The sequence below is a fragment of the Geodermatophilus sp. SYSU D01119 genome (genome assembly GCF_054049975.1).
The window spans coordinates 112,164-227,506 of record NZ_JBJGYL010000002.1; the positions used below are offsets into that span (position 1 = coordinate 112,164).

Here is a 115,343-nt window from a genome sequence, read left to right on the forward strand (position 1 = left end):
ACGGCCAGCCCCAGCAGTACGGGCAGCAGGGGTACGGGCAGCAGGGGTACGGGCAGCAGGGGTACGACCAGGAGTACGGCCAGCAGCAGGGCTACGGGCAGACCCAGCCCTACGGCCAGCAGTACGGCCAGCCCCAGCAGTACGGCCAGCAGCCCCAGCAGTACGGGCAGCAGGGGTACGGGCAGCAGGGGTACGGCCAGCAGCCCTACGGGCAGCAGGGCCACGGGCAGTACGGCCAGGACCCGCAGTACGGCCAGTACGGCTACGCCCAGCAGTACGGCGCCGGCGCGGTCCCGGCCAAGCCGGGCGGCGTCGTGACGGCGGCGGTCCTCGGCTTCGTCTTCGGCGCCATCGGCGTGCTCCTGAGCTTCCTGCTCGTCTTCGCCGGCGCCGTGGCCAGCGGCGCGGGCGGCGGGCTCGACGAGGAGATCCCCGGCTTCGGTGCGGTCGCCGGCGCCGTCGGCGGGGTGATCCTCGTCTTCGGCCTGGTGGTGCTGGTCTGGACCGTGGTCATGATCTGGGGTTCGGTCTGGGCGCTGTCCGGCCGCAGCCGGGTCATGCTCATCGTCGGCGGCTCGATCGCGCTGGCCTTCACCCTGCTCGGCTTCATCGGCAACCTGTCCGACGCCGACACCGCGGGGGCCGGCGGGATCATCACCAGCCTGCTGTTCTTCCTCGCCGCGCTCGCCATCGTGGTCCTGCTGTCGATGAAGCCGGCCGCCGCCTTCTTCGCCGCGCACCGCGCCCGGCGCGGCCGCTGACGATGTCCGCGGGTGCGCCGGGGCCGGACTCCCCGGGGCGGGCCGGGCGACCGCGCCCGCGCCCGGCCCCGCTGCTGGTGGCGGCGATGCTCGGCTTCCTGCTGGGGCTGTGGACGCTGCTGTACGCGGCGCTGCTGTTCTCGGCGGCCCGGGCCGACGGCGTCCTCGCCGCCATCGCGGCGGTCTACCTGGGCATCACCGTGCTGTGCGTGACGGGCGGCGTGCAGGCGCTGACCGGCCGCGGCGGCCGGCTGCTCGCCGCCGGCGGGATCGCGATCGCGGCCCTGTCGCTGCTGGGGGTCGTCACGTCGCTCATGAGCGGCACGCTCGCCGTCTGGCCGGTGGTCCTCGGGGCCGCGGGCGTGGGCGTCGTCGTGCTGCTGGGCCGCCCGGCCTCGCGGGAGTTCCTCACCCGGCCACGCGGCTGACCAGCACCGATCCCCCGCCCGGGCGACGACCCGGTCCCTCGCCCGCCCCTACACTCCGCCGTCGACCGCCGACCGGCGCGCCGGCCCTCCCGGAAGGAACCCCATGACAGGCCCCAGCTTCGACAAGGACTCCCCCTACGGGGGCCAGCCCGCGCCGGGCCAGCCGCCCTACGGCCAGCAGCCCGGCTACGGTCAGCAGCCGTACGGCCAGCCACAGCCGTACGGCCAGCAGCCGGGCGGCTTCGGCGGCCCCTCCCCCTACGGCGGCGCGCCGGCCGGCAAGCGCCCCGGTGTGGTCACCGGCGCCGCGGTCGTCGGCATCGTCTGGGGCGGCCTCGGCACCCTGTTCGGCGTCCTCAGCCTCTCGGTGGCGTTCCAGCTCAACGCGGTGGTCGGCCTGGTCGTGCTGCTGTCGACCGCGCTGTCGGTCGGCCTGCTCGTGGGCGGCATCCAGACGCTGCAGGGCAAGTCGCCGCGGCTGCTGCTGGTCATCAGCTACGTGGCCATCGCCATCAACGTGCTCTCGCTGCTGCTGTCGCTGATCAGCGACGGCGGCTCGGCGGCCAACGGCCTGCTCGGCTTCGTCCTGCCGGTCGTCGTCGTGGCGCTGCTGCGCCAGCCGCAGGCCCGGCAGTGGTACGCCTCGCGGGGCATCAGCTACTGAGCCCGGACACGCAGAACGGCCCCCGCTGCCATCGGGCAGCGGGGGCCGTTCCCGTGTGCGGGGACTACGAGCGGGCGGCGGTGCCGGTGTAGTCGTCGGAGCTCGACACCCAGCTCATCAGGCCGCGCAGCTTGCGGCCGGTCTCCTCGATCGGGTGCGCCTCCGCCTCGGCGCGGCGGCGCTTGAAGTCCGGGGCGCCGGCGTCCTGGTCGGCGATGAAGGCGGCGGCCCACGAGCCGTCCTTGATCGCGGCCAGGACCTCCTTCATCGACTCCTTGACGCGGGCGTCGATGACCTTCGGGCCGGAGGTGTAGTCGCCGTACTCGGCGGTGTCGGACACCGACCAGCGCTGTTTGGCGATGCCGCCCTCGTACATGAGGTCGACGATCAGCTTGAGCTCGTGCAGGCACTCGAAGTACGCGATCTCGGGCTGGTAGCCCGCCTCGGTCAGCGTCTCGAACCCGGCGGTGATCAGCGCGCTCGCGCCGCCGCAGAGGACGGCCTGCTCGCCGAACAGGTCGGTCTCGGTCTCCTCGGCGAAGGTCGTCTTGATGACGCCGGCGCGGGCGCCGCCGATGGCCTTGGCGTAGGACAGCGCGAGCTGCAGCGCCTGCCCGCTGGCGTCCTGCTCGACGGCGACCAGGCAGGGCACGCCCTTGCCGTTCTCGAACTCGCGGCGCACCAGGTGGCCGGGTCCCTTGGGGGCGACCATCGCGACGTCGACGCCGGCCGGGGGCTTGATGTAGCCGAACCGGATGTTGAAGCCGTGGCCGAAGAACAGCGCGTCGCCGTCCTGCAGGTTGGGCTCGATCGACTCGCTGTACAGCGTCCGCTGCACGTGGTCGGGCGCCAGGATCATGATCAGGTCGGCCTCGGCAGCGGCCTCGGCGGGGGTGACGACCCGCAGGCCCTCGGCCTCGGCCTTGGCCCGGCTCTTCGACCCCTCGGGCAGGCCCACCCGGACGTCGACCCCCGAGTCGCGCAGCGAGAGGGCGTGCGCGTGCCCCTGGCTGCCGTAGCCGATGACGGCGACGGTGCGCCCCTGGATGATCGACAGGTCGGCGTCGTCGTCGTAGAAGATCTCGGCGGCCATGCGGTGGTGCTCCTTCGGTCGGTTCTCTGAGGGGGTCGGGAGGGACTAGGCGGTGCGGTCGACCGGCCGCAAGGTACCGGCGCCGCTCATCGAGCGCGGTCCGCGGCCCAGGGCGACGGTGCCCGACTGGGCCATCTCCTTGATGCCGAGCGGGGCGAGGACCGCGAGCAGGGCCTGCAGCTTGTCGGGGGTCCCGGTGGCCTCGAGGGTCACCGTGTCGGTGTTGACGTCGACGACGCGGGCGCGGAAGAGCTCCGCGGTCTGCAGCACGGTGGTCCGCTCCGCCAACGGCGCGCGCACCTTCACCAGCAGCAGCTCGCGCTGGACCGCGGCGCCGCCGTCGAGCTCCACGATCTTGATGACCTCGACGAGCTTGTTCAGCTGCTTGGTCACCTGCTCCAGCGGAGCGGACTCCGCGTCGACGACGATCGTCATGCGGGACAGGTCGGGGTTCTCGGTCGGGCCGACGGCGAGCGACTCGATGTTGAACGCGCGCCGGCTGAACAGCGCCGAGACGCGGGCCAGGACACCGGCCTTGTTCTCGACGAGGACCGACAGGGTGTGGCGGGTCATCTCTGCGTCGTCCCCTCAGACCTGGCCGTCGCCGAAGACCGGGCGCAGGTCGCGCGCGGCCAGGATGTCGTCGTTGCTGGCGCCCGCGGCGACCATCGGCCACACCTGGGCGTCGGCGCCGACGACGAAGTCGATGACCACCGGGGCGTCGGTGATCGCCATGGCCTTCTCGATGACGGCGTCGACGTCGTCCTTGCTCTCGCAGCGCAGGCCGACGCAGCCGAGCGCCTCGGCGAGCGCGACGAAGTCGGGGATGCGCACCGGCTTGGGCGTGCCGTCGGCGTTGCGCGCGTGCAGCTTGGTGTTCGAGTAGCGGCCCTCGTAGAAGAGGGTCTGCCACTGCCGGACCATGCCGAGGTTGCCGTTGTTGATGACGGCGACCTTGATCGGGATGCCCTCGATCGCGCAGGTGGCCAGCTCCTGGTTGGTCATCTGGAAGCAGCCGTCGCCGTCGATCGCCCACACGGTGGTGTCCGGGCAGCCGTACTTGGCGCCCATGGCCGCGGGGACGGAGTAGCCCATCGTCCCGGCGCCGCCGCTGTTGAGCCACGTGCCCGGCTTCTCGTAGCGGATGAACTGCGCGGCCCACATCTGGTGCTGGCCGACGCCGGAGGTGTAGATCGCGTCGGGGCCGGCGATCGCACCGAGCCGCTCGATGACGTACTGCGGCGACAGCGAGCCGTCCTCGGGCCAGTCGTAGCCCAGCGGGTAGCGGTCCCGCCAGTCGTCGAGCTGGGCCCACCAGGCGGTGAGGTCGGCGCGGCGGCCGGCCTCGTGCTCGGCGCGCAGGGCGGTCACCAGCTCGGCGATCGTCTCCTTGGCGTCGCCGACGATCGGCACGTCGGCCTTGCGGTTCTTGCCGATCTCGGCCGGGTCGATGTCGGCGTGCACGACCAGCGCGCCGGGCGCGAAGGTCGACAGCTGGCCGGTGACGCGGTCGTCGAAGCGGGCGCCGAGGGCGACGAGGACGTCGGCCTTCTGCAGGGCGGTGACCGCGGCGACGGTGCCGTGCATGCCGGGCATCCCCAGGTGCTGCGGGGAGCTGTCGGGGAAGGCGCCGCGGGCCATGAGCGTGGTGACGACGGGCGCGCCGGTGAGCTCGGCCAGCTCGGCGAGCTCCGCGGTGGCGCCGGCCTTGAGCACGCCGCCGCCGACGTAGAGGACCGGGCGGCGGGCGCCGGCGATCAACGCGGCGGCCTCGCGGACCTGCTTGCCGTGCGGGCGGGTGGTCGGCTTGTAGCCGGGCAGGTCCAGCCGCGGCGGCCAGGAGAAGTCGGTGCTGGCCTGCAGCACGTCCTTGGGGATGTCGACCAGGACCGGGCCGGGGCGGCCGGTGGCGGCGAGGTGGAAGGCCTCGGCGATCCGCTGCGGGATCTCCGCGGGGTCGGTGACCAGGAAGTTGTGCTTGGTGATCGGCATCGTGATGCCGCGGATGTCGGCCTCCTGGAACGCGTCGGTGCCGATCGCGGCGCTGGGCACCTGCCCGGTGATCGCGACGATCGGGACCGAGTCCATGTAGGCGTCGGCGAGCGGGGTGACCAGGTTGGTGGCGCCCGGGCCGGAGGTGGCCATGCAGACGCCGACCCGGCCGGTGGCCTGCGCGTACCCGGTGGCCGCGTGGCCGGCGCCCTGCTCGTGGCGGACCAGGACGTGGCGCACGCGGGAGTCGAACAGCGGGTCGTAGGCCGGCAGGATCGCCCCGCCCGGGATGCCGAACACCACCTCGACGCCGACCGCCTCGAGCGAGCGGACCAGGCTCTGGGCGCCGGTGATGCCGGTCGCGGGCTCGGCGGCGGACTCGGCGATCGAGCGGGCCGTCGTCTCGACACCGGTGAGGGCCTCGGCGGCCTCTCGGGTGGCGGACTCGCTCGGGGTGGTGGTCATGGGGGGCGTCTCCTGGGCCGGACGTGCGGGGAGGGTGCGGTCGGGTGCCTGCTCGGGCAACAAAAAACCCCTCGTGCCGCGGGCACGGAGGGGTCAGCGCGTCGGTCGGGTGACCGGCGCGCTAGGCGAGTACGAGGAGCAGGCAGGCGGAGGGCACGAGCACACTGTGCGCCTCCGCCGTCGGGACGTCAACCAACCCGTCCCACACCGTGGGACCGTGTCGGTCCGAACCTGGGACGGCGCCCGGCCCGGGCTACCGGGCGGCGACCGCTTCGGGGCCGGCGACCAGGGCCGGGTCGAACCCGTCCACCCGGGCGGGCAGGTCCGCGGCGGGCACCGGCCGGCCGATGTGCCAGCCCTGCAGGAAGCGGCAGCCCAGCGCGGCGAGCACCTCGAGCTGGGCGCGGGTCTCCACGCCCTCGGCGACGACGTCCATGCCGAGCGTGCGGCCGAGGTCGACGACGCTGCCGACCAGGGCGGCGACGCGCGGGTCGGTGTCGATGCCGGAGACGAACCCGCGGTCCATCTTCAGCACCTGCACGGGCAGCCGGGCGAGGTAGGCCAGCGACGAGTACCCCTTGCCGAAGTCGTCGAGGGAGACCACGCAGCCCAGCGCCGACAGCGCGGCGAGCTCGGCCAGCAGCCGCTCGTCGTCGTCCATGAGGACGCTCTCGGTCACCTCGACCATGAGCAGGGAGGCGGGCAGGCCGGAGCGCTCCAGCGCGCGGGTGACGTCCTCGACCAGGCAGCGGGCCTGCAGGTGGCGGACGGAGATGTTGACGCCGAGCTTGAGGTCGCGGCCGCCGGCGACGAGGCGGGCGTGCTCGGCGGTGGCGGTGGCGAGCACCCAGCGCTGCAGCGGCACGATGAGGCCGTCGTCCTCGGCCAGGCCGATGAACTCCTCCGGCGGCACCGGCCCGAGCTCGGGGTGGTCCCAGCGCACCAGCGCCTCGACGCCGAGGACCCGCCGCTCCTCCGCGCCGGCGACCGGCTGGTAGACCATCCGCAGCTCGCCGCGGGCGATCGCGCCGGGCAGGTCGCGGGCCAGCCGGCTGCGGCGGGCGGACTCCTCGACGAGGGCCTCCCCCGATGCCCGGACGCCGTTCTTGCCCTGCGCCTTGACGGTGCGCAGCGCGAGGTCGGCCTCCCGCACGGTGGCCGACGCGTCGGCGCCGGGCAGCACCTCGGTGACGCCGACGCTGGCCGACACGCGCAGCACCGGGCCCGCGGTCTCCGGCTCCCCCGGCGCGGCGTGCCGGCTCGTGCGGTCCAGCTTCGCGACCAACCGCTCGGCCAGGGCCAGCGCCTCGTCGGGGCCGCCGTCGACGACGAGGGCGAACTCGTCCCCGCCCAGGCGGGCCACCAGGTCGGTGCCGCGGGCCTCGGCGCGCAGCGTGGCCGCGACGTCGACGAGCAGCCGGTCCCCGGCGTCGTGGCCGGCGACGTCGTTGACGGCCTTGAAGCCGTCGAGGTCGACGAGCAGCACGCACGCGCGGGAGCCGCGGCCGGCGCGGGCGAGGGCGGCGTCGAGGGCGCCCATGAAGCGGGCGCGGTTGGGCAGGCCGGTGAGCGAGTCGGTGTAGGCCAGCCGCTCGAGCTCGCGGTGGCTGGCGCGGCGCTCGGTGACGTCGCGCAGGTGCAGCACCAGGCCGTCGCCGGTGCGGCGGCCGCCGGTGCGGGCCGCGCCGGACACCTCGACCTCGCGCCACGCGCCGTCGGCGGTGCGCAGCCGGCCGGTGGCGGGCAGGCCGTCGGGGGCGCCGTCGCGCAGGGCCGCGGCGACCCGGACGACGAGGTCGCGGTCCGCGGCGTGCAGCAGCCCGACGAGCAGCCGGCCGCGGAGGTCCTCCTCCGAGCGGCCGAGCTGGGCCTCCACGGCGCCGGTCGCCGACGTCACCCGGCCGGCGGCGTCGAGCTCCACGGTGACGGCGTCGCCGCTGTGCACCAGCGCGCGGAACCAGCCCTCGGTGCGCTCGAGGCGGCGGGTGAGCCGGGCCGCGTCGAGCACCCAGGACAGGGTGCGGGCGGCGGCCAGCAGCAGCAGGACGGTCGCGGCGCCGGCCTCGGCGACGTGCAGCGGCCGCCCCGCGGCGGCGCCGGCGGTCAGCCCGACCAGCGCGGCGGTGGCGGCGCCGTGGGCGAGCACGCCGCCGCGCAGGGGCAGGGCCCGCCGGCGGCCCGGCGCGGAGCCGGGGGCCGCCGGCCGGTCGGCGGCGGCCGCGCACAGCGCGGTGGCGAGCATGGCGAGCCAGGCGAGCACGGTGACCACCCCGGCGACCGGGGCGGCGCCCTCGGCGGTGCGGCCGGCCGCGCCGCCGAGGGCGACCACCGCCATCGCCACGAACGACGCGAGCAGCCAGCCGGCGGCCCGGCGGCGGTCCTCCGACACCGCGGTGAGGGTGACCAGCCCGATCCCGCACAGCGCCGCGCCCACCAGCGGGTAGCCGACGGCGATCAGGCCCTCGGCGGGGCCGCGGACGGCGGTGAGCAGGTCGGCGAGCAGGACGTCGCCGAGCAGCGCGACGGCGATGGTGACGACGAGGCCGTCGAGGACCACGCGGGTGCCCAGCCGGCGCTCGTCCCGCGGCGGGAGCAGCAGCACGGCGGCCGACACGGCGACCGGGACGGCGAGCAGCGCGGGCAGCTCCTCCACCCCGCCCGTGCCGAGGTCGCGGCCGGGCCGGGCCAGCGCGATCCCCTGGCCGAGCGCGAGCAGCGCCCCGGCGGCGGACAGCGCCTGCCACGGCCGGCGGGCGGTCCGCGGCAGGCGGGCGGCACGGCGGGCGAGGACGGCGGCGGCCGCGCCCGAGCCGAGCGCGAGCGCGGCCGGGAGCAGCCGGCCCGCGGCCTCCGCGCCCGACAGCTGCAGCGCGGTGGTGCCGGCGCCGAGGACGGCGAGCAGGACGAGGACGGCGCGGGTGGCGGCGTCAGGCACCGGAGGCCTCCCGCAGGACCGCCGGGTCGGCGGCGGCCGGGGTCTCCCCTGCCACGAGGTCGGCGACCGGGCCGGCCGACGAGCCGACCAGCCCCGGCCACAGCGCGCCGGCGTTCTCGCGCAGCACCTGCGCGAGGTCGGCGCCGGGCAGCGGGCGGGCGAGCAGGAAGCCCTGCGCGAACCCGACCCCGAGGCCGCGCAGCACGCCGAGCTGGGCCGGCGTCTCCACGCCCTCGGCGACGACGTCGAGGCCGAGCGAGCGGCCGATGGTGACCATCGACTCGCACAGCGCGCGGCTGTTGCGGTCGCGGTCGACGCGGGAGACGAACGCGCGGTCGAGCTTGACGACGTCGATGGGCAGGCGGGTGAGGTGCAGCAGCGACGAGGAGCCGGTGCCGAAGTCGTCGAGGGCCACGTGCACGCCCATCAGGCGCAGCGCCGCGATGTCGCCGTCGGCGGCGGCCCCGGCCGCGCGCACGGTGGCCTCGGTGATCTCCAGGACCAGCCGCTCGGGCTCGAGACCGGAGCAGCGCAGGGCGCCGGCGACGTCGTCGACCAGGGTGCGGGCGGCGACGTGCGCGGCGGAGATGTTCACGCCCAGCCGCAGCGGGACGCCGTCGACCGCGGGCAGCGCGGCGACGGTGGTGGCGGCCTCCAGCAGCGCCCAGCGCTGCAGGTCGGCGATCACGCCGGCGCGCTCGGCGACGGGCACGAACTCCCGCGGCGGGACCTCGCCGAGCTCGGGGTGCCGCCAGCGCAGCAGCGCCTCGACGCCGGTGACCCGCTGCTCCCCCATCGACACGATCGGCTGGAACGCCAGCCACAGCTCCCCGCGCGCGGCGGCGCCGGCGACGTCCTCGCGCAGCCGGTCGCGGCGGACGGCAGCCGCGCCGAGCTCCGGGGTCCACACGGTGGCCCGGGCCCGGCCGGAGGTGCGTGCTGCGGCGACGGCGAGCTCGGCGCGCGCGGTCAGCTCGGCGACGTCGAGGCCGTCCTCGGCGACGACGACGCCGACGTCGGCGGTGAGGTCGAAGACGCCCGCGGGTGTGGACACCGGCTGCTCCAGCACGGCCAGGCAGCGGTCGGCGAGCAGGGCGGCGGTGTCGGCGTCCCCCTCGGCGACGATGCCGAACGTGCCGCCCACCGTGCGGGCCACGACCTCCTCGCCGCGGGTGGTGGCGCGCAGCCGGCGGCCGAGCTCGACCAGGACGGTGGTGACGGTGTCGCGGCCGGCGTGCTCGCGGACGTCGTCGAGCCCGCGGACGTCGACGAGCAGCACGGCCCGGCCGGCGCCCGCGCCGGCCAGCGCGGCCTCCCAGCCGGCCCGGTTGGGCAGGCCGGTGAGGGCGTCGGTGTAGGCGACCTCGGCGAGGGCGCGCTCGCGGGCCTCGCGCTCGGTGACGTCGCGGCAGTGCAGCACGACGGAGGCGACCGCGTCCTCGGCGCGCAGGTCGGCGACGCTGGCCTCCAGGTGCCGGGTGCCGCCGTCGGCGGTCCGGACGCGGAGGGTGAGCAGGCCGGGCGCGTCCGCGGGGCCGGCGAGCAGCCGGCGCAGCGCGGCGGCGTCGGCGGGGTCGACGGTCCCGGGGCGGGCGGTGCCGCCGGTGAGCAGGTCGCGGCCGGCCAGCTCGGCGGTCGTGGTGCCGAGGAGCCCGGCCAGCGCGGGAGAGGCCCAGCCGACGCGCAGCCGGCGGTCGAGGACGAGCACCGCCTCGCGGGTGGACTGCAGGAGCTTGCGGAAGTACGCCTCGTCGGAGCGCAGGCGGGCGCCGCGCTGGTGCTCCTCGCGGGCGGTGACCCAGCGGTGCGCCGCCGACAGGGCCACGCACAGCAGCGCGCCGGCGAGGGTGACCCGGGTGGGCCGCACGCCGAACGCGAGCGGACCGACGACGACGCCGACCACGGCGACGAGCGCGAGCTGGGGCAGCACCGAGCGCAGCTGGACGGCGCGGCCGCTGGAGACGGCGGTCGGGGAGCCGGCGGCGGCGTCGCGCAGGCGGGCCAGCACGACCAGCGCCAGCCCGACGACGACGGCGATCCGGGTGGCGGCGACGAGGTGCGGCGCGCCGAGCAGCGCGGCGGAGGTGGCGGTGCCCCGGCCGAGCAGCAGCAGCACCAGGCCGCCGAGCAGCACGGCGGCCATGCCCTGGCGGTGCGCGGCGACGGAGCCGAGGACGGTGAGCGCGGCGGCCATGACCGCGCCGGTGGCGGCGACGGCGGCGCCGAGCACCAGCTGGGCGCCGACGGTCAGGGTGGCCCAGCTGTTGCCCGGGCCGACCAGCAGCAGCTGCATGACCACGACCGCGGCGGTGCCGAACAGCGCCAGCTCGAGCGAGGTGCGCGAGCAGGTGCGGCGCAGGCCGGAGCGCCCGGCCATGTGCAGCAGCGCCACGACCGTCACGGCGTAGCCGGGCACGGTCGGCAGCCAGCGCAGGACCACCTGCTGCAGGACCGTCTCCGGCTGCACGACCGCGCCGACCGCGAGCGCGAGGACGGGGAACAGCGGGGCGAGGGCGAGCAGCCGCCACGGCCGGTCGCCGGCCGCGCCCGAGCGGCTCGTCGCGAACAGCACGGCCGCCGTCGCCACCCCGGCGAGGGCGGCGACGGCGTCCCCGAGAGGCGTCAGCGACGGGACGAGCGCGGCGAGCACGCACGCCGCCGCGGCGGGCACGGCAGCCGCGAGCAGCCACCTGGTCCGTCTGTCCACACCCCGGGTGTCGGCACCCGGGGCGCGCCGGAACAGCGCGGCGCGGTCCCGCTCACCCCATCGGGGGGACTCCCCCGGGCGTCAGCCGCAGATGGCGCCGTTCGCCGCGGAGCCGACGAGCTTGGCGTACTTGCCGAGGACCCCGGTGGTGTAGCGCGGGGGCAGCGGCTGCCAGTCCTGGCGGCGCCGGGCGAGCTCGTCGTCGTCGACCAGGAGGTCCAGCGTGCGGGCGGCGAGGTCGAGCCGGATGCGGTCGCCGTCGCGCACGAACGCGATGGGGCCGCCGTCGGTGGCCTCGGGCGCGACGTGGCCGACGCACAGGCCGGTGGTGCCACCGGAGAAGCGGCCGTCGGTCAGCAGCAGGACGTCCTTGCCCAGGCCCGCGCCCTTGATGGCGCCGGTGACGGCGAGCATCTCGCGCATGCCGGGGCCGCCGCGGGGCCCCTCGTAGCGGATGACGACGACGTCGCCGGCCTGCAGCGTGCCCTCGGTGACGGCGTCCATGGCGCCCTGCTCGCCGTCGAAGACGCGCGCGGTGCCCTCGAAGACCTCGGCGTCGAAGCCGGCGGACTTGACCACCGCGCCCTCCGGCGAGAGCGAGCCGCGCAGGATGGTGAGGCCCCCGGTCTTGTGGATGGGGTTCTCCATCGCGTGCACGATCGTGCCGTCGAGGTCCGGCGGGGCGATCTCGGCGAGGTTCTCGGCCATCGTCCTGCCGGTCACGGTGAGCGCGTCGCCGTGCAGCAGGCCGGCGTCGAGCAGTGCCCGCAGGACCACCGGGACGCCGCCGACGCGGTCGATGTCGGTCATGACGAACCGGCCGAAGGGCTTGACGTCGGCGAGGTGCGGGGTGCGGTCGCCGATCCGGTTGAAGTCGTCGAGCGTGAGGTCGACCCGCGCCTCGTGCGCGATGGCCAGCAGGTGCAGGACGGCGTTGGTGGAACCGCCGAGCGCCATGACGACGGTGATGGCGTTCTCGAACGCCTCCTTGGTCATGATCTGGCGGGCGGTGATGCCCTTGCGCAGGAGGTTGACCACGGCCTCGCCGGAGGCGACGGCGAACGCGTCGCGGCGGCTGTCGGGGGCCGGCGGGGCGGCGCTGCCGGGCAGCGCCATGCCGAGCGCCTCGGCCACGCTGGCCATGGTGTTGGCGGTGTACATGCCGCCGCAGGAACCCATGCCGGGGCAGGCGGCCTTCTCGACGGCGGCCAGCTCCTCCTTCGTGATCAGCCCGCGGGCGCAGGCGCCGACGGCCTCGAAGACGTCGATGATCGTGAGGTCGTCGCGGTCGCCGAGCTTCCCGGGCAGCGTCGAGCCGGAGTAGAGGAAGACGCTCGCGAGGTCGAGCCGCGCGGCGGCCATGAGCATGCCGGGCAGCGACTTGTCACAGCCGGCGAGCAGCACCGAGCCGTCGAGCCGCTCGGCGAACATGACGGTCTCCACCGAGTCGGCGATGACCTCGCGGCTGACCAGCGAGGCGCGCATGCCCTCGTGGCCCATCGAGATGCCGTCGGAGACGGAGATGGTGCCGAACTCCAGCGGGAACCCGCCGGCGGCGTGCACGCCCTCCTTGGCCCGCTTGGCCAGCCGGTCGAGCGAGAGGTTGCAGGGGGTGATCTCATTCCAGGACGAGGCGACGCCGATCTGCGGCTTCTCCCAGTCGTCGTCGCCCATCCCGACGGCGCGCAGCATCGCGCGGGCCGGGGCCCGGGTGATGCCGTCGGTCACCTCGCGGCTGCGCGGCTTGACGTCGGCGGTGGTGCGGGGCTCGTCCACGGTGGTCACGGACGACGAGGGTAGGCGCGTTGCGGGGGCCGTCCCAGACGCCGCTGATACTGGTACCGCCACCACCACCGAGGAGCGCCCGTGTCCGCCACCGCCCGTCGCGAGCTCGCCGACTTCCTCCGCTCGCGCCGCGCCCAGCTCGACCCCCGCGACACCGGGCTGCCCGCCGGTGGCGCCCGGCGCACGCCGGGCCTGCGCCGGGAGGAGGTCGCGCTGCTCTCGGGGGTCAGCTCCACCTGGTACACGTGGCTGGAGCAGGGCCGCGACATCCGGCCCTCCCGGCAGGTGGTCGACGCGCTGGCCGCCACCCTGCGGATGACGGCGGCCGAGCACGGCTACGTGCTGCGGCTGACCGGCCACGGCGGCGCCGCCCCCGAGCCGGGCGACGGCATGCCCGGGCACGTGCAGCGGCTGCTCGACGCGCTGGGCCCCTCCCCCGCCTACGCCATCACCGCCGACTGGACGATCGCCGGCTGGAACCGCGCCTACGAGCGCCTCTACCCGGGCGTCGCCGCCGTCGCCCCGGCCGAGCGGAACCTGCTCTGGCTGGTCTTCACCGACCCGGCCGTGCGGGCACTGCTCGGTGACTGGGACACCGACAGCCGCCGGTTCCTCGCCCAGTTCCGCGCCGAGGTGGGGCCGCGGCTGGCCGACCCGCCGGTGGTCGACCTGGTCACCCGGCTGGAGGCGGCGAGCCCCGCGTTCCGCGCCGGCTGGGCCAGCCACGACGTCGACCGGTTCACCTCCGCAGAACGGCGCTTCGAGCACCCGGAGGTCGGCACGCTGCTGCTCGAGCACCACCAGCTCGCGCCGTCCGACGCGCCCGGGCTGCAGGTCGTCGTCTACACCGCGGTAGCGGGCAGCGGGACGGCCGCGCGGCTGGCGTGGCTCGCCGGTCAGGCCGCCGGCGGCTGAGGCACCTCGAAGCGGCCGCCGGACCATCCGGCCAGCCGCGGCAGGTCGCGGGCGCGCAGCACCGGCAGCCGCACCTCGCCGCCGCCTCGGGTGACCAGCCGCAGCCGCGCGTTGCGCACGACGCGGATGCCGGCCAGGTCGTCCCACGGCACGCGGCGCTGCCCGAGCAGCCCGCGGGTGGTGATGGCCTCGTCGTCCACGTCGACGCCGACCCGCAGCACCCACACCGCGGCGGCCAGCGGCGCCAGCAGGACCAGGGCCGCCAGGGGCGAGGCGGAGGCGAAGGGCAGCACGCAGACGGCGAGGAAGACGACGGGGAGCAGTGCGACCCGGCTCAGCCGCATCCGCGCATGGACAGCCACGTCCGTCGATGATCCCTCAGTAGTCGCCGACGACATCGGCCAGCGGCTCCCCGGCCAGCACCCGCCGCAGCTGCGCGAGGACGGTCTCCTGCGCGCGGGCCCGCGTCTGCGGCACCGCGCCGCCCACGTGCGGGGTGAGCAGGAGGCCCGGCGCCGACCACAGCGGGTGGCCCTCGGGCAGCGGCTCGGGCTCGGTGACGTCGAGGGCGGCGCGCAGCCGGCCGGAGGTGAGCTCGGCGACCAGCGCGTCGGTGTCCACGACCACCCCGCGCGCGGCGTTGACCAGCAGCGCGCCGTCCTGCATCGCGGCGAGGAACGCGGCGTCGACCATGCCGGTGGTCTCGGCGGTGACCGGGACGATGAGCACGACGACGTCGGCCGACGGCAGCAGGTCGGGCAGCTCGCCGGTGCCGTGGACGCCGTCGCGGGCGGTGCGGCCGACGTAGGTGAGCTCGGCGTCGAAGCCGGACATCATGGCGCCGATCCGGCGGGCGATGTCGCCGGCGCCGACGACGAGCACCCGCGCGCCGACCAGGGATCGGTACGTCCGGGGCGCCCAGCGGCCGGCGTCCTGCGCGCGGACGAATTCCGGCAGGCCGCGCTGCGCGGCGAGGGTGGCGGCGAGCACCCACTCCGCCGTCGACGGCGTGTGCGCGCCGCGGGCGTTGCACAGGACGACGCCGTCGGGCAGCCGGCCGGTGAACCGCTCGGCGCCGGCGCTGAGCAACTGCACCAGGCGCAGCCCGGGCAGCGCGGCGAGGAACGCCTCGTCCGGCTGCGCGCCGCCGAAGGCGGGGACCCACACCCGCGCGGTGGCGGCCTCGCCGCTCGGCGGGCCGTCGTCGGGGGTCACGTGGGCGCGCACGCGCGGGTCCAGGGCCGCGACGGCGTCGGCCATCTCGGGCGAGGGCACGAGCACGGTCAGCGTCTCGTCGGGACCGGCGATGTCGGTGCCGCGGATCTCGGGGGCCACGGGACCCGAGCGTAGGCAGCCGCTCTGCCCGCTCGGACCGTGCCCGCTCGGACCGTGCCCGGCCGTACTGTGGGTCGGGTGAGGCGGCAGCGGGGGCGGCGGGCGGCCGGCGCCGCGTGCGCGGTGGCCCTGACCCTGGTCCTCGCCGGCTGCGGCGAGGAGGGCTACGAGCCCAGCGGCCCTTTCCGGCCACTGCCGGAGGGCGCGCCCCCGGAGGTCGGCCCGCCCACGGAGTCCTCCCCCGCCCCGGCGCCCGGCGACCCCGCCGACCCCGGCTCCGGCCAGACCGGTGGCGACCCCAACGTCGTCGCCACCGGGCTCACCGTGCCCACCGGCCTGGTCGTGCTGCCCGACGGCAGCGCGGTGGTCGGCGAGCGGGAGACCGGCCGGCTGCTGCAGGTCTTCCCCGACCGCTCGCCGGCCCGTGAGCTGATGGTGCTGCCGGGCGTCGACACCGGCGGCGACGGCGGCCTGCTGGGCCTCGCGCTCTCGCCCACCTTCGACGAGGACGGGCTGTTCTACGCCTACGTGTCGACGGCGACGGACAACCGCGTCGTCCGCTTCCCGATCGGCGGCACCCCGAACCCGGTGTTCACCGGCATCCCGCGCGGCGAGACGCACAACGGCGGCGGGCTGGCGTTCAGCAGCGACGGCACGCTGCTCGTGGGCACCGGCGACACCGGCAACCCGGCGCTCGGGCAGGACCCGGCGTCGCTGGGCGGCAAGGTGCTGCGCATCGACGTCTTCGGGAGGCCGGCCAACGCCGCCGGGCCGGTGTTCAGCAGCGGCTTCGCCGACGTCACCGCGGTCTGCCCGACCGCCGACGTGCCGTCGACGGTCTACGCCGTCGACGAGTCGGCGGCCGGCCCGGACGAGCTCAACGAGCTGTCGGAGGGCACCGACCACGGCTGGCCGACCGCCGGCGACGGCACGATCGAGCCGGTGTTCGAGGTGGACAACGCCGCGGGCGGGCTCGGCGGCTGCGCGGCGGCCGGCACCACGGTGTTCCTCGGCGCCCTCGACGGGCAGCAGGTGACCGTCGTCCAGGTCGACGGCGAGGGCACCGTCAGCGAGGAGCCCGAGCAGCTGCTCCCCGGGCGCTACGGCCGGCTGCGCACCGTCGTCCTCGACGGCGAGGGCGCGCTGTGGATCACCACGTCCAACCGCGACGGGATCGGGACGCCCGCCGAGGACGACGACAAGGTGCTGCGCATCCTGCCGCCGTCCTCGACCGGCAACTCCCCGTTGTGACGCGGGGGAGCTAGCTCCCCCTCACCCGCTCCTCGAGCATCCGGCGCACGGTGGCGGCGTCGGCCTTGCCGCGGGTGGTCTTCATGACCGCGCCCACGAGCGCCCCGAGCGCCTGCACCTTCCCGCCGCGCACCTTCTCCACGACGTCGGGTGCGCCGGCGATCGCGGCGTCGACGGCGGCGACCAGCTCGTCGGACTCCCCCATGACCGCCAGGCCGCGGGCCTCGACGACGGCGCGCGGGTCGCCCTCGCCGGCCAGGACGCCGTCGAGCGCCTGCCGGGCCAGCTTGTCGTTGATCGTCCCCTCGGCCACCAGCGCGGTCAGCTCGGCCACCTGGGCCGGGGTGACAGCGAGGTCGGCGAGTTCCACGCCGGCGTCGTTGGCCCGGCGGGCGAGCTCGCCCAGCCACCACTTGCGGGCGTCGGCGGCCGTGGCGCCGGCGGCGACGGTCTGCTCGACCAGCCCGAGCGCGCCCGCGTTGACCAGCCAGGTCATCTCGGTGGCCGACAGCTGCCACTCCTCCTGCAGCCGGCGGCGGCGCGCGGCCGGCAGCTCGGGCAGGCCGGCCGCCAGCTTCTCGATCCACTCGGCGTCGGGCGCCAGCGGCACGAGGTCGGGCTCGGGGAAGTACCGGTAGTCGGTGGCCTCCTCCTTGCTCCGCCCGGACGAGGTGCTGCCGGTGTCCTCGTGGAAGTGCCGGGTCTCCTGCACGACCCGACCGCCGGCGTCGAGCACGGCGGCCTGGCGACGCATCTCGTAGCGCACGGCCCGCTCCACCGACCGCAGCGAGTTGACGTTCTTCGTCTCGGTGCGGGTGCCCCACTCGAGGCTGCCGGTCGGCGCGAGCGAGGTGTTGACGTCGCAGCGCAGGCTGCCCTGCTCCATCCGGACGTCGGAGGCCCCGAGCGCCTGGATGATCTCGCGCAGCTCGGTGACGTAGGCGCGGGCGACCTCGGGGGCCTTGGCGCCGGCGCCGGCGACCGGGCGGGTGACGATCTCCACGAGCGGGATGCCGGCGCGGTTGAAGTCGACCAGCGAGTGGTCGGCGCCGTGGATGCGGCCGGTGGCGCCGCCGACGTGCAGGTTCTTGCCGGTGTCCTCCTCGAGGTGCACCCGCTCGATCTCCACGCGGTAGGTCTCGCCGTCGACCTCGACGTCGAGGTGCCCCGCGGTGCACAGCGGCTCGTCGTACTGGCTGGTCTGGAAGCCCTTCGGGATGTCCGGGTAGAAGTAGTTCTTCCGGGCGAAGCGCGACCAGGACGCGATCCGGCAGCCCAGCGCCAGGCCGATCCGGATGGTCGACTCGACGGCGGCGGCGTTGGCCACCGGCAGCGAGCCGGGCAGGCCGAGGCACACCGGGCACGTCTGGGTGTTGGGCTCGGCGCCGAACGTCGTCGAGCAGCCGCAGAACATCTTCGACTCGGTGCCCAGCTCGACGTGGGTCTCCAGGCCGATGACCGGCTCGTACCGGGTGAGGACGTCGTCGAACTCGACCAGGGTCTCGCTGCGGGTCTCGGTCACGGGGTGGGGTCTCCCTTCGGGGCGGTGCTGCGCCCGGTCAGCCAGGCGCCGACGCCGGTCAGCAGCCCCAGGACGATGAAGACGGCGAACACCGCGCGGCCGGTGGTCAGCCAGAGCACGAGCCCGGCGAGGACGACGAACGCGGTCAGGCCCCAGGCGGCCTTGAGCGCGCCGTTCACGCGGCACGCTCCACGAGGCGGTCGGTGAGGGGCGCGCCCAGGGCGGCCTCGACGGCGGCGGCGACCCGGTAGCAGCGGTCGTCGGCCAGCGCGGGCGCCATGACCTGCAGGCCCACCGGCAGGCCGTCGGACAGGCCGCACGGCACCGAGATGGCCGGGACGCCGGCGAGGCTGGCCGGCAGCGTGCACAGGTCGGCGGCGTACATGGCCAGCGGGTCGTCGACGCGGGCGCCGATCGGCCAGGCCACGGTCGGGCTGGTGGGGCTGACCAGGACGTCGACGCCGCCGTCGAACGCGGTGGTGAAGTCGCGGTTGATCAGCGTGCGCACCTTCTGCGCCTGCCCGTAGTAGGCGTCGTAGTAGCCGGCCGACAGCGCGTAGGTGCCGAGGATGATCCGGCGCTTCACCTCGGGGCCGAAGCCCTGCTCGCGGGTGAGCGCCATGACCTCGTCGACGTCGCGGCTGCCGTCGTCGCCCACGCGGATGCCGAACCGCATGCCCTCGAAGCGGGCCAGGTTGGACGACGCCTCGCTCGGCGCGATCAGGTAGTACGCCGGCAGCGCCAGCCCGAACGACGGGCAGGACACCTCGCGCACCTCGGCGCCGGCGGCCTCGAGCAGCGCGACCGCCTCGGCGAACCGGTCGAGCACGCCCTGCTCGTAGCCCTCACGGGCGCCCTCGCCGCCGAGCTCGCGGACGACGCCGACGCGCAGGCCGGCCAGGTCGCCGGTGGCGCCGCGGCGGGCCGCCTCGACGACGGTGGGCACGGGCGCCTCGATGCTCGTGGAGTCGCGCGGGTCGTACCCGCCGATCGCCTCGTGCACCAGGGCGGCGTCCATGACCGTGCGGGCCATCGGGCCGGCCTGGTCGAGGCTCGAGGAGAACGCGATGAGGCCGTAGCGCGACACCGAGCCGTAGGTCGGCTTGTGCCCCACGAGCCCGGTGACGGCGGCCGGCTGGCGGATCGAGCCGCCGGTGTCGGTGCCGAGCGCGAGGGGTGCCAGGTGCCCGGCGACGGCGGCGCTGGACCCGCCCGAGGAGCCGCCGGGGATCCGGTCGTGGTCCCAGGGGTTGCGGGTGGGCCGGTAGGCCGAGTTCTCGGTGGAGGACCCCATGGCGAACTCGTCCATGTTGGTCTTGCCGAGCATCACCGTGCCGGCGTCCTGCAGCCGGGTGGCGACGGTGGCCGAGTACGGCGGGCGCCAGCCCTCGAGGATCCTCGAGCCGCTGGTGGTGGGCACGCCCTCGGTGACGAAGACGTCCTTGAGCGCCACGGGGATGCCGGCCAGGCCGGTCCCGGCGGTGCCGGAGGCGTCGATCTCGGCGGCCCGGGCGAGCGCGGCGTCGTCGTCGACGAAGAGGTAGGCGCCGAGGGCGCCGTCCTGGGCGGCGATGCGGTCGAGGTGCGCGCGGGTGACCTCGACGGCGGAGGTCTCGCCGGCGGCCAGCGCCGCCTGGAGTTCGACGGCGGTGAGGGCGGTGAGGTCGCTCACTCCTCCTCCCCCAGGATGCGCGGGACGCGGAAGCGGTCGTCCTCGGCGGCGGGGGCGCCGGCCAGGACGACGTCGCGGGGCAGGCTCGGGGTGGCGACGTCGGCCCGCAGGACGTTGGTCAGCGGGACGGCGTGCGTGGTGGGGGCGACGTCGCCGGCGTCGGCGCGCTGCACCTGGGCCACCGCGTCGAGCACCGCCCCGAGCTGGCCCGCGAAGCGGTCGAGCTCCTCGTCGGTGACGGCGAGCCGGGCCAGTCGCGCGAGGTGCGCGATGTCCTGGCGGCCGAGGGCGGGCGTCGCCCCGCGGTCGGGGGTGGACTCGGTGCTCATGCTGGGGCGGGACTCCTGTCGTCGGCGCCGCGCCGGCGCCAGGGACGCAACCCGGTCAGCGTACGCGGGCCCGGTCGGGCCGCTCCGACCGCGGACGGGACGCATCCCACGCCGCGGTCCCCGCGTCGCACCTCGACCGCGGGCCCGGGCATGGGGGAAGCTGCCTACCCGATCGACGCGGATCGTCCCGCACCTCGACGTCGTCAGCGGAGGAACCGTGTCCTATCTCCTGCGGCTGGTGGTCCCCGACCGCCCCGGTCTGCTGGGGGCCGTCGCGACCGCGCTCGGCACCGCGGGGATCGACATCGTCTCCGTCGACGTGCTCGAGCGCGGGGGCGGCGTCGCCGTCGACGACATCGTCGTCGACCTGCCGCCCGACCGGCTCCCCGACAGCCTGATCACCGCCGCGCAGGCGGTGCCCGGCGTCCAGGTGGAGTCGCTGCGGCCCTTCGCCGGCCCGCTGGACACCCACCGCGAGCTCGACCTGCTCGAGGCGCTCGCGCGCGCCGCCGAGGGCACCGCGGTGAAGCTGCTGGCCGCCGAGATGCCGCGGGTCTTCCACGCCGGGTGGGCTGCGGTGCTGCAGGCCTCCGGCGACGGCTCGGCCGTGGTGCTGGCCGCCTCCGACGCCGCGCCGGCCCTGGAGGGGATGGCGCTGCCGTGGCTGCCGCTGTCCTCGCCGCTGCTGCTGCCCAGCGAGGACGACTGGGTGCCCGAGCGCTGGCAGGAGATGGCGATCGAGATGATGGCCGCCCCCTTCGGCGCGCCCGACACGGCCGTGCTGCTGGGACGGTCGGGCGGGCCGGCGTTCCGCCGCTCGGAGCTGCTGCGGCTCACGCACCTGACGGGCATCGCGACGTCCGTCGCGCACTTGCCGCCCGCCTGACCTGCGGGTTCGCCTGTCCACAGGCCTTGTCCGCCATCTGCTTCGAACGTATGATCGAACGCGTGACGACGGTCCTACCCGCTGCGGCGCCCGCGCCGCCGGTCGGGTGGGCGCGGGGTCCGCTGGGGCTGGTGCAGGCCGCCGATCGTGAGGTGTCGCGGCAGTCGGCGCTGCGCTACCGGGCGGTGGCGGCGTTCGCGCTGTCCCGTCCGGCGTCGGCCGATCGGCCGCAGGGCACGCGGGGGGCGATGGCGGCCGAGCGGTGGGCGGTGCGGCCGGAGCTGCTGCGGTCGGTGAGCGAGTGGGCCACCCAGGAGCTGTGCGTGGCGCTGTCGCTGACGTCGACGGCGGCCGAGGCGCTGCTGGTGCGGTCGCTGACCCTGGTGCACCGGCTGCCGGCGACGCTGGACGCGCTGGAGGCCGGGGCGGTGCACGCCGGTCACGTGAGCGCGCTGGTCGACCACGTCGCCCCGGTCGCCGACGACACGGTGCGCGCGGCGTTGGAGCGGGACCTGCTGGCCTGGGCGTGCCGCCGGGGGACGGTGTGCACGCCGGCGCAGCTGCGGGACAAGGCCCGCCGGGAGGTGCTCGAGCGCAAGGCCCGCTCCGCGGCCGACGACCTCGCCCGGGCGGTCACGCGGCGCGGCCTGTCCTGCCGCCCCGACAGCTGCGACGGGATGAGCGTGGTCTCCGCCCTGCTGACCACCCCGGAGGCCGCCGCGTTGATGGCGGCGCTCGGTGCCTACGCCGACGCGCTCCCCGACGACGGGCGCGCCCGCGGGCAGAAGATGGCCGACGCCCTGCTCGACCTGGTGCTGCGCCCCGGGCAGAACGGGCTGTCCCCGGTCCAGGTGGTCCTCACCGTCGTGGCGCCGGTCGGGGCGCTGCTGGGCGGGGACCAGCCGTGCGAGATCGACGGCCAGGTCGTCCCCGCCGAGGTCGTCCGCTCCCTGCTCGCCGCCCTCACCGGTGTACGCGTCACCGCAGCGACCGAGGACCGCGCGCCCGCCGACACCGCGCCCGAGGACACCGTCCCCTCCGACGCCTGCGCCGCGTCGGAGGACGAGGGGACCACCGCGCCGGCATCCGCGGGCGAGACGACCCCGGACGCCGGGACCACGGACGACAGCGCCGGAACCGCGACCGCCACCGGCGGCGTGAGCCTCGTCAAGGGCGAGGACCCGCTGCGCGGCCTGAGCGACGCGGACATCGCCCAGCACGTCGGCGAGATGGAGGCCGATGCCGCCTGGTGGGCGCAGATCGAACGCCGCGTCGCCACCGGCGAGCTCTACGCCGACCTCGACCCCGCCTTCGACGACGACCCGGGGTCACCACCCGGCTGGCCACCACCGTGGGACGACCCCGGCCTCGACCCCGACCACGATGATCCGGCCGATCCCGGCTCCCACACCCCGCCGGCACGAAAACCTGTGCCCGACGGGTGGTGGGCGCGCGCCGACGAGGCGGTGACCGCTGCCGGTTCCGCGCTGCTCGCCGCGCAGGAGGCGGTCGGCCACGCCCGCCGCCTGGTGGCCACCGCCGAACGCGCCGACGCGAGCGATGAGACCGCCTGGGCGGACGGTCCGGCCGGCCGCGTGACCGCGGCGGCCGACGCCCTGGACGCACTGGCAGCGGCCACCGACGACACCCGCCTGGACCTGGCGGACCTCCTCGATCGCACCACGGGCGGCGGGCTCGCCGACCGGCCGCGGATCGCGGTCACCGACGCCCTCACCGGCGCCCTCCTGGCCCTCACCGACCTGCCCGCACTCCGCCGCACCGCCCGCGCCGGCACCGGCCTCGCCGCACCCGGGGAGACCGACGGCTACCGGCCCGGCGCCGCCCTCGACCGGCACGTCCGCGCCCGCGACCGCCGCTGCCGCTTCCCCGGCTGCCGCCGACCCGTCCCCAAGACAGGCGAGCTCGACCACGCCACCCCCTGGCCCCTCGGCGCCACCTCCGCGGCCAACCTGACCGGCTTCTGCACCGGCCACCACCGCGGCAAGCACCAGGCCGCCGGCTGGACCCACACACTCGCCCCCGACGGCACCCTCGCCGTCACCACCCCCAGCGGCCTGACGGCGACCACGCAGCCGCCGCCCTGGTGAGAGGCCCGGGCCCACCCGAAAAGCGCTCGCACCCCACCGCGACACGGGGGCACGGTGGCCGGCATGGCCGTCGACCACTTCGCCGGGCCCGTCGCCGAGCACTACGACGAGTCCTCCGCCGGGATGTCCGATCCCGCGGTGGTCGACCCCGCGGTCGACCTGCTCGCCGACCTGGCCGGCGACGGCGCGGCGCTCGAGTTCGGCATCGGCACCGGCCGGCTCGCCCTCCCGCTCAGCGCTCGCGGCGTCCCCGTCCACGGCATCGACCTCTCCCCCGACATGCTCGCCCGGCTGCGCGCCAAGCCCGGCGCCGAGCGGATCGGCGTCACGGTCGGCGACTTCGCCACCACCCGGGTCGAGGGCACCTTCACGCTCGCCTACCTGGTGTTCAACACGGTGATGAACCTGACCACCCAGGACGAGCAGGTCGCCTGCTTCGCCAACGCCGCGCACCACCTCGCGCCGGGCGGGCACTTCGTCGTCGAGGTCGGCGTCCCGGACCTGCAGCGGCTGCCGCCCGGCGAGCGCGCCCGGCCGTTCCACGTCTCGGCGGACCGGCTCGGCTTCGACGAGTACGACGTCGCCGAGCAACGGCTGGTCTCGCACCACGTCACGCTCACCGGCCTCCGCCCCGAGGCGCGCGCCATCCCGTTCCGCTACGTCTGGCCGGCCGAGCTCGACCTCATGGCCCGGCTCGCCGGCCTCGTACCAGCCGTCCGCTGGGAGGACTGGCACCGCCGGCCCTTCACCTCGGACAGCCGCGCGCACGTGTCCGCGTGGCGGAGGCCCGGGTGAGGAGGGGTCAGCCGCGCGGCGAGGTCACCTTCTCCGCCGAGATCCGCACCAGCAGGCGCACCTGGTCCCGGCCGCCGAACCACGGGTACGGCCCGCCGATGTAGCGCTGCGCGAGCTCGTCGATGTGCTCGCGCGCCCCCTCCTCGGTCACCTCCACGACCCGGCCGCGCACCTCGAAGTAGCGGCTCGGGTCGTCGGGGTCGGCCACGTTGAGCGACACCCGCGGGTCCCGCTCGACGTTGCGCACCTTCTGGTGCCCCCGGACGGTGTTGATCAGGACGTCGCGCCCGTCGGTGTCGACCCAGGTCTGCGTCAGCTGCGGCGACCCGTCGGGCATGAGCGTCGCGAGGAAGCAGGGGCTGGGACGGCGGAGCAGGTCGAGCAGGGCGTCGGGCAGCGACACGCGAGGTCCTTCCGGAGCGGGTGGACCCGGCCCCTACCCCCGGGCCAGGCCTCCCCGAACGCGCACGGACGGCGGACGCGTCACTCCTCCGCCGGCTCGCTCCCGTCGCCGATCGTGGCCACCGCGCGGGCCGCCTCCGGGCCCTCGTCGAGCAGCACCCGCAGGCCGTCGTCGTCGAGGATCGGCGCCTTCACCTGCACGGCCTTGTCGTACTTGCTGCCCGGGTCGGCGCCGACCACCACGAACCCGGTCTTCTTCGACACCGAGCCGGTCACCTTGCCGCCGCGCTCCTGCACCGCCGCGATCGCCTGGTCGCGGGACAGGTCGCGCAGCGAGCCCGTGATCACCACGGTGACGCCGGTGAGCGGCCCGGGCGGGGCGTCCTCCCCCGCGTCGGCCAGCCGCACCCCCGCGCGCCGCCACTTCTCCACGACACCGAGGTGCCAGTCGACGGCGAACCAGTCGCGCACCGAGCGGGCGATCGTCGGCCCGACGCCGTCGGCCGCGGCCAGCTCCTCCTCCGTGGCGGCCATGATCCGGTCCAGCGAGCGGAAGTCGCGGGCCAGCGCCTGCGCCGCCGTCGGGCCCACGTGCCGGATCGACAGCGCCACCAGCACCCGCCACAGCGGCACGTCCTTGCGCGCCTGCAGGTTGGTGAGCAGACGCTGCCCGTTCGCCGACAGCGTCCCGTCCTTCTTGGTGAAGAAGGCGGTGCGGCGCAGCTTGTCCTCGGTGAGGTCGAAGACATCGCCCTCGTCCTCCAGCAGGTGCTCGGCGAGCAGCGCGATGGCCGCCTCGTAGCCCAGCACCTCGATGTCGAAGGCCCCGCGCCCGGCCACGTGGAAGACGCGCTCCCGCAGCTGGGCGGGGCACGAGCGGGCGTTCGGGCAGCGGATGTCGGCGTCGCCCTCCTTCTCGTGCCGCAGCTCGGTGCCGCACTCGGGACAGTGGGTCGGCATGACGAACTCGCGCTCGTCGCCGGTGCGCGCGGCGACCACCGGCCCGAGGATCTCCGGGATCACGTCGCCGGCCTTGCGCAGGACGACGGTGTCGCCGATGAGCACCCCCTTGCGCTTCACCTCGCCGGCGTTGTGCAGCGTGGCCAGCTGCACCGTGGACCCGGCCACCTTGACCGGCTCCATGTAGCCGAACGGCGTCACCCGCCCGGTGCGCCCGACGTTGACCCGGATGTCGAGGAGCTTGGTCGTCGCCTCCTCCGGCGGGTACTTGAACGCGATCGCCCACCGCGGCGCCCGCGCCGTCGACCCCAGCCGCCGCTGCAGCGCCACCTGGTCGACCTTGACGACGACGCCGTCGATCTCGTGCTCCACCGAGTGCCGCTGCTCGCGGTAGCGCTCGACGTAGGCCCACACCGCCTCGAGGTCGCCGACCACCTCGTACCGGCTGCTCACCGGCAGCCCCAGCGCGCGCAGCCGCTCGTAGGCCTCCGACTGCCGCTCCGGCTCGAAACCGCGCCGCGCGCCCAACCCGTGCACCACCAGGCGCAGCGGCCGGGACGCGGTGATCCGCGGGTCCTTCTGCCGCAGGGAGCCCGCGGCGGCGTTGCGCGGGTTGGCGAACGGCGCCTTGCCCTGCTCGACCATCCCGGCGTTGACGTCGGCGAAGCCCTCGATCGGGAAGTAGATCTCCCCGCGCACCTCGAGCAGCTCGGGCAGGTCGTTCCCGGCCAGCTGCTGCGGCACGTCGGCCATCGTGCGGACGTTCGCCGTCACGTCCTCGCCGGTGGTCCCGTCGCCGCGGGTGGCCGCGCGCACCAGCCGGCCGTTCTCGTACACCAGCGCCACCGCGACGCCGTCGACCTTCAGCTCGCACAGCCAGCTCACGCCCGCCCCGGCGTCGCGGGTGACCCGGCCGGCCCACGCCGACAGCTCGTCGCTGTCGAAGACGTTGTCCAGGCTCTGCATCCGCTCCAGGTGCTGCACCGGCGCGAAGGTGGCCGTGAACCCGCCGTTGACCTTCTGGCTCGGCGAGTCGGGCGTGACCAGCGCCGGGTGCGCGGCCTCGATCCCCTTGAGCTCGGCCATCAGCTCGTCGTACTGCCCGTCGCTGACCAGCGGCTCGTCGCGCACGTAGTACGCGAACGCGTAGCGGTCGAGCTCCTCGGAGAGGTCGCGGTGGCGGGTGCGGGCGTCGTCGGGGACCTGCGTGAGGTCCTCCCGGTCGGCGACCGCGGCGACCTGCGGGGCGTCCAGCTCGGCGTCCGTGCTCACGCCGGAGACGGTATCCGCCGCCTCCGACGGCGAACCGGTCGTTCCCCTGGCCGGGTCACCACCGGGTCACCACCGAGGTCACTCCGGCAGCAGGTACCGCGCCGCCTCGCGCACGTGCGTCATCGCCGCCCGGGCGTACGCCGGCGAGGCGCCCGCCAGGCCGCAGGACGGCGTGAGCGTCACCGCCGCGTGCAGGTCGTCGGCGGGGAAGCCGAGCTCCCGCCACCACGCCCGCAGCCGCGACGCCGTCGCCTTGGCCTGCGGCAGCGCGGTGTCGGTACCGGGGACGACGCCGGGCAGCAGGTGGACGCCGGCGTCGACGGCGGTGCCGAGCGCGTCGAGGTCCTGCACGAGGCCCAGGTCGAACGACAGCCCGGCGGCACCGGCCGCGCGCAGCAGGTCCAGCGGCACCCGCGGCGCGCAGCAGTGCACGACCACCGGCCCGGGCAGCGCGCCGACCACCGCCCCGAGCTCCGCCTCGACGTCGGGCGCGGCCACCGCGGGCAGCCGGCCGAAGCCGCTCGCCGTGGGCAGCGCGCCCTGCAGCACCGCGGGCAGCGACGGCTCGTCGAGCTGGACGACGACCTGCGCGCCGGGCACCCGGGCGCGCACCGCGGCCACGTGCGCAGCGATCCCCTCGGCCAGCGACTGGCCCAGGTCGCGGCGCGCGCCGGGGTCGACGACGGCCCGCTCTCCGCGCTCGCGCTCGAGCGAGGCGGCCAGCGTCCACGGGCCCGCGGCCTGCACCTTGAACGGCCCGCGGTGGCCCTCGGCGACGTCGTGCAGGGCGTCGAGGTCGCGGGCCAGGAGCTCCTGCGCCCGGCGCAGGTCCACGCCGCCGCGCGGCACCAGCCGCCAGCCGGCCGGCGTCAGGTCGACGGCGAGGTCGACGAGCAGCCCGGCGCTGCGCCCGACCAGGTCGGCGCCGGGCCCGCGGGCCGGCAGCTCGGGCAGGTGCGGCTGGCCGGGCAGCTCGCCGAGCACCACCCGCAGCGCCTCGGCCGGGTCGGTGCCGGGCAGCGACCCGATCCCCGTGGCCCCGCCCCAGGTCATCGGCTCCGTCACGCGAGGACCGTCCCCTGGCCGAGCACCAGGTCGCCGCGCACCGGGTCGGGCGCGTACAGCACGGCCGACTGGCCGGGCGCCACCCCGCGCTGCGACTCCGCCAGCGCGATCACCAGCCCGCCGTCCGCCCCCGCGGTGACCTCGCAGGCCACCGGGGCGGAGTGCGCCCGCAGCTGCACCTCGGCGCGCAGCGGCAGCGCCGGCGGCCCGGCGGTCCACGTGGGCGGCCCGGTGCGGACGACGTCGACCCCGGCGAGCTCCGCCGTCCCCACGGTCACCGTGCGGGTGACCGGCTCGATCGACAGCACGTACCGCGGCCGCTGGTCGCCCACGGCGATGCCGAGGCCCCGCCGCTGGCCCACGGTGAACCCGTGGGTGCCCTCGTGCGTGCCCACGGTCGCCCCGGTGGCGGCGTCCACCACCGGGCCGGGCGCCGCGCCGAGCCGGCGGGTGAGGAAGCCGCGGGTGTCGCCGTCGGGGATGAAGCAGATGTCGTGCGAGTCGGGCTTGGTGGCGACGGCGAACCCGCGCTCGGCGGCGATCGCGCGCACGCGCTCCTTGGTCATCGAGCCCAGCGGGAAGCGGGCGCCGGCGAGCTGCCCGGGCGTGAGCACGCCCAGCACGTAGGACTGGTCCTTGGCCGCGTCGACCGAGCGGCGCAGCCGGCCGTCCTCCAGCCGCGCGTGGTGGCCGGTGACGACGGCGTCGAACCCCAGCGCCAGCGCCCGGTCGAGCACGGCGGTGAACTTGATCCGCTCGTTGCAGCGCAGGCACGGGTTGGGCGTGCGGCCGGCGGCGTACTCGGCCACGAAGTCGTCGACGACGTCCTCGGTGAACCGCTCGGCGAGGTCCCACACGTAGAACGGGATGCCGAGCTCGTCGGCGACCCGGCGGGCGTCGTGGGCGTCCTCGACGCTGCAGCAGCCGCGGGCGCCGCTGCGCAGGGTCTGCCGGTCGGGCGAGAGCGCCAGGTGCACGCCGGTGACGTCGTGGCCGGCGTCGACGGCCAGCGCGGCCGCCACCGCCGAGTCCACTCCCCCGCTCATGGCGGCGAGCACGCGCATCAGCGGCCCATCCCCGCGCGGCGGGCGCGCTCGACCACGGGGGCGATGACGGCCAGCAGCGCGTCGACGTCGTCCTCGGTGCTCGGCGAGCCCAGGCTGAACCGCAGCGAGCTGCGCGCCCGGTCGGCCTCGGCGCCGACGGCGGTGAGCACGTGGCTGGGCCGGGCGACGCCGGCGCTGCACGCCGAGCCGGTGGAGCACTCGATGCCGCGGGCGTCGAGCAGCATGAGCAGCGCGTCGCCCTCCGCGCCGGGGAAGGACAGGTGCGCGTTGCCCGGCAGCCGCCCCGGCCCGCCCGCGACGACGTCGTCGAGCGGGGCGCCGTTGAGCTGCGCGTCGGGCACCTGCTCGAGCACGCCGGCCACCAGCCGGTCGCGCAGCGCCGCGAGCCGGGCGGCCCGCTCGGGGCGGGAGGCGACGGCGGTGGTGGCCGCGACGGCGAGGCCGACGATCGCCGGCACGTCGAGGGTGCCGGAGCGGACGTCGCGTTCCTGGCCGCCGCCGTGCAGCAGGGGCATGCACTCCGCGTCGCGGCGCAGCAGCAGGGCGCCGGCGCCCATCGGGCCGCCGAGCTTGTGCCCGGTGAGGGTGAGCGCGTCGGCGCCGCTGGCGGCGAAGTCCACCGGCACCTGGCCGACGGCCTGCACCGCGTCGGTGTGCAGCGGGACGCCGGCGGCGTGCGCCACCTCGGCGAGCGCGGCGACGTCGCTGACCGTGCCGATCTCGTTGTTGGCCCACATGACGCTCGCGACCGCGACGTCGGTGCCGTCGCCGAGCGCCTCGGCCAGCGCGTCCGGCGTCACCCGGCCGGTCGGCTCCAGCCGCAGCCAGGTGACCTCGGCGCCGTCGTGCTTGGCCAGCCACTCGGCGCTGTCGAGGACGGCGTGGTGCTCGGCCGGGCTGACCACCAGCCGGCGCCGGCGCGAGTCGGCCTCCCGCCGCGCCCAGTACAGGCCCTTGACCGCGAGGTTGTCGCTCTCGGTGCCACCGCCGGTGAACAGCACCTCCGACGGCCGGGCGCCCACGGCCTCGGCGAGGCGCTCGCGGCCCTGCTCGGCGGCCCGCCGGGCGGCGCGGCCGCTGGCGTGCAGCGACGAGGCGTTGCCGACCCGGCCCCACTGCTCGGTCATGGCGGCCAGGACCTCGGGGAGCACCGGCGTGGTGGCCGCGTGGTCGAGGTAGGTCACCGGCCCAGGTTAGTCGCGCACGACGGATCCGCCCTCGGCGCGACCGTGCGCCCGGCCACCCGGGCGGTCAGCAGCGCCGGGACGGTCAGGACGGCGACCGCGGCGAGCACCGCCGGCCACAGCGGCCCCCCGGCGTCGGCGGCGCCGGCCACCAGCACGCCCGAGAGGCCGACGTAGAGCGCCGAGGCGGTGGCGTCGGAGATCTGCAGGGCGGCCGAGTTGGCCCCGCGCTCGGCCTCCGGCGACTGGTCGAGCAGCAGCACCCCGACGCTCGGCATGGCCAGCCCCATCCCGACCCCGGCGAGCCCCCACGTGAGGTAGGCCGGCCAGCCGCCCAGCCCGGGGACGGCGACCGTCGCCGTCGCGGCCACGCCGAGGGCGAGCACCAGCGCCCCGAGGCGCAGCACGCGCTGCCGGGGGACGTCGGGCCGTCGGCCCTGCAGCTGGGCGGCGACCACCCAGCCGACCGCCCCCGCGGTCAGCGGCAGCCCGGCGGTGGCCGCGCTCCACCCGTGCTGCTCGGTCAGCACGAACGGCAGCAGGGCGTCCATGCCGAAGAAGGCCCCGGCCAGCAGCCCGCGGGAGGCGACGACGGCCGGGATGCCCCGGCGGGCGCGCACGGTGCCGCGCGGCAGCAGCCGGCGCAGGCCCGCGGCCAGGGCGACCGCCCCCAGGACGGCGATCCCGGCGGCGGCGAGGTCCATCCGCTGCGCGGCGTACTGCAGCGCCGCGGTGCCGGCTCCGGCCAGGAGCGCCCAGCCGGCCCGGCTCCCCCGCGGCGCCCCGTCCGCGGGCGCCGCCCCACCGGGCCCGCCGGTGAGCAGCAGCGCGAGGCCGGCCACGACCAGCGGCACCAGCCCGAGGAAGACCGCCCGCCAGCCGACGTGCGTGGTCAGCTGCCCGGCCGCGAGCGGCCCGAGCAGCGCCGGCAGCACCCAGCCCGCGGCGAAGGCGCCGAACAGGCTGGGACGCAGCCGGGAGGAGTAGGCCTGCCCGGCGACGACGTAGAGCAGCACGATGACCACCCCGGCGCCCAGGCCCTGCACGGCGCGGCCGAGGACGAGCACGGCCATGTGCTGCGCGAGGCCCGCGATGACGAGGCCCGCGGCGAAGACCACCACGCCCGCGAGGACGCCCGGGCCCGGGGGACGGCGGTCCCCCACCTCCCCGCCGACCACCATGCCGACGACCGAGGTCACCAGGAACGCGCTGAACGTCCACGCGTACCAGGCGACGCCGTCGAGCTCGGCGACCGCGCGCGGCATCGCCGTCCCCACCGCCATCGCCTCGAAGGCGATGAGGGTGACCAGCGTCAGCAGGCCGACCGTCGTCCGCCGGTGCGCGGCGTCCCAGATGCTCCCCGTGTCCACGTCCCGCCCGCTCACGTCCCGCCCGCTCACGTCCCGCCCGCTCACGTCCCGCCCGCTCACGTCCCGCCCGCTCACGTACCGCCCTGTCTCCTCGTGGTCCGGCCGGGAACGCCGACGGGCGCCGACCCCGGGATGGGGTCGGCGCCCGCCGGACGGGACGCGACTAGCCCTTGCGGCTCTTGATGAGCTCGGTGGCCTGCGGGGCGACCTGGAACAGGTCGCCGACGACGCCGAAGTCGGCCAGCTCGAAGATGGGGGCCTCGGGGTCCTTGTTGACGGCCACGATCGTCTTCGAGGTCTGCATCCCGGCGCGGTGCTGGATCGCACCGGAGATGCCGACGGCGATGTAGAGCTGCGGCGAGACGGTCTTGCCGGTCTGCCCCACCTGGAAGCTGTGCGGGTAGAAGCCGGAGTCGACCGCGGCACGCGAGGCGCCGACGGCGCCGCCGAGGGAGTCGGCCAGCGCCTCGATCAGCGCGAAGTTCTCCGCGCTGGCCACGCCGCGGCCGCCGGAGACGACGATCGAGGCCTCGGTCAGCTCGGGGCGGTTGCTCTTCTGCTCGACGACCTTGTCGACGACGCGGGTGAGCTTGGCCTGGTCGGACAGGCTCACCTCCACCGGGACCTCCTCGCCGGCCGCCGGCGAGGCCTCGGGGGTCACCGAGTTGCCGCGCAGCGTGTAGATCGGCGTGCCGGTGGTGACCTTCGAGTGCACGATCTGCTGCCCGGCGAACACCACCTGGGTCGCGGTGCCGTCGGCGGCGATGTCGGTCACGTCGGTGAGGAAGCCGCTGCCGGTCTTGAGGGCCAGCCGGCCGGCGACCTCCTTGCCCTCCGGGGAGGACGGGATGACGACGGCGGCCGGCGAGACCTGCTGCACCAGCTGGGCCAGCACCTCGGCCTTGGGGGCGACGAGGTACTCGTCGATCTCCGGGGACTCGGCGACGTAGACCTTCGCCGCGCCGTACTGGGCGAGCTGCTCGCGGGCGCCGGCGGCGACGCCGGGGCCGCCGGCGACGACCGCCGAGACCTCACCGAGCGCACGCGCGGCGGTGAGCGCCTCCAGGGTGCCCTTGCGGACGGTGCCGTCGGCCGGGTTCAGCTCGACGAGGACCAGGACCTCTGCCATGGGTGTTCAGTCTCCTCTTCGCTTCGATCCGGGCCGGGTCAGACGAGCTTCTGCTCGGCGAGGAAGCCGACGAGCTTCTCGGCGCCGTCGCCCTCGTCGGTGACCTTCACGCCCTCGCCCTTCGGCGGGCGGCCGGCGAAGTCGAGGACCGCGCTGGTGGCGGTGCCCAGGCCGACGGTGGAGGGGTCGACGCCGAGGTCGGCCAGGCTCTTGGTCTCCACCGGCTTCTTCTTGGCGGCCATGATCCCCTTGAAGGAGGGGTAGCGCGGCTCGTTGATGGTGTCCCAGGTGGACACGATGGCCGGCAGCGGCGCCTCGAGGGCCCAGTAGCCGCCGTCGGTCTGCCGCTCGACCTTGACGGTCGAGCCCTCGACGGTGAGCTTGCGGGCGCCGGACACCTGGGGGATGCCGAGGCGCTCGGCGAGCAGCGCCGGCATGACGGCGACCTGGCCGTCGGTCGACGTGGCGCCGGTGAGGATGAGGTCGTAGTCGAGCTGCTGCAGGGCGGCGGCCAGGACCCCGGAGGTCTGGATCGCGCACGAGCCGTGGATGGCGTCGTCCTGCACGTGCACGGCCTTGTCCGCGCCCATCGACAGGGCCTTGCGGATGGCGTCGGTGGCCGAGGCGGGACCGACGGTCAGCACGGTGACCTCGCCGCCCTGGGCCTCCTTGACCTGCAGGGCCTCCTCGATCGCGTACTCGTCGATCTCGTTGATGACGTTGTCCGCGGTGGCGCGGGCGACGGTGTTGTCCGACGGGTCCAGCGAACGCTGGGTGCCGGAGTCGGGTACCTGCTTGACCAGAACGACGATGTTCATCGCCAGACCTACCTCCGCGATCGGTCATGGGGGACGCGGGCCCGCGGCCCGCCTGGCTCCGATAGTGGAGGTTACTGCGGGGTAACGGGGCACCGGACCGGGGTGCGGGTGAGGCCCGTCACGCCGTCCACCGGCCGGTCGCGGCGAACTCGTCCAGGACCGCGGCGTACGGCTCGAGGTCCATCCCGCGGGCCGCCACCCAGGCGTCGGAGTGGTACGTGTGCGCGTACCGCTCGCCGCCGTCGCAGAGCAGCGTGACCACGCTGCCGGTGCGCCCCGCGGCGACCATCTCGGCCACCAGCCGGAAGGCGCCCCACAGGTTGGTGCCCGTCGAGCCGCCGGCCCGCCGGCCGGTCGCCCGCTCCAGGTGCCGCACCGCGGCGAGCGACGCGGCGTCGGGGACCCGGATCATGCGGTCGACCACCGAGGGCAGGAACGACGGCTCCACCCGCGGGCGGCCGATCCCCTCGATGCGCGACGCCGTGCCGGTGGTCCACCCCGGCTCGTCCTCCACCCAGCCGGGGAAGAACGCCGACCCCTCCGGGTCGACGACGGCCAGCCGGGTCGGGTGCCGCCGGTAGCGCAGGTAGCGGCCGAAGGTCGCGCTCGTGCCGCCGGTGCCCGCGCCGACGACGACCCACTCGGGCACCGGGTGGCGCTCCAGCGCCATCTGCTCGAACACCGACTCGGCGATGGTGTTGTTGCCGCGCCAGTCGGTGGCCCGCTCGGCGTGCGTGAACTGGTCGAGGTAGTGGCCACCGGTCTCGGCGGCCAGCCGGCGGGCCTCGTCGTACATGGCCGATGCGTCGTCGACGAACGCGCAGCGCCCGCCGTGGAACTCGATGAGCGCCACCTTCTCGGGGCTCGTCGAGGCGGGCATGACCGCGACGAAGGGCAGGCCCAGCATCCGGGCGAAGTACGCCTCGCTGACCGCCGTCGACCCGCTGGAGGCCTCGACGACGGTGCTGCCCTCGGTGATCCAGCCCGAGCAGAGCGCGTGCAGGAACAGCGAGCGCGCCAGGCGGTGCTTGAGGCTGCCGGTCGGGTGCGTGGACTCGTCCTTGAGGTAGAGGTCGACGCCCCACTCCGGCGGCAGCGGGTAGACCAGCAGGTGGGTGTCGGCGCTGCGCACCGCGTCGGCCTCGACGGCGGCGATCGCCCGCTCCACCCACGCGCGGCCGGCGGGGTCGGAACGGTCGACGTCGGCGGGGTCCGGGTGCTCCACCCGGCCATCCTCGTGCAGGCCCGCCGGGCGGCGGCGCGCACCCTGCGTCGCCGCGGGGTGGCGCAGCGGCGGGACGCGGCGGTCCGCCCGGGGCGGGGAGCCGGCGGCGGGCGGGCGCGGGCCCCGGCGGGACGGCGGGGTCCCTAACCTCCGCGCGACCCGGACGTCCAGGCCCGGCCGGCGGCCGGGCAGCCGAGGAGCGCCGCCCATGCCCCGCGAGTTCGGCCGCTACGTCCTCGAGGAGATGATCGGCGCCGGCGGCATGGGCGAGGTGTGGCGGGCGCGCGACACCCGCTTCGACCGGCTCGTGGCGCTGAAGCTGCTGCCCGAGGCGCTCAACCACGACGCCGAGTTCGCGCAGCGCTTCCGCCGCGAGTCCCACGTCGCCGCGCGGCTGCGCGAGCCGCACGTCGTGCCCATCCACGACTTCGGCGAGATCGACGGCCGCCTCTACATCGACATGCGGCTGGTCGACGGCCGCGACCTCGGCGCCATCCTGCGGGACGGGCCGCTGCCGCCGGAGCGGGCGCTGGCGCTGCTGTCCCAGGTCGCCGAGGCCCTGGAGGCCGCGCACGCCGACGGCCTGGTGCACCGCGACGTCAAGCCGAGCAACGTGCTGGTGACGCCCAACGACTTCGTCTACGTCGTCGACTTCGGCATCGCCCGGTCGGTGGGCAGCACACGGACGTCGCTGACCATCACCGGCGCCACCGTCGGGACGCTGGACTACATGGCGCCCGAGCGCTTCACCGACCAGCCGATCGACGGCCGGGTCGACGTCTACTCGCTGGCCTGCGTGCTCGCCCAGACGCTGACCGCGCGCAAGCCCTTCGGCGGGGAGGACCTGCCGGCGCTGCTCTACGCGCACCTCTACGCCGAGCCGCCGCGGCCCAGCGACGTCGTGCCGGGGCTGCCGCGCGGGCTCGACGACGTCGTCGCGCGCGGGATGGCCAAGCGGCCCGAGGACCGCTACGCCACCCCCACCGCCCTGATCGCCGCGGCCCGCGAGGCGCTGCGGGACGGCGCCCGGGAGACCCCCCGGGACGCGCCCGCGAGGACCGTCCCGGCCGCCGGGCTGCCGGGTGCGGCACCCACCGTGCTCGGGGTGCACTCGCGCGACGGCGCGCACAGCTCCGTGCAGCCGCTCGGCCCGCCGCCGGGACCCGTGCCGCCCGGACCGGTCCCGGCCGGCCGCCCTGCCCGCCCCGGCCGCGCCCGCCGCGCCGCGCTGGCCGCCGCGGCGGCGCTGGTGCTCGCCGCCGGCGGCCTCACCTGGTGGCTGTGGCCGGACGGGCCGGCCGGGAGCGCCGCCACCGGGAGCACCGCCTCCGACGACCCGCACGCCGACCACACGACCGCGCCGGCCCCGTCCGGCAGCGGCGCGCCCACCCGCCCGAGCGCGGAGCCCGAGGCCAGCGTCGCGGTGCCCACGCAGCTCGGCGAGCCCATCGGCGTCCCGCCGACGCCCGGGTTCATCGCCGTGGCGCCCAACGGGCGGTACGCCTACATCGCGCACCGCGACGAGGGCGTGGTGAGCGTCCTGGACACCAACTCGCTGCAGGTCGTGTCCACCATCCCCATCGACGCCGGGCCGCCGCAGTTCATCACCTTCTCCCCCGACGGCGACCGCGCCTACGTGACCGTCACCAACCCGCCCGACTACACCGAGAACTCGGTCGTCTACCTCGACACGGCCACCAACCGGCCGCTGGACACCGTGCCGGTCGGCCTGCGCCCCTACGCGCCGCAGACCTCGCCGGACGGCTCGCTGCTCTACGTGCCGCTGCACGACGAGGGGCGGGTCGAGGTCCTCGACACCGCGGAGGGCCGGGAGGTCGACTCCTACGACGTCCCGGCGAACCCGCACTGGATCGCCGTCTCCGACGACGGCACCCGCGCCTACACCGCCAACCACGAGTCCGACGTGCTCTCGGTGCTCGACCTCACCGACGGCGGGCGCGTGCTCGGCACGGTCCCGGCCGGCGACTCGCCGCACAGCGTGGCCATCTCCCCCGACGGCAGCCGGGTGGCGGTGGTCGCCTTCGACAGCAGCGAGGTCTTCGTCGTCGACACCGCGACCGGCGAGCCCGTCGCGTCGGGTCCCGTCGGGGCCCGGCCGCAGGACGTCACCTGGGCGCCCGACGGCCGGCGGTTCTACACCGCCGACGTCGACGCCGACACGATGTCGGTGGTCGACGCCGAGACGCTCGCCGTGACCGCGAGCCCGCGCACCGGGGACGGCCCCACCAGCGTCGCGGTCTCCCCCGACGGCCGGCGCGCCTACGTCACCAACCTCAACGACGCCACGGTGGTCGTCTACGAGCTCGGCGCCTGACGCCTCAGTCCGCGGCCGCGGGCTCCACGAGCACCGGGCGCTCGGCCGGCGTGACCGTGACCGCGGTGCCGGGCGTGAGGCCCTGGCTGTCGGCGCTCGCGACGTCGGCCTGCACCTCCACGCCGTCGGGCAGGGCGACCGCCAGGCGGGTGGTGGCGCCGGAGAACGTGCGGGTGACGACGCGGCCGGCGCCGTCCGGGTCGGCGGTGACGGTGAGCGCCTCGGGGCGGACCAGCGCGGTCGCCGGGCCGGCCGGCGGCGTGGCCCCGAGGACCTCGCGGCGCACGCCGAGGAACTCGACGCCGCCGTCGCCGAGCTCCGCCGGGATCCGGTTCATCGTGCCGACGAAGCCGGCCACGAACGCCGTCGCCGGGCGCTCGTAGAGCTCGTCGGGCGAGGCCACCTGCTCCAGCCGCCCGGCGCGCATGACCCCGACCCGGTCGGCCACCGACAGGGCCTCGGCCTGGTCGTGGGTGACGAACACGGTGGTGGTGCCGAGCTCCAGCTGGATCCGGCGGATCTCCTCGCGCAGCTGCACGCGCACCTGCGCGTCCAGGGCCGACAGCGGCTCGTCGAGCAGCAGCACCTGCGGGGCGACGGCGAGCGCGCGGGCCAGCGCCACCCGCTGCTGCTGCCCGCCGGAGAGCTGGTGCGGGTAGCGGCCGCCGCGGTCGGCGAGCCCGACCAGCTCCAGCAGCTCCGCGGCCCGGCCGGCTCGCTCGGCCTTGTCCCGGCGGCGCACCCGCAGGCCGTAGGCGACGTTGTCGGCCACCGTCATGTTCGGGAACAGGCTGTAGGCCTGGAACACCATGCCGACGTCGCGCTTGGCCGGCGGGAGGCCGGTGACGTCGCGGCGGTCGAACCGGATGCGGCCGGAGTCGGGCACCTCGAACCCGGCGATCGCCCGCAGCGCCGTCGTCTTGCCGCAGCCCGAGGGGCCGAGCAGGGCGAGGAACTCCCCGCCGGCGATCTCCAGGTCGAGCCCGTCGAGGGCGAGGACCGACCCGTAGCGGCGGGTCAGCCCCTCGAGCCGGACGGCGACGCCGGGCGCCTCCCGGAGGTCGGCCGGCGCGGCCGGTCGGACGGCGGTCATGCGGGGTCCTCCTCGCGGCGCCGGCGGTCCAGCGCGGAGATCAGCAGCAGCAGCGCCCAGGTGAGCAGCAGGGACAGCACCGAGACCGCGACCGACAGGCGCGGCTGGGAGCCCGAGATGCGCACGATCCAGGTGGGGAAGGTCTCGAAGCCCAGGATGTTGGCGACGGTGAACTCGCCGATCACCAGGGCGAGGGTGATGAAGGCGGCGTTGAGCACCGACGTGCGCAGCACCGGCAGGACGACGGTGAGCATCAGCCGCGGCCACGAGGCGCCGAGCACCCGCGCGGCCTCGGTCAGCGTGCGCAGCTGCGCGCCGCGGACGCCGGCGTCGAGCGCCCGGTAGACGAACGGCAGCGCCAGCACGACGTAGACGAGCACGAGGATCCACGGCAGCGCCGGCTCCTGGAGCGCGAAGAACGCCTCGGCCAGCGGCGTGCCGTAGAAGTGGTCGGGCGCCCAGGCGAGCACGCTGCGCACCCCGACCACCAGCGCGATCGGCGGCAGCAGCAGCGGCACCAGGGTGAGCAGCTCGACCACCGGGCGCCAGCGCGGCAGCCGCAGCTCCACGAGCACCACCGTCGGCACCATGAGCAGCAGCGCGATCACCACGGTGAGCACGCCGAGCAGCAGCGAGCGGCCGAGGTTCTCCGCGAACCCCTCCGCCGTCGGGATGCCGGTGTAGACGTCGGCGGTGACCCCGTCGCGGCTGCGCACGGTGAACCAGGTGGAGGCGGCCAGCGGGACGAGGAAGTACAGCCCGAGGACGGCGAGCACGGCCCAGCGCCACCAGCCGCGGCCGCGGCGGGCGGGGCGGACCGGCGTCTCCGGCTCGACCCCGCCGGCGCCGGCGACCGCCGCGGTCGACAGCCCCGCGGTGGTGGCGCTCACGCGAGCCACCGCGACGCGCGCCGCTGCACCCAGGTGTAGAAGACCATCACCAGGCCGACGAGGACGACCATGCCGAGTGCCAGCGCCTTGCCGAGGTTCTCCGCGCCGACGATCACGTTGCTCGACAGCGAGTCGGCGATCTGCAGCGTCACCAGCGGCACGCTGCTGCCCACCAGCGCCCGGGCGGTGGCGTAGGCGGCGAACGCGGAGGCGAACAGCAGCACGGTCGCGCCGAGCACCGGCGGGGCGAGCACCGGCCCGCCCACGTGCCGCCAGTACTGCCAGCGGCTGGCGCCGAGCACCTCGGCGGCCTCCCGCCACTGCGGCCGCAGCGCCTCGATCGCCGGGACGATCGTCAGGACCATCAGCGGGACGAGGAAGTAGAGGTAGACCAGCGCCAGGCCGGTCATCGAGTACAGCGAGAAGCCGTCGAGGCCGAGCGGGCCGGTGAGCACCGCGGTGACGACGCCCTGCGTGCCGATGGTGGCGATGAAGGCGAAGGCCAGTGGGATGCCGCCGAAGTTGGCCAGCACGCCCGACGCGGTGAGCACCAGGCGGCGCAGCAGCCGGCCGCGGCGGCTGGTCACGACGGCGAAGGCGAGCGCCAGCCCGAGGACGGCGCCGAGCACCGCGGTGATCGCCGACAGGCGCAGGCTGCCCGCGTAGGACCGGGCGTAGGCGCCCTCGGCGATCGCGCCGATGTTCGACGTCGACCAGGACTCCTCGAAGGTGACCGGGTCGACCGCGCGGAAGGCCTCGACGGCGAGCACGCCGACCGGCAGCAGCAGGAACACCGCGACGTAGAGCAGGAACGGCACGATCCCCAGCAGCGGCAGCAGACGCCCGCGCCGGCGCCCCCGGGGGGACGCCGGCGCGGGGCTCGCGACGACGGTGCTCAGCCCGAGATCTCCTGGTTCCAGCGGGTGGCGACCACCTGCTGCGCGGCGGTCTCCTGCTCCTGGGTCGGGAACTCCGCGGTGCCCTCGACCGGCGGCAGGGCGGCGAGCGCCTCGGCGTCGGCGGTGCCGGCCTCCTCCATCGCGGCCTGCCGGACCGGGCGGGCGCCGCCGGCCAGGTACAGGTTCTGGCCGCGGTCGGAGTACAGGAACTCCTGCCACAGCCGCGCGGCGGCCGGGTGCGGGGCGTAGGCGCTGATCGCCTGGCTGTAGTAGCCGCCGAACAGGCCGTCGCTGGGGACGGCGACCTGCCACTCGACGCCGTCGGCGGCGAGCGTCTCCGTCAGGCCGGCGTTGAGGTAGTCCCAGTCGATGGCCAGCGGCGTCTCACCGCTCTGGATGGTGGCCGGGGTGATCTCGACCGGGTTGAAGTTGCCGGCCTCCTTCACCTGGGCGAAGAAGTCGATGCCCGGGCCGATGTCGTCGAGGCTGCCGCCGTTGGCCAGCGAGGCCGCCCAGACGCCGGCGAACGCGGCGGCGGCCTGGGTCGGGTTGCCGTTGAGCGCGACCTGGCCGGCGTACTGCGGGTCGAGCAGGTCGGCGAAGCTCGTCGGGCACTCGGCGATCACCGTGGCGTTGCAGCCGATGGAGATGTAGCCGCCGTAGTCGTTGTACCAGTGGCCCTCGGGGTCCTTCTGGCCCTCGGGGATGTCGTCCCAGGTCTCCACCTGGTACGGCGCGAGGAGGTCCTGGGCCTGCGCCTGGCGGGCGAAGGCGGTGCCGAGGTCGAGCACGTCGGGCGCCCGGTCCTGGCCGCGCTGGCTCTCGACGGCGTTGAGCTCGTCCTGGCTGGAGCCGTCGGGCAGCGCGCTGTTGACGGTGATCCCGTACTCCTCCTCGAAGGCGGAGATGATCTCGCCGTAGTTCGCCCAGTCCGGCGGCAGCGCGATGACGTTGAGCTCGCCCTCGGCCTGCGCGGCCTCGACCAGGGCGTCCATGCCGCCGAGGTCCTCGGCCGAGCGGGCGCTCGCCGCGTCGCCGCCGCTCCCGCCGCCGGAGCCGCCGTCGTCACTCCCCCCTCCGCAGGCCGTGAGCACGAGGGCAGCGGCCGCCAGCACGGACGCGGTCCTCAGGGTGGGGGTGGTTCGCACGGGGGTCCTCCAGGGGAAGGGGAACGGGTCGGCCGGAAGGCCCTGCGGATGGTGGCAGAACCGGACCGTCCGGGAGGCGGGTTCGGGTGACCGTCCGCCGAACAGTCGGCGACGGGAACGGTCAGCGGCCGCTGAAGGTGGCCTTGCCCGGGCCGTTCTCCAGGAACGAGCGCATCCCGGTGGCCTGGTCCTCGGTGTCGAACAGCTCGGCGAACAGCCGGCTCTCCAGCTCCAGGCCGCCCTGCAGCGGCAGGTCGAGCCCCTCGTCGACCGCACGCTTGGCCGCGGCGAGGGCCAGCGGCGGCCCGGCGGCGAACCTGCGCGCCATGGCGACGGCGGTGTCGTACACCTCGGCGTCGGGGACGACGGCGTCGGCCAGGCCCATCTCCAGGGCCTCCTCCGCGCCGACGTGCCGGCCGGTGAACACGAGGTCCTTGGCCTTCGCCGGGCCGACGAGGCGGGCGAGCCGCTGCGTGCCGCCGGCGCCGGGGATGACGCCGAGCAGGATCTCCGGCTGGCCGACCTTCGCCCCGGCGCCCATGACCCGGAAGTCGGCGCACAGCGCGAGCTCGTAGCCGCCGCCGAGGGCGTAGCCGGTGATGGCCGCGATCACGGGCTTGGGGATGCGGGCGACGGCGGTGAAGGAGTTCGTCAGCTCCCGGCCCCAGGCGACCATGGAGCGGCCGTCGAGCTGGGACATGGCCTTGATGTCGGCGCCGGCGGCGAACACCCGCTCGCCGCCGTAGAGCACCACGGCGCGGACGTCGTCGCGCTCGGCGGCCTGCATCGCGGCGGCGCGCACCTCGGTGTGCAGCTGCTCGTCGATGGCGTTCATCTTCGGCCGGTCGAGGCGGATCGTGCCCACCCCGTCCTCGACCGACAGGGTCACGAACTCCGGTGTTCCAACCATGCCCGGCACCCTAGCCAGGCGGGCGGCGTCAGGACCGGCGGCGGGCGGTGAAGCGGCCGTCGGCGCGGGTGAGCTGCAGGGGCAGGCCGAAGGTCTCCGACAGCGTCTCGCCGGTGAGCACCTGGCCGAGCGGGCCGGAGGCCACCACGGTCCCGCCGCGCAGCAGCAGCGCGTGCGTGTAGCCCGGCGGGATCTCCTCGACGTGGTGGGTGACCAGCACCTGCGCCGGGGCGAACAGGTAGCGGGCGAGGTCGGACAGCCGGCTGACGAGGTCCTCGCGGCCGCCGAGGTCGAGGCCGGCGCCGGGCTCGTCGAGCAGCAGCAGCTCCGGGTCGGGCATGAGGGCGCGGGCGATCTGCACCCGCTTGCGCTCGCCCTCGCTGAGCGTGCCGAACGGCCGGTGGGCGATCGACTGCACACCCCACTGCTGCATGAGCAGCGCCGCCCGGGTGAGGTCGTGGATGTCGTAGCGCTCCCGCGCGCGGCCGACGATCGCGTAGCCGGCCGACAGGACGACGTCGCCGGTGCGCTCGCCGGGCTCGATCCGCTGGGCCAGCGCGGCGCTGGTCAGCCCGATCCGCGGCCGCAGCTCGAACACGTCGACCGCGCCCATCGTCTCGCCGAGCAGCCGCACCTCGCCCCGGGTCGGGTGCATGTGCGCGCCGGCCAGCTGCAACAGCGTCGTCTTCCCCGCGCCGTTGGGCCCGAGGACCACCCACCGCTGCTCGGGCAGCACCGTCCAGTCGACCCCCCGCAGCAGGTGCGAGGTGCCGCGCACGACGTCCACCCCGCGCATCTCGACGACCGGCTCGGCTCCGGGGGACACCCCACCGCTCGGGAGAGCGCTGCTCGACACGACCCCATCCAAACAGCACCCCGGATCCCGCCGCCCGGCAGGCGGACCGGGCACGATCGCGGCGTGAGGACTCCTGAGCACGGCACCGGCGGCCCGGAGGTGTGGCCCGGCTCCCCCACGCCGCTCGGCGCGCACTGGGACGGCACGGGCACCAACTTCGCGCTGTGGTCGGCCGGGGCGGGCGCCGTCGACCTGTGCCTGTTCGGCCCCGACGGTACGGAGCACCGGCACCGGCTGCAGGAGACCACGCACCAGGTGTGGCACGGCCGGCTCGCCGGCGTCGGCCCCGGCCAGCGCTACGGCTACCGGGTGCACGGCCCCTACGACCCCGGCGCCGGCTCGCGGTGGAACCCGGCCAAGCTGCTGCTGGACCCCTACGCCCGCGCCGTCGACGGCGAGCTGACCCTCGACCCGGCGCTGTTCGGCTTCCGCCCCGACGGCGTCGACGCCGCCTCCCCCGACCCCCGCGACTCGGCGCCGTTCGTGCCGCGCGGCGTCGTCGTCCACGACTCCTTCCCGTGGGACGGCGACCGGCGGCCGGCGACGCCGTGGTCGGACACCGTCATCTACGAGGTGCACGTCAAGGGCGCCACGATGGGCCACCCCGACGTCCCCCCGGCGCTGCGGGGCACCTACGCGGGCCTGGCGCACCCGGCGTTCGTGGAGCACCTGCAGTCCCTCGGCGTCACCGCCGTCGAACTGCTGCCGGTGCACCACTTCGTGAGCGAGCCGCACCTGCTGCGCCGCGGGCTGACCAACTACTGGGGCTACAACACCCTCGGCTACTTCGCCCCGCACGCCGCCTACAGCTCCACGGGCTCCGGCGGCGCCCAGGTCACCGAGTTCAAGGCGATGGTCAAGGCCCTGCACGCCGCGGGGATCGAGGTGGTGCTCGACGTCGTCTACAACCACACCGCCGAGGGCGACTCGACCGGGCCGACGCTGTCGCTGCGCGGCATCGACAACCCCGGCTACTACCGGCTCGACGGCGCCAACCGGGCCCGCTACACCGACTACACCGGGTGCGGGAACACCCTCGACGTCCGCCGGCCGCAGGTGCTGGCGATGCTCATGGACTCGCTGCGCTACTGGGTCACCGAGATGCACGTCGACGGCTTCCGGTTCGACCTGGCCGCGGCGCTGGCCCGCTCGATGCACGACGTCGACCGGCTGTCGGCGTTCTTCGACGTCGTCCACCAGGACCCGGTGGTCAGCCAGGTGAAGCTCATCGCCGAGCCGTGGGACATCGGCGAGGGCGGCTACCAGGTGGGCAACTTCCCGCCGCTGTGGACCGAGTGGAACGGCAAGTACCGCGACACGGTGCGCGACGTGTGGTCCGGGGCGCGGGTGGGCGTGCGCGACCTCGCCTACCGGCTGACCGGCTCCTCGGACCTCTACCGCTCCGACGGCCGCCGGCCCTTCGCCAGCGTCAACTTCGTCACCGCCCACGACGGCTTCCCGATGGCCGACCTCGTCACCTACGAGCACAAGCGCAACGAGGCCAACGGCGAGGACAACCGCGACGGCGAGAGCCACAACCGCAACTGGAACTGCGGCGTCGAGGGCCCCACCGACGACCCGGACGTCCTCGCGCTGCGCGCCCGGCAGGTGCGCAACCACCTGGCCACGCTGCTGCTGTCCACCGGCGTGCCCATGCTCACCGCCGGCGACGAGCTCGGCCGCACCCAGGGCGGCAACAACAACGCCTACTGCCAGGACAACGAGATCTCCTGGATCGACTGGGCGAGCGTCGACGCCGAGCTGCTGGAGTTCGTCAGCCGGCTGGTCGCCGTGCGCCGCGGCGCCCCGGTGCTGCGCCAGGAGGCGTTCTTCGAGGGCCACGAGATCCCGGGCACCGGCGGCACCCGTGACGTCGCCTGGTTCGCCCCCGGCGGCGGGCAGCTCACGACGGCGGAATGGTTCGACGGCGGCCTGCAGACCGTCGGCATGTACCTCGACGGCCGCGGCATCCGGCACCGCGACGCCCGCGGCCGCCGCGTGGTCGACGACTCCTACCTGGTGCAGCTGCACGCCGGCCCCGAGCCGGTGACCGTGCACCTGCCCGGGCCGCCGTGGGCCGACGGCTACGAGTTCGTCGTCAGCACCGAGTGGCCGACCGGCGCTCCCCCGCGGCCGGCCGTGGTCGCGCCCGGCCCGATCGAGGTGCTGCCCCGCTGCGTCTGGCTGCTGCGCGTCCTGCGGCGACCGTCGTGACGAGCGGGGGCCCGGAGGGTCCCCCGAGGAACGACACGGCTCCGCGCAGCGGGTCGCCCGGAGCGGGGCCCGCAGGGTCCCCCGACGGGGGACGGAGGGGCCTCCACGCAGGCCGGGTACGGCTCGTGGCCGCGGTGCGATCCGGAGGATCGCGATGTCGCGTCTACTCCGGCTGCTCGTAGGTGATGACCGTCCAGCCGAGCAGGAGGCGGTCGCCGTCGGAGAGCGGGTGCGCGACGCCGGGCTCGAGCTGCGTCCACTCGGTGGCCTCGGGACCGGCGACGTGCGTGCCGTTGAGCGAGCCGAGGTCGGTGAGGGTGACCTCGCGGCCCTGGCGCTGGATGGCGGCGTGCGCCGAGGACAGCACGTTCTGCGTGTCGGCGATCGGCACCGGCCGCGCGTTGCCGGCGGTGACCAGCTCGTGGCTGTCGGGGCGGCGGCCGAGCACCAGGTCCTCGTCGACGGTGACGACGAGGCCGTCGTCGAACCGCAGCACCGGCGCGGAGGCGGTGTCGGGCTTCCAGAACGCCGTCTCCTCGCCCTCGTCGGCGCGCGCGGGCGCCGACGACGCAGCCGAGGAGCCGCCCGGGGTGTAGGACGGCGCGGCGCCGAAGGAGGAGGCACCGGCGAAGCCGGCGTCCGAGCCCGCGGTGAACGACGACGGCTGCGCGGGCGCCGACGGCGGGACGGCGGCACCGGCGGAGGCGGGCGCCGCCAGGTGCAGCAGCGCGCCGGAGCCCGGCACGGTGCCCTCGGCGAGGTCGTAGGCGACGCCCGGCGGCATCGACGGGGCGGCCTGCCCGGGACCGACGTAGAGCGTGGCGCCGAGCGGGAAGCCCGCGGCGAGGCTGCAGCCCTCGGTGGGCTGGCCGGAGACCGGGACGTTGTCGACCGCGGGCTGGCCCTTGCCCGACCACAGCGCGACGCCGGTGCCCGAGCCGCCCTGGGAGTCGGTCAGGACGAGCGCGAAGGACGCCGCTCCACCGCCCAGGGAGTGCACTTGCGCGGCGACGGCGGCCAGGACGCGGTCGGCGCCGGGGCCCGAGACGCCCAGGCAGGCGTGCAGGGCGGCGACGAGCGCCGGCGAGCCGGGAGCGTCCACCCAGAGCAGGCCACCGCCGCGTCGGGCGACGACGGCGTCTCCGGGCAGGACTTCACAGCGGTCGGGCATGCGCGCCAGCCTAGTGACCGGGCCGGGGTCCGCGCGGCCCGGCGGCCACCGCCACGCCGGTCGCCCGCGCCCGGTGGGGACGCTGCGACCGGCGTGACGGGTGATCCCGGGTCAGGCCGAGCGGACCAGCCCCAGCTCGGCCGGGTCGGCCAGGTGCGCGGAGTGCGGGAGCACGCGCACGGTGTAGCCGAAGGCGCCGGTCCGCTCCAGGGGCAGCGTGGCGGTGAACCAGTGCCGCGAGCCCTCGGTGTGCTCGTGGACCATCGGCACCGTCGTCACCTCGTGCAGCCCGTCGGCGTCGTCGACCCGCCCGTAGGCGGCCTGCACCTCGACGTCGCCCGGCGTCAGGTGCGGCAGCTCCACCTCGGCGCGCAGCGCCAGGGTCGAGCCGATCTCCGGGGTGTCGCCGGCGCCGGTGGCCTCCACGTGCGCCACCCGCACGCTGCTCCAGTTCTCCAGCAGCCGGGCCCGCCACTGCGCCTCGTCGCGCGCCGGGGCGTAGCCGGCGTCGGCCATCGACCGGGAGGAGCCCGCGGCCGGGACGTACAGCTGCTCGACGTAGTCGCGGACCATCCGGGTGGCCAGCACCTTGGGCCCCGTCTCGCGCAGCGTGTGCCGCACCATCTCCACCCAGCGGGTCGGGATGCCGTCGCGGTCGGTCTCGTAGAACCGCGGCAGCACCTGGGTGGCCAGCAGGTCGTAGATCGCGCGGGCCTCGACGTCGTCGCGGCGGGAGTGGTCGCTCACGCCGTCGGCGGTCGGGATCGCCCAGCCGTTCTGGCCGTCGAACCACTCGTCCCACCAGCCGTCGCGGATGGAGAGGTTGAGCCCGCCGTTGAGCGCGGCCTTCATGCCCGAGGTGCCGCAGGCCTCCAGCGGCCGCAGCGGGTTGTTCAGCCAGACGTCGCAGCCCCAGTAGAGGTAGCGGGCCATGCCGATGTCGTAGCCGGGCAGGAAGGCGATGCGGTGCCGGATCGCCGGGTCGTCGGCGAACTTCACCATCTGCTGGATCAGCTGCTTGCCGCCGTCGTCGGCCGGGTGGCTCTTGCCGGCGATGACCAGCTGCACCGGCCGGTCGGGGTCGAGCAGCAGCGCCCGCAGCCGCTCGGGGTCGCGCAGCATGAGGGTGAGCCGCTTGTAGGACGGCACCCGGCGGGCGAAGCCGATGGTGAGGACGTCGGGGTCGAAGGCGGTGTCGGTCCAGCCCACCTCGGCCTCGGCCGCGCCGCGGGACAGCGCGGTCTCCCGCAGCCGGCGGCGCACCTCCTCCACCAGCCGGCCGCGCAGCATCCGGCGGGTGTTCCACAGCTCCAGCGCCGGGATCCGGTCGACGCCGTCGAAGACCGCGACGCCGGAGCCCTCGAACGGGTCGCCGCTGCGGGAGCTCTGGGTGCCGAGCTCGACGAGCTCCCGGGCGGTCCAGGTGGGGGCGTGCACGCCGTTGGTGATCGAGCCGATCGGGACGTCGGACTCGTCGAACCCCGGCCACAGGTCGCTGAACATGCCGCGGCTGACGTGCCCGTGCAGCTGGCTGACGCCGTTGGCCCGCTGGCCGAGCCGCAGGCCCATGTGCGCCATGTTGAACTTCGCCGGGTCGTCCTCGGCGCCGAGCGGGATGAGGTGCTCGAGCGGGACGCCGAAGCCCGCGAAGTAGCGCTCGATCAGCGCCCGCGGGAAACGGTCGATGCCCGCCGGGACGGGCGTGTGCGTGGTGAACACGGTGCCCGCGCGGACCGCCTGCAGCGCCTCGGCGAAGGTCAGCCCGTGCGACTCGGTGAGCTCGCGGATGCGCTCGACGCCCTGGAAGCCGGCGTGGCCCTCGTTGGCGTGGAACACCTCCGGCTGCGGGGTGCCGGTGAGCTGGCAGTAGGCGCGCAGCGCCCGCACGCCGCCGATGCCGAGCAGCATCTCCTGGCGCAGGCGGTGGTCCTCGTCGCCGCCGTAGAGCCGGTCGGTGACGCCCCGCTCGGCCGGGGTGTTCTCCTCGATGTCGCTGTCGAGCAGCAGCAGCGAGACGCGGCCGACCTGCGCCCGCCACACGTGCGCGTGCAGGGTGCGGCCCTCGGGCAGCGGCACGGAGATGACGACGGCGGACCCGTCGGGCTGGCGCAGCAGCTTCACCGGCAGGCCGTGCGGGTCCAGCGAGGGGTAGTGCTCGAGCTGCCAGCCGTCGGCCGACAGGCCCTGCTCGAAGTAGCCGGCCCGGTAGAGCAGCCCGACGCCGATCAGCGGGACGCCGAGGTCGGAGGCGGCCTTCAGGTGGTCGCCGGCGAGGATGCCGAGGCCGCCGGAGTACTGCGGCAGCACCTCGGTGATGCCGAACTCGGCGGAGAAGTAGGCGATCGACCGCGGGGCGTCGGGGCCCAGCGACTGGTACCAGTGCTCGGCGGACAGGTAGTCCTCGAGGTCGTCGACGACGTCGGTCAGGCGGCGGAGGAACCGGCGGTCGGTCGAGAGCGTGGCCAGCCGCTCGGCCGACACCTCGCCCAGGACCTTGACCGGGTCGTTGCCGCACCGGCGCCACAGGTCGGGGTCGAGCGCCTCGAACAGGTCGCGTGTCTCGGCGTGCCACGACCAGCGGAGGTTCATGACCAGCTGGGACAGCGGCGTGAGGGCCTCGGGCAGGGCGGCGCGGACGGTGAACCGACGGAGTGCTCGCACGCGGCGAGCCTAGCCAGGAGACCCCCGCACGACAGGGTGAGCGGAACGCGCCGGATACCGCACCGCAGGGTGCAGGAGCCGGACGGGTGGGGCCGCCCCGGCCGAGGTGTGGGCGACCCCCCGGCTGGATAGCGTGGCCGCGATGACTCGCCGACCTGACCTCCGCCTCGGCATCTCCGATGTCGCCCCCGTCGTGTCCTGCGGGTCCTTCTCGGCCCGCGCCGTGGTCGGTGAGCACCTGCCGATCACGGCCACCGTGTTCCGCGAGGGCCACGACGCCGTCGCCGCCGACGTCGTCTGGACCGCCCCCGACGGGACGCGCGGTGCCTTCACCCGCATGCGCCGCTACGGCGAGGAGCCCGACCGCTGGATCGCCACGGTCGTGCCCGACCGCGAGGGCCGCTGGACCTTCCGCGTCGAGGCGTGGAGCGACCCGCTGGCCACCTGGCACCACGCCGTCGAGGTGAAGATCGACGCCGGCCAGGGCCCGGCCGAGCTCGCCAACGACCTCGAGGAGGGCGCGCGGCTGCTCGAGCGCGTGGCCGCCGGGGCCGACGACGAGTGGCGCGGCCGGCTCACCGACGCGGTCACCGCGCTGCGCGACGAGACGCGCGGCCTGCACGAGCGGGTTGCCCCGGCGCTGGCCACCGGGGTGCAGCAGTACCTCGACGCGCACCCGGTCCGCGAGCTGGTCACCCCGACCGCCGACCACGAGGTGTGGGTCGACCGGCCGACCGCGCTCTACGGCTCCTGGTACGAGTTCTTCCCGCGCTCGGAGGGCCCCGTCGTCGGCGGGCAGCCCACGCACGGCACGTTCACCACCGCCGCCGACCGGCTCCCCGCGATCGCCGACATGGGCTTCGACGTCGTCTACCTGCCGCCGATCCACCCGATCGGGAGGGTCAACCGCAAGGGCCCGAACACCGCCCAGTTCCCCGGCGGCAACCCGAACGAGGTCGGCCCCGACGACGTCGGCTCGCCGTGGGCCATCGGCAGCGCGGAGGGCGGCCACGACGCCGTCCACCCGCAGCTCGGCACGATGGAGGACTTCCGCGCCTTCGTCGAGCGCACCCGGTCCCTCGGCATGGAGGTGGCGCTGGACCTCGCGCTGCAGGCCGCGCCCGACCACCCGTGGGTCGCCGAGCACCCGGAGTGGTTCACCACCAAGCCCGACGGCACGATCGCCTACGCGGAGAACCCGCCGAAGAAGTACCAGGACATCTACCCGGTCAACTTCGACAACGACCCCGAGGGCATCTACGCCGAGGTGCTGCGGGTCGTGCGGGTGTGGATGGACGCCGGCGTGCGGATCTTCCGCGTCGACAACCCGCACACCAAGCCGCTGGACTTCTGGCACTGGCTGATCTGGAAGGTCAAGGAGACCGACCCCGACGTGCTGTTCCTGGCCGAGGCGTTCACCCGGCCGGCGATGATGCACCAGCTCGCGCGGATCGGCTTCACGCAGTCCTACACCTACTTCACGTGGCGGACCGGCCGCGAGGAGATCGAGGAGTACGGCCGGGAGCTCGCCTCCAACGCGCACTACATGCGGCCGAACTTCTTCGTGAACACGCCGGACATCCTGCACGCGAGCCTGCAGTACGGCGGCCCGCCGATGTTCAAGATCCGCGCGGTGCTCGCGTCGATGATGAGCCCGACCTGGGGCGTGTACTCCGGCTACGAGCTGTTCGAGCACGTGGCGGTCAAGCCCGGCAGCGAGGAGTACCTCGACAGCGAGAAGTACCGGCTGCGCCCCCGCGACTGGGCGGGCGCCGAGGCCGCCGGGCGGAGCCTCGCGCCCTACCTGCGGAGGCTCAACGAGATCCGGCGGGCGCACCCGGCGCTGCAGCAGCTGCGCACGCTGCGCTTCCACGGCGTGGACAACGGCAACCTGATCTGCTTCTCCAAGACCGACCCGGGCTCGCAGGACGCCGTCCTCGTGGTCTGCGCGCTCGACAGCCAGAACCGGCAGATCGGGACGACGTCGCTGGACCTGCCGGCGCTCGGCCTCGACTGGCACGAGCGGTTCGCCGTGACCGACGAGATCACCGGCGCGCGTTACGACTGGGGCCAGTTCAACTACGTCGAGCTGGACCCGTACTGGGAGCCCGCGCACGTCTTCTCGGTGCACCTCCCCCGGCCGGTCACCTGGCCCCCGCCGGTCCGCTGAGCGCCGACCGCCCCTTCCCCGGACCACCGCTGAACCGCGAGGACGACCCGCACCGATGACGCTCCCCGTGCCCGACCCCACCGACTCGACCTCCGGCCTGCCGCCACGCGGCAGCGACCCGCTGTGGTTCAAGCGCGCCGTCTTCTACGAGGTGCTCGTCCGCGGCTTCGCCGACAGCAACGCCGACGGCATCGGCGACCTGCGCGGCATGCTCGACAAGCTGGACTACCTGCAGTGGCTCGGCGTCGACTGCCTGTGGCTGCCGCCGTTCTTCGCCTCGCCGCTGCGCGACGGCGGCTACGACGTCAGCGACTACACCGCCGTGCTGCCGGAGTTCGGCGACATCGACGACTTCCGCGCCCTGCTGCAGGCGGCCCACGCCCGCGGCATCCGCGTGATCATCGACTTCGTCATGAACCACACCTCGGACCAGCACCCCTGGTTCCAGGCCAGCCGCAGCGATCCCGACGGTCCCTACGGCGACTTCTACGTGTGGGCCGACGACGACACCGGCTACGCCGACGCGCGGATCATCTTCGTCGACACCGAGAGCTCGAACTGGACGTTCGACCCGGTGCGCAAGCAGTACTTCTGGCACCGCTTCTTCTCCCACCAGCCCGACCTCAACTTCGAGAACCCGAAGGTGCAGGAGGCGATCATCGACGCCCTGCGCTTCTGGCTCGACCTCGGCATCGACGGCTTCCGGCTCGACGCCGTGCCCTACCTGTTCGAGGAGGAGGGCACCAACGGCGAGAACCTCCCCCGCACCCACGAGTTCCTCAAGCACGTGCGCAAGGTGGTCGACGCCGACTACCCCGACCGCGTGCTGCTGTGCGAGGCCAACCAGTGGCCGGCCGACGTCGTCGAGTACTTCGGCGAGAACGGCGACGAGTGCCAGATGGCCTTCCACTTCCCGGTCATGCCGCGGCTGTTCATGGCCGCCCGCCGGGAGCAGCGGTTCCCGATCTCGGAGATCATGGCCCAGACGCCGCCGATCCCCGACAACTGCCAGTGGGGCATCTTCCTGCGCAACCACGACGAGCTGACCCTCGAGATGGTCACCGACGAGGAGCGCGACTACATGTGGGCGGAGTACGCCAAGGACCCCCGCATGAAGGCCAACATCGGCATCCGACGCCGGCTGGCGCCGCTGCTGGAGAACGACCTCAACACCCTCGAGCTGTTCAACGCCCTGCTGCTGAGCCTGCCCGGGTCGCCGGTCCTCTACTACGGCGACGAGATCGGCATGGGCGACAACATCTGGCTCGGCGACCGCGACGGCGTCCGCACGCCGATGCAGTGGACGCCCGACCGCAACGGCGGCTTCTCCACCGCCGACCCGCAGCGGATGTACCTGCCGCTCAACCAGGACCCGGTCTACGGCTACCAGACCACCAACGTCGAGGCGCAGCTGCGCAACAGCAACTCGATGCTGCAGTGGATCCGCCGGATGATCGCCGTCCGCAAGGAGCACCCGACCTTCGGCCGCGGCACCTACGAGGAGATCGGCTCGCGCAACCCCACGGTGCTGTCGTTCGTCCGCGAGTTCGGCGACGACATCGTGCTGTGCGTCAACAACCTGTCCCGCTTCCCGCAGCCGGTGGAGCTCGACCTGCGCCGCTTCGAGGGCTACACGCCGATCGAGCTCACCGGCCGGGTGGAGTTCCCGCAGATCGGCGTGCTGCCCTACATGCTCACCCTCGCCGGGCACGGCTTCTACTGGTTCGAGCTGTCCAAGCCGGTGGAACCGGTCGAGGAGCCCCCCGCGGAGCCGGGGTCCGCGACCAGCCCGGTCGCCGACTCGCTGCTGGCCGCCGGCCTGGTCAGCGAGGCCGAGCAGATCCCGGGCGACAGCGACACCAGGACCGGCGACGACGTCCCGCTCAGCACCGGAGGACCCCGATGAGCACCGCCCTGGCCGACGTCCTGCGGGACTGGATGCCGCACCAGCGCTGGTTCGGCGGCAAGGGCCGCGAGTGGGCCGACGTCAGCGAGGAGGGCTTCTTCCTCTCCCGCAGCGAGCCGGTGGTGTCCGTGCACCGGGTGCGGGTGACCTACGCCGACGGCGCGACGGAGACCTACCTCGTGCCGCTGTCGTGGCGGGCGCACCCGGAGGAGGACCTGACCTCGGCCTTCATCGGCGCCGTCCCGGTCAAGGACGCCGAGGGCGCCGACCGGGAGAACTACGCCTACGACGCGATGCGCGACCGCGACGCCACGACGCCGTGGCTCACCCACCTCGTGGCGGCCTCGACCGTGGGGCCGATGCACTTCCACCCCTCCGGCAGCGCCCCCATCCCCGAGGGCGTCCCCGGCGACATCGTGTCCACCGAGCAGAGCAACACCTCGCTGGTCTACGGCCAGGACGCGATCTTCAAGCTGTTCCGCCGCCTCGAGCCCGGGCTCAACCCCGACGTCGAGATCGGCGAGGCGCTGCGCCGCACGGACAACCCGCACATCGCCCCGCTGCTCGGCCACGTGGAGATCGACGACGCCGACGGCGGGGAGCCGGCCACGGTCGCGATGCTGCAGACGTTCGTGCAGAACGCCAGCGACGGCTGGCGGCTGGCCACGGCCAGCGTCCGCGACCTCTACGCCGAGGGCGACCTGCACGCCGACGAGGTGGGCGGTGACTTCGCCGCCGACAGCGAGCGGCTGGGCGCGGCGACGGCGTCGGTGCACGCCGACCTCGCGCGGGTGCTGCCCACCGAGCCCGCCGACCGCGACTGGTTCGCCGCCACCGCCCGGGGCATGAACGAGCGGCTCGAGGCGGCCCTCGCCGTCGTCCCGCAGCTGGAGGAGCACCTCGAGCGGCTGCGGGCGGTCTACGCCGCCGTCGCCGACAGCCCCGAGACGGTGGTGCGCCAGCGGGTGCACGGCGACTTCCACCTCGGCCAGGTGCTGCGCACCGCGACCGGCTGGGTGGTGCTCGACTTCGAGGGCGAGCCGGCCCGGCCGCTGGCCGAGCGGCGGCAGCTCGACAGCCCGATGCGCGACGTGGCCGGGATGCTGCGCAGCTTCGACTACGCCGCACGGCACATGCTCGTGGAGCAGCCCGACGACCCGCAGCGCGCGTACCGGGCGCAGGAGTGGGCAGTGCGCAACCGCGGCGCCTTCTGTGCGGGCTACTCGGCGGCGAGCGGGATCGACCCGTGCGGGGACTCCCCCCTCCTGCGGGCCTTCGAGGCGGACAAGGCCGTCTACGAGTGCGTCTACGAGGCGCGCAACCGGCCGAACTGGCTGATGATCCCGCTCCAGTCGCTCTCCCGGCTCACCGCCGGCGAGGCCTGAGCCCGCACCGCACCGCACGCAGACGAGACGACGGCAGCAGAGGACGGCACCCCGACGATGACGACGAGCGACTCCCCCGGCCCCGAGACCCCCGAGGCGCCGGCCACCAAGGACGAGCTGCAGCGGGTGGTCGAGCAGAAGGCGGCTGCCGCCGAGGCGGCCGAGAGCGAGCCGGTCGTGAACCCGACGCCGGCCAAGAAGGCCCCGGCCAAGCGGGCCGCCGCGAAGAAGGCCCCGGCGAAGAAGGCCCCGGCGAAGAAGGCCGCGGCCGGGACCACCACCGCCGCGCTCGCCGACGGGGACGGCGCGGCCGAGCCCGCCGCCGCCAGGAAGGCGGCCAAGCGGACGACGAGGAAGGCCGCCGCGGCCGTCGGCGACGGCGCCCCGGCCAAGGCCACCCGCAAGCGCGCGCCGGCCGAGCGGACGGTCGCCGACACCGCCGCCGAGCCGGCCGCCGAGGTGGTCGCCGAGCAGGGCGGCACCACCGCCGCCCCGGTCGTGGCGCCGGCGCCGATCGCCGAGCCCGGCTCGCCGTCGGGCGCGCCCGCGGACCAGCCGGAGGCCCCCGACCCGAGCCCGGCGACGCCGGTGACCCCGCAGGCCCCGTCCGGGACGCCGTCGGAGTCGCCGTCCGGGTCGCCGTCGCAGGCGCCCGCCGAGGTCCCGGCCGGCTCGCCCGCGGAGGCCCCGGCCGAGCAGGCCGGCGTCGACGGGGGCGGGCTCGCCTCCGGCGCCGGCGGCGAGGGCGACCACGACCCCGTCGACGAGGTGACCGAGGAGGACCTGCGCGCCATCGTCGACGGCTGGTCGCGCGACCCGCACCGGGTCCTCGGCGCGCACCCGGCCGGCGACGGCTGGGTGGTGCGCGCGCTGCGCCCCGACGCGGCGGCCGTGGTCGTCGTCGACCAGGACGACGCCCGCTACGACGCCCGCCGGATCCACCCCGGCGGCATCTTCGAGGCGACCCTGCCCGGGCAGCCCGGCGACTACCGGCTCGACGTCACCTACGGGGAGGACACCTTCCTCGTCGACGACCCCTACCGCTGGCTGCCCACCCTCGGCGAGCTCGACCAGTACCTGGTCGGCGAGGGCCGGCACGAGCGGCTGTGGGAGGTGCTCGGCGCGCACGTCCGCCGCTACGACACCCCGCGCGGGCAGGTCGAGGGCGTCTCCTTCGCCGTGTGGGCGCCCAACGCCCAGGGCGTGAAGGTCACCGGCGACTTCGACTACTGGGAGGCCCGCGCCTACCCGATGCGCCAGCTCGGCTCGATCGGCGTCTGGGAGATCTACGTCCCGGGCGTGCAGGCCGGCAGCCGCTACCGCTTCCACGTGCTCGGCGCCGACGGCGTGTGGCGCGAGAAGGCCGACCCGCTGGCCTTCGCCACCGAGGTGCCGCCGCTCAACGCCTCCGTCGTCACCGAGTCCACCCACGAGTGGCACGACGACGAGTGGCTGGCCGCGCGCGAGCGCGGCGGCTGGCACGAGCGGCCGATGAGCATCTACGAGGTGCACCTGGGCTCCTGGCGGCAGGGCCTGTCCTACCGGGAGCTGGCCGAGGAGCTCGTCGACTACGCCGTCTCCGCCGGGTTCACCCACCTGGAGTTCCTCCCCGTCGCCGAGCACCCGTTCGGCGGCTCGTGGGGCTACCAGGTCACCAGCTACTACGCGCCGACGTCGCGGTTCGGCAGCCCCGACGACTTCCGGTACCTCGTCGACCGGGCGCACCAGGCCGGGCTCGGCATCATCGTCGACTGGGTGCCCGCGCACTTCCCGAAGGACGCCTGGGCGCTGGGCCGCTTCGACGGCACCGCGCTCTACGAGCACGCCGACCCCCGCCGCGGCGAGCAGCCGGACTGGGGCACGTTCGTGTTCAACTTCGGCCGCACCGAGGTGCGCAACTTCCTCGTGGCGAACGCGCTGTTCTGGGCGCAGGAGTTCCACATCGACGGCCTGCGCGTCGACGCCGTCGCCTCGATGCTCTACCTCGACTACTCGCGCGAGGACGGCGAGTGGGTGCCCAACGTGCACGGCGGGCGGGAGAACCTGGAGGCGGTGTCCTTCCTGCAGGAGGTCAACGCCACCATCTACCGCGAGGTCCCCGGCGTGGTCACCATCGCCGAGGAGTCGACCGCCTGGCCGGGCGTCACCCGGCCCACCCACCTCGGCGGCCTGGGCTTCGGCTTCAAGTGGAACATGGGCTGGATGCACGACTCGCTGGCCTACGTGGCCCGCCAGCCGGTGCACCGCAGCTACCACCACAACCAGCTGACGTTCTCGATGATGTACGCCTACTCCGAGAACTACGTGCTGCCGATCAGCCACGACGAGGTCGTGTACGGCAAGGGCTCGCTGCTGCGGAAGATGCCCGGCGACCGCTGGCAGCAGCTGGCCGGCGTGCGCGGCTACCTCGCCTACATGTGGGCCCACCCGGGCAAGCAGCTGCTGTTCATGGGGTCGGAGTTCGCCCAGGACGGCGAGTGGGCCGAGAGCCGCTCGCTGGACTGGTGGCACCTCGAGGACCCCGCGCACCGCGGCGTGCTGTCGCTGGTCACCGACCTCAACGCCCGCTACCGCGAGTTCGAGGCGCTGTGGTCGCTCGACGTCGACCCGGCCGGCTTCCAGTGGATCGACGCCAACGACGCGTCGGGCAACGTCGTCACCTTCCTGCGCTACGGCCGGCCGAAGGTCGCCGACGTCCCCACGCCCACGGAGGCCGCCGAGTCCGGCGACGGCGGCACGACGCCCGAGGGCGGGCAGACGCCGGGGCAGGCGCTGGCGATCGTCGCCAACTTCTCCGGCTCGCCGCACCACGGCTACCGCATCGGCCTGCCGCGCGGCGGCCGCTGGCGCGAGGTGCTCAACACCGACGCCGAGGGCTACGGCGGGTCCGGCGTCGGCAACTACGGCGGCGTCGACGCCGTCGAGGAGTCCTGGCACGGGCAGCCGTTCTCGGCCACCGTGTCCGCTCCGCCGCTCGGCACCCTCTGGCTGCTGCACGAGGGCTGAGCCCCCGGCGGTCCCCGTCCCGTCCCCGCCCCGGCCCCGCCGCGCTCCCCGCGCGGCGGGGCCGCGCGCAGACCCGTTCCGCGCTCCTCCCGGCCCGTGCATCATGGCCCGGCTCCGCGCCGCCCCGGCGGCGGCGGAGGGTCACGCCGGCTCCGCTGCCGGCACCGGCAGAGGAGGAACACCGCGCCATGAGGCATGCCCGACGCCCCGGACTCGCCGTGCTCGCGGTGGGCAGCGTGCTGCTCGCCGGGTGCTCGGGCACCGTCGTGGGTGCCGCGGCGCCCGGCCCCGGGGTGCCGGCCGACGTCGCCGCCGCCGACTTCCCGATCACCGGTGCGGCCGACACCGAGGCCGACCGCCTGGCGCGCAACGCCCTCGCCGACCTCGACGCGTTCTGGTCCGAGGCCTACCCGGAGTTCTTCGGCGAGGAGTACCAGCCGATCACCGGCGGCTACTTCTCGGTCGACTCCACCGCGATCGACGCGTCGGCGTACCCGGCCACCGGGATCGGCTGCGAGGAGGCGCCGGAGGACCCGGAGGGCGTCGCGAACAACGCCCACTACGACCCGAACTGCGACGTCGTCGCCTACGACCGGGCGCTGCTGCAGCAGCTCAGCGAGGCCAACGGCCCCTATCTCGGCCCCGCGGTGATGGCGCACGAGATCGGCCACGCGATGCAGGGCCGGTTCGGGTTCGCCGACTCCACGATCGTCGTCGAGACCCAGGCCGACTGCCTGGCCGGCGCCTTCACCCGCTGGGTGGTCGACGGCAACGCCGAGCACACGGCGCTGCGCATGTCGGAGCTCGACAGCGTCGTCCTCGGCTTCATCGGCCTGCGCGACCCGGTGGGCCTCGCCCCCGACGACGACCGGGCGCACGGCTCGGGCTTCGACCGGCTGTCGGGCTTCTACGCCGGCTTCGAGGGCGGCGTGGGCACCTGCCGCGACGACTTCACCGAGGACCGGCTGTTCACCGCCACCGAGTTCACCACCGAGGACGACCTCGACAACGAGGGCAACGCCCCGATCGACGAGATCGGCGGGCTGGTCGAGCAGACGCTGCCGGCGTTCTACGAGTCGGTGTTCCCCGGCCTGGGCGCCGAGTTCACCGCGCCGGCGATCGAGACCTTCGAGGGCACGGCGCCCGACTGCGGCGACATGGGCGCCGAGGACCGCGACGTCGGCTACTGCGAGGCCGACGACACCGTCTACGTCGACGGTGAGCTGCTCGGCGGGGCCTACGAGCAGATCGGCGACTTCGCCGTCGCCGCCGCCGTCTCGGTCGGCTACGCGCAGGCCGTCCGCTCCCAGCTGGACCTGCCCGTCGACGACGCCGCCGCCATCTCCTCGGCCGTGTGCCTGACCGGCTGGTACACCGCCCGGTTCTGGACCGGCGACTTCGAGCAGATCGGCAGCCTCTCCCCCGGCGACGTCGACGAGGCCGCCGTCTTCCTGCTCACCTACGGCCAGGAGGACGGCGTCTTCCCGAACACCGACCTGTCGGGCTTCGAGATGGTCGACGCCTTCCGCGACGGCTTCCTCGAGGGCGGGGCCGGCTGCGACATCGGCCTCTGACGGCGCCGGCCTCTGACGGCGCCGGCGTCCGGACGGCGCCGGGGCCGGCGTTCGGAGCGCGCCGGCGCGGGTAGGACCGCGCTGATGAGCCAGACAGCGCGCTCCCGGGGCCTGCTCGCCGCCGTGGCCACGCTCGGCGTCCTCGCGACGTCGGCGTGCTCCTACGTCGTCATCGGCACGCCGTCACTGCAGGGCATGCCGTCGCAGTCGGTCGACGACGGGACGCTGCAGATCGTCGGCTCCACCGACAACCCGATCGACGACCTGTCCCGCAATGCCCTGGCCGACCTCGAGACCTACTGGGCGCAGACGTTCCCCGAGGTCTACGGCGAGCAGTTCCCGCCGCTGACCGGCGGCTACTTCAGCGTCGACCCGAACGACATCGACCCGTCGGCCTACCCCGAGGGCATCGGCTGCGGCACCGACCCGCGCGACCTGGAGAACAACGCCTTCTACTGCTCCTCGCAGGGCGTGCCGAACTCCGACTCCATCAGCTACGACCGCGCCTTCCTCGGCGAGCTGGCCTCCCAGTACGGCGAGGTGCTGCCGCAGCTGGTGATGGCGCACGAGTTCGGCCACGCCGTGCAGGCGCGCGTGGGCTACCCGCGGACGTCGATCGCCACCGAGACCCAGGCCGACTGCCTGGCCGGCGCGTGGACGGCGTGGGTGGCCGACGGCAACGGCGAGTACGCCTCGGTCGACACCGCCGACCTCGACCAGCTGCTGCGCGGCTACTTCCTGCTGCGCGACCCGGTGGGCACCGGCTCCGGCGAGCAGCAGGCGCACGGCTCCTACTTCGACCGGGTCTCGGCCTTCCAAGAGGGCTTCGACGACGGCGCGACGGCCTGCCGCGACCGCTTCGGCCCCGACCGGGTCTTCACCCAGGGCGAGTTCACCAGCGACGCCGACTTCGCCAGCGGCGGCAACGCGCCCTTCCCCGACACCGAGGACCTCATCGCGGCGTCGCTGCCGGAGTTCTGGGGCCGCGCGTTCAGCGAGGTCCTCGACGCGCAGTTCACCGACCCGGAGCTGCAGAGCACCGACGGCCCGCCGTCCTGCGCCCCCGCGGACGTCGCGCTCGTCTACTGCCCCGACGGCGGCGACGGGTCGGGCCTCGTGGCCTACGACGCCGACTTCGCCTCGGCGGCCTACGACCTCGGCGACTTCGCGCTGGTCACCGGCGTGGCGATCCCGTACTCACTCGCCGCCCGCGACCAGCTGGACCTGTCCACCGACGACACCGCGGCGCTGCAGTCGGCGGTCTGCCTGACCGGCTGGTACTCCGCGCAGGTCTACAACAACCAGCTCGAGTCGGTGCGGATCTCGCCCGGCGACATCGACGAGAGCGTGCAGTTCCTGCTCGAGTACGGCAACGACCCGGACGTGCTCGCCGACGTCGAGCTGACCGGCTTCCAGCTCGTCGACCTGTTCCGCGCCGGCTTCCTGAACGGCGCGGCCAGCTGCGACGTCGGCGTCTAGCTCCTCGGTAGGGGGCGGCTCAGTAGAGGGCGGCCATCAGCTGGCGGCGCGCGGCGACGACGCGCGGGTCGTCGGCACCCACGACGTCGAACAGCTCGACCAGGTGCACGCGCGCGGCGTCGCGGTCCTCGCCGGCGGTGCGCCGGACCGTGTCGACCAGGCGGGTGAAGGCGCCCTCGACGTCGCCGGTGCCGAGCAGGAAGTCTGCGGCGCGGGTCTGCGCCTGCACGTCGTCGGGGGCGGCGTCGGCGCGGGCGACGGCGTCGGGGCCGGCGTCCTCGGCGCGGCGGATGAGCCGCACCTGGCTGAGCGCGAGGCCGGCGACCGGGTGGTCGGGCTCGGCCTCGAGGATCGCGGCGTAGGCGGCCTCGGCGGCCTCCAGGTCACCGCGCTCGAGCGCGGCCTCGGCGGCGTCGAGGCGGGGGTCCTCCAGGCCGTCGTCCTCGCCCTCGGCCGCGCCCGGGACGGCACCGCCGGTGGTGGCGCGCACCAGCTCGGTGACGAACTGGCGGGCCTGCTCCTCGGGGATCGCGCCGGTGAACTCGGCGACCAGCTGCCCCTGCCAGACGGCCTTGACCGCCGGGATGCCCTGCACGCGCAGGCCCTGGGCCAGCGCCGGGTTGGCGTCGACGTCGACCTTGGCCAGCACCCACGAGCCGCCACCCTCGGCGGCGAGGCGCTCGAGCACCGGGGACAGCTGCTTGCACGGGCCGCACCACTCGGCCCACAGGTCGAGGACGACCGGCACCTGGAAGGAGCGGTCGAGGACCTCGGTCTGGAACGTGGCCTCGGTGACGTCGACGACCGCCGAGCCGGGCGCGCCCGCGGGGGCCGCGGCGCTGGGCGGCGGCGCGGCCTGGGCCCGGGCGGCGGCCTCGGAGCGCGCCTTGACGGCGGCGAGGTCGACCGCACCGGCGAGGGAGGCGGCCAGCTGTGCCTGCTGGGCCTGCGCGCGCGGGTCGGGGCGTCCGGGACGGGTGGGCTGCATGGACCCCATGATCCCACCGGCCCGGACGCGCCGTGTCAGCCCTCGGCGGACGGGGCGGGGTCGAGCCCGGCGACGTCGCCCGCGCCCAGGCGCACCCGGCGCAGCAGCTCGAACAGCGTCTCCTGCTCGGCCTCGGGGAGGTCGTCGAGGCCGAAGCCGAGCGCGGTCAGCTCCTCGGTGGCGGCCTCCACGACCGCGCGGCCGCGCTCGGTGATGCCGGCGAGCACGCCGCGGCCGTCGGCGGGGTTGGGCCGGCGGTCGACGTAGCCGGCCGCGGCCAGCCGGTCGATGGCGTTGGTGACGCTCGTGGGGTGCACCATCAGCCGGCTGCCGATGACCTTGAGCGGCAGCTGCCCGGTGCGGCTGAAGGTGAGCAGCACGAGCACCTCGTAGCGGGCGAAGGTCAGCCCGTGCGGGCGCAGCACCTCGTCGAAGCGGGCGAGCAGTATCTGCTGGACCCGGAACACCGAGGTCGCCGCGCGCATCGCCGAGGCCGGCCCGAAGTGCTGCTCCCAGGTCTCCCCCGCGCGCTCGATCGGGTCGAACGGCAGCCCCAGCGCCCGGACCATGCGCCCGACGCTACCTGCCGCGCCCCGCCGTCCCCTCCGCGACGCCGACCGGTCACCCGCTCGCGCCATGTCGACCTGCTGCGGTCTCGGCGGCCGTGAGGGGACACCAGGTCGACAACGGGCGTCCCGCCTGTGGACGACGGCGACGCGACACCGGCCCGCTCGGCCATCCTCCGGCGGTGCCCATCCGCCCCTCCCGCCCGGCACGGCTGCGCGGTCGCGTCTTCCGCGGGTCGTCGCAGGTCGCCGCCGGCCGCCTCACCCGGGGTCAGCTGCGCAGCGCCGCCTGGCAGCGCCTGTTCCGTGACGTCTACGCATGCGCGACGGTGGCCGTCACCCACGAGGTGCGCGCCGGCGCGGCGGCACTGCTGCTCATGCCGGGTGCGGTGGTCTCCGGCCGGAGCGCCGCCGTCCTGTGGGGCGTGGACGCCGCCGGCCCGGGCGATGACGTCGAGCTCACCGTGCCGCCCGGCTCCTCGGCGTCGACCGCCCCAGGCGTGCGTGTCCGCCGGTGGGCACTGACGGCGAACCAGGTGACCACCCGCCGCGGCATCCCGGTGACCACCGCGGGGACCACCGCGGTCGACCTCGGACGCGGACCTGGAACGCTCGCGGACTCGGTGGCGCTCGTCGACGCGCTCGTCGTGGCGAAGGCGACCGACCTAGCCGCCGTCCGGGCGTCCGCGGCGGCCGCGACCGGACCCGGCTGCCGACGCGCGCGGCAGGTCGCCGAGCTGGCCGACGGACTGGCCGGATCGCCGCAGGAGACCCGGCTCCGGCTGCTGCTGCACCGCGCGCGCCTCCCCCGGCCGATCGCGCAGCACGCCGTCGTCGACGGTGAGGGCCGCTTCGTGGCGCGGGTGGACTTCGCCTGGCCCGAGCAGCGGGTCGCCGTCGAGTACGAGGGCCGGTGGCACGGCCAGCCGCAGCAGGTGGCGCCCGACCGCGCCCGGCTCAACCGGCTCACCGCGGCCGGTTGGCGGGTGGTGTTCGTGACCGCCGAGGACCTGCGCGAGCCCGACCTCGTCATCGCCCGCGTCGCCGCCGCACTCACGATGACCCCGCCTGTTGTCGACCTGCGGCCGCCTCGGCGGCGCTGAGACAGCCGCAGGTCGACAACAGGCGTAGGCGGCCCAGCCGGATCTCGACGCGGCTGCCGGCCGACCGCCCGGGCCTCAGGCGGCGGGGCGCAGGCGCGGGACCTCGCGGACGCCGAACACCTCGCGCAGCGCGACGCGGGCCGCGTTGTCGCCGCACGCGCCGTGCACCGCGGGCCCGGGCGGGGTGGCCGCGGACGCGAGGAACACCCCGTCGACCGGCGTCTTGTAGGTGTTCCACCGCGGCACCGGGCGGAAGAGCATCTGCCGCAGCGACGCCTCGCCGTTGGAGATGTCGCCGCCAATGTGGTTCGGGTTCCACGCCTGCATCGCCGGCGCGTTCTTCACCACCCGCTCGAGCACGGTGTCGCGGAAGCCGGGCGCGAAGCGCTCGATCTGCGCCTCGATGGCGTCGGTCATGTCTACCGGCGAGCCGTGCGGCACGTGCACGTACGCCCAGAACACGTGACCGCCCTCGGGCGCGCGGGTCGGGTCGACGACGGTCGGCTGGACGGCGAGCACGTAGGGCCGGTCGGTGGTCCGCCCGTGCGCCGGCGCCGACTCCCCCGCCATCGTCTCCTCGAGGGTGCCGGCGACGTGGATGGTGCCCGCCCGCCGGACGTCGGCGTTGGTCCACGGCACCGGCTCCGAGAGCACCCAGTCGACCTTGAACACGCCCGGCCCGTGCGTGTACCGCGACACCCAGCGCCGGTACCCCTCGTTCACGCGGTCGCCGGCCATGTCGACGAACGCCCGCGGCGTGGTGTCCAGCAGCACCGCCGGCACGCCCTCGAACTCGCGCAGGTCGGTGACCCGGTGCCCGGTGACCACCTCGCCGCCCTGCTGCTCGAGCGCGGTGACCATCGCGTCGGCCAGCCGCTGCGACCCGCCCTCGACCAGCGGCCAGCCGCGGTGGTGGGCGAGCATCCCGAGCACCATCCCGAGCCCCGCGGTCAGCGGGCGGCCGAGGTCGAGCATCCCGTGCGCGGCGGCGCCGGCGATCAGCGCCTGCGCCTCCTCGGTGTCGAACCAGCGCCGCGCCAGCCAGCGCACGTTGGGCAGCGCGTTGAGCGCGAAGTGGGTGACCGCGCCGACGCTGCGGGTGGGCAGCCGCCGCAGCCGGCTCATGAGGAAGAAGTCGATGACGTCCTGCGCCGAGTCGACCAGCGGGCCGAACAGCCGCCGGTAGGCGTCGGCGTCGGGTCCGAGCCCGTCGGCGGTCTCCTCCAGCGAGTACCGCGCCACCGCCGCCCGGCCGCCGTCGAGCGGGTGGGCGTAGGCCACCTCGGGGTGCACCAGCCGCACGCCGCGACTGGGCAGGTCGAACTCGCGGAAGAACGGCGCGGCCGCGGCCATGGGGTGCACGATCGAGCAGACGTCGTGCCGGTAGCCCGGCCGGGTCAGCTCCTCGGTGCGCATCCCGCCGCCGGGGCGGTCGGCGGCCTCGACCACCTGCACGCGCAGGCCGGCGGCGGCCAGCCGGAGGGCTGCGGCGAGGCCGTTGGGCCCCGATCCGACGACGACGGCGTCCGGCTTCCCGTTCACCGAACCAGTCTCCCCGCCGGGGCTCAGAGCTGCGCGAGGAGCCGGTCGGCGGCGCGGTAGGGGTCGGTCTCCCCCGCCACCACCTCGCCGGCGAGGGCGCCCAGCGCCGCCGACCCGCGCACCTCGCCCATCCGCTCGCGCAGCCCGGCCAGCGCGATCGCCTCGATCTCCCGGGCGGCCCGCTCGGCGCGGCGGCGGGCGCCCTCGCCGGAGGACCCCAGCCAGCGGCGGTGCTCCTCGACCTCGGCGAGCACCCGGTCGATCCCCTCGTCCCGGGACGCCACGGCCCGCACGATCGGCGGCTTCCACGCGCCCGGGCCGGTGTGCCGCCCGCCGAGGGACTGCATGTAGCGCAGGTCCCGCACGGTGGAGTCCGCGCCGTCGCGGTCGGCCTTGTTGACGACGAAGACGTCGGCGACCTCGAGGATCCCCGCCTTGGCCGCCTGGATGCCGTCGCCCATGCCCGGCGCGACCAGCACGAGCGTGGTGTCGGCGAGCGAGGCGATCTCCAGCTCCGACTGCCCGACACCGACGGTCTCGACCAGCACGACGTCGCAGCCGGCCGCGTCGAGCACCCGCAGCGCCTGCGGGGTCGCCCACGCCAGCCCCCCGAGGTGGCCGCGGGAGGCCATCGACCGGATGTAGACGCCGCCGTCGCCGGCGTGGTCCTGCATCCGCACCCGGTCGCCGAGCAGCGCGCCGCCGGAGAACGGCGAGGACGGGTCGACGGCGAGCACGCCCACCCGCCGGCCGGCGGCCCGCAGCGCGCGGACCAGCGCCGTCGTCGTCGTGGACTTGCCCACCCCCGGCGAGCCGGTCAGGCCGATGACCTGCGCGTGCCCGGTGTGCGGGGCGAGCGCGGCGGCGACCTCGCGGAGCACCGGGCTCGCGTCCTCGACCAGCGAGATCAGCCGGGCGACCGCGCGGGCCTCGCCGTCGCGGGCGCGGGCGACGAGGTCGGGGACGTCGACAGCGCGCCGGGCGCGGCGGGAGAGCCGTTGCCCGCGGGGGGCGACGGGGCCGGGCGTCGCGACGGCCGTGCCATCCGGAGGGCCGTCGGGGGTCACGCCTTCGCGGGCACGTGCAGGATCAGCGCGTCGCCCTGGCCGCCGCCGCCGCACAGCGCGGCGGCACCGACGCCGCCGCCGCGGCGGCGCAGCTCCAGGGCGAGGTCGAGCACGATCCGGGCACCGCTCATGCCCACCGGGTGGCCGAGGGCGATCGCGCCGCCGTTGGGGTTGACCTTCTCCGGGTCGATGCCGAGCTCGCGGGTGGACACGATGCCCACCGCGGCGAACGCCTCGTTGAGCTCGACGAGGTCGAGGTCCTTCGGGTCGATGCCCTCGCGGGCGCAGGCCTTCTGGATCGCCCGCGACGGCTGGCTCTGCAGCGTGGCGTCCGGCCCGGCGACGACGCCGTGCGCGCCGATCTCGGCGATCACGGTGCAACCGAGCTCGGCGGCCTTCTCCGCGGACATGACGACGACCGCGCAGGCGCCGTCGGAGATCTGCGAGGCGGTGCCGGCGGTGATGGTGCCGTCCTTGGCGAAGGCCGGCTTGAGCTTGGCGAGGGTCTCGACCGTGGTGTCGGCGCGGATGCCCTCGTCCTCGCGGAACTCGATCGGGTCGCCCTTGCGCTGCGGGATGAGGACGGGGGTGATCTCCTCGTCGAAGACCCCGTTCTTCTGCGCGCGGGCGGCCTTCTGGTGGCTCTCCGCGGCGAAGGCGTCCTGCTCCTCGCGGGTGAGCTGGTACCTCTCGTTGGCCCGCTCGGTCAGGGCGCCCATGGCGATCTGGTCGAAGGTGTCCGACAGCCCGTCGTGGGCCATCGAGTCGACCAGCGTGGCGTCGCCGTACTTGGTGCCGGTGCGGGAGCTGGGCAGCAGGTGCGGCGCCTGGGTCATCGACTCCATGCCGCCGGCGACGACGACGTCGAACTCGCCGGCGCGGATGAGCTGGTCGGCCAGCGCGATGGCGTCGAGGCCGGACAGGCAGACCTTGTTGAGCGTGAACGACGGCACCGACATCGGGATGCCGCCGGCCACCGCGGCCGGGCGAGCCGGGTTCTGGCCGGCGCCGGCCTGGATGACCTGGCCCATGATCACGTAGTCGACCTGGTCGCCGCTGATGCCCGCGCGCTCCAGGGCGGCCTTGATGGCGACGCCGCCGAGGTCGGCGGCGGAGAAGTCCTTGAGCGAGCCGAGGAGCCGGCCCATCGGGGTCCGGGCGCCGCCGACGATGACCGAGCGGGACATGCTGCCTCCAAGGGCGCGTCGCCGACGCTGGCGACAGCGGATCGGGCCGCACCCGCAGGACAGCGAGTCGCGGCGAACGGGCTGTCGGACAGGATAGATCGGTTCTCCAACCGGGTCGACGGACCCGTCGGGGCCGGAGACCGTCACGTGATGCCCACCACACCCGAGAGTCGTCTCAGACGTCTTGCGCCAAGATGGCCCGATGACCGCCGACGCCCCCGCGGGTCTGCCCGCCGAGCTGTTCACGACCATCGACCACGTCGGGATCGCCGTCCCCGACCTGGACGAGGCGATCGCGTTCTACGCGGACACCCTGGGCGTGCGCTCGGTGCACGAGGAGACCAACGAGGAGCAGGGCGTCCGCGAGGCCATGCTCGCCGTCGGCACCGGCGAGACCCGCATCCAGCTGCTGGCCCCGCTGACCCCGGAGTCGACGATCGCCAAGTTCATCGGGCGGTCGGGCCCGGGCCTGCAGCAGCTCGCCTTCCGGGTCGACGACGTCGAGGCCGTGAGCGCCACGCTGCGCGAGCGCGGCCTGCGGCTGCTGTACGACACCCCGAAGCGGGGGACGTCGGACAGCCGGGTCAACTTCGTGCACCCCAAGGACGCCGGCGGCGTGCTCGTCGAGCTCGTCGAGCCCGCCCGCACCGCCCGCTGACCCGTCGCCGGCCGGGGTGAGACATCCGCCACGGTCTCGCCGCCCGGCCTCGCGACGCCTGGTTACCCATCGGTAACCTCCGCCGCACCGCACCGCCCTCCGAGCCAATGAAGACCCGGGAGACACACGTGGACGCCATTCGGGACGCCATCCTCGCCGACCAGCTCAGTGACATCGGCGGCCTGCCGGTGCCGGAGTCCTACAAGGCCGTGCTGGTCCGCAAGGACGAGCAGGAGATGTTCGCGGGCCTGCCCACCAAGGAGAAGGACCCGCGCAAGTCGCTGCACGTGGAGGAGGTCGCCACCCCCGAGCTCGGCCCGGGCGAGGCGATCGTCGCCGTCATGGCGTCGTCGGTGAACTACAACACCGTCTGGACGTCGATCTTCGAGCCGGTCTCCACCTTCGGCTTCCTCGAGCGCTACGGCCGCCAGAACGACCTCACCAAGCGCCACGACCTGCCCTACCACGTGGTGGGCTCGGACCTGGCCGGCGTCGTGCTGGCGGTCGGTGCGGGCGTGAACAAGTGGAAGCCCGGCGACGAGGTCGTGGCCCACTGCCTGTCGGTGGAGCTGGAGGACCCGGCCGGCCACGACGACACGATGATGGACCCGCAGCAGCGGATCTGGGGCTTCGAGACCAACTTCGGCGGCCTGGCCGAGCTGGCGCTGGTCAAGAGCAACCAGCTCATGCCCAAGCCCGCCCACCTCTCCTGGGAGGAGGCGGCCGCCCCCGGGCTGGTCAACTCCACCGCCTACCGGCAGCTCGTCTCCCGCAACGGCGCGGCGATGAAGCAGGGCGACGTCGTCCTCATCTGGGGCGCCTCGGGCGGCCTGGGCTCCTACGCCACCCAGATGGCGCTCAACGGCGGGGCGATCCCGGTCTGCGTGGTCTCCTCCCCCGAGAAGGCCGACATCGTCCGGAAGATGGGCGCCGAGCTGGTCATCGACCGCTCCGCGGAGGGCTACCGGTTCTGGAAGGACGAGGACACCCAGGACCCGAAGGAGTGGCAGCGGTTCGGCAAGCGGATCCGCGAGCTCACCGGCGGCGACGACGTCGACATCGTCTTCGAGCACCCCGGCCGGGAGACCTTCGGCGCGAGCGTCTACGTCGCCAAGAAGGGCGGCACCATCGTCACCTGCGCCTCCACCAGCGGCTACATGCACTCCTACGACAACCGCTACCTCTGGATGAACCTCAAGCGCATCGTCGGGTCGCACTTCGCCAACTACAAGGAGGCGTGGGAGGCCAACCGGCTCATCGACAAGGGGCTGATCCACCCGACCCTGTCGAAGACCTACGCCATGGACGAGGTCGGCCAGGCCGCCTACGACGTCCACCACAACCTCCACCAGGGCAAGGTCGGCGTGCTGACCCTCGCCCCCGAGGAGGGCCTCGGCGTCAAGGACGCCGAGAAGCGCGAGAAGCACCTCGCCGCGATCAACCGCTTCCGCGGCGTCTGACCCGGTCGTCTGACCCGGTCGTCTGACCCGGTCGTCTGACCCGGTCGTCTGACCCGGTCGTCTGACCCGGTCGCCGGGCCCGGTCGCCCGGGCCCGGCGACCGTGGCATGCTGCCGGCCCGGGCGCCCCTCGCGGGCGCCCGGGCACCCCGGGGGGGACCGCTTCGTTGACCGACGGGGCGCGGTCCGGGGGCTCCCGGGCCCGACGCACGGGCCCCGGCCGACACGCTGACGACACCCCCCGACTCTGCGAGGATGACCCGCATGACCGATCCCCGCCGCGACCTGCTGCCCATGCGCGAGGCACAGCACTCGTTCGACGTGGTGCTGCGGGGCTACGACCGCCACCAGGTGGCCGAGACGATCGAGCGTCTCGAGGCCGACATCCGGGTGGCGCTCGCAGACCGGGACGCCGCGGCCGGCCGCGTCAGCGACCTCGCCGCCCAGCTCTCGGCGATGCACGCGGAGATCGACCAGCTGCGCCGCAAGGCCGCCAACCAGGGCCCGGCCACGTTCGAGAACATGAGCGAGCGCATCTCGCACATGCTCCGGCTGGCCGAGGAGGAGGCCGCCGACATCCGCGGGGCCGCCGAGCAGGAGGCCCGCGCGCTGCGCGAGCAGACCGCCGCCGAGGAGCGCGCGATGCTCGAGCGGCACGCCGCCGGCCGGGCCGAGGTCGAGCGGATGCTCGCCGAGGCCCGCCAGAACGCCGAGCAGATCGCCAGCAAGGCGCAGATCCGCGCCGACGAGCTGGTCGCCAAGGCCCAGGAGAAGGTCGCCCGCCTCGACGCCGAGTCCCAGGCCCGCCGCACCAAGGTGGAGCAGGACTTCGACATCGCGCAGCGCGCCCGCCGCGACGAGGCCGCCCGCGCCGCCGAGGAGCGCGAGCGCGCGTCGGTGCAGGCCGCGCAGGACCGGGTGGCCGCCGCCGAGGCGCACGCCGCCCGGATCGTCGGGGAGGCCGAGGCCTCCGCCGCCGCCATCCGCCGCATCCGCGACGAGCTGACCGGCCGCCTCGTGGAGGCCCGGCGGGTGCTGTCCACCCTGCCTGAGCTCGGCGACCGCCCCCAGCCGCGCCCGGCGGGTCCGCAGCAGCCCCAGCAGGGCCCGGCCCCCCAGGGCCAGGCGCCCCAGTCCCCGGCACAGCAGCCGCGGCCGGGCGCGACCCAGGAGGCGCGCCTCCCCCGGCGCGAGCCGCAGGGCCCGCCCACGGCCATGCAGCCCGCCGTCGGCCCGCAGACCGGGATGCAGCCGGCGGTCGGCCCGCAGACCGCCGTCCAGCCGGCGGTGCAGCCCGCCGGTGGTCCGCAGACCGGCGGACAGCAGGCGCCGCAGCGGCCCACGCCCGGCCGCGCGGGAACCGCGCCGCAGCCGGTGACCCAGCCGGCCACGCAGCAGCCCGGCGCCTCGCCGGAGCAGACGCAGCAGATCCGCCCGGTGCACACCAGCGCGCAGGACGAGGGACGGCACTCCGGCGGCTCGACCCGCGTCGACGCCGCCCGGCCCGAGGGCGCGCAGGCCGACGAGGACCGGGCCGCCGGCGAGGGCCCGCAGACGCAGGTCCAGCCGGCCGTCGGCCCGCGGGACACCGGCAACCAGCCGGCCGTCCCCGGGCGGCGTTGAGCCCCGCCCGCACTCCGGCGGCGACGCAGCGCGACCGGCGCGCGGACGGCGGCCCGGCAGGGTAGGCAGGACCCGTGCCTGACGCCGCCGGACCGGAGGGCGCCGGACCCCGGCACGCCGCTCCGGACGGCGTCCTCCCGGCGCCCGGACCCGGCGGGCCGCGGCCGCCCTCCCGTGCCCGGCACCGGCGGCGCCCCGCCTGGCCGCGACCGCCGGTCCGCGGCGCGCTGCTGGCCCTCGCGCTCGCGGTGCTGGTCGTCGGCGCGGCCTTCGTCCCCCGGCTGACCGGCGACGCCGACGGCAGCACCGGCGGCCCCTCCCCGGCCCCGCCGTCGGGGACGACGCCCTCCGCTGAGCCGTCGGCCGCCTCCCCCGGCGCGGCCTCGCCCGCCGAGTGGCTGGCCGCCGCGCTGCCGCCGTCGACCGACCTGGCCGCCTCGGCCGGCGTGCGCGAGGAGCTGGCCGCGGAGGGGGTGCCGGCCGACCGGCTGCGCCCGGCCGAGCGGAGCGTCTCCTCGGGGAGCCTGCTCGCCGTCGTCGGGCCGGCGCCCGAGGACGCGCGGGTGGTGGCCGCCTTCGACCGGCCCGGCGACGGCAGCCGGGTGCTCGTCGTCGACCCCGCGCCCGCCGAGCCGACCCCCGGGGAGCTGGATCGCCGCCGGGCGCTGGCCGACGCGCTGCTCGTCAACCCGGCCACCGGCGACGACCCGGCGGTCACCGCTGTCCTCGGGTCCGCCGACGTCGACGCGCGGCTGCTGAGCATGCTCGCCGCCGTCGCCGCGCGCGACGGCGTCGGCGTCGCCGGCTTCCCCGCGCTGCCCGGCGAGGAGGACGGCGACGCCCCGGCCCGGCGGGTGCTCCTCGACGCCGTGGCGGGCGCGCCCGTGCCCGCCGACGCGGCGGCCACGGACGCGCTCCGGGAGTGGCTGGCCGCACAGCTGCCGCCCTACCGCCCCGACGACGTGCAGGTGACCGACGCGGGTGTGCTGGTGTCGTTCCACTACGCCTCGGCGCCCGACGCCCTGGTCAGCGCGGCCTCCGGCTGACGGCACGCCCGGGAGGACCCCGGAGTGCGGCCCGCCCGGGCAGCGGGTAGACGTGGGGCGGTCGCCCGGCTGCGCCGGAGCGCGGGGTGCCGCGAGCAGCGGGTCAGCACACGGGGAGGCAACAGTGGCGAGGACGGGCCGGGTCCTGGCGGTGGCGGCGCTGACGGCGGGCCTGGCGGGCCTGCCCCTGCCCGCGGCGAGCGCCGCCGACGGGGGGCTGCTGCGGCTGGCGCACCTGTCCCCCGACACCCCCGCGGTCGACGTGTACGTCGACTCCGTGGCCGACCCCGCCGCCGGCCAGGTGTTCCCGGCGGTCGGCTACGGCACCGTGTCGGACTACCAGACCGTCCCGGTCGGCACGTACGCGATCAGCATGCGGGCCGCGGGTGCCGCTCCCGACAGCCCGCCGGTGCTGTCCACGACGGTGCAGGTGGGCACCGACTCCGCCCGCACGGTGGCCGGCGTCGGCCCGTTCGCCGACCTCGGCCTGGAGGTGCTCGAGGACGACCTGACGCCGCCGCCCGCGGGCTCCTCGCGGGTGCGCGTCATCGCCGCCGCGGCGAGCGCGCCGACCCTCGACGTCGCCGTGCCCGGCGGCCCCGCGGTCGCCACCGATCTGACCTTCGCCGACACCACCGGCTACGTCGACGTGCCCGCCGGCGCCACCAGCATCAGCGTCACGCCCGAGGGCGGGCAGGCCACCGACCTGCCGGTGCAGGTGGACGCGGGCTCGGTCTACAGCGTGCTGGTGCTCGACCGCCCGGGCGGCGGCCTGACGGTGCGGACGGCGCTCGACGCGGCCGGCCCGGGCGTGGTCCCCGCGGGCGGCGTGGAGGCCGGCGCGGGCGGGACGGCCGGCGGCTCCGCGTCCCTGCCGGTGGTGCTCACCGCCACGGCCGGCTCGCTGACCGCCGGCGCGGGGCTGCTCCTCGTCGCCTCCCGGCGCACCGCGGCCGCCGGTCCCCGGCACGCCGCCCGCGCCCGGCACGCCGCCGGCCCGCGGGCGCGGTGACCTCCGCCCGCCACCGCGCCGTCCCCCGCCGGTCGCGGCACCGCGCACCCCGCCGGCCGGGGGCGGTGCTGCTGCGCGTCGTCGTCGCGGTCCTCGCCCTCGCCGCCGGCGCGGGGACCCTCCTGACGCCCGGGTCCCCGGCTCCGGCGGAGGCCGCCGCGTCCGCGTCCGCGCCTCCGGGCCCGGTGGTGCTGGCCGCCCGGCCGTCCGCGGCCACCGCGACGCCCACCCGGGTGCGGGTGCCGGCGATCGGCGTCGACAGCGCCCTGGTCGACCTCGGCCTCGACGCCGCCGGCGCGCTCGAGGCGCCCGCCGACTCCTCCCTCGCCGGCTGGTACGCCGACGGGCCGGTGCCCGGGGAGACCGGCCCCGCGGTCGTGGCCGGCCACGTCGACTCCACCGAGGGCCCGGCGGTGTTCTTCCGGCTGCGCGAGCTCGCCCCCGGCGACGAGGTGCTGGTCGACCGCTCCGACGGCACGACGGCCCGGTTCACCGTCACCCGCGTCGAGCGGCACCCCAAGGACGCCTTCCCCACCGACGCCGTCTACGGTCCCACCGCCGACGCCCAGCTGCGGCTGGTGACCTGCGGCGGCGCCTTCGACCGCGCGGTGCGCAGCTACGAGGACAACGTGGTGGTGTTCGCCCGCGCGGTGGGGTGAGCCCTCGTCTAGCGGCGGCGGTCGCGGGCCCGCCAGCAGGCGGCGTGCCAGTGCCGGCGCAGGTCGGCCGCGGAGTCGGTGTCCCACGGCTCGAGGTCGGAGTCGCGGGCGTAGGCGGGCCACGTGACCAGGTGCGGCGTGCCGGGCCGGATCTCCTGGTCGCAGCCGGGGCAGCGGTAGGCCTTGGCGCTCGCGGCCCCGCTCAGCTGCCGGACGACCCAGTCGCCGTCGCCGGCCTCCTCCACGCTCTCGGGCCGACGTGACAGCGGGGGGCGGCCACCCGGCCGCCCCCCGCTGCTCCGTCGTCCCCGGCGCGGCACGGCCTCAGCGGCGGGAGTAGTCCCGGAACCCGCGGCCGGTCTTGCGGCCGAGGTACCCGGCGGTGACCAGGTGCTCGAGCAGCGGCGCCGGCGCGAAGCCGGGCTCGCGGAACTCGGTGTAGAGCTCCCGCTCGATCGCCAGCGACACGTCGAGGCCGACGACGTCGAGCAGCTCGAAGGGCCCCATCGGGTAGCCGCAACCGACCTTCATCGCGGCGTCGATGTCGTCGGCGGTCGCGTAGTGCGCCTCGAGCATCTTCACGGCGTCGTTCAGGTACGGGAACAGCAGCGCGTTGACGATGAACCCGGCGCGGTCGGTGCAGGAGACCGCGTGCTTGCCCAGCTGCGCGCAGACCGCGTGGGCGGTGGCCGCGACGTCGGGGGCGGTGGCGATGGTGCTGACCACCTCCACGAGCTTCATGACCGGCGCGGGGTTGAAGAAGTGCAGGCCGACGACGTCGCCGGGGCGCTCGCTGGCCTTGGCGCACTCGATGACCGGCAGGCTCGACGTCGTCGTGGCGAGGACAGCCCCGGGCTTGGCGATCTCGCCGAGCGCCGCGAACAGCGCCTGCTTGACCGGCAGCGACTCGACGACGGCCTCGATGACGAGGTCGCGGTCGGCGAGGTCGTCCAGCGAGGTGGTACCGCGGACCCGGCCGAGCACCTCGTCGCGGCCGGCCTCGTCGAGGCGCCCGCGGGCCACCTGCTTGTCCAGCGACTTGCGCAGCGCGGCCGAGACGGCGTCGACCTTCTCCGGCGAGCGGGCCTGGAAGACCACGTCGTAGCCGCCCTTGGCGACGACCTCGATGATCCCGGTGGCCATCGTGCCCGAGCCGACGACGCCGACCAGCGAGACCGGGCGCGCCCCCTCGGCCGCGCCGCCGGCGGGCGGGGTGGCGGCGTCGGGGACGACCTCGGCGGAGTCGCGGCCGGCGTAGGTGTAGAAGCCGCGGCCGGACTTCCGGCCCAGCAGGCCCGCGGTCATCATCTGCTTGATGACCGGGCTCGGCGCGTGCAGCCGGTCGCGCGACTGCTTGTACATCGTGTCGAGGATCTCGTAGGCGGTGTCGATGCCGATGAGGTCCATGAGCGCCAGCGGGCCCATCGGCAGGCCGCAGCCCAGCCGCATGGCCGCGTCGATGTCCTCGCGGCTGGCGTAGCGGTTCTCGTACATCGAGACCGCGTGGTTGAGGTAGCCGAACAGCAGCGCGTTGGCGATGAAGCCGGCCTTGTCGCCGATCGTCACGTCGACCTTGCCGAGGCGCTCGGCCAGGGCCTCGACGTCCTCGATGACCGAGGGCTCGGTGACGACGGTGCGCACGACCTCGACCAGCTTCATGACCGGCGCCGGGTTGAAGAAGTGCATCCCGATGACCTTGCTCGGGCGGCCGGTGGCCACCGACAGCTCGGTCACCGACAGGCTCGAGGTGTTCGTGGCCAGGATGGTGTCCGGCGGGCAGATCTTGTCGAGCTTCGCGAACAGGTCGGTCTTGAGCTCCATCCGCTCCGGGACGGCCTCCACGACCAGCTCGGCGGAGGCGAGGTCCTCCAGCGAGGTGCTGAACCGGATCCGGCCGAGGATCGCGTCGCGCTCCGCCGGCTCCAGCTTGCCGCGCGAGACCGCCTTGTCCGTCGACTGCTCGACGTGCCCGCGTCCGCGCGCGAGGGCGTCCTCGCTGATCTCCACGGCGGTCACCGACAGGCCCGCGCGGGCCAGCACCTCGGCGATGCCCGCACCCATGGTGCCGAGCCCCACCACGCCGACCTCGGTCAGTTCTCTGGCCACGCTGCCATCTCCTCCCGTCCGCTGACCGGGGCAGTCTCCCACCCGGGGAGGGCCGCCCCTACCGGCGGGTAGCGGGAGCCACGGCCCGGCCGGAGGGACGTGCCGCTGCACGGACGTCGGACGGCGTGCAGTCGAACCGGGCCCGGAAGAGGCGGGTGAAGTGGGCTTGCGAGGCGAACCCCCACCGGCAGGCGACGTCGGCGATCCGAGAGCCGTCCGCGGAGGCGTCCTCGAGCTCCGCGCGCGCGGAGTCGAGCCGGCGTGCCTGGACGTACTGCGCCACGGTGGTGCCCTCGGTGGCGAAGGCCCGGTTGAGGTGCCGGGCCGTCACGCCCACCGCCCGGGCGACGGCCTCGGTGCACAGCCCCGGGTCCTGGAGGTGCTCGCCGATCCAGGCCTGTGCGGCCAGCAGGCGTGTCGTGCTGGCCGCGGACCCCGTCCCGGTGGTCATCGTGGCGAGCAGGTCCAGCAGCTGGTCACCCGCGGTCGCGCGCGGTACCACGGGGTCGCCGACGAGGTCCAGGAGCGCGTCACGCAGCGCACGAGCGGTCACGCTCGCGGCGCCCTGCCCGTTCCCGGCCACGCGCATCGGCCTCTCCAGGGACACCGGACCGCACCGCTCGCGGAAGACCTCGCGCGGCACGTCGAGCAGCAGCTGGCGCATCGCCGTTCCGAAGCCGAACAGGTAGGGCCGGTCGGTCTCGTAGACCACGACGTCCCCGGCACCCAGGGTCAGGTAGCCGCCCGGGTGGTAGAAGAACGCCTCCCCCTCCAGCAGCATGGTGGCGAAGGTGGCCTCCTTGGGCCGGGCTCGCACCAGCGCCGGCGCCCGCTCGATGACATGGGCGTTGCCCGCGATGTCAGCGACCCGCAGGCCACCGAGGTCGAGGTTGAGCTGCCGGGCCACCAGGCCCTCCGGCTCGTAGGTGCTACAGGTCAGGCCGACCAGCGCCTCCGCGTTGTACTCCTCCCAGAAGGCCAGGCGGTCCCCGGCGTCCACGGCGACGGTGGACACCGAGGAGAGCAGCGGAGCGGACACGGGACCTCCGGGGGCGGTCGAGCGGGCGACGCCTGCGCCCGGCCGGCACCGGTCAGGGTACCGGCCGGGCGCTGCGGTGTCGGTCAGGTCACACGGTCAGGTAGCCGCCGTCGACAGGCAGCACGACTCCGGTGACGTAGGCCGCCGCGGGCGAGGCGAGGAAGACGACGACCTCGGCGACGTCGGCCACGTCGCCCCACCGCCGGAACGGCATCCGGTCCAGGACCGCCGCGCTGGCCACCGGATCGGCCTGCAGGCCCTGTGACAGGGGCGTGTCGATCCAACCGGGCGCGACCGCGTTGACCCGGATCCCCTCGTCGGCGTACTCGGCCGCCAGCGACCGGGTCAGCTGGACGATCCCGCCCTTGCTGGCGCTGTAGGCCGGCCGGTCGGCGGCGCCGAAGAAGCTGTACATCGACGCGGTGGTGACCACGCAACCGCCGTCTGCGGCCAGCAGCGGTCGGGCGGCCTCGGCCGCGCGCATGGTCGCGGTGAGGTTGACCGCCAGCACCTCGGTGAAGGTGCCGAGGTCGTACTCGGCTCGGTCCCGGCTCACGCCTGCACAGCACACGAGGACGTCGAGGCGGTCGAGGCGGTCGAGGTACCCCGGCAGCGCGGCGGTGTCGGTGACGTCCAGCTCGGCCACGGTCACCCCGTCGGCCGCCGGCGCGTTCGGCCCGTCGGCCCCGAGCCCGACCGCGTGCACGGCCGCCCCCAGCCCGGCGAGACGCAGCGCGGTCGCGGCCCCGATGCCCGACGTGCCGCCGGTGACCAGGGCCGTGCGCCCGTCGAAGAGATCCGGTCGCCAGGTCACGACGCAGACCCGCCGCAGCGTACGAGCGTCTTCCCCCCGCGGCCTGCACCGGTGGCCATCGCGAGCAGGGCAGCCGGGGCGTCTGCCAGGTCCACGACGTCGGTGACCAGGCCGGCGAGATCGAGGCGACCGGCCGCCACGAGTCCGATCAACTCGTCGTGGCAGTCCCGGTAGCCGACGCTGGCGGTGATCGTGAGTTCCCGGTCGACCATGACCGACGCCGGGAGCACCAGCCGGTCGGCGAGCCCGAGCAGCACCAGCTCGCCACCTGTGCGCAGGCTCGCGAGCGCGGTGTCGAAGGCCGGCTGCGCCCCGGCCACCTCGAAGGCCACGTGCACGCCGTCGCTGCCGGTGCGGGCCGCGACGAGCGCCGCGACGTCCTCTGGCGCGACGGTGGCGTCGGCGCCGTACCGCCCGCCCATCGCCCGGCGGGCCCTGACCGGGTCCACCCCGACGATCAGGCCGGCGCCCGCCTCCCGGAGGAGCGCGCACACCAGGAGCCCCACCGGGCCGAGGCCGACGACGAGCGCGGACTGCCCGGGGGCGACCGAGGAGCGGCGGACGGCGTGCAGGGCCACCGCGGCCGGCTCGAGGACGGCAGCCGCCGCCAGGTCCGTGCCGGCCGGCAGCGGGCGGACCATGTAGGCCGGGACGACGGCGTACTCGGCCATGCCGCCGTCGCCCATGAGACCGGCGAAGCCGAAGCCGGCGCAGACCTCGTACCGGCCCTCGCGGCAGGCGGTGCACCGGCCGCAGCGGTAGTTGGGCTCGATCGCGACCGCGCTGCCCGCGGGCGGGCCCTCCACGCCCTCCCCCAGCGCCGCCACGGTGCCGGAGAACTCGTGGCCGAGCGTCACAGGCGCGAGCGCGCCGGACAGCGGGTGTGGCCGGTCGACCGGGACGGCGTGCGGTCCGTCGGCGACCTCGTGGAGGTCGCTCCCGCAGACACCGCACCAGGCCACGGCGACGAGCACCTCCCCGGGACCCGGGGCCGGTACCGCCACGCTCTCCAGGCGCAGATCGCGCGGGCCGTGCCAGCGCACCGCCCGGGCGACGCGGGGGGAGGTGCCGCCGGCCGCGACCGGCGGCACCTCCGACCCGTGCGGCGTCACGACGGTCACGCCGCGGCCTCCGTCCGCCGGGCGACGCGCGCCGGAGCCGTCTCGACGAGTGCGGCTGACAGCAGCAGCACCACGACCGCGGCCCCCGAGCTGACGACCATCGTGGCGTCGAGGCCGAGGCTGTCGGAGAGCCGACCGGCGAGCGCCGGGGCGAGGAAGCCGCCGACGACCTCACCGACGCCCATGATCAGCCCGAGCGCGGTCGCCATCACGCCCTTGGGCACCGTCTCGGCCGGGATCGTCGCCATGAACAGCGTGAAGCAGCCCATCCCGGTGTAGGTCAGCACCAGCGCGCCGAAGAGCAGGGCCGGCGAGTCGATGGTCATGATCGCGACCGGGGCGAGGACCGCCAGGACGGTCGCCCCGGTCAGCGCGGGCTTGCGCCCGAACCGGTCCGACAGACCCGGGACCAGCGCTCCCCAGAGCACCCATGCCACCCCGATGCCGGTGAGCACGAAGCCCGCGTCCCCACCGTCGAACCCCTTGACCTCGGCCAGGTACAGCGGGGTGAAGGTCTGCGTGGTCACGAACCAGGTGAGGTAGAAGATCGCGATCAGCAGGCACACGACGACGTTGCGGTGACGCAGCACCGAACGCAGTCCGCCGGCGCCGTGGCTCTCGGTCACGACCCCGCCGTCCATGGCCTGCGTGGCGGGGTGGCGCAGCCGCAGATCGCGGACGAGCCACAGCACGAGGGCGGCCATGACCACGCCGGGCACGACCGTCACGTAGAACGCCGTTCGCCACCCGTAGGACTCCGCCACCCACACCGTCACGAGCGGTCCGACGATCCCGCCGAGCAGGCCGGCCGAGGAGCCCTGCAACAGGCCCATGTTCAGCCCGCGCCGGCGCGGCGTCGACGAGTGCGCCATGAGCGTCTGGGACAGCGGCAGCACCGCACCCTCCGCACCGCCCATCAACGCCCGGAACAGCAGCAGGCTGGCCAGCCCGCCGACGAGGCCGGACAGGGCGGAGAACAGGGTGAAGGTCACGATCGCCGCGATGAGCAGCGGCTTGCGCCGGTCGATCCGGTCCGACAGCAGGCCGACGCAGAGTCCGGCGACGGCCCAGGTCAGCGCCGGGATGCCGCCGAGCAGGCCGATCTGTGCGTTGGTGAGGTCGAGCTCGTCCTTGAAGTACGGCGTCAGGTAGTTCAGCGCCAGTCGGTCGAAGAAGACGAAGCCGAAGGTGCTGAACAGGACGGCGAGCAGGACGTTCTCGTAGCGGCCGCCCCGCGGGGGCGGGGTGTAGCCCGCCTCCGCGGCCACGGACGGCGCAGTGGTGGTCATCGTCGGCTCCAGGACCGCGCGCGTGTCAGCGGATCAGGGTGTCGACGAAGCCGGCACCGATGCCGACGCGGTCGTAGTGCTCGCGACAGAGCGCCAGGTAGTCGTGGACGTCGAAGTAGCCGTTGCCGTTGCCGTCCTCGTCCAGCCAGACCAGGGGGCCCGTCACGACGAAGAAGGCGCGCATCGGCTCGTCGGACTCGTACGCGACGAGCGTGTGGCCCTCACCGGGCGTCTCGTAGACGAACGACCCCTTCGTGGCCGTCCAGGGCTGCTCGAGGTATCCCCACTTCCCGCTGATCGTGTACGCGAAGACCTCGTGCGGGTGGTAGTGCCGGTTCACCAGGCCGGCCGAGCGCGCCCACAGGACGTCGGCCCAACGGTTGTCCCGCGGGGAGATCCACAGCGGCCGCGACCCGACGGTGGGACTGAGCGGCACGTAGTAGCGCTCGTCCTCGACCGGCGCGTACTGGTGGAACACCTCGGGCTGGGCGTCGGGCTTGAGCGCGTTGACGATCGGCTTCAGGTCGCGCCAGAACTCGTTACCGGGGGCCTCGGGCATGGGGTCACTCCTCCGCGATGGGGTCTGCGTCACACCTGCGTGACGCCGGAGGAGAGTCAAGGCGAGCGCGACCGCGGAGTCTTTCCCGTGCCGGACATCCCCTTTGCCGGTTCCGGACAGGTCCCCGCCGGTCCGGACCCGGAGTGGTCGGGGCGATCGCTAGAAGAGGCGCTGCGTGGGGTCGTCGGTGCCCTTGAGGACGGCGTAGTCGACGGTCACGCAGTCGATGCCGCGGTCGGTGGCCAGCACCCGGGCCTGCGGCCTGATCTCCTGCGCGGCGAACACGCCCTTGACCGGCGCGAGCAGCGGGTCGCGGTTGAGCAGCTCGAGGTAGCGGGTGAGCTGCTCGACGCCGTCGATCTCCCCGCGCCGCTTGATCTCCACCGCCACGGTGCGCCCCTCGGCGTCGCGGCACAGCAGGTCCACCGGGCCGATCGCCGTCGGGTACTCCCGGCGCACCAGCGACCACCCGGCGCCGAAGGTCTCCACGTGCAGGGCCAGCAGCCGCTGCAGCTCGGCCTCGACGCCGTCCTTCTGCAGGCCCGGGTCGACGCCCAGCTCGTGGGAGCTGTCGTGCTCGACCGCCTCGATGGTGATGACGAGCTGCTCACCGGCCTTGTTGGTGACCGTCCAGGTGCCGGCCCTGCCGTCGGGGGTGTCGACGAGCTCGTCCTTCAGCGTGCACGGCGGGGTCATCCAGTTGAGCGGCTTGTAGGCGCGGTCGTCGGCGTGGACCGAGACCGAGCCGTCGGCCTTGACCAGCAGCAGCCGGGTGGCGAGGGGCAGGTGGGCGGTCAGCCGCCCGATGTAGTCGACCGAGCAACGGGCGATGACCAGGCGCACGGGCGCCGACGGTACCGGTCCGGTCACGACGGGAACCCCGCGGCCGGGGTCGCGCGTCGCACGACCGTGACGACGACGTCGGCGGCCCGCGGGGCCGGACTGCTGGCCCTGGCGCTCTCGCTCGCCGCCTGCGCCGGGGACGGCGGGGACGCCGCGGCGCCCTCCTCCGGCGCCGCGGCGCTGCCGTCGGGGCTGGTGCTGGAGGTCGCGCACACCGGCGGCTTCACCACACCGGACGAGCTGGCCGCCCGGCTGCCGGTGGTGAGCGTCTACGGCGACGGGCGGATCCTCACGCAGGGCCCGCAGATCGAGATCTGGCCGGCGCCGGCGCTGCCGAACGTGCAGGTGCAGCAGGTCGGCGAGGACGTCGTCCGCGACCTCGTGCAGGCCGCCGGGGGGGGGGGGGGGGGCGGGGGGGGCGGGGGGGGGGGGGGCGCGGCGGGCGGGGCGCCGCCCCGCCCCCCCTCCCCCCCCACCCCCCCCCCCCCCCCCCCCCCCCCCCCCCCCCCCCCCCCCCCCCCCCCGCCCCCCCCCCCGCCCCCCCCCCCCCCCCCCCCCCCCCCCCCCCGAGACGGGCGACCTGGGCGACCCGCCGGTGGCCGACGCGACGACGACCCGCTTCACCCTCGTCACCGGCGGCGGGACGGCGGTGCGGGAGGTCTACGCGCTGTCCGAGACGCCCGACGACTCCGTCACGCCCGAGCAGGCGGAGGCCCGCGCGCGGCTGCGGGGGCTGGTCGACGAGCTCACCTCGCAGACCGCGCCGAGCGCGCCCTACGTCCCGCAGACCGTCGCCGCCGTCGTGCAGCCGTACGCCGGCGGCGACCCCGAGCTGCCGCAGCCCGAGGTCGCCTGGCCGGGCCCGGAGCTCCCCGGGACGCCGCTGGGTGCGGGCCTCACCTGTGTGAGCGCCACCGGCCGGCAGGGCGCCGACGTGCTGGCCGCGGCCGCGTCGGCGAACGCCCTCACGCCGTGGGTCGCACCCGACGGCGCCCGCTGGTCGGTCACCTTCCGGCCGGTCCTCCCGCACGAGTCGGGCTGCACCGACCTCGGGCGCTGACCCGCCCGCTCAGACGCCGAGGTGCGCCAGCGCCTGCAGCAGCAGCGTGCCCTGGCCGCCGGCCAGCTCGGCCAGCACGGTGGACTCGCGCACCTCGTCCGGGGTGAACCAGGTGAGCTCCAGCGCGTCCTGCTGCGGCGCGCAGTCGCCCTCGACCGGCACGACGTAGGCCAGCGAGACGGCGTGCTGGCGGGGGTCGTGGAACGGCGTCACCCCCGGCGTCGGGAAGTACTCGGCGATCGTGAACGGCTGCGGGGCCGGGGGGACGCGGGGCAGCGCAAGGGGGCCGAGGTCCTTCTCCAGGTGCCGCAGCAGCGCCGAGCGGACCCGCTCGTGGTGCAGCACCCGGCCCGACACCAGCGCCCGCTTCACCTGGCCGTCCTCGCCGATCCGCAGCAGCAGGCCGACGGCGGTGACGACGCCCTGGCCGTCCACCCGCACCGGCACGGCGTCCACGTACAGGATCGGGAGCCGCTCCCGCGCGAGGTCCATCTCCTCCCGGGAGAGCCAGCCGGCGTCGGAGCGCGTCACCTCGGACATGCGGACTGTCTATCCGACGCGGCCCGGCCGGGCCCGGCAGGGTCCCCCGATCAGTCGGTCCAGACCGGGGAGCGCTTCTCCAGGAACGAGCGCATGCCCTCGCGGGCGCCGTCGAGCTGGCTCGCCGCGGCCATGACCTCGACCGCCGTGGCGTAGGCGTCGCGCTCGGGCCGGTCGAGCTGGGCGTACATCGTCCGCTTGCCCCAGGCCTTGCTGGCCCGCGAGCCGCGGGTGGCCCGCGCCATCAGGTCGTCGACGGCGGCGTCGAGGTCGGCGTCGGGGACCACCCGGTTGACCAGGCCCCAGTCCAGCGCGGTGCGGGCGTCGATGACGTCGCCGGTGAGCGCCAGCTCCATCGCGCGCTTGCGGCCGACGTTGCGGGCGATCGGCACCATCGGCGTGTGGCAGAACCAGCCGCCCTTGCCGCCGGGCGCGGCGAAGCCGGCCGACTCGGCGGCCACGGCCAGGTCGCAGGAGGCGACCAGCTGGCAGCCGGCTGCGGTGGCCAGCGCGTGCACCCGGGCGACGACGACCTGCGGCACCTGCTCGATCGTCTGCATGAGCTCGGTGCACAGCGCCAGCAGGCTGCGCACGTCGGGCAGCGGGGCGTCGAGGACGTCGGCGAAGTCGTGGCCCGCGCTGAACACCGGCCCCTCGGCGCCGAGCACGATCCCGGCGGCGTCGCCCTCCCCCGCCTCGGTCACCGCGGCCAGCAGCTGCTGCAGGTGGTCGCGGGACAGCGCGTTGCGCTTCCGCGGCCGGCACATGGTGATGCGGACGACGTCGCCGTCCCGCTCGACGCGGGGCGCACCCTCAGCGGTCATGTGGCCGACCTCACCACGCCGGGGTCGCCGCGGGCAACGCCGCTGGGGAGGCTGGGAGGCGTGCAGCCCGAGGAGGTCACCGACACCGCGCCGCGCGCCGCCGGCCGGACGCTGTTCACGCAGGGCTGGCGCGACGTCGCCTTCGTGCACTGGGCGGTCGACCCGGCCGTCGTCGCGCCGCTGCTGCCGCCCGGCACCGAGCCCGACGTGCACGACGGCGCGAGCTGGGTGGGCCTGGTGCCCTTCCGGATGCGGCGCATCGGCGTCCTCGGCTCCCCCGGCCTGCCCTGGGTCGGCTCGTTCCTCGAGACGAACGTGCGGCTGTACTCCGTCGACGGGCAGGGCCGCCGCGGCGTCGTCTTCCGGTCCCTCGACGCCGACCGGCTGCTGCCGGTGCTGGTCGCCCGGGCCGCCGGGCTGCCCTACCTGTGGTCCCGGATGCGCCTGGACGTCGAGGAGGCCCGCGACGGCGACCGGCTGACCTACACCTCGCGCCGCCGCTGGCCCGGCCCCCGCGGCGCCGGCGGGCGGATCGAGCTGCGGGTGGGTGAGCGGCTGACCGCCCCCGGCCCGCTCGAGCGGTTCCTCACCGGTCGGTGGGGGCTGCACCAGACGACGCTCGGGCGCACGCGCTACTGGCCCAACGAGCACCCGGCCTGGCCGCTGCACCGCGCCGAGCTCCTGACCTGGGACGGCGACCTGCTGGCCGCCGCCGGGCTGCCCGGGGTCGGCGGCCCGCCCGACAGCGTGCTGTTCTCCCCGGGCGTCGACGTCCGGTTCGGCCCGCGCCGGTAGTCGTACGAGGCCGTTCCGCTACCGCTGGGCAAGCGCTTCCCCAACCGTCAGGATGCCGGGGTGGGCTCTCCCCGGTCGCTCGCCGCTCCCCCGACGTCCGCGCCCTCCGACGACTGGGTGCACCGCCTGCTCGACCTCGCCCGGGCCCGGCTGGACATGGACGTGGCGTGGCTGTCGGTGTTCGAGGAGGGGCGCCAGCACATCACCTCCGCCACCGGCGAGCTCGACGCCATGCACGTCGAGGAGGGGATGTCGCTGCCGCTGGAGGAGTCCTTCTGCGTGCGCGTGCTCGCGGGCCAGCTGCCGCCGGTGGTGACCGCGGCCGACCGCAACCCCGTCACCCGGGACCTGGCGGTCACCGAGGCCCTGGGCATCGGTTCCTACGTCGGCGCCCCGGTGCGCGACGGCGAACGGCGGCCGCTCGGCATGCTGTGCTGCCTCAGCCGCGACGCCGGTGAGCACCTCGACGGGGGCGCGGTCCGCACCGTGGAGATGCTGGCCGACCTCATCGGCGAGCGGCTGGCCGCCGAGGAGGTCGCCGAGGCCGAGCTCACCGCGCGGCGGGCCCGCGTCGTCGACGTCCTCACCCGCCGGGCGGTCGCGATCCACCTGCAGCCGGTGGTGGACATGCGCTCCGGCCGGGTGGTGGCGCACGAGGCGCTGGCCCGCTTCCCCGGCCGCGAGGAGGGTCCGGCGACGCTGTTCACCGACGCCGCGGCCGTGGGGCTCGGGGTGGAGCTGGAGCTGCTGGCGGTGCGCTCGGCGCTGGCGCTGGCCGACCGGCTCCCGCCCGGCACCCGCCTGGCGGTCAACGTCTCCCCCGAGGCGCTGCTCGTGCCCGCCGTGGGCCGGGCGCTGGTCGAGGGGGCGGCGCGGGTGCCGCTGACCGTGGAGGTCACCGAGCACTCCCCGATCGAGGACTACCCGGCCGTGCTGGTCGCCGTCGAGCCGCTGCGGCGGGCCGGCATCCGGCTGAGCGTGGACGACGCCGGCGCCGGCTACGCGAGCCTGCGGCACATCCTGCGGCTGCGCCCGGACACCATCAAGCTCGACATCGCGCTGGTCAGCGGCGTGGACGCCGACCCGGCCCGGCAGGCGATGACCGCCGCGATGGTGGCCTTCGCCGCCGAGACGGGGTCCGCGCTCGTGGCCGAGGGCGTGGAGACCCCCGCCGAGCGGGACGCCCTGCTGGCCCGGGGCGTCCGGCTGGGGCAGGGCCACCTGTTCGGCCGCCCCGCCCCGCTCGGGGAGGCGGCCCGCTAGGCGGTCGCGGGGACCCGCTCGTCGAGGCCGTTGGCCTCGCGGACGACGTCGACGACCTGGCCCATGATGTCGGTGAGGCCGAAGTCCTTGGGCGTGAACACCCGGGCGACGCCCTGCTCGCGCAGCCGCCGGGCGTCGCTGTCGGGGATGATCCCGCCGACCACCACCGGGACGTCGTCGAGCCCGGCGTCCCGCAGCCCGCGCAGCACCGCCGGCACGACCTGCAGGTGCGAGCCGGACAGCACCGACAGCCCCACGACGTGCACGTCCTCCTCGACGGCGGCCGACACGATCTGCGCGGGCGTGAGCCGGATGCCCTGGTAGACCACCTCGAAGCCGGCGTCGCGGGCCCGGACGGCGATCTGCTCGGCGCCGTTGGAGTGCCCGTCGAGGCCGGGCTTGCCGACGAGGAACCGCAGCCGCCCGCCGAGTTCCTCGCCGGTGGCGCGCACGCGCTCGCGGACCTCGGCCAGCGTCTCGTCGGCCTCGCCGCCGCCGGTGGCCGCGGCCACGCCGGTGGGGGCGCGGTACTCGCCGAACACCTCGCGCAGCACGCCGGCCCACTCCCCCGTCGTCACGCCCGCGCGGGCGCACGCGAGGGTCGCGGGCATCAGGTTGACGTCGCTGCCGGCGGCCTCCCGCAGGGCGGCCAGCGCGGCCTCCACCGGTGCCGGGTCGCGCTCGGCCCGCCAGCGCTGGACGGCCTCCTTCGCCGACGCCTCCACGGCCGGGTCGACCACCATGATCGCGGTGTCGAGGTCCGCCGTCAGCGGGTTGGGCTCGGTGCTGTCGAACCGGTTCACCCCGACGACGACGTCGTCGCCGCTCTCCATCCGGCGCCGCCGCTCGGCCAGCGAGGCGACCAGCTGCCCCTTCATGTAGCCGGACTCGACGGCGGCGACCGCCCCGCCCATCTCCTGCACCCGGGCGATCTCGGCGCGGGCGCCCTCGACGATCTCGGACACCTTCCTCTCGACGACGACCGAGCCGGTGAACAGGTCGTCGTACTCGAGCAGGTCGGTCTCGTAGGCGAGCACCTGCTGCAGCCGCAGCGACCACTGCTGGTCCCACGGCCGGGGCAGGCCCAGCGCCTCGTTCCACGCCGGCAGCTGGACGGCGCGGGCGCGGGCGTCCCTCGACAGCGTCACGGCGAGCATCTCGAGCACGATCCGCTGGACGTTGTTCTCCGGCTGCGCCTCGGTCAGGCCCAGGGAGTTGACCTGCACGCCGTAGCGGAAGCGGCGGTGCTTGGGGTCCTGCACGCCGTAGCGCTCCTGCGTCAGCTCGTCCCAGAGCCGGGTGAAGGCGCGCATCTTGCACATCTCCTCGACGAAGCGGACGCCCGCGTTGACGAAGAAGGAGATGCGCGCGACCACCTCGCCGAAGCGCTCCTGCGGCACCTGGCCGGAGTCGCGCACCGAGTCCAGGACGGCGATCGCGGTGCTCATCGCGTAGGCGATCTCCTGCACCGGCGTCGCCCCGGCCTCCTGCAGGTGGTAGCTGCAGATGTTGATCGGGTTCCACTTCGGCATGGCCGTCACCGTGTAGGCGACCATGTCGGTGATCAGCCGCATCGAGGGCCCGGGCGGGAAGACGTAGGTCCCCCGCGACAGGTACTCCTTGATGATGTCGTTCTGCGTCGTCCCGGCGAGCTTCGCGACGTCGTGGCCGTGTTCCTCGGCGACGGCCTGGTAGAGCGCGAGCAGCCACATGGCGGTGGCGTTGATCGTCATCGAGGTGTTCATCTCGTCGAGCGGGATGCCGTCGAACAGCGCGCGCATGTCGCCGATGTGCGTCACCGGCACGCCGACCTTGCCCACCTCACCGACGGCGAGCTCGTCGTCGGGGTCGTAGCCGGTCTGCGTCGGCAGGTCGAAGGCGACCGACAGGCCCGTCTGCCCCTTCGCCAGGTTGCGCCGGTACAGGGCGTTGGACTCGGCGGGTGACGAGTGGCCGGCGTAGGTGCGCATGACCCAGGGGCGGTCGCGGTCCTTCGGCGCTGAAGGGAACGGCATGCCAGCGGAGTGTAGGGCTGTTACCGGCCAGTAGCAGCACCGGTCCGGGAACTCCGGCGGTGGCACACTCGATCGTGGACGACCGTGCCGCAAGGGCGCGGCCGGCGCTCGACGGAGGAGGCCGGGATGCTGCAGCCGGGCAGTCTCAGCTACATCGCCGGGCCGGTCATCGCGATCGTGGTCATGGTCCTGCTCGCGCTGTTCATGCGCTGGGCCTTCGGCGGCAGCTCGACCGGCGGCATGCGCCGCCGTCGTCCCACCCCGACCGACGACGGCCTGCTGACCCGCGTGGCCACGCTGACGCGGCGCGAGTCGGCGCTCGCGCTGCGGGCGGTGCTCTCCGACGCCGGGATCCGCTCGACGATCCGCTTCCCCGAGGCGCACCGGGCCGACGTGCTCGTCTTCCCCGAGGACGCCGCCCGCGCCCGCGAGCTCGCGGCCTCGTTCCCGGCCCGCTGACGGCCCCCGTGCAGGGGCCCGGGCCGAGCGCAGCGAGGTCCGGGGGGCACGGGGGTCCTTGCTCAGTCGGGGCGCTCGACCCGGCGGATCTCGGCGCCGAGGCCCGTGAGCAGCTCGACGAAGTCGGGGTAGCCGCGGTCGACGTGGTGCACGTCCTGCACCTCGGTGACCCCGTCGGTGAGCAGCCCGGCCAGCACCAGCCCGGCGCCGGCGCGGATGTCGGTGGCGAGCACCGGCGCGCTGGAGAGCCGCTCGCGGCCCCGGACGACGGCGTGGTGGCCGTCGATGCGCACGTCGGCGCCGAGCCGGACCAGCTCGTTGACGAACATGAAGCGGCCCTCGAACACGTTCTCGGTGATCAGCGCCGTGCCGGTGGACACCGCGGCGAGCGCGACGGCCATCGGCTGCAGGTCCGTGGGGAACCCGGGGAAGGGCAGCGTGACGACGTCGACCCCGCGGGGCCGCTCGTCCATGGCCACCCGGATGCCGTTCTCGACCACCTCGACGGTGGCGCCGGCGCTCACCAGCTTGTCCAGCGGGACGGCGAGGTGGTCGGGCACGGCCCGCTCCACGACGACGTCGCCGCGGGTCATCACCGCCCCGATCGCCCAGGTGCCGGCGACGATCCGGTCGGGGACGGTGCTGTAGGTGACCGGGCGCAGGGACTCCACGCCCTCGACGGTCAGGGTGGAGGAGCCGGCGCCGTCGATCCGCGCGCCCATCGCCGTGAGCATCGAGCAGATGTCGACGATCTCCGGCTCGCGGGCCGCGTTGTCGATGACGGTCGTGCCCTCGGCGAGCACCGCGGCCATGAGCAGGTTCTCGGTGGCCCCGACCGACGGGAAGTCCAGCCAGATCGAGGTGCCCTTGAGGCGCGGCGCGGTGGCCACGAGGAAGCCGTGCTCGCTGTGGATGGAGGCGCCGAGCCGCTCGAGGCCGGAGATGTGCATGTCCAGGCCGCGGGAGCCGATCGCGTCCCCGCCGGGCAGGGCCACCTTCGCGCTGCCGCAGCGGGCCACCAGCGGGCCGAGGACGCTGATCGAGGCGCGCATCTTGCGGACCAGGTCGTAGTCGGTCTCGGTGGCCGGCTGCTCCGGCACGTCGACGACGACCCGCCCGCCGCCGCCGGGCTGCCCCGACCGCTCGTAGGTGACGCCGCAGCCCAGCCGGCGCAGCACCTCGCTCATGATCGCCACGTCGAGGATGTCGGGGACCTCGTCGATGGTCGTCCGGCCGGAGGCCAGCAGAGCCGCGGCCATGAGCTTGAGGGCGCTGTTCTTGGCGCCCGTGACGCGGACCCTGCCCGTGAGGGCCGTGCCCCCGGTCACCTCGAAGCACTGCACCGCCACACCCTACGGCGGCCCGGCGGGCGTCCTCCGGCCAGCGCCTAGTCTCCTGGCCATGACCGTCCGGCTCACCCGCATCTACACGAAGACCGGTGACGCCGGGCAGACCCACCTCGGCGACATGAGCCGGGTGGCGAAGACCGACCCGCGGCTGGTCGCCTACGCCGACGTCGACGAGGCCAACAGCGTCCTCGGCCTCGCCCTGGCGCTGGGCTCACCCGCGCCGGAGCTGACCGAGCTGCTGCGCAGCGTGCAGAACGACCTGTTCGACGTCGGCGCCGACCTCTGCACCCCGGTCGTCCCCGACCCGGCGTACCCGCCGCTGCGGGTCACCGCCGCCTACACCGAGCGGCTCGAGACCGCCTGCGACGAGCACAACGAGGCGCTGCCGAAGCTGACCAGCTTCGTGCTCCCCGGCGGCACCCCGCTCGCGGCGCTGCTGCACCAGGCGCGGGTGGTGGTCCGGCGGGCCGAGCGCAGCGTGTGGGCGCTGCTGGAGGCCGACGGCGAGCGCACGAACGCCGAGACGGCCCGCTACCTCAACCGGCTGTCGGACCTGCTGTTCATCCTCGCCCGCGAGGCCAACCCCGACGGCGACGTCCTCTGGGAGCCCGGCGCGCACAGCGGGGTGCACGCCCAGCGTGCCGCCCGCGGCTGACCGCCGGCCGCTCCTAGGCGGTGGGTGGCGCCGACTCCACCCAGGACAGGAACCCGGTCACCGTCGCGGGGTCCATCGCCAGCTCGCGCGGGCCGTTGCGCGTCTCGCAGGACACGACGACGGCGTCGTCGGGCAGGGCGACGTCGTCGCGGCCCGGCGCACGGCGGCCGGCGACGTGCAGCTCGGTGCGGCACAGCCGCTGCTGCGGGCGCACCGACAGCGACACGGCGCGGTACCAGAGCAGCGCGTCCCCGCCGTACCACGCCACCCCCACCGCCCAGCGCGAGCTGCCGCCGGGGCGCAGCCACATGGGGACCGCGCCGAGGCCGGAGAGCAGGAAGCGGCGGCGCAGCAGGAACGCGACCACCAGGGCGACGACCAGCACCCCGGCGATGACGAGGAGGGCGGTGGTCACCGGCGGGTCGTGCGGGAGCGGTCCGGTCGGGTCAGGCCTGGCCGGCGGCGCGCAGCCGGGACTGGGCGCGGCGGGCGGCGGCGAGCGCCTCGGGGTCGTCGCCCTCCGCCTCGGCGCGGCGCAGCGCCTCGCGAGCCCGCTCGACGTCGATCTCGGAGCTGATCTCCGCCGTCTCGGCGAGGATCGACACGCCCTGCGGCGTCACCGACAGGAAGCCGCCGTGCGCGGCCGCGACGACGTCCTCGCCCTGGGTGCTGCGGATGGTGACGACGCCACCGGGGGCGAGCTCACCGAGCAGCGGGGCGTGGCCGGGCAGGACGCCGATCTCACCCTCGGTGGTGCGGGCGATGACCATGCTCGCCTCGCCGGACCAGATGGTCCGCTCGACGGCCACCAACTCGACCTGCAGGGTCGCCACGACACTCCTCCGGGTCCACCGACGCTGCGGTGCTGGGACGCCGGCCGGACGGGCACGGCGACGGTCGTCCTCACTCTAGCCGCGCGTGCACCGGCGTCCGGCGCGGGTCGTCCGCCGCCACCCCTTCGGGCGGCGCTCCGGGCCGCTCAGGCGGCGCGGCGGTAGAGCAGGGTCCAGCGGCCGACGCGGACCCAGGGGTGGCGCACCGTGGAGGCCGGCGCCCACTCGTCGGTGTCGTAGCGGATGTCGTCGACGTGGGAGACCGGTGCCGACGGCGGCCAGGTCCAACCGGGGTCCGGGGTGCTGATCGGCAGCCGGCTCACCGTGCCGTGCGTGCTCGTCCCGTCCAGCCAGTCCATCGTCACTCCCGTGCTGCGCGTCCGGTCCCTCCGGGGCGCCACCTGCTGTGTCGGCACGCAGGCTCCCGCTCTTGAGGGTCGATCCGCCAGCGACCTGCCCACGGGGGTGGTCCGCGCAATCACCCGATCGGGCGCGTCCTGGCAGGTCCCGACGCTGTGTCACCGGTCCCGCACGGAAGACATCGGCGCAGGTCACGGACGCGTAACGGCGGGGGCGAGGATCTCCGGGAAGCGCGACGGCCGGGCACCCCCGTTCGGGGTGCCCGGCCGTCGACGGACCGCGGTGAATCAGCCGCGCTTCAGCTTCTCCGCGTTGCGCTCGAGGTCCTCGAGCCCACCGCACATGAAGAAGGCCTGCTCCGGCACGTGGTCGTAGTTGCCCTCGGTGAGCGCCTTGAAGGCCTCGAGGGTCTCCGACAGCGGCACGTAGGAGCCGGGCTGACCGGTGAAGGCCTCGGCCACGAACATGTTCTGCGAGAGGAACCGCTCGATCCGCCGCGCGCGCTGCACGGTGACCTTGTCCTCCTCGGAGAGCTCGTCGATGCCGAGGATCGCGATGATGTCCTGCAGCTCCTGGTACCGCTGGAGGATCTGCTTGACGGTCTGCGCGACCTGGTAGTGCTCCTGCCCGACGTACTGCGGGTCGAGGATCCGGCTGGTGGAGTCCAGCGGGTCGACGGCGGGGTAGATGCCCTTCTCCGAGATCGGCCGCGAGAGGACGGTCGTCGCGTCGAGGTGGGCGAAGGTGGTGTGCGGCGCCGGGTCGGTGATGTCGTCGGCGGGCACGTAGATCGCCTGCAGCGAGGTGATCGAGTGGCCGCGCGTCGAGGTGATCCGCTCCTGCAGCTCGCCCATCTCGTCGGCGAGGGTCGGCTGGTACCCCACGGCGGAGGGCATGCGGCCCAGCAGCGTGGAGACCTCGGACCCGGCCTGGGTGAACCGGAAGATGTTGTCGATGAAGAGCAGCACGTCCTGGTTCTGCTCGTCGCGGAAGTACTCGGCCATCGTCAGCGCCGAGAGCGCGACGCGCAGGCGGGTGCCCGGCGGCTCGTCCATCTGGCCGAAGACCAGCGCGGTCGAGTCGATGACGCCGGACTCGGTCATCTCGGTGATGAGGTCGTTGCCCTCACGGGTGCGCTCGCCGACGCCGGCGAACACCGACACGCCACCGAACTCCTGGGCGACGCGGCGGATCATCTCCTGGATGAGCACCGTCTTGCCCACGCCGGCCCCACCGAACAGGCCGATCTTCCCGCCGGCCACGTAGGGGGTCAGCAGGTCGATGACCTTGATGCCGGTCTCGAGCAGCTCGGTGCGGCCCTCGAGCTGGTCGAACCGCGGCGCGTGGCGGTGGATCGACCAGCGCGTGAGGTCCGCGCCGTAGCCGGGGCTGTCCAGGCACTCGCCGAGGGCGTTGAAGACGTGGCCGGTGACGCCGGGACCGACCGGGACGCTGATCGGCGCGCCGGTGTCGCTGACCTCGGCGCCGCGGACCAGGCCGTCGGTCGGTGCCATGGAGATGGTGCGGACCACGTTGTCGCCCAGGTGCTGGGCGACCTCGAGGGTCAGGGTCTTGCCCAGGTCGGCGAGGGTCACGTCGACGTGCAGGGCGTTGAACAGGTCGGGCATCGCGTCGCGCGGGAACTCGACGTCGACGACCGGCCCGGTGACCCGGACGACGCGGCCGGTCGTCTGGGTGGTCGGACGGTCCTCGGTGACGGTCATGGGTGCTCCTGGGCTCAGGTGGATCTCAGGTCCAGTGTCCCCGCCGGAGGGGCGGGGTGGAGTGGTCAGTCGTCGGCGCCGGCGGACACCAGCGCGTCGGCGCCACCGACGATCTCGCTGATCTCCTGGGTGATCTCCGCCTGCCGGGCCTGGTTGGCCTGGCGGGACAGGTTCTTCGCCAGCTCCTCGGCGTTGTCGGACGCCGACTTCATCGCCCGCCGGCGCGACGCCGACTCCGAGGCCGCGGCCTCGAGCAGCGCCGCGTAGATGCGGGTGGTGACGTACTTGGGGAGCAGCGCGTCCAGCAGCGCCTCGGGCGAGGGCTCGAACTCGTAGGAGGTCGGGACGCCCGAGTCGCCGGAGCGCTCGCCGTCCTCCCCCGCGTCCTCGAGCTCCGAGGTGTCCATCGGCGCCAGCCGGCGGGCGGTGGGCACCTGGGACAGCAGCGACACGAACTCGGTGTAGACGATGTGCACCTCGTCGACGGCGCCGCTGCGGTCGGCGTCCTCCCCCGGCGCGAACACGTCGATCAGCGCCCGGCCGACCTCCTGCGCGTCGGAGTAGGCCGGCTGCTCGGAGAACCCGGTGAAGGTCTCCTCGACGGGCCGGTCGCGGAAGGAGTAGTAGGTCTCCCCCTTGCGGCCGACGACGTAGAGCACCGGCTCCTTGCCCTGCTGGCGCAGCTGGCCGAGGAGCTCCTCGGTGCGGCGCAGCACGTTGACGTTGTACGAGCCGGCGAACCCACGGTCGGAGGTGACCACCAGGACCGCCGCCCGGCGCGTCTCGGTCCGCTCGTTGAGCAGCGGGTGCTCCAGCGTCGCGGAGGACGCCAGGGCCGAGAGCACGCGGGTGATCTCCCGGGCGTAGGGCTTGGAGGCCTCCACCCGGGCCTGGGCGCGGACGATGCGGGCGCCGGCGATCAGCTCCTGGGCCGAGAAGATCTTCTTCGTCGACTGGGTGGAGCGGATGCGGCGCCGCAGCGCGCGGAGGGAACCGGCCACGTCAGGCGCTCTTCGCCGTCGAGACGCCCTGGGCCGTCGCGCCGCCGTCGCCGTCCTCGGTGAGCGAGGAGCCGTCCGACGTCCTGAACGAGCCGTAGAACGACTGCACGGCGCGCTCGAGGCTGCTGACCGCGTCGTCGCCGAGGGCCCGCGAGGTGCGGATCTCGTCGTAGACGCCGGTCTCCGACCGGCCGATGTGGTCGAGGAACTCCGACTCGAAGCGCCGCACGTCGCCGACCGGGATGCGGTCCAGCTTGCCGGTGGTGCCCAGCCACAGCGAGACGACCTCGCGCTCGACCGGGTACGGCTGGTACTGGCCCTGCTTGAGCAGCTCGACCAGGCGCTGGCCGCGGTCCAGGGTGGCGCGGCTGGAGGCGTCGAGGTCGGACGAGAACGAGGCGAAGGCCTCCAGCTCGCGGTACTGGGCGAGGTCCAGGCGCAGGCGGCCGGCGACGGACTTCATCGCCTTGATCTGCGCGGACCCGCCGACGCGGGACACCGAGATGCCGACGTTGATGGCCGGGCGGACACCGGAGTTGAACAGACCCGTCTCGAGGAAGATCTGCCCGTCGGTGATCGAGATGACGTTGGTCGGGATGTAGGCCGACACGTCGTTGCCCTTGGTCTCGATGAGCGGGAGACCGGTCATCGAGCCCGCGCCCATCTCGTCGGAGAGCTTGGCGCAGCGCTCCAGCAGGCGGGAGTGGAGGTAGAAGACGTCGCCCGGGTAGGCCTCGCGGCCCGGCGGGCGGCGCAGCAGCAGCGAGACGGCGCGGTAGGCCTCGGCCTGCTTCGACAGGTCGTCGAACACGATCAGGACGTGCTTGCCCTCGTACATCCAGTGCTGGCCGATGGCCGAGCCGGTGTAGGGGGCGATGTACTTGAAGCCGGCCGACTCCGACGCCGGCGCGGCGACGATGGTGGTGTACTCCATCGCGCCGGCCTCCTCGAGGGAGGCGCGGATCGCCGCGATCGTCGAGCCCTTCTGGCCGACCGCGACGTAGATGCAGCGCACCTGCTGCTGCGGGTCGCCGGTCAGCCAGGCCTCGCGCTGGTTGATGATCGTGTCGGTGACGATCGCCGTCTTGCCGGTCTGGCGGTCGCCGATGACCAGCTGGCGCTGGCCGCGGCCGATCGGGGTCATCGCGTCGATGGCCTTGATGCCGGTCTGCAGCGGCTCGTGCACCGACTTGCGCTGCACCACGGTCGGGGCCTGCAGCTCCAGGGCGCGGCGGCCGGTGGTGGCGATCTCGCCGGCACCGTCGATCGGGTTGCCCAGCGGGTCGACGACGCGGCCGAGGTAGCCGTCACCGACCGGCACCGAGAGGACCTCACCGGTGCGGCGGACCTGCTGGCCCTCCTCGATCCCGGCGAAGTCACCCAGGATGACGACGCCGACCTCGCGGACGTCGAGGTTCAGCGCCAGACCGCGGACGCCGCTCTCGAACTCGAGCAGCTCGTTGGTCATGACCGAGGGCAGGCCCTCGACCCGGGCGATGCCGTCGCCGGCCTCGGTGACGATCCCGACCTCTTCCCGGGAGACGTCCGGGGAGAACTCGGTGACGTAGTTCTGGATGGCACTGCGGATCTCGTCTGCGGAGATCGTCAGCTCGGCCATGGCTCGCGTCCTCTTCCCTGCTGGGTCGTGCTGTCTGTGGTCTGGGGTGGGGCGGGTCAGCCGGCGAGCCGGCGGCTCGCGGACTCGAGCCGGTTCGCCACGCTGCCGTCGATGACCTCGTCGCCGACGCGGACGACGAGACCGCCGAGCACCGCCGGGTCGACGGACACCTGCAGTCCGATGGTCCGCCCGTAGATCCGGCCGAGCACGTCCTGCAGCCGGCGCTCCTGCGCCGCGGTCAGCGCCACCGCCGTCGTCACGTGGGCGACGGAGCGGCCGCGCCGGGCGGAGGCCGCCTCGGACAGGCGGACGATCCGGTTCTCCGCACTCCCCACGTGCCGCGCGGTCAGGGAGTTCCGCAGCAGCTGCTCGGTGACCGGGCTGACCCGTCCCGTGAGCAGCCGGTCGAGCAGGGCCGACTTGCCGGCCACCGGCGCGCGGTCGTCGCCGAGGATGCGACTGAGCTCCGGGTCGCCGCCGACGATCCGGCCGAACCGGAACAACTCGTCCTCGACGCCCTCGAGCTCGCCGCGCGCCTCGGCGGCGTCGAGCCCGGCCTCGGTGGCGAGCACCTCGGTGGCCTCGACCAGGTCGAGCGGGCGCGACCAGCGCTGACGCGCGGCGGTCTCGACCAGGTCGACGGTGGCCTCGGACACCCGGCTGCCGAGGATGCTGCGGCCGAGGCCGGCGCGGTCGGTCGGCTTGACGGCCGGGTCCGACAGCGCGCGGCGCAGCGCGACGTTGTTGTCGAGCAGCCGCGCGACGGCGAACAGCTCGTCGGCCAGGGCCAGCAGGCCCGGGCCGGCCGCACCGCGGGTGATGGCCGCCAGGCGCTCGCGGCTGACCGCGAGCGCCTCCCGGCTGGAGGCGTCCATCAGCGGTCCGCCCCGGGGACGAACACGGTGCTGCCGGTCCGCCCGTCGGTGGCACCGCCGGCGCTCATGCCGTCGAGGGTGTCGAGGAAGCGGTCGACGGTGCCCCGGCGACGCGCCTCGTCCTCGAGGGACTCCCCGACGACGCGGCCGGCCAGGTCGACGGCGAGCGAGCCGATCTGGCCGCGCAGCTCGTTGATGACCGACTGCCGGTTGGCCGCCAGCTGCTCCTCGCCGCGGGCGACGATCCGCGCCGACTCCTCCTGCGCCTGCGCCCGCAGCTCCTCGAGGATCTGCTGGCCCTCGGCGCGCGCCTGGTCGCGGATCTGCGCGGCCTCCGTCCGGGCCTCGGCGAGCTGGGCGCGGTACTGCTCCAGCGCCGCCTTCGCCTCGGCCTGCATGGCCTCGGCCCGCTCGATGCCGCCCTCGATCGCCTCGCGGCGAGCGCGGAAGACCTGCTCGAAGCGCGGCGCGATGAAGCGGAAGAAGACCAGCATGACCACCGCGAAGGCGATCAGGCCGATGATGATCTCACCGAGCGGCGGGAGGAGCGGGTTCGCGCTCTCCGCAGCGAGGATGCTCATGCTCTCAGTGTCCTGTCTCTGGAGGTCCTGTCCCTACCCGGAGGCGGGGATCAGGTGCCGTAGACGAAGGGGACGACGAAGCCGATGAGGGCGAGCGCCTCGGAGAGGGCGAACCCGAGGAAGGCGTAGGTGCGGGTCAGGCCGGCCGACTCGGGCTGCCGGGCGGTGGCCTGGATGTAGGCCGCCCACACGATGCCGACGCCGATGCCGGGGCCGATGGCGGCGAGGCCGTAGCCCACGGAGCCGATGCTGCCGTTCAGCTCAGCGAGAAGATCCATGACGGGGTGTTCCTCCTGTGTCGTCGCCCGGAGGTGTCCGGGCGGCTTGCGGGGGTCGTGCGGGTGGTGCGGTCCGGGTGGTGCGCGGGAAGGCCCCGGGGCTCAGTGCTCGGCCTCGATGGAGCCGTTGAGGTAGGTCCCCATCAGCACCGTGAAGACGTAGGCCTGCAGGAAGATGACCAACAGTTCGAAGAAGGTCATCACGATGGCCATCAGCGCCGACACGGGCCCAAAGATGATCGAGAAGTTGTCCCGGCTGAACAGGTAGACCGCGCCGAGCGAGAAGACGACCAGCAGCATGTGGCCGGCGAACATGTTCGCGAAGAGCCGGACCGCGAGGGTGAACGGCCGGACGATGAAGTTCTGCAGAATCTCGATCGGGGTGACCAGGATGTACATCGCCTTGGGCACGCCGGGCAGGAACAGGATGTCCTTGAAGTAGCGGCCGGCGCCCTGCTCGCGGATGCCGATGTAGATGTAGAGGACCCAGCAGATCAGCGCGAGGACCAGGGGGAACGCGAACTTCGACATCGGGGAGATCTGCGCGAGCGGCAGGATCGACATGAAGTTGTTCGCGAGGATGAAGAAGAACAGCGACGCGAGGAACGGCGCGAACGGGATCCCCCGGGGGCCGACGACGTCGCGCGCGATGCCGTCGCGGACGAGGGAGTAGCCGCTCTCGCCGACGAACTGCAGCTTGCCGGGCACGATCGACGGCTTGCGGACCGTCATGATCATGAAGACCAGCATCGCGAGCGTGGCGAACCACAGGCCCAGCGTGATGCGGGTGATGGCGAAGTCGACGCCCAGCAGCGAGAACTCGGCGATCGGCTCGGGGTAGAACTCGCTGAGGCCGGGGGCCTGGAAGCCGTCACCGGCGCCACCGCCCTCGGCGGCGAGCACGTCCACGAGCGCGAGGGCGCTGGAGGTCACCGTTGTCCCTTCTGCGTCCTGGGCCGGCTCCGTCGTCCGCCCGGGGTCTTGCCGTTCTCGGTCGTCTCCGGTGCCGGAGGCGGACCGCCGTACCGCTTGACGACCAGGTAGATCGCCACGCTCATGCCGAGCAGGATCCCGACCGGGAGGAACACCCGCGTGTCCAGCCACCGGTCGAGCAACCACCCGGCTCCGCCCCACACGGCCAGCCCGGAGATCATCGTCCCGATGACCGCATAGCCGGTCTCGGCACCGCTGCCCCGAGGAGCGGCTGGTCGCGCAGGTCGGGACCGGGGTTCCCCACGGGTGGGGTCGTCCTCGGCCATCGCGGCGACACTATCAGCCGCGTGTCGCGGGCCCTCCCGGTGCCGGGGAGGCCGTCCCCTGACCGGGTGGCGCGGGCGGCGTCACGTAGTAGAGCGGCCGGGTCCACACCCAGCGCAGCTGGACGGCGCTCCACAGCAGCGCGCCGGCGACGACGGCCCACGCCATCGTCAGGCGGTCGAGCCAGCCGTCCTCGGGCAGCGCGTCGAGCACGGCGAAGAGCACCAGCGCCTTGACGAAGAACGTGCCGAGCGCGGCGGGCAGCGTGAACGTGTCGTCGATCCGGCCGGCCCAGGCGATCACCACGCCGCTGACCACGAAGAACGCCGTCACCACCGCGGCGCCGGCCAGCACGCCGACGGCGTCGGCCCAGCCGAGCGTCAGGCCGACGACGGGCGCGGCCACGGCGGCCACCGCACCGGTGACGAGCGTGCCGACGCGCAGGAACGACAGGTCCCAGGGGACCTCCGTGACGGGACGGGGCGCGCTCACCGGGTCACCTGCCCGGCACCGGCCGCGCGCGGCGCGGTCGCGCCGGTCGCCGTCGCGCCGTTCGGGGTCGCCCCGTTCACCGAGGGCGGCGTCGCGGCGGGCCGCCGCTCCCGGGTCGCACGGGCGGTGGGGTGCGCGGCGCGGCTGCGCCGGCGCTGGGCGGCGATCTCGGCCGCCCGGGCCTCCCGGGCGGCCCGGCGGGTGTGCGGGCTGAGGACGACGACGACACCCACGGCGAGCAGGACTCCGATCACGACGAGCAGCTCCGCGGTCCCGCCGGTGATCGACAGGGCCACCGCGCCGAAGGACAGGAGAGCCGCCCAGAAGTACATGGTCAGCACCGCCCGGCGGTGCGAGTGCCCGATGGACAGCAGCCGGTGGTGCAGGTGCATCTTGTCGGGCGAGAACGGCGACTGGCCGCGGCGGGTCCGGCGGACGACGGCCAGCACCAGGTCGACGAACGGGATGAAGAGCACCGCGACCGGCACGAGCAGCGGCAGCGTCAGGGGCAGCAGGCTGGCCGCGGAGTCGAAGGTCTGCGCGTCGACGCGCCCGGTGGCGCTGACCGCGGCGGCCGAGAGCATGAGGCCGACGAGCATCGAGCCCGAGTCGCCCATGAAGATGCGCGCCGGGCTGAAGTTGTGCGGCAGGAAGCCCAGGCAGGCGCCGGCGAGCACCGCCGTGATCAGGGCCGGGGCGCTGGCCACCTCGTCGTACCCGACGCGGCCGAGGTTGTAGCTGTAGGCGAAGAAGGCCAGCGCCGCGATGGCCGAGACGCCGGCGGCCAGCCCGTCGAGACCGTCGATGAAGTTGAGCGCGTTCACCACGAGGACGGTCAGCAGGATCGTCAGCGGCACGCCGACGTCGGGGCCGAAGGAGATCGTGCCGATGTCGGCGACCGGCAGGAACAGGAACGCCAGCTGGACGCCCAGCAGCACCATCACGCCGGCCGCGGCGATCTGGCCGGTGAGCTTGGTGAGCGCGTCGAGGCCGAACTTGTCGTCGAGCACGCCGAGCAGGCAGATCAGGCCGCCGGCGGCGAGCACGGCGGCGGTCTGCGAGTCCTCGAACGTGCGCTGCAGCGCCGGCAGCCGGGTGGCGACGAGCACGGCGGCGGCCACGCCCAGGTACATGGCCACCCCTCCCCCGCGCGGGGTCGGTATGACGTGCACGTCGCGCTCGCGGGGGGCGGCCATCATCCGCAGCCGGACGGCGGCGACGCGGACCACCGGCGTCGCCAGGAACGTCACCAGCGCCGCGGTGAGCAGGACGACGGCGTACTCGCGCACGGCTCAGCCCCGCTCGGGACCGCGCGGGACCCCGGCCGGGCGCGCGGCGGAGCGGCTCATCGCGACGGTGCTCCCGGGGCGAGACGACGACAGCGGACTCCCCACGGTAGCCCCCGGGGCCGGACCGGAGCGGGACGTCGGCCCCTCCGCAGGGTCCCGCCGCGCGCGGAGCGCGTGGCGGGGGGCGGAGGGGTCCTCCCTCAGTCCGTGGTGTCGGGGAGCACCTCGCGCACGCGGTCCACGGGGACGGCGCCCACCCGCAGCACCCGCGGCACGGGGCCGGTGCAGTCGACGATCGTGCTGGCCGCCGAGCCCGCGCGGGGGCCGCCGTCGAGCACCACGGCGGCGTGCTCGCCGAGCTGGGCCACCGCCTCCTCCGCCGTCGTCGCGGCCGGGCGGCCGGACCGGTTGGCGCTGGAGACCGCGAGCGGGCCGGTGCGGCGCAGCAGGTCGCGGGCGACGTCGTCGTCGGGCAGGCGGACGGCCACCGTGCCCTCGGCGTCGCCGAGGTCCCAGGCCAGCGACGGCGCGTGCTCGACGACGATGGTCAGCCCGCCGGGCCAGAACGCCTCGGCCAGCCGCTGCGCCGGCCGCGGCACGCTCATCGTCAGCCCCGCGAGGGTGGACGCCTCCCCGATGAGCACGGGCACCGGCATGGCGCGGCCGCGGTTCTTCGCGCCCAGGAGGCGGGCGACCGCCTCGGGCGAGAAGGCGTCGGCGCCGACGCCGTACACGGTGTCGGTGGGCAGCAGGACCAGCTCGCCGCGGGCGACGGCCGCCGCGGCGGCGTCCAGGCCGGCGGCGCGCTGCTCGGGGTCGGTGCAGTCGTAGAGGTCGGCCACGAGGCGTCAGTCTCGCGCGGCGCGGCGGGCGGTCGTGAAGCGGGGGCGGCCGGCGAGGTCGGGGTGGTCGGCGACGTCGGTGAAGTCGCCGCTGCCGCGCACGAGCGCGGGGAGCGCGTCGCCCTGGGCGTCGGCGTGCTCGATGCCGAGCCCGCCGCCAGGCGGCAGCAACCGGGCGGCGGTGCGCAGCAGCCCGCGGACGACGTCGAGGCCGTCGGGGCCGCCCCACAGCGCCAGCGGCGGGTCGTGGTCGGCGACCTCGCGGGGCACGCGGGCGCCGTCGGGCACGTAGGGCGGGTTGGAGACGACGAGGTCGACGGCGCCGTCGAGGTCGCGCAGCAGGCCCGGGTCGGTCATGTCGCCGGCGAGCACGGTGACCGGGGTGTCCCCCGCCGCGGCGCGCAGGGCGGCGTTGTGCCGGGTCCACTCGATCGCCTGCGGGTCGCGCTCGACGGCGGTGACCCGTGAGCCGGGGTGCTCGTGCGCGATCGACAGCGCGATGGCGCCCGAGCCGCTGCCGAGGTCGACGACGACCGGCTCGGGGACGCCGGCCAGCCGGGCCAGCGCCCACTCGACGAGCTGCTCGGTCTCCGGCCGCGGCACGAACACCCCGGGGCCGACGGCGAACTCGAGGTGGCGGAACGGCGCCCGGCCGGTGAGGTGCTGCAGCGGCACCCGCGCGGCGCGCTGGTCGAGCAGGGCGGCGAACCGGGCGGCCGCGTCGTCGTCGACGCCGTCGAGGGTGAGCAGGGCGGCGCGGGAGCGGCCGAGCACGTGCGCGAGCAGCAGCTCGGCGTCCACCCGCGGGGACTCGACGCCGGCGTCGGCGAGCCGGCGGGCGGCGTCGGCGAGCAGCGCTCTGGCACTCAGGGACACGGCGCTCTAGGACCCGGCCGCCAGCAGCTCGGCGGTGTGCGCGCGGGTGAGCGCGTCGATGACCGGGTCGAGCTCTCCGTCGAGGACGGCGTCGAGGTTGTGCGCCTTGAAGCCGACCCGGTGGTCGGAGATGCGGCTCTCCGGGAAGTTGTAGGTGCGCACCCGCTCGCTGCGGTCGACGGTGCGGACCTGGCTGCGGCGCTGGTCGCTGGCGGTGGCCGCGGCCTCCTCGCGGGCGGCGGCGAGGAGCCGGGAGCGCAGCACCCGCAGCGCCGACTCGCGGTTCTGCAGCTGGCTCTTCTCGTTCTGCGAGCTGACCACGATCCCGGTGGGCAGGTGGGTGATGCGCACGGCGGAGTCGGTGGTGTTCACGCTCTGCCCGCCGGGGCCCGACGAGCGGAAGACGTCGATGCGCAGGTCGTTCGGGTCGACGGTGACGTCGACCTCCTCGGCCTCGGGCAGCACGAGCACGCCGACGGCGGAGGTGTGGATCCGGCCCTGCGACTCCGTGACCGGCACCCGCTGCACCCGGTGGACGCCGCCCTCGAACTTCAGCCGCGACCAGATGCCCTCGTCGGTGCGGGACTTCACCGCGATCGAGACGTCCTTGTAGCCGCCGAGCTCGGCGGGGACGGCGTCGAGGACCTCGGTGGCCCAGCCGCGGCGCTCGGCGTAGCGCAGGTACATGCGCAGCAGGTCGCCGGCGAACAGCGCCGACTCCGCGCCGCCCTCCCCCGCCTTGATCTCGAGGATGACGTCCTTGTCGTCGTCGGGGTCCTTGGGCAGCAGTTGCTCGCGCAGCCGGTCGGAGAGCTCGTCGATGCGCGTCTCGAGGCCGCGCGCCTCCTCGGCGAACGAGGGGTCCTCGGCGGCCAGCTCGCGGGCGGCGGCGAGGTCGTCGCGGGCGGCGTCGAGCGACCGGGCGGTCTCCACGACCGGCGCGAGCTGCGCGTAGCGGCGGCCGAGGCGCCGGGCGCGGCCGGCGTCGGCGTGCACCGCCGGGTCGGCGAGCTCGGACTCGAGCGCGGCGTGCTCGTCGAGCAGCCCGCGCAGCCGGTCGGGAGCGGCGTCGGGGGTGCTGCTCATCGGGTACCTCTCGGACGGGCGGAACGGGGTGCGGACACGACGACGGCGCCCGTCCCACACGAGGTGGGACGGGCGCCGTCGGGGGTGCTACTTCTCGGCGTTCGCGCCGCGCTTGCCGAAGCGCTTCTCGAAGCGGGCCACGCGGCCGCCGGTGTCGAGGATCCGCTGCTTGCCCGTGTAGAACGGGTGGCACGCGGAGCAGGTCTCCACGGTCAGCGTGCCGCCGGGGGCGGTGCTGCGGGTGGTGAAGGTGTTCCCGCAGCCACAGGTCACCGTGGTGGTGTGGTAGTCGGGGTGGATGCCGGGCTTCATGATGCTGCCTCTTCCGGGGACGTCGGTGCTGTCTGGCTGAACGCCGGCGGCCGGCCGGTCATTCCGGGCGCGCAGCGGGGCTCGGCCGACCAGTCTCCCAGACGGCCGGGCTCCCGCTGTCGCGAGGTGCTGGAACGGCCCTCCTGCAGGGTCCCGGCCCGAGCGTCAGCGAGGGCCGGGGGGCAGGAGGGTCCTTCTAGTCGCGCTCGGGGCCGAGCGTCGTCTTCTGGATCTGCATGAGGAACTCGATGTTGTTGCGCGTCTTGCGCAGCTTGTCGAGCAGTAGCTCCAGCGCCTGCTGCGGCTCGAGCGCGGCCAGCACCCGGCGCAGCTTGATGACGATGGCCAGCTCGTCGGGCGACATGAGGATCTCCTCCTTGCGCGTGCCCGACGCGTTGACGTCGACGGCCGGGAAGACCCGCTTGTCCGCCAGCCGGCGGTCGAGCTTGATCTCCGCGTTACCCGTGCCCTTGAACTCCTCGAAGATGACCGTGTCCATCGTCGAGCCGGTCTCGACCAGCGCCGAGGCGATGATGGTCAGCGAGCCGCCGTTCTCGATGTTGCGGGCGGCGCCAAGGAAGCGCTTGGGCGGGTAGAGCGCCGTGGAGTCGACACCGCCGGACAGGATCCGCCCGCTGGCGGGCGCGGCCAGGTTGTAGGCGCGGCCCAGGCGGGTGATGGAGTCCAGCAGGACGACGACGTCGTGGCCCATCTCGACCAGGCGCTTGGCCCGCTCGATGGACAGCTCCGCCACCGTGGTGTGGTCCGACGGCGGGCGGTCGAAGGTCGAGGCGATGACCTCGCCCTTCACCGACCGCTGCATGTCGGTGACCTCCTCGGGCCGCTCGTCGACGAGGACGACCATGAGGTGGCACTCGGGATTGTTCGTGGTGATCGCGTTGGCGATCGCCTGCAGCACCATCGTCTTGCCGGCCTTGGGCGGCGAGACGATGAGCGCGCGCTGGCCCTTGCCGATCGGCATGACCAGGTCGATGACCCGGGTGGTCAGCTGGTGCGGGTCGGTCTCCAGGCGCAGCCGCTCCTGCGGGTACAGCGGCGTGAGCTTGGTGAACTCGGGGCGGTTGCGCGCCTGCTCGGGGTCGAGGCCGTTGACGGTGTCGAGCCGCACGAGCGCGTTGTACTTGTCCTTGCGCTCGCCCTCGCGGGGCTGGCGGACGGCGCCGGTGATGGCGTCACCGCGGCGCAGGCCGTAGCGGCGCACCTGCGACAGCGACACGTACACGTCGTTCGGGCCGGTCAGGTAGCCCGAGGTCCGGACGAACGCGTAGTTGTCGAGGACGTCGAGGATGCCGGCGACCGGCAGCAGGACGTCGTCCTCGCTGACGGTGGGCTCGCTCGGCTGGTCGAAGCGGTCGCGCCCGTTGCGGCGGTTGCGGTCGCGGTAGCGGCGACCGCGGCGGCCGCGGCCGCCCTCGAAGTCGTCGTCGTCCTCGTCGTTGCGGCTGTCGGCCCGGGGGTCGGTGCGCTCCGCGCGGCCGTCCCGGTCGGTGCGGGTGTCCGGGCGGGCGGCGCGCTCACCGCGGTCGGGACCGCGGTTGCCGTCGCGGCCGTCGCGCTGGCCGTCGCGGCCGTCGCGCTGGCCGTCGCGGCCGTCACGCTGGCTGCGCTCGCCGTCACGGCCGTCGCGCTGGGGACGGTCGCCGTCGCGCTGCGGGCGGTCGCCGTCGCGGCCGGTGCGCTCGGCGCGCTCACCGTCGCGGCCGGTGCGCTCGGCGTCGCGGTCCCGGGGGGCGCGGTCGTTGTCCCGCGGCGCGCGCTCGCCGTCGCGGCCGTCGCGCCGGTTGCGGTCGCGGCGGGACGGGCGGTCGCCGTCGGCGCGCTCGTCCTCGGTGCGCTCGGCGGGCGGCGCGGTGTCGGCGGCGGGCGCCGGGGTCTCCACGGTGGGCGCCTCGGCGGCCGGCGCCTCGACGACGACGGGGGTCTCGGCGGTGGGCCCGGCGGTCCCCGCGGGGGCACCGGCGGGACGGCTGGCCGCACGGCGGCGGCGGGGCGTGGTCTCGACGGGCGCGCTCTGCGCGGGGGCGCTCTGCGTGGGGGCGCTCTCGGTGGGGGCGCTCTCGGTGGGGGCGCTCTCGGCGGGTGCGCTCGCGGCCGGGGCGGTCAGCGGGCCGCCGTTGGCGCCCCCGCTCACCGGGGCCTCGATCGGCGCGGCCGTGGCGGCGACGCCGCGCGCGGCGGGCGCGCCGGAGGCCTGCGGCGCCTCGTCGGCGGGCGCGCTCGGCGCCGGCGTCGGGCTGCCACTGCCCACCTGACGGGCGGAGATGGCGGCGACGAGGTCGCCCTTGCGCATGCGGCCGACGCCGGAGATGCCCAGCTCGGACGCGAGTCGCTGGAGCTCCGGGAGCAGCATCCCGGCCAGCCCGCTGCCGCGGCGGCGGGACCGGCCCGCGGCAGACGCCTCGCCCGTCGCGCCCGCGGGGGCGTCGGCGGTGGCGAGGTCGGTGGTTTCGCTCACGTACAGGTCCTTCCCTGCGGTGACCTGCGCCTACCGGCACAGGAGGTGACCCGGCGCCGCCCCTGCCGACCGGTTGAGGGCAGGGCAGAGCGGCGGATCGAGTGGGTGCGGAGCGGGGATCTGCGTCGACAGGAAAGGTCGTCGGCAACGTTCCGCGCGAGGCTCGCCCGAGAGGCGGCTACGCCGAGAAGACTAGACTCGCCCCACGGACGGGACAACACCGCTGGCCAGCGGAGTGTTCCTCGTTACGACAACGATACCCCAGGCGTCACACGCGACACGCGGGCGCCGCCGTGGTCCACCTGCAGGGGGTACGCACGCCACCCGTCCGGGGTGAGGGAACTCACCTCGCGCACCCGCCGGGCCGACGCGGGCTCGCCCGGGACGTCGTCCGGGTGGCGCCGGGTGAGCACCAGGACGCTCGGGCCGGCGCCGGACACCACGGCCGCGTGGCCCGCGGCCCGCAGCCGGTCGACCAGCGCGAGCGTGTCCGGCATCGCGGCCGCCCGCTGCCGCTGGTGCAGCCGGTCGTCGGTCGCCTCGAGCAGCAGGCCGGGCTCGGTGGTCAGCGCGTGCACCAGCAGCGCGGCGCGGGCGGCGTTGAACGCGGCGTCGTCGTGCGGCACGGACCCCGGCAGCAGCGTGCGGGCGAGGTGCGTCGACAGCGTCCCCTCCGGCACGAGGACCACCGGCAGCACCTCGTCGCTGACCGGCAGCTGCTCGGCCCGCGCACCGGCGGGCGTCGACCAGGACAGGGTCGCCCCGCCGAGCAGGCAGGCGGCGACGTTGTCCGGGTGCCCCTCGATGCGGTCGACCAGGCGCAGGACCGCGCCGGTGTCGACGGCCTCGACGTGCGGGCACAGCGCCCAGGCGCCGACGACGCCGGCCACGACCGCAGCGGCCGACGAGCCCATCCCCCGGCCCTGCGGGATGGCGTTGTCCGCGCGCACCGACAGGCCCGGCGGCGTCCAGCCGAGCTCCTCGCAGGCGGCGCGGAAGGCGCGCACGACCAGGTGGCGCTCGTCGGTGGGCAGCTCCCCCGCCCCGACGCCGGACACCTCGACGGTCAGCCCGGCGTCGGCGACGGCGAACTCGACGACGTCGTGCAGCGTGAGGGCCAGCCCCGCGCAGTCGAACGCGGGACCGAGGTTCGCGCTGGTGGCGGGGACCCGGACCCGGACGGCGGAGCTCACAGACCGAGCTGCGCTGCGGCCGCAGCGGCGTCGACCGGGACGGTCACCGGCGCGGGCGCCCCGGAGATCGCCCACTCGGGGTCCTTGAGGCCGTTGCCGGTGACCGTGCACACCACGCGCTGCCCCGGCTCGAGCTCGCCGGCCGCGGCGGCCTTGAGCAGCCCGGCGACCGAGGCGGCCGACGCCGGCTCGACGAAGACGGCCTCGCGGCGGGCCAGCAGCCGGTAGGCGTTCAGGATCTCGCGGTCGGTGACGGCGTCGATGCGCCCGCCGGACTCGTCGCGGGCGGCCAGCGCCTTGGTCCACGACGCCGGGTTGCCGATGCGGATCGCCGTCGCGATGGTGCTCGGCTGCTCGACCACCTTCCCGGTGACGATCGGCGCGGCGCCGGCGGCCTGGAAGCCCCACATCCGCGGCCGCTTCGTGGCCGGGCCGTCGTCGGTGTACTCGCGGTAGCCCTGCCAGTAGGCGGTGATGTTGCCGGCGTTGCCGACGGGCAGGCAGTGCACGTCGGGGGCGTCGCCGAGGACGTCGACGACCTCGAACGAGGCGGTCTTCTGCCCCTCGATGCGGAACTGGTTGACGCTGTTGACCAGGCTGACCGGGTAGTCGATCGCCAGCTTGCTGGCCAGCGCGAGGCAGTCGTCGAAGTTGCCGTCGACCTGCAGCAGCTTGGCGCCGTGCACCAGCGCCTGGGCGAGCTTGCCCAGCGCGATCTTGCCCTGCGGCACGAGGACGGCGCAGACCATCCCGGCGCGCGCGGCGTAGGCGGCGGCGCTGGCGCTGGTGTTGCCGGTGGAGGCGCAGATGACCGCCTGCGCCCCCTCCTCCTTGGCCTTGGTGATCGCCATGGTCATGCCGCGGTCCTTGAACGACCCGGTGGGGTTGGCGCCCTCGACCTTGAGGAACACCTCGCAGCCGGTGCGCTCCGACAGCTCGACGGCGCGCACCAGCGGGGTGGCCCCCTCGTGCAAGGTGACGACGGGCGTCGTGTCGGTGACCGGCAGCCGGGACCGGTAGGCCTCGATCAGCCCCGGCCAGAAGGGCGAGACCGCACCGCGCAGCGTCCCCGTCATGACAGACCCTCCACCCTCAGCACGCTCGTGACCCCGCGGACCGCGGGCACCTCCCGCAGCGCCGCGATCGTCGCCGAGAGGGCGGCGTCGGGGGCGCTGTGCGTGACGATGACCAGCGTGGCGGCGTCGCCGTGCCCGTCCTGGCGGACGGTGGCGATGCTCACCTCGTGCCGGGCGAACTCGGTGGCCACGGTCGCGAGCACGCCGGGCACGTCGGCGACGTCGAGGCTGACGTGGTACCGCGTCGGCGTCTCGGCGATCGGCCGGGCCGGCAGCTCGGCGTAGGCGCTGGGGCCGGCGCCGGCGGCGCCGGCGACCCGGTTGCGGGCGACGGCGACGAGGTCGCCGAGGACGGCGCTGGCGGTCGGCTCGCCGCCGGCGCCCTGGCCGTAGAACATCAGCTGCCCGGCGGCCTCGGCCTCGACGAAGACGGCGTTGAACGCCCCGCCGACGGCGGCCAGCGGGTGCGATGTCGGGATCATCGCCGGGTGCACGCGGACGGCGACGGTGTCGCCCTCCTCCCCCGCCACCCGCTCGCAGATGGCCAGCAGCTTCACGGTGCAGCCGATCTCGGCGGCGCGGGCCACGTCGGTGGCGCTGACCGACGAGATGCCCTCGCGGTGCACGTCGGCGGCGGTGACGGCGGTGTGGAACGCGAGCGACGCGAGGATCGCGGCCTTCGCGGCGGCGTCGAACCCGTCGACGTCGGCGGTGGGGTCGGCCTCGGCGTAGCCGAGCTCGGTGGCCTCGGCGAGCGCCTCGCTGAACCCGGCGCCGGTCTCGGCCATCCGGGACAGGATGTAGTTGGTGGTGCCGTTGACGATGCCCACGACCCGGCGGATCTGGTCACCGGCCAGCGACTCGCGCAGCGGGCGCAGCAGCGGGATCGCCCCGGCGACCGAGGCCTCGTAGTAGAGGTCGACGCCGGCCTTGGCGGCCGCGGCGTGCAGCGCGACGCCGTCCTCGGCCAGCAGCGCCTTGTTCGCGCTGACCACCGACTTGCCCGACTCGATCGCGGCCAGGATGAGCGAGCGCGCCGGCTCGATCCCCCCGATCACCTCGACGACGAGGTCGACGTCGTCGCGGGTGACCAGGCCGTGCGCGTCGGTGGTGAGCAGGCCGGCGGGCACCTCGGGGTGCCGGTCGGGCCGGCGGACGGCGACGCCGACGACCTCCACGGCGCGGCCGACGCGGGCGGCGAGGTCGGCGGCCTGCTCGTCGACGAGCCGCAGCACGGCGCTGCCGACGGTGCCGCAGCCGAGCAGCGCGACCTTGAGCGGTCCGTTCACGAGCGGGCTCCCACCGGGTGCTCGGGCGCGGGCTGGTCGATCGCCGGCGAGGGCGCGGGCCGGCCGGCGAGGACGGCGTCGAGGGCGAACACGTCGGACAGTGTCTGACGCCGGACGATCTCGGTGGCGGCGCCGTCCCGCACGGCGACCACCGGCGGCTTGAGCAGGTAGTTGTAGTTGCTCGCCATCGACCAGCAGTAGGCGCCGGTGGCGGCGACGGCGAGCAGGTCGCCGGGCTGCACGTCGGAGGGCAGCCACAGGTCGCGGACCAGCACGTCGCCGCTCTCGCAGTGCTTGCCGACGACGCGGCACAGCGCCGGCGGGGCGTCGGAGGTGCGGTTGGCGAGCACGCAGGTGTAGCTCGCGTCGTAGAGGGCGGTGCGGATGTTGTCGCTCATCCCGCCGTCGACCGACACGTAGTTGCGCACCTGCGGGGCGCCCTGCCCGCCGCTGCCCAGCCGGACCGGCTTGATCGTGCCGATCTCGTAGAGGGTGACCGTGCCGGGGCCGGCGATCGCGCGGCCGGGCTCGACGGCCAGCCGCGGGACGGGCAGGTCGAGCGCGGCGCACTCCATCGCGATGACGGCGCGCAGCCGCCGGGCGACGTCGCCGGGGGTGACCGGGTCGTCGTCGGAGAGGTAGGCGATGCCGAAGCCCCCGCCGAGGTTGAGCTCCTCCAGCACCTCGCCGGTGGCCTGGTGGACCTGGCCCATCAGCCCGACCACGCGGTGCGCGGCGGCCTCGAAGCCGGCGGTGTCGAAGATCTGCGAGCCGATGTGGCTGTGCAGGCCCGACAGGTGCAGCGCGGGCTCGCGGATGACCCGGACGGCGGCGGTGAGCGCGTCGCCGGTGGCCAGCGAGAAGCCGAACTTCTGGTCCTCGTGGGCGGTGGCGATGAACTCGTGGGTGTGCGCCTCGATGCCGACGGTGGTGCGCACCAGCACCGGCACCGGGGCGCCGCCGGCGGCCACCCGCGCCGCGGCCATCGGCACCAGCCGGTCGATCTCGTCGAAGGAGTCGAGGACGACGTGGCCGATGCCGGCGTCGACGGCGAGCTGCAGCTCCACCAGCGACTTGTTGTTGCCGTGCAGCGCGATCCGCTCCGCGGGGAAGCCCGCGGCCAGCGCGACGGCGAGCTCGTTGCCGCTGCAGGCGTCGAGGTGCAGGCCGTCGTCGGCGATCCAGCGGGCCACCTGGCCGCAGAGGAACGCCTTGGACGCGTAGTGCACGTCGGCGCCGTCGAAGGCGGTGGCGAAGTCGGCGGCGCGGCCGCGGAAGTCGTCCTCGTCGAGCACGAACAGCGGGGTGCCGTGGGTGCGGGCGAGGTCGGTGACCGCGCGCCCGCCGAGGTGCAGCTCGCCGTCGACCCGGCGGGCCGAGCGCGGCCACACCTGCGGGTCGAGCGCGCCGAGGTCGGCCGGGGGCATCCCGGCCGACGGCGGCGGGGCGAAGGCGCCGTGCAGCGGCCCCGCCGGGTGCGCCCTCACATCCGCTCCGGCGCGGAGACGCCGAGCAGGCCGAGGCCGTTGCGCAGCACCACGGCGGTGGCCGAGCACAGCCACAGCCGCGCGGTGGTGAGCGGGCCGGCCTCCTCGTCGCCGCGCGGCAGCACCCGGCAGGCGTCGTAGAAGCGGTGGTAGGTGCCGGCCAGCTCCTCGAGGTAGCGGGCCACCCGGTGCGGCGCGCGCAGCTCGGCCGCCGCGGCCACCACCCGCGGGAACTCGCCGATCGCCCGGAGCAGGTCGTTCTCCCGCTCGTGTGCCAGCAGCGCGGGGTCGACGTCGCCGGGCTCGCCGAGCGCGAGCCCGAGGTCGGCCGCGTTGCGCAGCACGGAGGCGATCCTGGCGTGCGCGTACTGGACGTAGAAGACCGGGTTGTCGTTGGTCTTCCGGCTCCACAGCTCGACGTCGATGTCGATCATCTGGTCCACCGACGCCCGGGCCAGGGCGTACCGGGCGGCGTCGACGCCGATCGCGTCGGTGAGGTCGCTCAGGAGCACGATCGTGCCCGCGCGCTTGCTCATCCGGACCGGCTCGCCGTCGCGCAGCAGGTTGACCAGCTGGCCGATGAGGATCTCGAGGTGGGTGTCGGGGTCGTCACCGGTGGCGGCCACCAGCGCCTTGTACCGGCCGACGTAGCCGGAGTGGTCGGCGCCGAGCATGATCACGACCCGGTCGAAGCCCCGGGACCGCTTGTCGAGGTAGTAGGCGCAGTCGGAGGCGAAGTAGGTCGTCTCGCCGTCGGCCTTGACCAGCACCCGGTCCTTGTCGTCGCCGAAGGTCGTGGTGCGCAGCCACACCGCGCCGTCGGACTCGTACACGTGCCCCTGCTCGCGCAGCCGGGCCAGCGCCTTGTCCACCGCGCCGGTCTCGTACAGCGACTTCTCGGAGAACCAGACGTCGAAGTCGACGCCGAAGCCCTCCATCGACCGGCGGATCTCGTCGAGCATGAGCGCCACGCCGGTGTCGCGGAACGCCTGCCGCTGGGCGTCGTCGTCGCGGTCGAGGACGTCGGGGACGGCGGCGACGACGGATGCGGCGATGTCGCCGATGTAGGCGCCGCCGTAGCCGTCCTCGGGCACCGGCTCGCCCGTGGCGGCGGCCTGCAGGCTGCGGGCGAACCGGTCGATCTGCGCGCCGGCGTCGTTGATGTAGTACTCGCGGGTCACCGCGGCGCCGCTGGCCTCGAGCAGCCGGCCGATGGCGTCGCCGACGGCGGCCCACCGGCTGCCGCCGATGTGCACCGGCCCGGTGGGGTTGGCGGAGACGAACTCGAGGTTGAGCGTCTGCCCGGCCAGCGGCGTGGTGCGCCCGTAGGCCTCCCCGGCGGTGACCGCCCGGACGGCGATCTGCCCGAGGGCGCCCTGGGCGAGGGTGACGTTGAGGAAGCCGGGACCGGCGACGTCGACCCGGTCGACGCCGGGCTGCTCGCGCAGTTCCGCGGCGAGCAGGTCGGCCACCGCGCGCGGCGGCATGCCGGCGGGCTTGGCCAGGCGGAGGGCGACGTTGGTCGCGTAGTCGCCGTGCTCGGGGTTCTTCGGACGCTCGACGAGGACGTCGTCGGGGACGGCGACGGCGAGCGTGCCGCGCTCGACCACCGCCGCGACGACGGCCCGGACGAGGTCGCGCAATTGCTCGGGTGTCACCGCGACATCGTAGTCAGCGTGTGCGACCCGACTCCCGTCACACCTGGAGGAGCCGGGCACGCACAGGCAGCCGACCTATGCTCGCGGGCGGGAGCAGCGGCGCGTCCGCGCCGCCCGCGCGGACGGGGCCCCCATCGTGGGCCACCGCGCACGCGCGCACCACTCGGGGCGCCGCCAGCGAGACGAGGACGAGGAGAGCACGTGGCCAAGGACCGCAAGCCCGACGCCGACCGCAGCGGGGGCGGGGCGAGCCGCTCCGGCGGCGCGACGGGCAGGGGCGGCTCCGGCGCGCGGCCGGTCTCCACCACGAAGGGCGGCGCCGGCGCCCGCCCGTCCGGCCGGGGCCGCACCCGGCCGCCGACGCAGGTGGTCGCCCAGCAGCGGCCGTGGGGCCTGATCGCCGCCGCCGTCGCCGTCGTGGTCTTCGCCGCCGCGGCGATCACCTACGCGGTGGTGCAGGTGCGCCAGGCCGACGCCGAGCGGATCGACGCGATCGACGAGATCGCCGGCATCGAGAGCTTCGACTACGCCGCGGGCCAGGAGCACGTGACCACCCCGGTCGAGTACGACCAGTCGCCGCCGGTCGGCGGACCGCACGACGGCAACTGGGCCGACTGCACGGGCACCGTCTACGACGTCGACATCCGGCACGAGAACGCCGTCCACTCCCTCGAGCACGGCGCCGTGTGGATCACCTACGACCCCGACGAGGTCTCCGCCGACGACGTCGAGCGGCTGTCGGGCCTCGTCGACGGGATCTCCGGCCGGCTCATGTCGCCCTACGAGGGCCTGGACGCCGCGGTGAGCCTGCAGTCGTGGAACCACCAGCTGAAGGTGGACTCCGCCGACGACCCGCGCATCGAGCAGTTCGCCGACTTCCTGACCTTCAACGGCGACGTCGAGGGCCACTACCCCGAGATCGGCGCCAGCTGCGAGAACCCCGACTTCGCCGCCAGCCCGCTGGTCGCGGGCGAGGCGAGCACCCCGGTCGGCCCGAGCGACGCGCCGACCACGCCGACCACGGGCACCGAGGGCACCACCGAGAGCACCACGGAGTGAGGCCGCGATGACCGCCACCGCCACCCGTCCCGAGCAGGACGCGCCGGCCCCGGCGCCGCGCCCCCGCGGGCGCGGCCTGCGGGCGGCGCTGCTCGCCGTCATCGCCGTCGCGCTGGTGGCGCTCGGCGGCGGGCTGGCGGTCGGTCTGGGCATCGGGTCGAGCGGGACGCCGACGGCGGACTCGGTCGACGCCGGCTTCTCCCGCGACATGGCGGTGCACCACCGGCAGGGCGTGGAGATGGCCAACCTGGCGCTCGACCGCAGCGCCGACCCCGAGGTGCGCCAGCTCGCCTTCGACATCTCGAGCACGCAGACCAACCAGGCCGGGCAGATGGAGGGCTGGCTGGCTCTGTGGGGGCTCCCCCGCTCTGGCGGCGAGCACATGGCCTGGATGGGCGGGGAGCACGCCGGGCACGACATGTCCGGTGTGTCATCGGGCACCGACGGGGCGCTCATGCCCGGCATGGCCACCGAGACCGAGCTCGCCGAGCTGCGCTCGCTGACCGGCACGGAGTTCGACGTGCAGTTCCTGCGGCTGATGATCCGCCACCACCAGGGCGGCTTCGACATGGCGCAGTACGCGGCGGAGAACGCGTCCGAGCCGGCGGTGCGCACGCTGGCCCGCTCGATCGCCGAGACGCAGACCGCCGAGGTGACGACGATGGTCGGGATGCTCACCGCGCGGGGCGGGACGCCGCTGCCGGCGCCCTGACGCCCGCCGTCGGGACGGGCGGGAGCGGCTGGTAACTTCTCTCCTGCCCGGGCCCCCGTAGCTCAGGGGATAGAGCACCGCCCTCCGGAGGCGGGTGCGCAGGTTCGAATCCTGCCGGGGGCACCCACACGAGAACGGCCCGGACGGTCATCCGTCCGGGCCGTTCCGCGTCTTGCGTCCTCCAGTCCGACCGGGTCAGCGGTCGGGCGCTGTCTCCAGCGCCGGGGAGGCGACCGTGGCGGCACCCGGGACCGGTGCGTCGGCGGGCGCCTGCTCCCGCTGGCGCAGGCTGCGCTGGGCTCGGGCCGTCCGGAAGCGCGACAGCGCGGCGCGCTGCCCGAACGCCCCGGTCAGCCGGTCGAGGAAGATCGCCAGCAGCACCACGGCCAGCCCGCCCTCGAAGCCGGCGGCGACGTCGAGCTGGGTCACCGCCCGCACCACCACCGCGCCGAGCCCCGCAGCACCGAGCAGGCCCGCGGTGACCACCATCGACAGCGCCAGCATGATCACCTGGTTGACGCCGGCCATGATCGACGGCAGCGCCAGGGGCAGCTGCACCTCCCGCAGCACCTGCCCGGGCCGGGCGCCGAACGCCCGAGCGGCCTCCACGACCTCCCGGTCGACCTGCCGGATGCCGAGCTCGGTGAGCCGGACCCCGGGCGGGATGGCGAACAGGATCGTGGCCACCACACCGGGCACCACGCCCACGCCGAAGAAGAACACTGCGGGGATGAGGTAGACGAACACCGGCGTCGTCTGCATGAAGTCCAGCACCGGCCGGACGGCGACGCTCACCGCGCGGTGCCGCGCCGCCAGGATCCCCAGCGGGACGCCGATCGCCGCGGCGATGACGGCGGCCACGAGGACCAGCGCCAGGGTCTGCATCGTCTCGGCCCACAGCTCGAGCGACACCACCAGCAGGAACGCCAGCACGGTGTACAGCGCCAGCCAGGGTCCGCGCAGGAGCAGCGCGACGACGGCGAAGACGACGATCCAGACCACCGGCGGCGGCGTGACCAGCAGGTCGGTCAGGCCCTCGACGAGCGCCGACATGACCGCCGCGATCGCGTCGAACAGCCACGGCACGGTGGCCAGCAGCCAGTCGATGAGGTCGGACACCCACCGGCCGAGCGGGACGTGCGGCATCAGGAGCGCCTCCCCCGGACCGGGACGGCCGACAGCGCGTCGAGCACCGCGGCCCGCGGGACGACGCCGAGCAGCCGGCCGTCGTCGTCGAGGACGCCGAGCGGCACCGTGTGCCGCCCGACCAGGTGCACGAACTCCACGACGGGCCGGTCGGCGGCGATGGTCGCGTAGTCGGGGACGAGCTCGCGCGGGCCGAGGGCGTCCCGGCCCTCCTGCACCGCGCGCGCCAGCAGGTCGTCCCGGGCGACGCCGGCCACCCGCCGGTCGCCGTCGAGGACGTAGACGCCGTTGGCCTCCGCGGCGCCCAGCCGCCGCAGCACCTCCCCCGGCGGGTCGCCGAGCCGGGCGGT

The 115,343-nt window shown here is 75.1% G+C and carries 101 protein-coding genes and 1 tRNA gene (2 of these 102 cut by a window edge); 31 read left to right on the top strand and 71 right to left on the bottom strand.

Annotated elements, in window-relative coordinates:
- The 3 genes from ACI79X_RS02100 to ACI79X_RS02110 form a co-directional block, all read left to right on the top strand.
- Window positions 1–761: the 3' portion of a hypothetical protein gene (locus ACI79X_RS02100; protein WP_457023754.1), read on the top strand. 109 nt of this gene lie to the left of the window's left edge; the window shows 761 of its 870 coding nt (coding positions 110–870); the start codon falls outside the window, past its left edge; the stop codon is at window positions 759–761.
- Between the two features lie 86 nt (window positions 762–847).
- Complete coding sequence (locus ACI79X_RS02105; protein WP_457023755.1) at window positions 848–1,189, top strand: hypothetical protein; 342 nt, start codon at window positions 848–850, stop codon at window positions 1,187–1,189.
- A gap of 103 nt (window positions 1,190–1,292) precedes the next feature.
- On the top strand, window positions 1,293–1,853 hold the full coding sequence (locus ACI79X_RS02110) for a hypothetical protein (RefSeq protein ID WP_457023756.1): 561 nt from the start codon (window positions 1,293–1,295) through the stop codon (window positions 1,851–1,853).
- A 64-nt stretch (window positions 1,854–1,917) separates the two neighbouring features.
- On the opposite strand, the gene ilvC is transcribed toward ACI79X_RS02110, so the two are convergent.
- From ilvC to ilvD, 6 genes are all read right to left on the bottom strand, one after another.
- Window positions 1,918–2,946: a ketol-acid reductoisomerase gene (ilvC, locus tag ACI79X_RS02115; protein ID WP_457023757.1), complete on the bottom strand. Its 1,029-nt coding sequence runs from the start codon at window positions 2,944–2,946 to the stop codon at window positions 1,918–1,920.
- Window positions 2,947–2,991: 45 nt separating this feature from the next.
- Window positions 2,992–3,519 (bottom strand): acetolactate synthase small subunit, encoded by a 528-nt coding sequence (ilvN, locus tag ACI79X_RS02120; protein ID WP_073421765.1) that lies wholly within the window; start codon window positions 3,517–3,519, stop codon window positions 2,992–2,994.
- Window positions 3,520–3,534: 15 nt separating this feature from the next.
- Complete coding sequence (locus ACI79X_RS02125) at window positions 3,535–5,403, bottom strand: acetolactate synthase large subunit (protein ID WP_457023758.1); 1,869 nt, start codon at window positions 5,401–5,403, stop codon at window positions 3,535–3,537.
- A 253-nt stretch (window positions 5,404–5,656) separates the two neighbouring features.
- Window positions 5,657–8,338 (bottom strand): putative bifunctional diguanylate cyclase/phosphodiesterase, encoded by a 2,682-nt coding sequence (locus ACI79X_RS02130; protein ID WP_457023759.1) that lies wholly within the window; start codon window positions 8,336–8,338, stop codon window positions 5,657–5,659.
- Window positions 8,331–11,045 carry a putative bifunctional diguanylate cyclase/phosphodiesterase gene (locus ACI79X_RS02135; protein WP_457023760.1) on the bottom strand — a complete coding sequence of 905 codons (2,715 nt, stop codon included), beginning with the start codon at window positions 11,043–11,045 and terminating at the stop codon, window positions 8,331–8,333. Before ACI79X_RS02135 ends, ACI79X_RS02130 begins: the two co-directional genes overlap by 8 nt.
- A gap of 81 nt (window positions 11,046–11,126) precedes the next feature.
- Window positions 11,127–12,830, bottom strand: coding sequence for a dihydroxy-acid dehydratase (ilvD, locus tag ACI79X_RS02140; protein WP_457023761.1), 1,704 nt, complete (start codon window positions 12,828–12,830; stop codon window positions 11,127–11,129).
- 81 nt (window positions 12,831–12,911) lie between these two features.
- Here ilvD and ACI79X_RS02145 point away from each other — a divergent pair, with 81 nt between their 5' ends.
- On the top strand, window positions 12,912–13,745 hold the full coding sequence (locus ACI79X_RS02145) for a helix-turn-helix transcriptional regulator (RefSeq protein ID WP_457023762.1): 834 nt from the start codon (window positions 12,912–12,914) through the stop codon (window positions 13,743–13,745).
- Here ACI79X_RS02145 and ACI79X_RS02150 read toward each other — a convergent pair.
- Window positions 13,727–14,107, bottom strand: coding sequence for a PH domain-containing protein (locus ACI79X_RS02150; protein ID WP_457023763.1), 381 nt, complete (start codon window positions 14,105–14,107; stop codon window positions 13,727–13,729). The two genes, ACI79X_RS02145 and ACI79X_RS02150, sit on opposite strands and share 19 nt — an antisense overlap.
- A 16-nt stretch (window positions 14,108–14,123) precedes the next feature.
- Window positions 14,124–15,080 (bottom strand): 2-hydroxyacid dehydrogenase, encoded by a 957-nt coding sequence (locus tag ACI79X_RS02155; RefSeq protein WP_457023764.1) that lies wholly within the window; start codon window positions 15,078–15,080, stop codon window positions 14,124–14,126.
- Between the two features lie 78 nt (window positions 15,081–15,158).
- On the opposite strand from ACI79X_RS02155, the gene ACI79X_RS02160 reads away from it, so the two are divergent.
- Window positions 15,159–16,331, top strand: a complete 1,173-nt coding sequence (locus ACI79X_RS02160; RefSeq protein ID WP_457023765.1) for a PQQ-dependent sugar dehydrogenase — start codon at window positions 15,159–15,161, stop codon at window positions 16,329–16,331.
- A gap of 10 nt (window positions 16,332–16,341) precedes the next feature.
- Here the strand turns inward: ACI79X_RS02160 and gatB are convergent, their stop codons facing one another.
- From gatB to gatC, 4 genes are read right to left on the bottom strand one after another with little or no spacing between them, the layout of a single operon-like run.
- Window positions 16,342–17,853, bottom strand: coding sequence for an Asp-tRNA(Asn)/Glu-tRNA(Gln) amidotransferase subunit GatB (gatB, locus tag ACI79X_RS02165; protein WP_457023766.1), 1,512 nt, complete (start codon window positions 17,851–17,853; stop codon window positions 16,342–16,344).
- A complete protein-coding gene (locus ACI79X_RS02170; protein ID WP_073421756.1) occupies window positions 17,850–18,032 on the bottom strand; it encodes a hypothetical protein in 183 nt (60 codons plus the stop codon). Before ACI79X_RS02170 ends, gatB begins: the two co-directional genes overlap by 4 nt.
- Window positions 18,029–19,525 carry an Asp-tRNA(Asn)/Glu-tRNA(Gln) amidotransferase subunit GatA gene (gene gatA, locus ACI79X_RS02175; RefSeq protein WP_457023767.1) on the bottom strand — a complete coding sequence of 499 codons (1,497 nt, stop codon included), beginning with the start codon at window positions 19,523–19,525 and terminating at the stop codon, window positions 18,029–18,031. The genes ACI79X_RS02170 and gatA overlap by 4 nt, the downstream gene beginning before the upstream one ends.
- On the bottom strand, window positions 19,522–19,854 hold the full coding sequence (gatC, locus tag ACI79X_RS02180) for an Asp-tRNA(Asn)/Glu-tRNA(Gln) amidotransferase subunit GatC (RefSeq protein ID WP_457023768.1): 333 nt from the start codon (window positions 19,852–19,854) through the stop codon (window positions 19,522–19,524). The genes gatA and gatC overlap by 4 nt, the downstream gene beginning before the upstream one ends.
- A 217-nt stretch (window positions 19,855–20,071) precedes the next feature.
- On the opposite strand from gatC, the gene ACI79X_RS02185 reads away from it, so the two are divergent.
- The 3 genes from ACI79X_RS02185 to ACI79X_RS02195 all read left to right on the top strand — a co-directional run bounded on the left by ACI79X_RS02185 (window position 20,072) and on the right by ACI79X_RS02195 (window position 23,643).
- Entirely contained in the window at window positions 20,072–20,740 is a 669-nt protein-coding gene (locus ACI79X_RS02185; RefSeq protein ID WP_457023769.1) for an ACT domain-containing protein, read from the top strand.
- A gap of 62 nt (window positions 20,741–20,802) precedes the next feature.
- Window positions 20,803–22,848 (top strand): DUF222 domain-containing protein, encoded by a 2,046-nt coding sequence (locus ACI79X_RS02190; RefSeq protein ID WP_457023770.1) that lies wholly within the window; start codon window positions 20,803–20,805, stop codon window positions 22,846–22,848.
- A 63-nt stretch (window positions 22,849–22,911) separates the two neighbouring features.
- Window positions 22,912–23,643 (top strand): class I SAM-dependent DNA methyltransferase, encoded by a 732-nt coding sequence (locus ACI79X_RS02195; protein WP_457023771.1) that lies wholly within the window; start codon window positions 22,912–22,914, stop codon window positions 23,641–23,643.
- Between the two features lie 7 nt (window positions 23,644–23,650).
- On the opposite strand, the gene ACI79X_RS02200 is transcribed toward ACI79X_RS02195, so the two are convergent.
- The 9 genes from ACI79X_RS02200 to cds1 form a co-directional block, all read right to left on the bottom strand.
- Window positions 23,651–24,046, bottom strand: a complete 396-nt coding sequence (locus ACI79X_RS02200) for a PPOX class F420-dependent oxidoreductase (RefSeq protein ID WP_457023772.1) — start codon at window positions 24,044–24,046, stop codon at window positions 23,651–23,653.
- 80 nt (window positions 24,047–24,126) lie between these two features.
- Window positions 24,127–26,277, bottom strand: coding sequence for an NAD-dependent DNA ligase LigA (ligA, locus tag ACI79X_RS02205; RefSeq protein WP_457023773.1), 2,151 nt, complete (start codon window positions 26,275–26,277; stop codon window positions 24,127–24,129).
- Between the two features lie 78 nt (window positions 26,278–26,355).
- Window positions 26,356–27,342 carry a methionine synthase gene (locus ACI79X_RS02210; protein WP_457023774.1) on the bottom strand — a complete coding sequence of 329 codons (987 nt, stop codon included), beginning with the start codon at window positions 27,340–27,342 and terminating at the stop codon, window positions 26,356–26,358.
- Window positions 27,339–28,406, bottom strand: coding sequence for a tRNA 2-thiouridine(34) synthase MnmA (gene mnmA, locus ACI79X_RS02215; RefSeq protein WP_457023775.1), 1,068 nt, complete (start codon window positions 28,404–28,406; stop codon window positions 27,339–27,341). Before mnmA ends, ACI79X_RS02210 begins: the two co-directional genes overlap by 4 nt.
- On the bottom strand, window positions 28,406–29,593 hold the full coding sequence (locus ACI79X_RS02220) for a cysteine desulfurase family protein (protein WP_457023776.1): 1,188 nt from the start codon (window positions 29,591–29,593) through the stop codon (window positions 28,406–28,408). Before ACI79X_RS02220 ends, mnmA begins: the two co-directional genes overlap by 1 nt.
- Window positions 29,590–30,978, bottom strand: a complete 1,389-nt coding sequence (locus ACI79X_RS02225) for an MFS transporter (RefSeq protein ID WP_457023777.1) — start codon at window positions 30,976–30,978, stop codon at window positions 29,590–29,592. The genes ACI79X_RS02220 and ACI79X_RS02225 overlap by 4 nt, the downstream gene beginning before the upstream one ends.
- Before the next feature lie 148 nt (window positions 30,979–31,126).
- A complete protein-coding gene (locus tag ACI79X_RS02230) occupies window positions 31,127–32,092 on the bottom strand; it encodes an electron transfer flavoprotein subunit alpha/FixB family protein (RefSeq protein WP_457023778.1) in 966 nt (321 codons plus the stop codon).
- Window positions 32,093–32,130: 38 nt separating this feature from the next.
- Window positions 32,131–32,910 (bottom strand): electron transfer flavoprotein subunit beta/FixA family protein, encoded by a 780-nt coding sequence (locus ACI79X_RS02235; RefSeq protein WP_457023779.1) that lies wholly within the window; start codon window positions 32,908–32,910, stop codon window positions 32,131–32,133.
- Window positions 32,911–33,028: 118 nt separating this feature from the next.
- Window positions 33,029–34,135, bottom strand: a complete 1,107-nt coding sequence (gene cds1 / locus ACI79X_RS02240) for an L-cysteine desulfhydrase Cds1 (RefSeq protein WP_457023780.1) — start codon at window positions 34,133–34,135, stop codon at window positions 33,029–33,031.
- A gap of 208 nt (window positions 34,136–34,343) precedes the next feature.
- Here cds1 and ACI79X_RS02245 point away from each other — a divergent pair, with 208 nt between their 5' ends.
- Window positions 34,344–36,470 (top strand): serine/threonine-protein kinase, encoded by a 2,127-nt coding sequence (locus ACI79X_RS02245; RefSeq protein WP_457023781.1) that lies wholly within the window; start codon window positions 34,344–34,346, stop codon window positions 36,468–36,470.
- Window positions 36,471–36,474: 4 nt separating this feature from the next.
- On the opposite strand, the gene ACI79X_RS02250 is transcribed toward ACI79X_RS02245, so the two are convergent.
- The 6 genes from ACI79X_RS02250 to ACI79X_RS02275 form a co-directional block, all read right to left on the bottom strand.
- On the bottom strand, window positions 36,475–37,563 hold the full coding sequence (locus ACI79X_RS02250) for an ABC transporter ATP-binding protein (protein ID WP_457023782.1): 1,089 nt from the start codon (window positions 37,561–37,563) through the stop codon (window positions 36,475–36,477).
- Window positions 37,560–38,453, bottom strand: a complete 894-nt coding sequence (locus ACI79X_RS02255) for an ABC transporter permease (protein ID WP_457023783.1) — start codon at window positions 38,451–38,453, stop codon at window positions 37,560–37,562. The genes ACI79X_RS02250 and ACI79X_RS02255 overlap by 4 nt, the downstream gene beginning before the upstream one ends.
- On the bottom strand, window positions 38,450–39,271 hold the full coding sequence (locus tag ACI79X_RS02260; RefSeq protein ID WP_457023784.1) for an ABC transporter permease: 822 nt from the start codon (window positions 39,269–39,271) through the stop codon (window positions 38,450–38,452). Before ACI79X_RS02260 ends, ACI79X_RS02255 begins: the two co-directional genes overlap by 4 nt.
- A 77-nt stretch (window positions 39,272–39,348) precedes the next feature.
- On the bottom strand, window positions 39,349–40,500 hold the full coding sequence (locus ACI79X_RS02265; protein ID WP_457023785.1) for an ABC transporter substrate-binding protein: 1,152 nt from the start codon (window positions 40,498–40,500) through the stop codon (window positions 39,349–39,351).
- 121 nt (window positions 40,501–40,621) lie between these two features.
- Window positions 40,622–41,410 carry an enoyl-CoA hydratase/isomerase family protein gene (locus ACI79X_RS02270; protein WP_457023786.1) on the bottom strand — a complete coding sequence of 263 codons (789 nt, stop codon included), beginning with the start codon at window positions 41,408–41,410 and terminating at the stop codon, window positions 40,622–40,624.
- A 28-nt stretch (window positions 41,411–41,438) separates the two neighbouring features.
- Window positions 41,439–42,266 (bottom strand): ABC transporter ATP-binding protein, encoded by an 828-nt coding sequence (locus ACI79X_RS02275; protein WP_457023787.1) that lies wholly within the window; start codon window positions 42,264–42,266, stop codon window positions 41,439–41,441.
- A gap of 63 nt (window positions 42,267–42,329) precedes the next feature.
- Between ACI79X_RS02275 and glgX the strand changes: the two genes are divergently transcribed.
- A complete protein-coding gene (glgX, locus tag ACI79X_RS02280) occupies window positions 42,330–44,480 on the top strand; it encodes a glycogen debranching protein GlgX (protein ID WP_457023788.1) in 2,151 nt (716 codons plus the stop codon).
- A gap of 163 nt (window positions 44,481–44,643) precedes the next feature.
- Here glgX and ACI79X_RS02285 read toward each other — a convergent pair whose 3' ends face one another.
- Both ACI79X_RS02285 and glgP read right to left on the bottom strand, forming a co-directional pair.
- The gene (locus tag ACI79X_RS02285; protein ID WP_457023789.1) at window positions 44,644–45,651 is read right to left on the bottom strand and encodes an FHA domain-containing protein; all 1,008 of its coding nucleotides are present in this window, start codon (window positions 45,649–45,651) and stop codon (window positions 44,644–44,646) included.
- Window positions 45,652–45,762: 111 nt separating this feature from the next.
- Complete coding sequence (gene glgP / locus ACI79X_RS02290) at window positions 45,763–48,312, bottom strand: alpha-glucan family phosphorylase (RefSeq protein ID WP_457023790.1); 2,550 nt, start codon at window positions 48,310–48,312, stop codon at window positions 45,763–45,765.
- A gap of 142 nt (window positions 48,313–48,454) precedes the next feature.
- Here glgP and ACI79X_RS02295 point away from each other — a divergent pair, with 142 nt between their 5' ends.
- The 6 genes from ACI79X_RS02295 to ACI79X_RS02320 all read left to right on the top strand — a co-directional run bounded on the left by ACI79X_RS02295 (window position 48,455) and on the right by ACI79X_RS02320 (window position 59,832).
- Window positions 48,455–50,482: an alpha-1,4-glucan--maltose-1-phosphate maltosyltransferase gene (locus tag ACI79X_RS02295; RefSeq protein WP_457023791.1), complete on the top strand. Its 2,028-nt coding sequence runs from the start codon at window positions 48,455–48,457 to the stop codon at window positions 50,480–50,482.
- Window positions 50,483–50,537: 55 nt separating this feature from the next.
- Window positions 50,538–52,388, top strand: a complete 1,851-nt coding sequence (gene treS, locus ACI79X_RS02300; protein ID WP_457023792.1) for a maltose alpha-D-glucosyltransferase — start codon at window positions 50,538–50,540, stop codon at window positions 52,386–52,388.
- Window positions 52,385–53,773, top strand: a complete 1,389-nt coding sequence (locus ACI79X_RS02305) for a maltokinase N-terminal cap-like domain-containing protein (protein ID WP_457023793.1) — start codon at window positions 52,385–52,387, stop codon at window positions 53,771–53,773. Before treS ends, ACI79X_RS02305 begins: the two co-directional genes overlap by 4 nt.
- Window positions 53,774–53,830: 57 nt before the next feature.
- On the top strand, window positions 53,831–56,779 hold the full coding sequence (gene glgB / locus ACI79X_RS02310; RefSeq protein WP_457023794.1) for a 1,4-alpha-glucan branching protein GlgB: 2,949 nt from the start codon (window positions 53,831–53,833) through the stop codon (window positions 56,777–56,779).
- A 188-nt stretch (window positions 56,780–56,967) separates the two neighbouring features.
- On the top strand, window positions 56,968–58,353 hold the full coding sequence (locus tag ACI79X_RS02315) for a neutral zinc metallopeptidase (protein ID WP_457023795.1): 1,386 nt from the start codon (window positions 56,968–56,970) through the stop codon (window positions 58,351–58,353).
- Window positions 58,354–58,365: 12 nt separating this feature from the next.
- Window positions 58,366–59,832 carry a neutral zinc metallopeptidase gene (locus ACI79X_RS02320; RefSeq protein WP_457023864.1) on the top strand — a complete coding sequence of 489 codons (1,467 nt, stop codon included), beginning with the start codon at window positions 58,366–58,368 and terminating at the stop codon, window positions 59,830–59,832.
- Between the two features lie 19 nt (window positions 59,833–59,851).
- On the opposite strand, the gene ACI79X_RS02325 is transcribed toward ACI79X_RS02320, so the two are convergent.
- Window positions 59,852–60,820: a tetratricopeptide repeat protein gene (locus tag ACI79X_RS02325; RefSeq protein WP_457023796.1), complete on the bottom strand. Its 969-nt coding sequence runs from the start codon at window positions 60,818–60,820 to the stop codon at window positions 59,852–59,854.
- 35 nt (window positions 60,821–60,855) lie between these two features.
- On the bottom strand, window positions 60,856–61,389 hold the full coding sequence (locus tag ACI79X_RS02330) for a MarR family winged helix-turn-helix transcriptional regulator (protein ID WP_457023797.1): 534 nt from the start codon (window positions 61,387–61,389) through the stop codon (window positions 60,856–60,858).
- A 179-nt stretch (window positions 61,390–61,568) separates the two neighbouring features.
- Between ACI79X_RS02330 and ACI79X_RS02335 the strand changes: the two genes are divergently transcribed.
- Window positions 61,569–62,489, top strand: a complete 921-nt coding sequence (locus ACI79X_RS02335; protein ID WP_457023798.1) for a hypothetical protein — start codon at window positions 61,569–61,571, stop codon at window positions 62,487–62,489.
- Between the two features lie 75 nt (window positions 62,490–62,564).
- Here the strand turns inward: ACI79X_RS02335 and ACI79X_RS02340 are convergent, their stop codons facing one another.
- The 3 genes from ACI79X_RS02340 to ACI79X_RS02350 are packed head-to-tail and all read right to left on the bottom strand — an operon-like array spanning window position 62,565 to window position 66,285.
- Window positions 62,565–64,031: a phytoene desaturase family protein gene (locus tag ACI79X_RS02340; protein ID WP_457023799.1), complete on the bottom strand. Its 1,467-nt coding sequence runs from the start codon at window positions 64,029–64,031 to the stop codon at window positions 62,565–62,567.
- A 23-nt stretch (window positions 64,032–64,054) separates the two neighbouring features.
- Window positions 64,055–65,098, bottom strand: coding sequence for a methylmalonyl Co-A mutase-associated GTPase MeaB (gene meaB / locus ACI79X_RS02345; protein ID WP_457023800.1), 1,044 nt, complete (start codon window positions 65,096–65,098; stop codon window positions 64,055–64,057).
- On the bottom strand, window positions 65,095–66,285 hold the full coding sequence (locus tag ACI79X_RS02350; RefSeq protein ID WP_457023801.1) for an acetyl-CoA C-acetyltransferase: 1,191 nt from the start codon (window positions 66,283–66,285) through the stop codon (window positions 65,095–65,097). The genes meaB and ACI79X_RS02350 overlap by 4 nt, the downstream gene beginning before the upstream one ends.
- A gap of 202 nt (window positions 66,286–66,487) precedes the next feature.
- Between ACI79X_RS02350 and mce the strand changes: the two genes are divergently transcribed.
- From mce to ACI79X_RS02380, 6 genes are all read left to right on the top strand, one after another.
- Window positions 66,488–66,943, top strand: coding sequence for a methylmalonyl-CoA epimerase (gene mce, locus ACI79X_RS02355; RefSeq protein WP_457023802.1), 456 nt, complete (start codon window positions 66,488–66,490; stop codon window positions 66,941–66,943).
- 128 nt (window positions 66,944–67,071) lie between these two features.
- Window positions 67,072–68,403 (top strand): crotonyl-CoA carboxylase/reductase, encoded by a 1,332-nt coding sequence (gene ccrA, locus ACI79X_RS02360; RefSeq protein WP_457023803.1) that lies wholly within the window; start codon window positions 67,072–67,074, stop codon window positions 68,401–68,403.
- Window positions 68,404–68,666: 263 nt separating this feature from the next.
- The gene (locus ACI79X_RS02365; protein WP_457023804.1) at window positions 68,667–70,025 is read left to right on the top strand and encodes a hypothetical protein; all 1,359 of its coding nucleotides are present in this window, start codon (window positions 68,667–68,669) and stop codon (window positions 70,023–70,025) included.
- 74 nt (window positions 70,026–70,099) lie between these two features.
- The gene (locus tag ACI79X_RS02370) at window positions 70,100–71,071 is read left to right on the top strand and encodes a hypothetical protein (RefSeq protein ID WP_457023805.1); all 972 of its coding nucleotides are present in this window, start codon (window positions 70,100–70,102) and stop codon (window positions 71,069–71,071) included.
- 124 nt (window positions 71,072–71,195) lie between these two features.
- Window positions 71,196–72,083 carry a DUF4397 domain-containing protein gene (locus ACI79X_RS02375; protein WP_457023806.1) on the top strand — a complete coding sequence of 296 codons (888 nt, stop codon included), beginning with the start codon at window positions 71,196–71,198 and terminating at the stop codon, window positions 72,081–72,083.
- Window positions 72,080–72,742, top strand: a complete 663-nt coding sequence (locus tag ACI79X_RS02380; protein WP_457023807.1) for a class F sortase — start codon at window positions 72,080–72,082, stop codon at window positions 72,740–72,742. Before ACI79X_RS02375 ends, ACI79X_RS02380 begins: the two co-directional genes overlap by 4 nt.
- Window positions 72,743–72,750: 8 nt before the next feature.
- On the opposite strand, the gene ACI79X_RS02385 is transcribed toward ACI79X_RS02380, so the two are convergent.
- The 8 genes from ACI79X_RS02385 to nucS all read right to left on the bottom strand — a co-directional run bounded on the left by ACI79X_RS02385 (window position 72,751) and on the right by nucS (window position 80,513).
- Entirely contained in the window at window positions 72,751–72,987 is a 237-nt protein-coding gene (locus ACI79X_RS02385; RefSeq protein WP_457023808.1) for a hypothetical protein, read from the bottom strand.
- 79 nt (window positions 72,988–73,066) lie between these two features.
- The gene (locus ACI79X_RS02390; protein WP_457023809.1) at window positions 73,067–74,848 is read right to left on the bottom strand and encodes a 3-hydroxyacyl-CoA dehydrogenase family protein; all 1,782 of its coding nucleotides are present in this window, start codon (window positions 74,846–74,848) and stop codon (window positions 73,067–73,069) included.
- A 58-nt stretch (window positions 74,849–74,906) separates the two neighbouring features.
- Complete coding sequence (locus ACI79X_RS02395; RefSeq protein WP_457023810.1) at window positions 74,907–75,887, bottom strand: helix-turn-helix domain-containing protein; 981 nt, start codon at window positions 75,885–75,887, stop codon at window positions 74,907–74,909.
- 88 nt (window positions 75,888–75,975) lie between these two features.
- Window positions 75,976–76,701 carry an SDR family NAD(P)-dependent oxidoreductase gene (locus ACI79X_RS02400; RefSeq protein ID WP_457023811.1) on the bottom strand — a complete coding sequence of 242 codons (726 nt, stop codon included), beginning with the start codon at window positions 76,699–76,701 and terminating at the stop codon, window positions 75,976–75,978.
- Window positions 76,698–77,822 (bottom strand): alcohol dehydrogenase catalytic domain-containing protein, encoded by a 1,125-nt coding sequence (locus ACI79X_RS02405; protein WP_457023812.1) that lies wholly within the window; start codon window positions 77,820–77,822, stop codon window positions 76,698–76,700. Before ACI79X_RS02405 ends, ACI79X_RS02400 begins: the two co-directional genes overlap by 4 nt.
- The gene (locus ACI79X_RS02410; RefSeq protein WP_457023813.1) at window positions 77,819–79,111 is read right to left on the bottom strand and encodes an MFS transporter; all 1,293 of its coding nucleotides are present in this window, start codon (window positions 79,109–79,111) and stop codon (window positions 77,819–77,821) included. The genes ACI79X_RS02405 and ACI79X_RS02410 overlap by 4 nt, the downstream gene beginning before the upstream one ends.
- 25 nt (window positions 79,112–79,136) lie before the next feature.
- Window positions 79,137–79,670 carry a 2,4'-dihydroxyacetophenone dioxygenase family protein gene (locus ACI79X_RS02415; RefSeq protein WP_457023814.1) on the bottom strand — a complete coding sequence of 178 codons (534 nt, stop codon included), beginning with the start codon at window positions 79,668–79,670 and terminating at the stop codon, window positions 79,137–79,139.
- Window positions 79,671–79,829: 159 nt separating this feature from the next.
- Window positions 79,830–80,513 (bottom strand): endonuclease NucS, encoded by a 684-nt coding sequence (gene nucS, locus ACI79X_RS02420; RefSeq protein ID WP_457023815.1) that lies wholly within the window; start codon window positions 80,511–80,513, stop codon window positions 79,830–79,832.
- A gap of 595 nt (window positions 80,514–81,108) precedes the next feature.
- Here nucS and ACI79X_RS02425 point away from each other — a divergent pair.
- Entirely contained in the window at window positions 81,109–81,573 is a 465-nt protein-coding gene (locus ACI79X_RS02425; protein WP_457023816.1) for a hypothetical protein, read from the top strand.
- Window positions 81,574–81,582: 9 nt separating this feature from the next.
- On the opposite strand, the gene ACI79X_RS02430 is transcribed toward ACI79X_RS02425, so the two are convergent.
- Window positions 81,583–82,113 (bottom strand): NUDIX hydrolase family protein, encoded by a 531-nt coding sequence (locus ACI79X_RS02430; RefSeq protein WP_457023817.1) that lies wholly within the window; start codon window positions 82,111–82,113, stop codon window positions 81,583–81,585.
- Between the two features lie 50 nt (window positions 82,114–82,163).
- The gene (locus ACI79X_RS02435) at window positions 82,164–82,937 is read right to left on the bottom strand and encodes an enoyl-CoA hydratase-related protein (RefSeq protein ID WP_457023818.1); all 774 of its coding nucleotides are present in this window, start codon (window positions 82,935–82,937) and stop codon (window positions 82,164–82,166) included.
- Window positions 82,938–82,997: 60 nt separating this feature from the next.
- On the opposite strand from ACI79X_RS02435, the gene ACI79X_RS02440 reads away from it, so the two are divergent.
- A complete protein-coding gene (locus tag ACI79X_RS02440; protein WP_457023819.1) occupies window positions 82,998–83,732 on the top strand; it encodes a YqjF family protein in 735 nt (244 codons plus the stop codon).
- A gap of 60 nt (window positions 83,733–83,792) precedes the next feature.
- Window positions 83,793–84,995, top strand: coding sequence for a sensor domain-containing phosphodiesterase (locus tag ACI79X_RS02445; protein ID WP_457023820.1), 1,203 nt, complete (start codon window positions 83,793–83,795; stop codon window positions 84,993–84,995).
- Here the strand turns inward: ACI79X_RS02445 and ACI79X_RS02450 are convergent.
- A complete protein-coding gene (locus ACI79X_RS02450) occupies window positions 84,992–87,010 on the bottom strand; it encodes a protein meaA (protein WP_457023821.1) in 2,019 nt (672 codons plus the stop codon). The two genes, ACI79X_RS02445 and ACI79X_RS02450, sit on opposite strands and share 4 nt — an antisense overlap.
- A 126-nt stretch (window positions 87,011–87,136) precedes the next feature.
- Between ACI79X_RS02450 and ACI79X_RS02455 the strand changes: the two genes are divergently transcribed.
- Window positions 87,137–87,469, top strand: coding sequence for a hypothetical protein (locus ACI79X_RS02455; protein WP_457023822.1), 333 nt, complete (start codon window positions 87,137–87,139; stop codon window positions 87,467–87,469).
- A gap of 62 nt (window positions 87,470–87,531) precedes the next feature.
- On the opposite strand, the gene murA is transcribed toward ACI79X_RS02455, so the two are convergent.
- Window positions 87,532–88,812 carry a UDP-N-acetylglucosamine 1-carboxyvinyltransferase gene (gene murA / locus ACI79X_RS02460; RefSeq protein ID WP_457023823.1) on the bottom strand — a complete coding sequence of 427 codons (1,281 nt, stop codon included), beginning with the start codon at window positions 88,810–88,812 and terminating at the stop codon, window positions 87,532–87,534.
- Window positions 88,813–88,870: 58 nt separating this feature from the next.
- Here murA and ACI79X_RS02465 point away from each other — a divergent pair, with 58 nt between their 5' ends.
- Window positions 88,871–89,473 (top strand): cob(I)yrinic acid a,c-diamide adenosyltransferase, encoded by a 603-nt coding sequence (locus tag ACI79X_RS02465; protein WP_457023824.1) that lies wholly within the window; start codon window positions 88,871–88,873, stop codon window positions 89,471–89,473.
- 13 nt (window positions 89,474–89,486) lie between these two features.
- On the opposite strand, the gene ACI79X_RS02470 is transcribed toward ACI79X_RS02465, so the two are convergent.
- From ACI79X_RS02470 to argS, 23 genes are all read right to left on the bottom strand, one after another.
- Window positions 89,487–89,888 (bottom strand): DUF2550 domain-containing protein, encoded by a 402-nt coding sequence (locus ACI79X_RS02470; protein ID WP_457023825.1) that lies wholly within the window; start codon window positions 89,886–89,888, stop codon window positions 89,487–89,489.
- 31 nt (window positions 89,889–89,919) lie between these two features.
- The gene (locus tag ACI79X_RS02475) at window positions 89,920–90,306 is read right to left on the bottom strand and encodes a F0F1 ATP synthase subunit epsilon (RefSeq protein WP_457023826.1); all 387 of its coding nucleotides are present in this window, start codon (window positions 90,304–90,306) and stop codon (window positions 89,920–89,922) included.
- A 146-nt stretch (window positions 90,307–90,452) separates the two neighbouring features.
- Entirely contained in the window at window positions 90,453–90,665 is a 213-nt protein-coding gene (locus ACI79X_RS02480) for a hypothetical protein (RefSeq protein ID WP_457023827.1), read from the bottom strand.
- A 288-nt stretch (window positions 90,666–90,953) separates the two neighbouring features.
- Window positions 90,954–92,390, bottom strand: a complete 1,437-nt coding sequence (gene atpD / locus ACI79X_RS02485; protein ID WP_457023828.1) for a F0F1 ATP synthase subunit beta — start codon at window positions 92,388–92,390, stop codon at window positions 90,954–90,956.
- Between the two features lie 65 nt (window positions 92,391–92,455).
- Window positions 92,456–93,391 (bottom strand): F0F1 ATP synthase subunit gamma, encoded by a 936-nt coding sequence (locus ACI79X_RS02490; RefSeq protein WP_457023829.1) that lies wholly within the window; start codon window positions 93,389–93,391, stop codon window positions 92,456–92,458.
- Window position 93,392: 1 nt separating this feature from the next.
- On the bottom strand, window positions 93,393–95,009 hold the full coding sequence (gene atpA, locus ACI79X_RS02495) for a F0F1 ATP synthase subunit alpha (RefSeq protein WP_457023830.1): 1,617 nt from the start codon (window positions 95,007–95,009) through the stop codon (window positions 93,393–93,395).
- Between the two features lie 56 nt (window positions 95,010–95,065).
- A complete protein-coding gene (locus ACI79X_RS02500; protein WP_457023831.1) occupies window positions 95,066–95,884 on the bottom strand; it encodes a F0F1 ATP synthase subunit delta in 819 nt (272 codons plus the stop codon).
- The gene (locus tag ACI79X_RS02505) at window positions 95,884–96,465 is read right to left on the bottom strand and encodes a F0F1 ATP synthase subunit B (RefSeq protein ID WP_457023832.1); all 582 of its coding nucleotides are present in this window, start codon (window positions 96,463–96,465) and stop codon (window positions 95,884–95,886) included. Before ACI79X_RS02505 ends, ACI79X_RS02500 begins: the two co-directional genes overlap by 1 nt.
- Window positions 96,466–96,515: 50 nt before the next feature.
- Window positions 96,516–96,743: an ATP synthase F0 subunit C gene (atpE, locus tag ACI79X_RS02510; RefSeq protein ID WP_093583887.1), complete on the bottom strand. Its 228-nt coding sequence runs from the start codon at window positions 96,741–96,743 to the stop codon at window positions 96,516–96,518.
- Between the two features lie 102 nt (window positions 96,744–96,845).
- Window positions 96,846–97,676 (bottom strand): F0F1 ATP synthase subunit A, encoded by an 831-nt coding sequence (gene atpB / locus ACI79X_RS02515; protein ID WP_457023833.1) that lies wholly within the window; start codon window positions 97,674–97,676, stop codon window positions 96,846–96,848.
- On the bottom strand, window positions 97,673–97,897 hold the full coding sequence (locus ACI79X_RS02520; protein WP_457023834.1) for an AtpZ/AtpI family protein: 225 nt from the start codon (window positions 97,895–97,897) through the stop codon (window positions 97,673–97,675). Before ACI79X_RS02520 ends, atpB begins: the two co-directional genes overlap by 4 nt.
- Before the next feature lie 118 nt (window positions 97,898–98,015).
- Window positions 98,016–98,492 (bottom strand): hypothetical protein, encoded by a 477-nt coding sequence (locus ACI79X_RS02525; RefSeq protein ID WP_457023835.1) that lies wholly within the window; start codon window positions 98,490–98,492, stop codon window positions 98,016–98,018.
- Window positions 98,489–99,781, bottom strand: a complete 1,293-nt coding sequence (locus tag ACI79X_RS02530) for a glycosyltransferase family 4 protein (protein ID WP_457023836.1) — start codon at window positions 99,779–99,781, stop codon at window positions 98,489–98,491. Before ACI79X_RS02530 ends, ACI79X_RS02525 begins: the two co-directional genes overlap by 4 nt.
- A gap of 200 nt (window positions 99,782–99,981) precedes the next feature.
- Window positions 99,982–100,623 (bottom strand): L-threonylcarbamoyladenylate synthase, encoded by a 642-nt coding sequence (locus ACI79X_RS02535; protein ID WP_457023837.1) that lies wholly within the window; start codon window positions 100,621–100,623, stop codon window positions 99,982–99,984.
- 6 nt (window positions 100,624–100,629) lie between these two features.
- A complete protein-coding gene (gene prmC, locus ACI79X_RS02540; RefSeq protein ID WP_457023838.1) occupies window positions 100,630–101,499 on the bottom strand; it encodes a peptide chain release factor N(5)-glutamine methyltransferase in 870 nt (289 codons plus the stop codon).
- Window positions 101,500–101,505: 6 nt separating this feature from the next.
- Window positions 101,506–102,585 (bottom strand): peptide chain release factor 1, encoded by a 1,080-nt coding sequence (gene prfA / locus ACI79X_RS02545; protein WP_457023839.1) that lies wholly within the window; start codon window positions 102,583–102,585, stop codon window positions 101,506–101,508.
- An 87-nt stretch (window positions 102,586–102,672) separates the two neighbouring features.
- The gene (gene rpmE, locus ACI79X_RS02550; protein WP_073421697.1) at window positions 102,673–102,897 is read right to left on the bottom strand and encodes a 50S ribosomal protein L31; all 225 of its coding nucleotides are present in this window, start codon (window positions 102,895–102,897) and stop codon (window positions 102,673–102,675) included.
- Between the two features lie 196 nt (window positions 102,898–103,093).
- Window positions 103,094–105,373, bottom strand: a complete 2,280-nt coding sequence (gene rho, locus ACI79X_RS02555) for a transcription termination factor Rho (protein ID WP_457023840.1) — start codon at window positions 105,371–105,373, stop codon at window positions 103,094–103,096.
- 245 nt (window positions 105,374–105,618) lie between these two features.
- Window positions 105,619–106,566, bottom strand: a complete 948-nt coding sequence (gene thrB, locus ACI79X_RS02560) for a homoserine kinase (protein ID WP_457023841.1) — start codon at window positions 106,564–106,566, stop codon at window positions 105,619–105,621.
- Window positions 106,563–107,642 (bottom strand): threonine synthase, encoded by a 1,080-nt coding sequence (gene thrC, locus ACI79X_RS02565; RefSeq protein WP_457023842.1) that lies wholly within the window; start codon window positions 107,640–107,642, stop codon window positions 106,563–106,565. The genes thrB and thrC overlap by 4 nt, the downstream gene beginning before the upstream one ends.
- Window positions 107,639–108,931: a homoserine dehydrogenase gene (locus ACI79X_RS02570; protein WP_457023843.1), complete on the bottom strand. Its 1,293-nt coding sequence runs from the start codon at window positions 108,929–108,931 to the stop codon at window positions 107,639–107,641. Before ACI79X_RS02570 ends, thrC begins: the two co-directional genes overlap by 4 nt.
- Complete coding sequence (lysA, locus tag ACI79X_RS02575; RefSeq protein WP_457023844.1) at window positions 108,928–110,418, bottom strand: diaminopimelate decarboxylase; 1,491 nt, start codon at window positions 110,416–110,418, stop codon at window positions 108,928–108,930. The genes ACI79X_RS02570 and lysA overlap by 4 nt, the downstream gene beginning before the upstream one ends.
- Window positions 110,415–112,076, bottom strand: a complete 1,662-nt coding sequence (gene argS, locus ACI79X_RS02580) for an arginine--tRNA ligase (protein WP_457023845.1) — start codon at window positions 112,074–112,076, stop codon at window positions 110,415–110,417. Before argS ends, lysA begins: the two co-directional genes overlap by 4 nt.
- A gap of 201 nt (window positions 112,077–112,277) precedes the next feature.
- Between argS and ACI79X_RS02585 the strand changes: the two genes are divergently transcribed.
- The 3 genes from ACI79X_RS02585 (at window position 112,278) to ACI79X_RS02595 (ending at window position 113,970) form a co-directional block, all read left to right on the top strand.
- Window positions 112,278–113,135: a DUF3105 domain-containing protein gene (locus ACI79X_RS02585; RefSeq protein WP_457023846.1), complete on the top strand. Its 858-nt coding sequence runs from the start codon at window positions 112,278–112,280 to the stop codon at window positions 113,133–113,135.
- A gap of 7 nt (window positions 113,136–113,142) precedes the next feature.
- Window positions 113,143–113,847 (top strand): DUF305 domain-containing protein, encoded by a 705-nt coding sequence (locus ACI79X_RS02590; protein WP_457023847.1) that lies wholly within the window; start codon window positions 113,143–113,145, stop codon window positions 113,845–113,847.
- 51 nt (window positions 113,848–113,898) lie between these two features.
- Window positions 113,899–113,970, top strand: a tRNA-Arg gene (locus ACI79X_RS02595).
- Window positions 113,971–114,042: 72 nt separating this feature from the next.
- Here ACI79X_RS02595 and ACI79X_RS02600 read toward each other — a convergent pair.
- Together ACI79X_RS02600 and ACI79X_RS02605 are read right to left on the bottom strand one after the other, a co-directional pair.
- Window positions 114,043–114,993 (bottom strand): ABC transporter permease, encoded by a 951-nt coding sequence (locus ACI79X_RS02600; RefSeq protein ID WP_457023848.1) that lies wholly within the window; start codon window positions 114,991–114,993, stop codon window positions 114,043–114,045.
- Window positions 114,993–115,343, bottom strand: the 3' portion of a protein-coding gene (locus ACI79X_RS02605; RefSeq protein ID WP_457023849.1) for a quaternary amine ABC transporter ATP-binding protein. 858 nt of this gene lie beyond the right edge of the window; only the last 351 of its 1,209 coding nucleotides appear in the window; its start codon lies off the right edge, out of view — the gene reads right to left on this strand; it ends in the stop codon at window positions 114,993–114,995. Before ACI79X_RS02605 ends, ACI79X_RS02600 begins: the two co-directional genes overlap by 1 nt.

Coding starts and splice junctions, on each gene's coding strand:
- ACI79X_RS02105 (WP_457023755.1), top strand. CDS start 848: ATGCTCGGCTTCCTGCTGGGGCTGTGGACGCTGCTGTACGCGGCGCTG.
- ACI79X_RS02110 (WP_457023756.1), top strand. CDS start 1,293: ATGACAGGCCCCAGCTTCGACAAGGACTCCCCCTACGGGGGCCAGCCC.
- ilvC (WP_457023757.1), bottom strand. CDS start 2,946: ATGGCCGCCGAGATCTTCTACGACGACGACGCCGACCTGTCGATCATC.
- ilvN (WP_073421765.1), bottom strand. CDS start 3,519: ATGACCCGCCACACCCTGTCGGTCCTCGTCGAGAACAAGGCCGGTGTC.
- ACI79X_RS02125 (WP_457023758.1), bottom strand. CDS start 5,403: ATGACCACCACCCCGAGCGAGTCCGCCACCCGAGAGGCCGCCGAGGCC.
- gatC (WP_457023768.1), bottom strand. CDS start 19,854: ATGAGCACCGAGTCCACCCCCGACCGCGGGGCGACGCCCGCCCTCGGC.
- ACI79X_RS02195 (WP_457023771.1), top strand. CDS start 22,912: ATGGCCGTCGACCACTTCGCCGGGCCCGTCGCCGAGCACTACGACGAG.
- mnmA (WP_457023775.1), bottom strand. CDS start 28,406: ATGCGCGTGCTCGCCGCCATGAGCGGGGGAGTGGACTCGGCGGTGGCG.
- ACI79X_RS02230 (WP_457023778.1), bottom strand. CDS start 32,092: ATGGCAGAGGTCCTGGTCCTCGTCGAGCTGAACCCGGCCGACGGCACC.
- ACI79X_RS02235 (WP_457023779.1), bottom strand. CDS start 32,910: ATGAACATCGTCGTTCTGGTCAAGCAGGTACCCGACTCCGGCACCCAG.
- ACI79X_RS02245 (WP_457023781.1), top strand. CDS start 34,344: ATGCCCCGCGAGTTCGGCCGCTACGTCCTCGAGGAGATGATCGGCGCC.
- ACI79X_RS02250 (WP_457023782.1), bottom strand. CDS start 37,563: ATGACCGCCGTCCGACCGGCCGCGCCGGCCGACCTCCGGGAGGCGCCC.
- ACI79X_RS02270 (WP_457023786.1), bottom strand. CDS start 41,410: ATGGTTGGAACACCGGAGTTCGTGACCCTGTCGGTCGAGGACGGGGTG.
- ACI79X_RS02285 (WP_457023789.1), bottom strand. CDS start 45,651: ATGCCCGACCGCTGTGAAGTCCTGCCCGGAGACGCCGTCGTCGCCCGA.
- ACI79X_RS02295 (WP_457023791.1), top strand. CDS start 48,455: ATGACTCGCCGACCTGACCTCCGCCTCGGCATCTCCGATGTCGCCCCC.
- treS (WP_457023792.1), top strand. CDS start 50,538: ATGACGCTCCCCGTGCCCGACCCCACCGACTCGACCTCCGGCCTGCCG.
- ACI79X_RS02305 (WP_457023793.1), top strand. CDS start 52,385: ATGAGCACCGCCCTGGCCGACGTCCTGCGGGACTGGATGCCGCACCAG.
- glgB (WP_457023794.1), top strand. CDS start 53,831: ATGACGACGAGCGACTCCCCCGGCCCCGAGACCCCCGAGGCGCCGGCC.
- ACI79X_RS02315 (WP_457023795.1), top strand. CDS start 56,968: ATGAGGCATGCCCGACGCCCCGGACTCGCCGTGCTCGCGGTGGGCAGC.
- ACI79X_RS02325 (WP_457023796.1), bottom strand. CDS start 60,820: ATGCAGCCCACCCGTCCCGGACGCCCCGACCCGCGCGCGCAGGCCCAG.
- ACI79X_RS02330 (WP_457023797.1), bottom strand. CDS start 61,389: ATGGTCCGGGCGCTGGGGCTGCCGTTCGACCCGATCGAGCGCGCGGGG.
- ACI79X_RS02350 (WP_457023801.1), bottom strand. CDS start 66,285: ATGTCCCGCTCGGTCATCGTCGGCGGCGCCCGGACCCCGATGGGCCGG.
- mce (WP_457023802.1), top strand. CDS start 66,488: ATGACCGCCGACGCCCCCGCGGGTCTGCCCGCCGAGCTGTTCACGACC.
- ACI79X_RS02365 (WP_457023804.1), top strand. CDS start 68,667: ATGACCGATCCCCGCCGCGACCTGCTGCCCATGCGCGAGGCACAGCAC.
- ACI79X_RS02410 (WP_457023813.1), bottom strand. CDS start 79,111: ATGACCACCACTGCGCCGTCCGTGGCCGCGGAGGCGGGCTACACCCCG.
- ACI79X_RS02415 (WP_457023814.1), bottom strand. CDS start 79,670: ATGCCCGAGGCCCCCGGTAACGAGTTCTGGCGCGACCTGAAGCCGATC.
- ACI79X_RS02430 (WP_457023817.1), bottom strand. CDS start 82,113: ATGTCCGAGGTGACGCGCTCCGACGCCGGCTGGCTCTCCCGGGAGGAG.
- ACI79X_RS02435 (WP_457023818.1), bottom strand. CDS start 82,937: ATGACCGCTGAGGGTGCGCCCCGCGTCGAGCGGGACGGCGACGTCGTC.
- ACI79X_RS02450 (WP_457023821.1), bottom strand. CDS start 87,010: ATGCCGTTCCCTTCAGCGCCGAAGGACCGCGACCGCCCCTGGGTCATG.
- ACI79X_RS02455 (WP_457023822.1), top strand. CDS start 87,137: ATGCTGCAGCCGGGCAGTCTCAGCTACATCGCCGGGCCGGTCATCGCG.
- ACI79X_RS02465 (WP_457023824.1), top strand. CDS start 88,871: ATGACCGTCCGGCTCACCCGCATCTACACGAAGACCGGTGACGCCGGG.
- ACI79X_RS02480 (WP_457023827.1), bottom strand. CDS start 90,665: ATGGACTGGCTGGACGGGACGAGCACGCACGGCACGGTGAGCCGGCTG.
- atpD (WP_457023828.1), bottom strand. CDS start 92,390: ATGACCGTCACCGAGGACCGTCCGACCACCCAGACGACCGGCCGCGTC.
- atpA (WP_457023830.1), bottom strand. CDS start 95,009: ATGGCCGAGCTGACGATCTCCGCAGACGAGATCCGCAGTGCCATCCAG.
- ACI79X_RS02500 (WP_457023831.1), bottom strand. CDS start 95,884: ATGGACGCCTCCAGCCGGGAGGCGCTCGCGGTCAGCCGCGAGCGCCTG.
- ACI79X_RS02505 (WP_457023832.1), bottom strand. CDS start 96,465: ATGAGCATCCTCGCTGCGGAGAGCGCGAACCCGCTCCTCCCGCCGCTC.
- atpE (WP_093583887.1), bottom strand. CDS start 96,743: ATGGATCTTCTCGCTGAGCTGAACGGCAGCATCGGCTCCGTGGGCTAC.
- ACI79X_RS02520 (WP_457023834.1), bottom strand. CDS start 97,897: ATGATCTCCGGGCTGGCCGTGTGGGGCGGAGCCGGGTGGTTGCTCGAC.
- prfA (WP_457023839.1), bottom strand. CDS start 102,585: ATGAGCAGCACCCCCGACGCCGCTCCCGACCGGCTGCGCGGGCTGCTC.
- rpmE (WP_073421697.1), bottom strand. CDS start 102,897: ATGAAGCCCGGCATCCACCCCGACTACCACACCACCACGGTGACCTGT.
- thrC (WP_457023842.1), bottom strand. CDS start 107,642: ATGACGGGGACGCTGCGCGGTGCGGTCTCGCCCTTCTGGCCGGGGCTG.
- ACI79X_RS02590 (WP_457023847.1), top strand. CDS start 113,143: ATGACCGCCACCGCCACCCGTCCCGAGCAGGACGCGCCGGCCCCGGCG.
- ACI79X_RS02600 (WP_457023848.1), bottom strand. CDS start 114,993: ATGCCGCACGTCCCGCTCGGCCGGTGGGTGTCCGACCTCATCGACTGG.